This is a genomic window from Pedobacter steynii (genome assembly GCF_900103665.1).
Taxonomy (GTDB): domain Bacteria; phylum Bacteroidota; class Bacteroidia; order Sphingobacteriales; family Sphingobacteriaceae; genus Pedobacter; species Pedobacter steynii.
The window spans coordinates 749,729-865,071 of record NZ_FNGY01000001.1 but is presented as its reverse complement, the minus strand read 5'-3'; the positions used below and the strand labels follow the sequence as shown (position 1 = coordinate 865,071).

At 41.8% G+C, this 115,343-nt stretch carries 117 protein-coding genes (2 of these 117 running past the window's edge); 44 read left to right on the top strand and 73 right to left on the bottom strand.

The features are described 5' to 3' along the window. From BLQ87_RS03545 to BLQ87_RS03535, 3 genes are all read right to left on the bottom strand, one after another. Positions 1 to 2,569, bottom strand: the 5' portion of a protein-coding gene (locus tag BLQ87_RS03545) for an efflux RND transporter permease subunit (RefSeq protein ID WP_074604731.1). 596 nt of this gene lie to the left of the window's left edge; 2,569 of the gene's 3,165 nt are visible here — the first part of the coding sequence; the start codon lies at positions 2,567 to 2,569; its stop codon lies beyond the left edge, outside the window. Between the two features lie 38 nt (positions 2,570 to 2,607). Further along, entirely contained in the window at positions 2,608 to 3,690 is a 1,083-nt protein-coding gene (locus BLQ87_RS03540; RefSeq protein ID WP_074604730.1) for an efflux RND transporter periplasmic adaptor subunit, read from the bottom strand. Positions 3,691 to 3,824: 134 nt separating this feature from the next. Further along, positions 3,825 to 4,220 (bottom strand): hypothetical protein, encoded by a 396-nt coding sequence (locus tag BLQ87_RS03535; RefSeq protein WP_074604729.1) that lies wholly within the window; start codon positions 4,218 to 4,220, stop codon positions 3,825 to 3,827. 288 nt (positions 4,221 to 4,508) lie between these two features. Between BLQ87_RS03535 and BLQ87_RS03530 the strand changes: the two genes are divergently transcribed. Both BLQ87_RS03530 and BLQ87_RS03525 read left to right on the top strand, forming a co-directional pair. Further along, on the top strand, positions 4,509 to 5,792 hold the full coding sequence (locus BLQ87_RS03530; RefSeq protein WP_074604728.1) for a hypothetical protein: 1,284 nt from the start codon (positions 4,509 to 4,511) through the stop codon (positions 5,790 to 5,792). Between the two features lie 14 nt (positions 5,793 to 5,806). Next, positions 5,807 to 6,271 (top strand): DinB family protein, encoded by a 465-nt coding sequence (locus BLQ87_RS03525; protein WP_074604727.1) that lies wholly within the window; start codon positions 5,807 to 5,809, stop codon positions 6,269 to 6,271. A 6-nt stretch (positions 6,272 to 6,277) separates the two neighbouring features. On the opposite strand, the gene BLQ87_RS03520 is transcribed toward BLQ87_RS03525, so the two are convergent. The 3 genes from BLQ87_RS03520 to BLQ87_RS03510 form a co-directional block, all read right to left on the bottom strand. Then, complete coding sequence (locus BLQ87_RS03520; RefSeq protein ID WP_143010322.1) at positions 6,278 to 6,724, bottom strand: DUF6265 family protein; 447 nt, start codon at positions 6,722 to 6,724, stop codon at positions 6,278 to 6,280. A gap of 51 nt (positions 6,725 to 6,775) precedes the next feature. Continuing rightward, positions 6,776 to 7,588 (bottom strand): helix-turn-helix transcriptional regulator, encoded by an 813-nt coding sequence (locus BLQ87_RS03515; protein WP_074604725.1) that lies wholly within the window; start codon positions 7,586 to 7,588, stop codon positions 6,776 to 6,778. A 214-nt stretch (positions 7,589 to 7,802) separates the two neighbouring features. Then, positions 7,803 to 8,570 (bottom strand): DUF2310 family Zn-ribbon-containing protein, encoded by a 768-nt coding sequence (locus tag BLQ87_RS03510; RefSeq protein WP_074604724.1) that lies wholly within the window; start codon positions 8,568 to 8,570, stop codon positions 7,803 to 7,805. Between the two features lie 229 nt (positions 8,571 to 8,799). On the opposite strand from BLQ87_RS03510, the gene BLQ87_RS03505 reads away from it, so the two are divergent. Then, positions 8,800 to 9,723, top strand: coding sequence for an AraC family transcriptional regulator (locus tag BLQ87_RS03505; protein ID WP_074604723.1), 924 nt, complete (start codon positions 8,800 to 8,802; stop codon positions 9,721 to 9,723). Positions 9,724 to 9,824: 101 nt separating this feature from the next. Here the strand turns inward: BLQ87_RS03505 and BLQ87_RS03500 are convergent, their stop codons facing one another. From BLQ87_RS03500 to BLQ87_RS03420, 17 genes are all read right to left on the bottom strand, one after another. Further along, entirely contained in the window at positions 9,825 to 10,526 is a 702-nt protein-coding gene (locus BLQ87_RS03500) for a hypothetical protein (protein WP_143010321.1), read from the bottom strand. Between the two features lie 92 nt (positions 10,527 to 10,618). After that, positions 10,619 to 11,863, bottom strand: a complete 1,245-nt coding sequence (locus tag BLQ87_RS03495; RefSeq protein ID WP_074604721.1) for a cystathionine gamma-synthase family protein — start codon at positions 11,861 to 11,863, stop codon at positions 10,619 to 10,621. A 59-nt stretch (positions 11,864 to 11,922) separates the two neighbouring features. Continuing rightward, entirely contained in the window at positions 11,923 to 12,408 is a 486-nt protein-coding gene (locus tag BLQ87_RS03490) for an acyl-CoA thioesterase (RefSeq protein WP_083361682.1), read from the bottom strand. 89 nt (positions 12,409 to 12,497) lie between these two features. Beyond that, positions 12,498 to 13,094 (bottom strand): TetR/AcrR family transcriptional regulator, encoded by a 597-nt coding sequence (locus tag BLQ87_RS03485; RefSeq protein WP_074604720.1) that lies wholly within the window; start codon positions 13,092 to 13,094, stop codon positions 12,498 to 12,500. 56 nt (positions 13,095 to 13,150) lie between these two features. Next, positions 13,151 to 14,749, bottom strand: a complete 1,599-nt coding sequence (gene abc-f, locus BLQ87_RS03480; protein WP_074604719.1) for a ribosomal protection-like ABC-F family protein — start codon at positions 14,747 to 14,749, stop codon at positions 13,151 to 13,153. Between the two features lie 144 nt (positions 14,750 to 14,893). Continuing rightward, positions 14,894 to 15,547: a response regulator transcription factor gene (locus BLQ87_RS03475; RefSeq protein ID WP_074604718.1), complete on the bottom strand. Its 654-nt coding sequence runs from the start codon at positions 15,545 to 15,547 to the stop codon at positions 14,894 to 14,896. A gap of 204 nt (positions 15,548 to 15,751) precedes the next feature. Then, positions 15,752 to 16,249, bottom strand: coding sequence for a YybH family protein (locus tag BLQ87_RS03470; RefSeq protein ID WP_083361661.1), 498 nt, complete (start codon positions 16,247 to 16,249; stop codon positions 15,752 to 15,754). A gap of 12 nt (positions 16,250 to 16,261) precedes the next feature. After that, positions 16,262 to 17,245, bottom strand: coding sequence for a zinc-binding dehydrogenase (locus BLQ87_RS03465; protein ID WP_074604717.1), 984 nt, complete (start codon positions 17,243 to 17,245; stop codon positions 16,262 to 16,264). A 109-nt stretch (positions 17,246 to 17,354) separates the two neighbouring features. Continuing rightward, positions 17,355 to 17,960 carry a Crp/Fnr family transcriptional regulator gene (locus BLQ87_RS03460; RefSeq protein WP_074604931.1) on the bottom strand — a complete coding sequence of 202 codons (606 nt, stop codon included), beginning with the start codon at positions 17,958 to 17,960 and terminating at the stop codon, positions 17,355 to 17,357. Positions 17,961 to 17,973: 13 nt separating this feature from the next. Continuing rightward, complete coding sequence (locus tag BLQ87_RS03455; protein ID WP_074604716.1) at positions 17,974 to 18,591, bottom strand: hypothetical protein; 618 nt, start codon at positions 18,589 to 18,591, stop codon at positions 17,974 to 17,976. Then, positions 18,588 to 19,562: a DUF6266 family protein gene (locus tag BLQ87_RS03450; RefSeq protein WP_074604715.1), complete on the bottom strand. Its 975-nt coding sequence runs from the start codon at positions 19,560 to 19,562 to the stop codon at positions 18,588 to 18,590. Before BLQ87_RS03450 ends, BLQ87_RS03455 begins: the two co-directional genes overlap by 4 nt. A gap of 350 nt (positions 19,563 to 19,912) precedes the next feature. Further along, the gene (locus tag BLQ87_RS03445; RefSeq protein WP_143010320.1) at positions 19,913 to 20,656 is read right to left on the bottom strand and encodes a hypothetical protein; all 744 of its coding nucleotides are present in this window, start codon (positions 20,654 to 20,656) and stop codon (positions 19,913 to 19,915) included. Beyond that, positions 20,656 to 21,027, bottom strand: coding sequence for a VOC family protein (locus tag BLQ87_RS03440; RefSeq protein ID WP_074604713.1), 372 nt, complete (start codon positions 21,025 to 21,027; stop codon positions 20,656 to 20,658). Before BLQ87_RS03440 ends, BLQ87_RS03445 begins: the two co-directional genes overlap by 1 nt. A 78-nt stretch (positions 21,028 to 21,105) precedes the next feature. Continuing rightward, positions 21,106 to 21,615, bottom strand: coding sequence for a DUF2004 domain-containing protein (locus tag BLQ87_RS03435; RefSeq protein WP_074604712.1), 510 nt, complete (start codon positions 21,613 to 21,615; stop codon positions 21,106 to 21,108). Between the two features lie 111 nt (positions 21,616 to 21,726). After that, on the bottom strand, positions 21,727 to 22,308 hold the full coding sequence (gene nudK, locus BLQ87_RS03430) for a GDP-mannose pyrophosphatase NudK (protein ID WP_074604711.1): 582 nt from the start codon (positions 22,306 to 22,308) through the stop codon (positions 21,727 to 21,729). Continuing rightward, positions 22,295 to 22,654, bottom strand: coding sequence for a DUF4406 domain-containing protein (locus BLQ87_RS03425; RefSeq protein ID WP_074604710.1), 360 nt, complete (start codon positions 22,652 to 22,654; stop codon positions 22,295 to 22,297). The genes nudK and BLQ87_RS03425 overlap by 14 nt, the downstream gene beginning before the upstream one ends. Positions 22,655 to 22,709: 55 nt before the next feature. Then, entirely contained in the window at positions 22,710 to 23,300 is a 591-nt protein-coding gene (locus BLQ87_RS03420; protein ID WP_074604709.1) for a Crp/Fnr family transcriptional regulator, read from the bottom strand. A 171-nt stretch (positions 23,301 to 23,471) separates the two neighbouring features. Here BLQ87_RS03420 and BLQ87_RS03415 point away from each other — a divergent pair, with 171 nt between their 5' ends. Beyond that, entirely contained in the window at positions 23,472 to 23,792 is a 321-nt protein-coding gene (locus BLQ87_RS03415) for a hypothetical protein (RefSeq protein ID WP_074604708.1), read from the top strand. A 182-nt stretch (positions 23,793 to 23,974) separates the two neighbouring features. Next, entirely contained in the window at positions 23,975 to 24,784 is an 810-nt protein-coding gene (locus BLQ87_RS03410; protein WP_074604707.1) for an SDR family NAD(P)-dependent oxidoreductase, read from the top strand. A 29-nt stretch (positions 24,785 to 24,813) separates the two neighbouring features. On the opposite strand, the gene BLQ87_RS03405 is transcribed toward BLQ87_RS03410, so the two are convergent. The 6 genes from BLQ87_RS03405 to BLQ87_RS03380 form a co-directional block, all read right to left on the bottom strand. Then, a complete protein-coding gene (locus tag BLQ87_RS03405; protein WP_074604706.1) occupies positions 24,814 to 25,458 on the bottom strand; it encodes an START domain-containing protein in 645 nt (214 codons plus the stop codon). An 81-nt stretch (positions 25,459 to 25,539) separates the two neighbouring features. Beyond that, positions 25,540 to 26,697, bottom strand: coding sequence for a redoxin domain-containing protein (locus BLQ87_RS33155; RefSeq protein WP_083361660.1), 1,158 nt, complete (start codon positions 26,695 to 26,697; stop codon positions 25,540 to 25,542). Continuing rightward, positions 26,694 to 27,383, bottom strand: a complete 690-nt coding sequence (locus BLQ87_RS03395) for a hypothetical protein (RefSeq protein WP_074604705.1) — start codon at positions 27,381 to 27,383, stop codon at positions 26,694 to 26,696. Before BLQ87_RS03395 ends, BLQ87_RS33155 begins: the two co-directional genes overlap by 4 nt. Before the next feature lie 81 nt (positions 27,384 to 27,464). Beyond that, the gene (locus BLQ87_RS03390; RefSeq protein ID WP_074604704.1) at positions 27,465 to 28,169 is read right to left on the bottom strand and encodes a hypothetical protein; all 705 of its coding nucleotides are present in this window, start codon (positions 28,167 to 28,169) and stop codon (positions 27,465 to 27,467) included. Between the two features lie 5 nt (positions 28,170 to 28,174). After that, on the bottom strand, positions 28,175 to 29,161 hold the full coding sequence (locus tag BLQ87_RS03385) for an Asp23/Gls24 family envelope stress response protein (RefSeq protein ID WP_074604703.1): 987 nt from the start codon (positions 29,159 to 29,161) through the stop codon (positions 28,175 to 28,177). A 68-nt stretch (positions 29,162 to 29,229) separates the two neighbouring features. Then, entirely contained in the window at positions 29,230 to 30,666 is a 1,437-nt protein-coding gene (locus BLQ87_RS03380; protein WP_074604702.1) for an aminotransferase-like domain-containing protein, read from the bottom strand. 188 nt (positions 30,667 to 30,854) lie between these two features. On the opposite strand from BLQ87_RS03380, the gene BLQ87_RS03375 reads away from it, so the two are divergent. After that, positions 30,855 to 31,556: an aspartate/glutamate racemase family protein gene (locus BLQ87_RS03375; RefSeq protein ID WP_074604701.1), complete on the top strand. Its 702-nt coding sequence runs from the start codon at positions 30,855 to 30,857 to the stop codon at positions 31,554 to 31,556. 182 nt (positions 31,557 to 31,738) lie between these two features. Continuing rightward, on the top strand, positions 31,739 to 32,140 hold the full coding sequence (locus BLQ87_RS03370; RefSeq protein WP_074604700.1) for a hypothetical protein: 402 nt from the start codon (positions 31,739 to 31,741) through the stop codon (positions 32,138 to 32,140). A gap of 59 nt (positions 32,141 to 32,199) precedes the next feature. Here the strand turns inward: BLQ87_RS03370 and BLQ87_RS03365 are convergent, their stop codons facing one another. Continuing rightward, entirely contained in the window at positions 32,200 to 32,919 is a 720-nt protein-coding gene (locus tag BLQ87_RS03365) for a DUF2071 domain-containing protein (protein WP_074604699.1), read from the bottom strand. A gap of 94 nt (positions 32,920 to 33,013) precedes the next feature. Between BLQ87_RS03365 and BLQ87_RS03360 the strand changes: the two genes are divergently transcribed. The 3 genes from BLQ87_RS03360 to BLQ87_RS03350 all read left to right on the top strand — a co-directional run bounded on the left by BLQ87_RS03360 (position 33,014) and on the right by BLQ87_RS03350 (position 35,275). Beyond that, complete coding sequence (locus BLQ87_RS03360; protein WP_074604698.1) at positions 33,014 to 33,352, top strand: YciI family protein; 339 nt, start codon at positions 33,014 to 33,016, stop codon at positions 33,350 to 33,352. Continuing rightward, positions 33,342 to 34,631, top strand: coding sequence for an RNA polymerase sigma factor (locus BLQ87_RS03355; protein ID WP_074604697.1), 1,290 nt, complete (start codon positions 33,342 to 33,344; stop codon positions 34,629 to 34,631). Before BLQ87_RS03360 ends, BLQ87_RS03355 begins: the two co-directional genes overlap by 11 nt. A 62-nt stretch (positions 34,632 to 34,693) precedes the next feature. Further along, on the top strand, positions 34,694 to 35,275 hold the full coding sequence (locus tag BLQ87_RS03350) for a PhnA domain-containing protein (protein WP_074604696.1): 582 nt from the start codon (positions 34,694 to 34,696) through the stop codon (positions 35,273 to 35,275). A 189-nt stretch (positions 35,276 to 35,464) separates the two neighbouring features. On the opposite strand, the gene BLQ87_RS03345 is transcribed toward BLQ87_RS03350, so the two are convergent. Continuing rightward, positions 35,465 to 35,902, bottom strand: a complete 438-nt coding sequence (locus BLQ87_RS03345) for a hypothetical protein (protein ID WP_143010318.1) — start codon at positions 35,900 to 35,902, stop codon at positions 35,465 to 35,467. Positions 35,903 to 35,905: 3 nt separating this feature from the next. Continuing rightward, positions 35,906 to 36,859, bottom strand: a complete 954-nt coding sequence (locus tag BLQ87_RS03340; protein ID WP_143010317.1) for a hypothetical protein — start codon at positions 36,857 to 36,859, stop codon at positions 35,906 to 35,908. Positions 36,860 to 37,045: 186 nt separating this feature from the next. On the opposite strand from BLQ87_RS03340, the gene BLQ87_RS03335 reads away from it, so the two are divergent. Continuing rightward, positions 37,046 to 37,828 (top strand): DUF695 domain-containing protein, encoded by a 783-nt coding sequence (locus BLQ87_RS03335; RefSeq protein ID WP_074604693.1) that lies wholly within the window; start codon positions 37,046 to 37,048, stop codon positions 37,826 to 37,828. Here BLQ87_RS03335 and pncB read toward each other — a convergent pair. Both pncB and BLQ87_RS03325 read right to left on the bottom strand, forming a co-directional pair. Beyond that, the gene (pncB, locus tag BLQ87_RS03330; protein WP_074604692.1) at positions 37,812 to 38,993 is read right to left on the bottom strand and encodes a nicotinate phosphoribosyltransferase; all 1,182 of its coding nucleotides are present in this window, start codon (positions 38,991 to 38,993) and stop codon (positions 37,812 to 37,814) included. The two genes, BLQ87_RS03335 and pncB, sit on opposite strands and share 17 nt — an antisense overlap. Positions 38,994 to 39,037: 44 nt before the next feature. Beyond that, positions 39,038 to 39,430, bottom strand: a complete 393-nt coding sequence (locus BLQ87_RS03325) for a DoxX family protein (protein WP_083361659.1) — start codon at positions 39,428 to 39,430, stop codon at positions 39,038 to 39,040. Positions 39,431 to 39,682: 252 nt separating this feature from the next. Here BLQ87_RS03325 and BLQ87_RS03320 point away from each other — a divergent pair, with 252 nt between their 5' ends. From BLQ87_RS03320 to BLQ87_RS03300, 5 genes are all read left to right on the top strand, one after another. Further along, the gene (locus BLQ87_RS03320) at positions 39,683 to 40,822 is read left to right on the top strand and encodes a sterol desaturase family protein (protein WP_074604691.1); all 1,140 of its coding nucleotides are present in this window, start codon (positions 39,683 to 39,685) and stop codon (positions 40,820 to 40,822) included. A gap of 93 nt (positions 40,823 to 40,915) precedes the next feature. Continuing rightward, positions 40,916 to 41,455 (top strand): SRPBCC family protein, encoded by a 540-nt coding sequence (locus tag BLQ87_RS03315; protein WP_074604690.1) that lies wholly within the window; start codon positions 40,916 to 40,918, stop codon positions 41,453 to 41,455. 12 nt (positions 41,456 to 41,467) lie between these two features. After that, complete coding sequence (locus BLQ87_RS03310) at positions 41,468 to 43,813, top strand: GAF domain-containing protein (RefSeq protein WP_074604689.1); 2,346 nt, start codon at positions 41,468 to 41,470, stop codon at positions 43,811 to 43,813. Between the two features lie 59 nt (positions 43,814 to 43,872). Then, the gene (locus BLQ87_RS03305; RefSeq protein ID WP_074604688.1) at positions 43,873 to 44,781 is read left to right on the top strand and encodes a helix-turn-helix domain-containing protein; all 909 of its coding nucleotides are present in this window, start codon (positions 43,873 to 43,875) and stop codon (positions 44,779 to 44,781) included. Between the two features lie 79 nt (positions 44,782 to 44,860). After that, the gene (locus tag BLQ87_RS03300) at positions 44,861 to 45,862 is read left to right on the top strand and encodes an aldo/keto reductase (RefSeq protein WP_074604687.1); all 1,002 of its coding nucleotides are present in this window, start codon (positions 44,861 to 44,863) and stop codon (positions 45,860 to 45,862) included. A gap of 133 nt (positions 45,863 to 45,995) precedes the next feature. Here the strand turns inward: BLQ87_RS03300 and BLQ87_RS03295 are convergent, their stop codons facing one another. The 6 genes from BLQ87_RS03295 to def all read right to left on the bottom strand — a co-directional run bounded on the left by BLQ87_RS03295 (position 45,996) and on the right by def (position 51,181). Further along, complete coding sequence (locus BLQ87_RS03295) at positions 45,996 to 47,735, bottom strand: thiamine pyrophosphate-dependent enzyme (RefSeq protein WP_074604686.1); 1,740 nt, start codon at positions 47,733 to 47,735, stop codon at positions 45,996 to 45,998. A 108-nt stretch (positions 47,736 to 47,843) separates the two neighbouring features. Next, a complete protein-coding gene (locus BLQ87_RS03290) occupies positions 47,844 to 48,392 on the bottom strand; it encodes a lysozyme inhibitor LprI family protein (protein WP_074604685.1) in 549 nt (182 codons plus the stop codon). 22 nt (positions 48,393 to 48,414) lie between these two features. Next, positions 48,415 to 49,068 (bottom strand): YceH family protein, encoded by a 654-nt coding sequence (locus BLQ87_RS03285; RefSeq protein WP_074604684.1) that lies wholly within the window; start codon positions 49,066 to 49,068, stop codon positions 48,415 to 48,417. Positions 49,069 to 49,110: 42 nt separating this feature from the next. Beyond that, a complete protein-coding gene (mgrA, locus tag BLQ87_RS03280) occupies positions 49,111 to 50,103 on the bottom strand; it encodes an L-glyceraldehyde 3-phosphate reductase (protein WP_074604683.1) in 993 nt (330 codons plus the stop codon). An 87-nt stretch (positions 50,104 to 50,190) separates the two neighbouring features. Next, entirely contained in the window at positions 50,191 to 50,370 is a 180-nt protein-coding gene (locus BLQ87_RS03275) for a histone H1 (RefSeq protein ID WP_074604682.1), read from the bottom strand. Between the two features lie 151 nt (positions 50,371 to 50,521). Then, on the bottom strand, positions 50,522 to 51,181 hold the full coding sequence (gene def / locus BLQ87_RS03270; protein WP_083361658.1) for a peptide deformylase: 660 nt from the start codon (positions 51,179 to 51,181) through the stop codon (positions 50,522 to 50,524). Positions 51,182 to 51,624: 443 nt separating this feature from the next. Between def and BLQ87_RS03265 the strand changes: the two genes are divergently transcribed. The 3 genes from BLQ87_RS03265 (at position 51,625) to BLQ87_RS03255 (ending at position 53,055) form a co-directional block, all read left to right on the top strand. After that, on the top strand, positions 51,625 to 52,005 hold the full coding sequence (locus BLQ87_RS03265; protein WP_074604681.1) for a GreA/GreB family elongation factor: 381 nt from the start codon (positions 51,625 to 51,627) through the stop codon (positions 52,003 to 52,005). A gap of 134 nt (positions 52,006 to 52,139) precedes the next feature. Next, positions 52,140 to 52,604, top strand: a complete 465-nt coding sequence (parS, locus tag BLQ87_RS03260; protein ID WP_083361657.1) for a type II RES/Xre toxin-antitoxin system antitoxin — start codon at positions 52,140 to 52,142, stop codon at positions 52,602 to 52,604. Position 52,605: 1 nt separating this feature from the next. After that, the gene (locus tag BLQ87_RS03255) at positions 52,606 to 53,055 is read left to right on the top strand and encodes an RES family NAD+ phosphorylase (protein WP_074604680.1); all 450 of its coding nucleotides are present in this window, start codon (positions 52,606 to 52,608) and stop codon (positions 53,053 to 53,055) included. A gap of 5 nt (positions 53,056 to 53,060) precedes the next feature. On the opposite strand, the gene BLQ87_RS03250 is transcribed toward BLQ87_RS03255, so the two are convergent. Further along, positions 53,061 to 53,828, bottom strand: coding sequence for a queuosine precursor transporter (locus tag BLQ87_RS03250; RefSeq protein WP_074604679.1), 768 nt, complete (start codon positions 53,826 to 53,828; stop codon positions 53,061 to 53,063). Between the two features lie 67 nt (positions 53,829 to 53,895). Between BLQ87_RS03250 and BLQ87_RS03245 the strand changes: the two genes are divergently transcribed. The 7 genes from BLQ87_RS03245 to BLQ87_RS03215 are packed head-to-tail and all read left to right on the top strand — an operon-like array spanning position 53,896 to position 63,386. Next, a complete protein-coding gene (locus BLQ87_RS03245) occupies positions 53,896 to 55,041 on the top strand; it encodes a methionine aminotransferase (RefSeq protein WP_074604678.1) in 1,146 nt (381 codons plus the stop codon). A 24-nt stretch (positions 55,042 to 55,065) separates the two neighbouring features. Continuing rightward, positions 55,066 to 55,869 (top strand): nitrilase family protein, encoded by an 804-nt coding sequence (locus BLQ87_RS03240; protein ID WP_172664803.1) that lies wholly within the window; start codon positions 55,066 to 55,068, stop codon positions 55,867 to 55,869. 26 nt (positions 55,870 to 55,895) lie between these two features. Continuing rightward, positions 55,896 to 56,930 carry a glycosylasparaginase gene (locus tag BLQ87_RS03235; protein ID WP_074604677.1) on the top strand — a complete coding sequence of 345 codons (1,035 nt, stop codon included), beginning with the start codon at positions 55,896 to 55,898 and terminating at the stop codon, positions 56,928 to 56,930. 27 nt (positions 56,931 to 56,957) lie between these two features. Beyond that, on the top strand, positions 56,958 to 57,689 hold the full coding sequence (locus tag BLQ87_RS03230; protein WP_245723787.1) for a copper homeostasis protein CutC: 732 nt from the start codon (positions 56,958 to 56,960) through the stop codon (positions 57,687 to 57,689). Between the two features lie 8 nt (positions 57,690 to 57,697). Continuing rightward, the gene (locus BLQ87_RS03225; protein WP_074604675.1) at positions 57,698 to 60,631 is read left to right on the top strand and encodes a GH92 family glycosyl hydrolase; all 2,934 of its coding nucleotides are present in this window, start codon (positions 57,698 to 57,700) and stop codon (positions 60,629 to 60,631) included. Between the two features lie 30 nt (positions 60,632 to 60,661). Continuing rightward, entirely contained in the window at positions 60,662 to 62,449 is a 1,788-nt protein-coding gene (gene lepA, locus BLQ87_RS03220; protein ID WP_074604674.1) for a translation elongation factor 4, read from the top strand. Between the two features lie 55 nt (positions 62,450 to 62,504). After that, positions 62,505 to 63,386 carry a bifunctional 5,10-methylenetetrahydrofolate dehydrogenase/5,10-methenyltetrahydrofolate cyclohydrolase gene (locus BLQ87_RS03215; RefSeq protein WP_074604673.1) on the top strand — a complete coding sequence of 294 codons (882 nt, stop codon included), beginning with the start codon at positions 62,505 to 62,507 and terminating at the stop codon, positions 63,384 to 63,386. A gap of 74 nt (positions 63,387 to 63,460) precedes the next feature. On the opposite strand, the gene BLQ87_RS03210 is transcribed toward BLQ87_RS03215, so the two are convergent. The 11 genes from BLQ87_RS03210 to BLQ87_RS03160 form a co-directional block, all read right to left on the bottom strand. After that, positions 63,461 to 63,826 (bottom strand): hypothetical protein, encoded by a 366-nt coding sequence (locus tag BLQ87_RS03210; protein ID WP_074604672.1) that lies wholly within the window; start codon positions 63,824 to 63,826, stop codon positions 63,461 to 63,463. Positions 63,827 to 64,133: 307 nt separating this feature from the next. Then, entirely contained in the window at positions 64,134 to 64,502 is a 369-nt protein-coding gene (locus tag BLQ87_RS03205) for a hypothetical protein (RefSeq protein ID WP_074604671.1), read from the bottom strand. Positions 64,503 to 64,513: 11 nt separating this feature from the next. After that, positions 64,514 to 64,771, bottom strand: coding sequence for a hypothetical protein (locus BLQ87_RS03200; protein ID WP_074604670.1), 258 nt, complete (start codon positions 64,769 to 64,771; stop codon positions 64,514 to 64,516). A 75-nt stretch (positions 64,772 to 64,846) separates the two neighbouring features. Next, on the bottom strand, positions 64,847 to 65,143 hold the full coding sequence (locus BLQ87_RS03195) for a MafI2 family immunity protein (protein WP_074604669.1): 297 nt from the start codon (positions 65,141 to 65,143) through the stop codon (positions 64,847 to 64,849). A 46-nt stretch (positions 65,144 to 65,189) separates the two neighbouring features. After that, positions 65,190 to 65,354, bottom strand: a complete 165-nt coding sequence (locus tag BLQ87_RS33420; protein ID WP_143010316.1) for a hypothetical protein — start codon at positions 65,352 to 65,354, stop codon at positions 65,190 to 65,192. A gap of 18 nt (positions 65,355 to 65,372) precedes the next feature. After that, entirely contained in the window at positions 65,373 to 65,864 is a 492-nt protein-coding gene (locus BLQ87_RS03185; RefSeq protein WP_143010315.1) for a hypothetical protein, read from the bottom strand. Positions 65,865 to 65,867: 3 nt separating this feature from the next. Continuing rightward, positions 65,868 to 66,089: a type 1 periplasmic-binding domain-containing protein gene (locus tag BLQ87_RS03180; protein WP_074604667.1), complete on the bottom strand. Its 222-nt coding sequence runs from the start codon at positions 66,087 to 66,089 to the stop codon at positions 65,868 to 65,870. Continuing rightward, entirely contained in the window at positions 66,082 to 66,501 is a 420-nt protein-coding gene (locus tag BLQ87_RS03175; RefSeq protein ID WP_074604666.1) for a hypothetical protein, read from the bottom strand. Before BLQ87_RS03175 ends, BLQ87_RS03180 begins: the two co-directional genes overlap by 8 nt. A 10-nt stretch (positions 66,502 to 66,511) precedes the next feature. Then, the gene (locus BLQ87_RS03170; RefSeq protein ID WP_074604665.1) at positions 66,512 to 67,468 is read right to left on the bottom strand and encodes a hypothetical protein; all 957 of its coding nucleotides are present in this window, start codon (positions 67,466 to 67,468) and stop codon (positions 66,512 to 66,514) included. Continuing rightward, complete coding sequence (locus tag BLQ87_RS03165; RefSeq protein WP_074604664.1) at positions 67,455 to 67,796, bottom strand: hypothetical protein; 342 nt, start codon at positions 67,794 to 67,796, stop codon at positions 67,455 to 67,457. The genes BLQ87_RS03170 and BLQ87_RS03165 overlap by 14 nt, the downstream gene beginning before the upstream one ends. A 2-nt stretch (positions 67,797 to 67,798) precedes the next feature. Beyond that, positions 67,799 to 68,131: a Rieske (2Fe-2S) protein gene (locus BLQ87_RS03160; protein WP_074604663.1), complete on the bottom strand. Its 333-nt coding sequence runs from the start codon at positions 68,129 to 68,131 to the stop codon at positions 67,799 to 67,801. Positions 68,132 to 68,233: 102 nt separating this feature from the next. Between BLQ87_RS03160 and BLQ87_RS03155 the strand changes: the two genes are divergently transcribed. Together BLQ87_RS03155 and BLQ87_RS03150 are read left to right on the top strand one after the other, a co-directional pair. Further along, positions 68,234 to 68,857, top strand: a complete 624-nt coding sequence (locus BLQ87_RS03155) for a 7-carboxy-7-deazaguanine synthase QueE (RefSeq protein ID WP_074604662.1) — start codon at positions 68,234 to 68,236, stop codon at positions 68,855 to 68,857. Between the two features lie 53 nt (positions 68,858 to 68,910). Continuing rightward, positions 68,911 to 70,806: an OmpA family protein gene (locus BLQ87_RS03150; protein ID WP_074604661.1), complete on the top strand. Its 1,896-nt coding sequence runs from the start codon at positions 68,911 to 68,913 to the stop codon at positions 70,804 to 70,806. Here the strand turns inward: BLQ87_RS03150 and BLQ87_RS03145 are convergent. From BLQ87_RS03145 to recQ, 4 genes are read right to left on the bottom strand one after another with little or no spacing between them, the layout of a single operon-like run. Beyond that, on the bottom strand, positions 70,803 to 71,381 hold the full coding sequence (locus BLQ87_RS03145; RefSeq protein ID WP_074604660.1) for a hypothetical protein: 579 nt from the start codon (positions 71,379 to 71,381) through the stop codon (positions 70,803 to 70,805). The genes BLQ87_RS03150 and BLQ87_RS03145 overlap by 4 nt on opposite strands. A 31-nt stretch (positions 71,382 to 71,412) precedes the next feature. After that, positions 71,413 to 71,799 carry a hypothetical protein gene (locus BLQ87_RS03140; protein ID WP_074604659.1) on the bottom strand — a complete coding sequence of 129 codons (387 nt, stop codon included), beginning with the start codon at positions 71,797 to 71,799 and terminating at the stop codon, positions 71,413 to 71,415. Between the two features lie 30 nt (positions 71,800 to 71,829). Continuing rightward, positions 71,830 to 72,645, bottom strand: coding sequence for a 3-deoxy-8-phosphooctulonate synthase (gene kdsA / locus BLQ87_RS03135; protein ID WP_074604658.1), 816 nt, complete (start codon positions 72,643 to 72,645; stop codon positions 71,830 to 71,832). Positions 72,646 to 72,660: 15 nt separating this feature from the next. Further along, positions 72,661 to 74,850 carry a DNA helicase RecQ gene (recQ, locus tag BLQ87_RS03130; RefSeq protein WP_074604657.1) on the bottom strand — a complete coding sequence of 730 codons (2,190 nt, stop codon included), beginning with the start codon at positions 74,848 to 74,850 and terminating at the stop codon, positions 72,661 to 72,663. An 89-nt stretch (positions 74,851 to 74,939) separates the two neighbouring features. Here recQ and BLQ87_RS03125 point away from each other — a divergent pair, with 89 nt between their 5' ends. The 4 genes from BLQ87_RS03125 to BLQ87_RS03110 all read left to right on the top strand — a co-directional run bounded on the left by BLQ87_RS03125 (position 74,940) and on the right by BLQ87_RS03110 (position 78,928). After that, positions 74,940 to 75,905 (top strand): KpsF/GutQ family sugar-phosphate isomerase, encoded by a 966-nt coding sequence (locus tag BLQ87_RS03125; protein WP_074604656.1) that lies wholly within the window; start codon positions 74,940 to 74,942, stop codon positions 75,903 to 75,905. 14 nt (positions 75,906 to 75,919) lie between these two features. Beyond that, entirely contained in the window at positions 75,920 to 77,011 is a 1,092-nt protein-coding gene (locus tag BLQ87_RS03120; protein WP_074604655.1) for a mannose-1-phosphate guanylyltransferase, read from the top strand. 102 nt (positions 77,012 to 77,113) lie between these two features. Then, complete coding sequence (locus BLQ87_RS03115; RefSeq protein ID WP_074604654.1) at positions 77,114 to 78,385, top strand: Hsp70 family protein; 1,272 nt, start codon at positions 77,114 to 77,116, stop codon at positions 78,383 to 78,385. Positions 78,386 to 78,532: 147 nt separating this feature from the next. After that, on the top strand, positions 78,533 to 78,928 hold the full coding sequence (locus BLQ87_RS03110; RefSeq protein WP_074604653.1) for a hypothetical protein: 396 nt from the start codon (positions 78,533 to 78,535) through the stop codon (positions 78,926 to 78,928). Positions 78,929 to 79,247: 319 nt separating this feature from the next. Here BLQ87_RS03110 and rlmB read toward each other — a convergent pair whose 3' ends face one another. Next, positions 79,248 to 80,015 carry a 23S rRNA (guanosine(2251)-2'-O)-methyltransferase RlmB gene (rlmB, locus tag BLQ87_RS03105; protein ID WP_074604652.1) on the bottom strand — a complete coding sequence of 256 codons (768 nt, stop codon included), beginning with the start codon at positions 80,013 to 80,015 and terminating at the stop codon, positions 79,248 to 79,250. 209 nt (positions 80,016 to 80,224) lie between these two features. Here rlmB and dnaB point away from each other — a divergent pair, with 209 nt between their 5' ends. Next, positions 80,225 to 81,793 carry a replicative DNA helicase gene (gene dnaB / locus BLQ87_RS03100; protein ID WP_074604651.1) on the top strand — a complete coding sequence of 523 codons (1,569 nt, stop codon included), beginning with the start codon at positions 80,225 to 80,227 and terminating at the stop codon, positions 81,791 to 81,793. Positions 81,794 to 81,802: 9 nt separating this feature from the next. Here dnaB and chrA read toward each other — a convergent pair whose 3' ends face one another. Both chrA and BLQ87_RS03090 read right to left on the bottom strand, forming a co-directional pair. Beyond that, positions 81,803 to 83,002, bottom strand: a complete 1,200-nt coding sequence (gene chrA, locus BLQ87_RS03095; RefSeq protein ID WP_074604650.1) for a chromate efflux transporter — start codon at positions 83,000 to 83,002, stop codon at positions 81,803 to 81,805. Between the two features lie 11 nt (positions 83,003 to 83,013). Next, a complete protein-coding gene (locus BLQ87_RS03090) occupies positions 83,014 to 83,349 on the bottom strand; it encodes a tetratricopeptide repeat protein (protein WP_074604649.1) in 336 nt (111 codons plus the stop codon). Positions 83,350 to 83,394: 45 nt separating this feature from the next. Here BLQ87_RS03090 and BLQ87_RS03085 point away from each other — a divergent pair, with 45 nt between their 5' ends. The 5 genes from BLQ87_RS03085 (at position 83,395) to BLQ87_RS03065 (ending at position 88,274) form a co-directional block, all read left to right on the top strand. Continuing rightward, positions 83,395 to 84,132, top strand: a complete 738-nt coding sequence (locus BLQ87_RS03085; protein ID WP_074604648.1) for an electron transfer flavoprotein subunit beta/FixA family protein — start codon at positions 83,395 to 83,397, stop codon at positions 84,130 to 84,132. Between the two features lie 44 nt (positions 84,133 to 84,176). Next, positions 84,177 to 85,148, top strand: a complete 972-nt coding sequence (locus BLQ87_RS03080; RefSeq protein ID WP_074604647.1) for an electron transfer flavoprotein subunit alpha/FixB family protein — start codon at positions 84,177 to 84,179, stop codon at positions 85,146 to 85,148. A gap of 46 nt (positions 85,149 to 85,194) precedes the next feature. Then, positions 85,195 to 85,809 (top strand): bifunctional nuclease family protein, encoded by a 615-nt coding sequence (locus BLQ87_RS03075; protein ID WP_074604646.1) that lies wholly within the window; start codon positions 85,195 to 85,197, stop codon positions 85,807 to 85,809. Between the two features lie 106 nt (positions 85,810 to 85,915). Next, entirely contained in the window at positions 85,916 to 87,181 is a 1,266-nt protein-coding gene (locus BLQ87_RS03070) for a nucleoside permease (protein WP_074604645.1), read from the top strand. 22 nt (positions 87,182 to 87,203) lie between these two features. Beyond that, on the top strand, positions 87,204 to 88,274 hold the full coding sequence (locus tag BLQ87_RS03065; RefSeq protein WP_074604644.1) for a DUF3667 domain-containing protein: 1,071 nt from the start codon (positions 87,204 to 87,206) through the stop codon (positions 88,272 to 88,274). A 73-nt stretch (positions 88,275 to 88,347) separates the two neighbouring features. Here BLQ87_RS03065 and BLQ87_RS03060 read toward each other — a convergent pair whose 3' ends face one another. The 13 genes from BLQ87_RS03060 to BLQ87_RS03000 form a co-directional block, all read right to left on the bottom strand. Next, positions 88,348 to 89,634, bottom strand: a complete 1,287-nt coding sequence (locus BLQ87_RS03060; protein WP_074604643.1) for a citrate synthase — start codon at positions 89,632 to 89,634, stop codon at positions 88,348 to 88,350. 125 nt (positions 89,635 to 89,759) lie between these two features. Next, positions 89,760 to 90,299, bottom strand: a complete 540-nt coding sequence (locus BLQ87_RS03055; protein WP_074604642.1) for a DUF3347 domain-containing protein — start codon at positions 90,297 to 90,299, stop codon at positions 89,760 to 89,762. A 134-nt stretch (positions 90,300 to 90,433) separates the two neighbouring features. Then, complete coding sequence (locus tag BLQ87_RS03050; protein ID WP_074604641.1) at positions 90,434 to 90,937, bottom strand: hypothetical protein; 504 nt, start codon at positions 90,935 to 90,937, stop codon at positions 90,434 to 90,436. A gap of 45 nt (positions 90,938 to 90,982) precedes the next feature. After that, on the bottom strand, positions 90,983 to 91,918 hold the full coding sequence (miaA, locus tag BLQ87_RS03045; protein ID WP_074604640.1) for a tRNA (adenosine(37)-N6)-dimethylallyltransferase MiaA: 936 nt from the start codon (positions 91,916 to 91,918) through the stop codon (positions 90,983 to 90,985). After that, on the bottom strand, positions 91,919 to 92,761 hold the full coding sequence (locus BLQ87_RS03040; protein ID WP_074604639.1) for a hypothetical protein: 843 nt from the start codon (positions 92,759 to 92,761) through the stop codon (positions 91,919 to 91,921). Continuing rightward, positions 92,749 to 93,129 (bottom strand): DUF1801 domain-containing protein, encoded by a 381-nt coding sequence (locus tag BLQ87_RS03035; RefSeq protein ID WP_143010314.1) that lies wholly within the window; start codon positions 93,127 to 93,129, stop codon positions 92,749 to 92,751. Before BLQ87_RS03035 ends, BLQ87_RS03040 begins: the two co-directional genes overlap by 13 nt. Positions 93,130 to 93,204: 75 nt before the next feature. Continuing rightward, on the bottom strand, positions 93,205 to 94,281 hold the full coding sequence (locus BLQ87_RS03030) for an MBL fold metallo-hydrolase (RefSeq protein WP_074604637.1): 1,077 nt from the start codon (positions 94,279 to 94,281) through the stop codon (positions 93,205 to 93,207). 18 nt (positions 94,282 to 94,299) lie between these two features. Beyond that, on the bottom strand, positions 94,300 to 96,171 hold the full coding sequence (locus tag BLQ87_RS03025; RefSeq protein WP_074604636.1) for a DNA topoisomerase 3: 1,872 nt from the start codon (positions 96,169 to 96,171) through the stop codon (positions 94,300 to 94,302). 2 nt (positions 96,172 to 96,173) lie between these two features. Continuing rightward, a complete protein-coding gene (locus tag BLQ87_RS03020) occupies positions 96,174 to 97,073 on the bottom strand; it encodes a histone deacetylase family protein (RefSeq protein ID WP_074604635.1) in 900 nt (299 codons plus the stop codon). After that, on the bottom strand, positions 97,074 to 97,934 hold the full coding sequence (locus tag BLQ87_RS03015) for a bestrophin family protein (RefSeq protein WP_074604634.1): 861 nt from the start codon (positions 97,932 to 97,934) through the stop codon (positions 97,074 to 97,076). It lies immediately after the preceding gene. Next, positions 97,931 to 99,220, bottom strand: coding sequence for a kynureninase (kynU, locus tag BLQ87_RS03010; RefSeq protein WP_074604633.1), 1,290 nt, complete (start codon positions 99,218 to 99,220; stop codon positions 97,931 to 97,933). The genes BLQ87_RS03015 and kynU overlap by 4 nt, the downstream gene beginning before the upstream one ends. An 81-nt stretch (positions 99,221 to 99,301) precedes the next feature. Continuing rightward, a complete protein-coding gene (locus BLQ87_RS03005) occupies positions 99,302 to 99,907 on the bottom strand; it encodes a DNA-3-methyladenine glycosylase (protein ID WP_074604632.1) in 606 nt (201 codons plus the stop codon). Further along, complete coding sequence (locus tag BLQ87_RS03000; protein ID WP_074604925.1) at positions 99,900 to 100,376, bottom strand: GAF domain-containing protein; 477 nt, start codon at positions 100,374 to 100,376, stop codon at positions 99,900 to 99,902. The genes BLQ87_RS03005 and BLQ87_RS03000 overlap by 8 nt, the downstream gene beginning before the upstream one ends. Before the next feature lie 106 nt (positions 100,377 to 100,482). Here BLQ87_RS03000 and BLQ87_RS02995 point away from each other — a divergent pair, with 106 nt between their 5' ends. The 3 genes from BLQ87_RS02995 (at position 100,483) to BLQ87_RS02980 (ending at position 103,985) form a co-directional block, all read left to right on the top strand. Further along, complete coding sequence (locus tag BLQ87_RS02995; protein WP_074604631.1) at positions 100,483 to 102,651, top strand: S46 family peptidase; 2,169 nt, start codon at positions 100,483 to 100,485, stop codon at positions 102,649 to 102,651. Between the two features lie 67 nt (positions 102,652 to 102,718). After that, positions 102,719 to 102,970, top strand: a complete 252-nt coding sequence (locus BLQ87_RS02990) for a hypothetical protein (RefSeq protein WP_074604630.1) — start codon at positions 102,719 to 102,721, stop codon at positions 102,968 to 102,970. A gap of 415 nt (positions 102,971 to 103,385) precedes the next feature. Continuing rightward, a complete protein-coding gene (locus BLQ87_RS02980; RefSeq protein WP_074604628.1) occupies positions 103,386 to 103,985 on the top strand; it encodes a hypothetical protein in 600 nt (199 codons plus the stop codon). 74 nt (positions 103,986 to 104,059) lie between these two features. Here BLQ87_RS02980 and BLQ87_RS02975 read toward each other — a convergent pair whose 3' ends face one another. Beyond that, a complete protein-coding gene (locus BLQ87_RS02975; RefSeq protein WP_074604627.1) occupies positions 104,060 to 104,284 on the bottom strand; it encodes a CDGSH iron-sulfur domain-containing protein in 225 nt (74 codons plus the stop codon). A 412-nt stretch (positions 104,285 to 104,696) separates the two neighbouring features. Between BLQ87_RS02975 and BLQ87_RS02970 the strand changes: the two genes are divergently transcribed. The 3 genes from BLQ87_RS02970 to BLQ87_RS02960 form a co-directional block, all read left to right on the top strand. Continuing rightward, the gene (locus tag BLQ87_RS02970; protein WP_233602992.1) at positions 104,697 to 104,858 is read left to right on the top strand and encodes a hypothetical protein; all 162 of its coding nucleotides are present in this window, start codon (positions 104,697 to 104,699) and stop codon (positions 104,856 to 104,858) included. 553 nt (positions 104,859 to 105,411) lie between these two features. Continuing rightward, positions 105,412 to 112,002, top strand: coding sequence for a polyketide synthase (locus BLQ87_RS02965; protein ID WP_245723786.1), 6,591 nt, complete (start codon positions 105,412 to 105,414; stop codon positions 112,000 to 112,002). Positions 112,003 to 112,007: 5 nt separating this feature from the next. Beyond that, positions 112,008 to 115,343: the 5' portion of a non-ribosomal peptide synthetase gene (locus tag BLQ87_RS02960; RefSeq protein WP_074604625.1), read on the top strand. 1,887 nt of this gene lie beyond the right edge of the window; 3,336 of the gene's 5,223 nt are visible here — the first part of the coding sequence; it begins with the start codon at positions 112,008 to 112,010; its stop codon lies beyond the right edge, outside the window.

Below are 115,343 nucleotides of genomic sequence, written 5' to 3'. Positions count from 1 at the left end.
TACTAAATCCTCTTGGCAAGGTCTTTTCCGCTACTTCATTGATCGCATTAATGGCTGCACCACTACTGTAACCCGGCGCGGAAGATCCGCTGATTTCAGAGGCATTATACATGTTGTGCCGGGTAATTTCCGATAAGCCATAGACCTTTTCCATCTTCATGAAAGCCGAAAACGGCACCATCTCCTCCCGACTGTTTTTCACATATAACTTCAGGATATCCTCAGGCAATGCACGGTACTGAGGCAAAGCCTGCACCATCACCTTATACTGACGGTCGTACTTAATAAAATTGGTCTCGTAATTACTTCCTACCAAGGTAGAAAGCGTGTTCATTGCATTTTCAATGGTTACTCCTTTTTGCTGGGCAAGGTCATTATCCACCCTTAACATATATTGAGGAAAACCGGCACTGTAAAAGGTGAATACCGAGGACAGTTCCGGACGTTTGCTCAGTTCCTTTACAAAATCCTTACTCACCGTTTCCATTTTCTTGAAATCACCAGAACCGGCCTTGTCCAGTAAACGAAGCTCAAAACCTCCGGCAGCTCCATATCCGGGTACTGCTGGTGGTTGGAAAAATTCAATGGTAGCCCCCGAAATTTCCGAAGATTTTTCTTCCAGCTCCTTCATAATTTCTTCCACAGAATGCTTACGGTCTTCCCAGCTTTTCAGGTTGATCAGACAGGTTCCGGAGTTGGCACTCGTTCCTTCCGTCAGGATCTCATATCCAGCCAGGGCGGAAACAGATTGTACCCCCTCCACTTTTTCAGCGATCTTCTGTAACCTTTCTGCGATTTCATTGGTTCTTTCCAGTGAAGATCCCGGAGGCGTCTGGATAATCGCATAGAACATTCCCTGATCCTCGTTCGGGATAAAACCTGAAGGAAGGTTATTGTTCAGGAAATAAGTTCCCGCACAGAAAGCCATCAACACGCCGAAAGTCACCATTCTGCGGCTAACAATCCTACCGAGGATATTTTTATACCGTCCTGAAAGCTTATCGAACCCATTGTTAAAACCGTCCATGAACTTATCCAATCCATTTTTCTTCTCCGATTTCCCATGGTTCTTCAATAAGATCGCACATAATGCCGGAGTAAGTGTCAATGCCACAATCCCGGAAAGAATAATCGCTGTGGCCATCGTAATGGAAAACTGACGGTAAAATATCCCCACCGGTCCCGACATAAAGGCAACCGGAATAAACACTGCCGCCATTAAAAAGGTAATCGCAATAATGGCCCCGCTGATTTCATGCATCACCTTTTTCGTTGCTTTCCGTGCAGAAATATGATACTCATGCATCTTGGCATGTACTGCTTCAATGACGACAATCGCATCATCGACCACAACTCCAATCGCCAGCACCAATGCAAACAGTGTAACGAGGTTGATCGTAATTCCGAAAAACTGCATAAAGAAAAAGGTCCCGATCAGCGATACCGGAACCGCAATGGCCGGTATAAGCGTCGAACGCCAGTCGCCGAGAAAAAGGAACACCACCAATCCAACGAGGATAAAGGCTTCCACTAAAGTATGGATCACTTTTTCAATCGAGGCATCCAGGAATTTGGAAACGTCATAACTGATCTCATAATCCACTCCTTTAGGAAAAGAGCTTTTCTTGATCTCTTCCATTTTTGCCTTAATGTCTTTAATCACCTGACTGGCATTACTTCCATAAGATTGTTTCACCGTAATTGCTGCCGACGCTTTGCCATTCAGGTTAGAGTAAATATCATACATGGAACTGCCGAACTCTATATTCGCCACATCTTTCAGACGAAGAATCTCCCCCTTTGGAGTGGAGCGCAAAATGATGTTTTCATACCCCTCTTTCGTGGTAAAACGTCCCGGATATTTCAATACATATTCAAAAGACTGAGATCTTTTTCCGGAACTTTCACCCGTTTTACCCGGAGAAGCCTCTAAACTTTGTTGATTCAACGCTTCCAAAACCTCATCTGCAGAGATTTTATAGGCCAACATCCTGTCGGGCTTTAGCCAGATGCGCATCGCGTATTCCCGGTTACCCAGGATATCGGCCACACCAACTCCGTCGACCCGCTTCAATTCCGAAAGCACATTGATATCTGCGAAATTGAACAGAAACTTCTGATCCATCTTAGGGTCCTTGCTGTACAAGTTGATGTACATTAACATGTTCGATTCTTCACGGGTGATCTTCACCCCTTCCCGTACCACCAATGGCGGTAGTTTATTAACCACTGAGGCCACACGGTTCTGGATATTTACCGATGCCTGATTTGGGTCTGTTCCCAGGTTAAAGACCACCTGAATGGAGGCTTCACCATCATTACCGGCATCAGAAGCCATGTATTTCATTCCCGGAACACCATTTATGGCCCGTTCCAGTGGAATAATTACTGATTTGATCATGAGCTCACCGTTTGCTCCCGGGTATTCTGCGGTGATGTTCACCTTAGGCGGTGAGATCGATGGAAATTGCGTAACCGGCAAGTGGCTTAATGCCAGCACCCCCAGAAACACAATAATGAGCGATATTACGATAGAAAGGACTGGCCTTTGTATAAACTTATTAAACATTTGTTTATATTTTAATGATAGATACCAAACTGGACAGCTTATTCTGCTTTTAAGCGCAGACGGGAAAGAACTTCTTTAGGCGCAAGGTGCTCGCTTTTGATCTTTTCATCATCCTTTACCTTCTGAACGCCTTCCAGCAGAATGCTGTCGGTTTCAGAAAGGCCGCTGCCAACAACATACATATCAGGCATTTCTGCAGCAATAATAATGTTTCTGGAATGCACTACATTGTCTTTTCCAACCACAAATACATACATCTTATCCTGGATCTCATAAGTCGCTTTCTGAGGGATGATCAATGCATTTCTGAGGGGAACAAGCATTTGGATTTTTCCGGTTTCTCCATTCTTCAACAACCTGTTTGGATTAGGAAAGCGTGCCCTGAAAGCGATGTTACCTGTTTCACTATCGAATTCGCTTTCCACTACTTCTACATTTCCTTTGTCTTTCAAAAGTTCATTGTTAGCCAGTAAAAGGCTTACCTTATTGTCAGCACGTGCTTTGATATTGGTTTGGTATTCTAAATATTCCGGTTCAGAAACATTAAAGTAGGCAAATACCTGACTGTTATCAGAAAGGCTGGTTAGTAATGCGCCTTCATCAACAAGACTTCCTAATTTCAAAGGAATCCGGTCTATGGTTCCATCAAAAGGAGCCCTGATTTCTGTAAATGACAAATGGAGTTTGGCCAGGGAGACTTCCGCTTTCGCCTGATCCAGCTTAGCCTGAGCCATCGCCTGTTCATTTTTGGAAACTACATTTTTATCGGCCAGTAGTTTGACGTTTTTCAACTCTATCTCTTCAGCTTTAACTTCAGCCTGCGCTTTCCGCAATTCAGCTTCATACACTTTAGGCATGATCTTAAACAGCAGCTGACCTGCTTTTACAGACTGGCCTTCATCTACATAAATGTTTTGCAGGTATCCTTTTTCCTGCGCCCGGATCTCAATGTTACGGACAGAACGGATTTGCGAAACATATTCCTTGGTAAAGGAAGTATCCGTTTTTAAAGGACTGGTGGTGGTAAACTTGCTGTCTTCTTTTTTCTCTTCTTTTTTTGAGGTACAGCTGGCAAGGCTCAACAAGGCAATAGCAGCCGTGAACACGATTGTTTTCTTCATGATATTAATTGGGGAGTTAAGCGAATAAATGAAAAAACACCGGTTGGGAAGGCTGGAACAGCCATCATCATGCCTACGGATAAATCCAGCAGATATGTGTCATTAAAATTTTGTTAACCGATGTATGTGGTTTCTCAGATCTTTAAGACTCTTTGTCTGATGTAAATCGGAGCACTGTCAGCGCAGAAAGGTGGAAAAGATTTAAATCGCTTGTGGTCATCCTCCGGAATTAAAGAAGGAAAGAAGCTCAGATACCATTTATCGCATAAAAGATAAGCCTGGTTTACGAGTGAATTTGAAACGTCATCTCCATTGAAGTGTTCCTCGTCTACTTCGGCCTCTTCAATTTCAGTCATGTCCAGATCTGCAGTTGCAAAACTGAAAGATTCGCTTTTAGCAAGCCTGTGATGTGAGCAGGAATTCACAGAATGATGATGAGGAATAGGAGCATGATGTGTCCCCGTACGAAGGTCACTCCCCTTGCTGAGCAAATGGGAAAACAGGAAGACGAAAAACAGGACTACTCTCATTGGGCGCAAAACTAATCAAAGTATTGAAAGAAAAAAATACAGACACTAAATTGATTAAAAGATTAGAGATGAATGACATGAATTCTTCCTTAACAGCGCTATTCGCTCGGTCTTGTACTGACTGCGGATGAATTTCAGGCAATTGGCGTCATCTTGTTTCATATAGTAAGCAAGCCCAATATAATATAAAGATTTAAAATAAATTCCTGCCTTTTTATTAATTTCAATCATTATTTAACCTCTTGGCAGCTGTATACACAAATCAGCTGTCGATTTCATCAAAACAATATGAAAAACTGGAATACCGATTTTTTTGAAAAGCTTTATGCTAAACTCTCTGTTTCCCTGATTGAAAATTCCCGTACACACCTATTCACGATGTCCAATCCTGGCAAGTTTCTTCCTTCCGGCCTGAATCCCGGCGTAAAACTGGAAGACGCAGCAATTCTTTCCTCGATTGTTGAACAGGTTCCTGAATTCAGTTGGGTTGAAAAACAGAAAGGCAGGAAAATCTCCGAAGTGTACAATTCCATTTTGAATTATAAAGAAAGTCCGGCCAACACCGGAACACCTGAACGAATGGCTAAGTTAAGAGAGGCAGAAATGCAATATGATCGATATATCGAGGAATATCAGGTTCACAAATACGCCTATGACGCTGTGCAACTGGAATACCTAAGCGCCAAAGCAACTCAGGAAAACGGCGGAGCAAAAATACCGAGAACGCTGATGATAAAACATGAACAAACCGTGAACAAGTGGATTGCAAGAGGTCGTAAAAATCAGGTGGAACTCAGTTTAGCCATCATAAAGGAATACCAGCCCTTAGATGCAGCCAATTTTTGGAAGCAGGCAGGGGAACAGTTTCAAAATGGGCAGCATACCACCAATACAGGAGCTGTTTTTCAGTTAACAGACTTCTACCCCAACTACAAGTATTGGTTTGAGAATTCCGGCTGGAGCGCTTTCAGCTTTGACCAGCAGGACCTTGATCAACAACGCAAATCGGGATTGACGGGTTTAACGGGAGATCTGGATCCTTCCTTTGGCATTTTCAACCTTTCCAATAAGCAAAGTGATCGTAACCAGCAATCCTTTTTAAAAATGGAGGAAACTGCAGTAAAAGTAGAATGTCAGCTCAAGCAAATCCACATTGAAAGAAAATGGCTCAAACCTCTGGTACTCTCCAGCAATGCCTGGCGTATGGACAAAAATTCCGCGGAACCGAATCTTTCTCTATCCAGTGGAGCCGATTTAGAAAAAGGCATCGTGCCCGTTGGAGAGATGACTTTATTGCCCGTCTCGGCCATCATTTGCAAAAACCTAAAGGTCAATGGCCGCTTTGCAGATGATGTGGTTCAAAAAATCAATGGAGAAATTGAGCGCAATGAGCTTGCTGTTGGTTTTGGTCCTTTTGCCATCGCTGATCAGCGTTATGGACAAAATGAAAGGGTCAGAGGGATGGTTACCAATCAAGTCATTGAAGTAACTGAGGAACAAATCATTGGGATCATTTGTGAGATCCTTCCAAAAATGCCTAACCCGAATCCACAACTGCCCTGGAAAAAATAAAAAAAAATCCGCTTATGAAGCTGACCGCACAAATTGCAAAACACTTCAGAGAAGTTCATTTCGGAGGAAACTGGACTTGCTCCAACCTAAAGGACAACATGGCGAATGTAACCTGGCAACAGGCAATCACGCCAGTTCAAAGCCTCAATACCATTGCCGCACTCGTCTATCACGTGAATTATTATGTAAGCGCCGTCCTCAAGGTTTTGGAGGGAGAACAACTCGATGCTAAAGATGAGTATAGCTTTAACCATCCCGCCATCTCTTCAGAGGAAGACTGGGAAGAATTGAAAAACAAAGCGCTGGCCGATGCAGAAAAATTCGCGGATCTGATAGAACAATTACCGGAACACCGGCTTTGGGAATATTTTGAGGAAGAAAAATACGGGATTTACTATAGAAATATCCATGGAATTATAGAGCATACCCATTACCATTTGGGACAGATTGCCCTGATCAAAAAAATGCTGAGGGCTTAAATGGCCTTATTTACGCTTCATCATTTTATAAGAAAAGCCTTTGTCATTTTCCCCCAGTACCTCCACAAAAACGGTCGTATCATTTAATTTGGTGTATTGGATTTTTTTAGGGAAATCGTGCGACAGGTTTTCAAATGAGTATTTGTTTTTCCCGCTTTTGTTCAGCTCAAAATCAATGGTTTTCCCGTTATTTTGACCCGGTACTGTGGCCTGATAAACAATTTTTCCGGCTATCGCTTTTATAGAAAAATATTCTGTGGTCACTTTTTGCCCGGCCTTCATTTTATAAGCGCTTCCTTCCAGCAGGGAATCGTTTATCCCTTTCCAGCTTTCATAGTTTTCTTTGTTTTCTGCTTTCCAGGTTCCCCGTAAAAAACCAAGTCCGTTTAGCCGGTCTTTTGTGATAAAAGAACTGAAGCCAACCAACATACATAAGGTTATTAATGTTTTCATGCCATAAAGTTGCTATAATATAAAGGTTCAAAATTGTAAAAATGCGACAAGCTAGTCCGTTCCCGAAAATAAGGAAGACATTTTAAGGTTATTTGAATAAAACTTCTTGGGGCTCATTCCAGCAAACTCCTTAAAATCTTTTATAAGATGTGCCTGATCATAATAGTCTCCCTGATAAGCAATGCTGGTAAGGCTAGTAAATTGCGGATCTGCCATTATTTTTAACACCGATTGCAACCTGATCATCTTAGAAAGCTGTTTAGGGCTCAGTCCTACTGCTATTGAAAATTTCCGTTCCAATTGCCTCCGGTTGATCTTTAAATTATCCGTCAGCTCATCGACAGAAACTTGCCCCTTTAACTTCATCATTGCGGCTACACCAGACCTTACAATCTGATGAACAGATTCAGGTGTGATGAGTTTATGCAACAAAAATCTTTCTACCAATTGAATGCGTTCTTCGGTGTTTAATGCATTTAATATTTCCTTTTCCAGATCGATACCTTCCTCAGCGAACAACTCCTGCAAAGGAACCGCTCTGTTTTCCATATCACCAACAGGAAATGTAGCAAAAGCTGCGAAACCTTCAGGTAAAAAACGAACCGCAAAGACTCCGGTTTCGCCGGTTGGTACGATCTCCAAGGGCTGTGTGACCTGCCCAAAAACAAAACATCTGGGCTGAAGAACTGTGCTTCCATCAAGGTATTGCCTGTAAAGATCGCCATAATGAAAGATCATTTCCATACAACCATCAGGTACGATACGCTGCTTTTCAGGAGCCTTCTCTTTTGGAGCTTCCAATGTCCAGTAACATCTGACATAGTTTGACAATCCTGGGTTTGGCTGATAGGTTTTGTAGTCCATAACAACATACAATATACGTGGTAATTTCTATATCTTTATCGCCATGGAAGATAGAGAACCTGATTTTTTTGATCGGCTCGCCCCTCGGATCAGAAAAGGAAAAAATACAAGAAATGATGCAATTGCATTTTTTATATTCTCTCTGATCGTGAATATATCTGCAATTCTTTTCATCCTGTTCGTGTTGATGAAGTGAGCACAGCAAAATATTTTGTTATGAAAAACCCGAAAGGGTGGACACCAACCTGCATTGATCACATTTAAAGTCATACCGGTCATGTAGTGGTGCTTGAAGTCCCCAATTGCTGTTACAACCCGGGCAAGTTCTGCTCAGCTCATCTCCTTTATATTTCGAGTAATTGTGTAAGTAATAATAGACCGGCGTATGAGTAAGACTTTCCAATGTTCTGCAAATTTTCAACCCCTGTTTTGTCAATGTCGATTTTAAATCTTCCATTTGGTTTGAAGCCCAGCGTTCCCCAACCTCACAATTCATTTGTAAAGTATCACAGGAAATATAATTACTTTCCCAGCTTAGAATTGGCGCATAACCATGGTCAGCATATTTAGGAAGCCGATATAAAGGAACTGACTGATGACAAGTCCCGCAGCATATTGGAGATTCAATCGTAATGTAGTTTGTAATTAAAATATAGAAATCACTCTTTTTACAGTTACAGGCCGAATTATAGGTCTCACACGTCTTCCCGACCGTTTTGATTTGAATTTTAGTGTCGCAAAGTTGTTCTATTTTTTCACGCTGCCGATCCGTATAAAAGTTATTGTACTTGCGGTCTAATGAGTCCTTTTCCAATGTGAATGGAAGACAAATGATTTTGCTTCCCGCAATATATTGAGATTCAATCCGACCCTGACTTTGTCCGTTACCGCGATAATAGTGGGTCAGGAAACTCATTTCCTCAAAAATCTCGTCTTTATCGGCCTTGCTCTTTATTTCAACCTGAATTTCCTGTATATACATCTCTGTTTAGTGGTATTAATGTGCCTTGCCTATGCCAAAGGCCAAAATAACATTAATACCCTACAATTCAACAATATAAACAAGTCAATATATTCGATAACGAACACGATCCGCACGATATTAAACGGCGTTGGTCCAGTCATTAAACATTCCCGGGCAACGCTTTATGAAAGCCTAAACCAATCTTAGAAAAATTCTGTATAAATTCACACTCAGAAACCGAGCTGATATGGAAACTGATACGACCGAAATTAAGAAAAAAGAGGGCTTTAATGGGCAAAAGGCGATTATGTTACCCAGATCCATTATTTCAAAAAGCTGCGTTTCCAACCCTTTATTGTCCGGAATCTACATTACAGATATCGGATTTTACCCAAAAGCCAAATTCCATTACCGGGAACGCGACCATGGTATTGATCAGTACATCCTGATTTACTGTACTGCCGGCAAGGGAGAAGTCCAGATTGAAAAAACGCCATATTCCCTGCTTTCGGGGAACTTCATCATCATTCCGGCAGAAAAAGCACATGCTTATGCCTCTGATAAGAATGACCCCTGGACGATTTACTGGGCACACTTCAAAGGGCATCTTGTAAAACCGCTGATTGCCTTATTGCTCAGGCGACAGAAAAATTATAAAGGCTTTGTACAGTTTAATGAATCGAGAATAAAGCTGTTTGACGACATCTATCTGAATCTCGAGCGGGGCTATAGCACAGATAACCTCTGTTACGTAAACACGAGCTTCCAGCATTTTTTATCCTCCTTTATTTTTGATGATAAATTTAACTATTCCTCAAAAAAGATCATGGTAAATCCGATAGACCTTTCCATTGAATACATGCAAAAAAACCTGCATGCTACCTTCACTTTAGCAGAGGTCGCTAAATCCGTTAATTTATCATCTTCGCATTTCTCTGCGCTCTTTAAAGAACAAACCGGATTTGCCCCTATTAAATACTTCAATCACATTAAAATACAAAAGGCTTGTCAATATCTCCAGTTTACGGACCTCCGCATTAAAGAAATTGCTGCAGCGCTTGGCATTGACGACCAATACTATTTTTCAAGAATGTTCTCTAAAATAATGGGCCTTGCTCCTCAAGACTATAAAAGCAAAAGAGAAACGCTCCGGGAAAGCAAATTTTTATAGGAAATTACTGCCCATGATGACTGGCCGAAAGTGCTAATAAGCAAAAAGCAGCTATGGAATCCAAAGCTGCTTTTTGAGGTGGTCACTTAATCGCTGAACGATTATCTTTCCTTAGATTTTTCCAACGCTAAAATCCTTTTATCCTGTTCAATAATATACAAAGTCAGGTCTTCTATTTTTTTAAGTAACAACTTGTTCATCTCCCCCAATGCGACACCATTTGCTTCGGCTTCCTTCGCAGAAGGTATATCAGGAAGGTGTTTATTCAACTTGACAAACTGTTCAACTTCGGCTAAAGGCCTCAGGTTATAGTCTTTTTCAAACACATAATCCGGCCAGTTGGCCGCTTCTACTTTAATCTCCTGAGCCCTAATCGTACCACTTACAGCCAATCTCTCTGTAGCGTTCATTATTCCAATTCCTAAATTACCCGAAGCACTCAGGTTCATCATGATCACATCTGTGTTTTGAGCAGCATCACGTTTCAGCCATTGAAATAAAGGGACACTCAGGGAAGCTCTGCTATCAATTCTAAAGGCAGCCCCTAAATAACCGAGATTGACATTACTATGCCTGAAATTGACGCTCATATTTAACAAAGGCGTGGTACCCAATACCTCCGTACTCAGCCCCATAGGGATATCAGCATTTGAAATTAAGATATCACCTTTCACATCTAAGGCGGATAGCGGGTTTAGGGTTCCAAGACCAACATTCCCCGTTGCTGGGAAATGATTCGTTTGCGCCATTCCCCAATGGGTTGTCAACATTAAAAGAGCTGCCGGCAGAAATTTCATTCTCATAGTTATTTGCGTTAATTTCAATTACATCTATCTATTTTCGGTATCAGTTTTACCCAATAAAAAATAAATTTAATGCACTAAAAATACACAAACTAACCGAATGCAGAAAATGCGGTACTAAAATCCGTTATTAAATCGTCGATATCTTCAATCCCAACGGACAGTCTGATCATCGAATCTGGGATTCCCATTTCATCCCGTTTTTCCTGGCCCAATTCAAAGAAAATCGTTTGTGCCACCGGAATCGCAAGCGTACGCGTATCTCCGAGATTACTTGATTTAATCACGAGTTTTAATTCGTTCAGGAATTCCAGGCAATCCACTCCATCTACCAATGTAAAACTCATTAATCCCCCAAAACGGTGAAACAGGCCGGAAGCCAGTTCATGCTGAGGATGGCTTTTCAGTCCGGGATAGTAAACATGACTCACCAGAGGGTGATTGTTAAGAAATTCAGACAATACGGCTGCATTATTGCAGGCGCGGTCCAGTCTTAAAGCAATCGTTTCCGCACCTACAGAAATGCTGTGTGCTGCTTCCGGAGAAAGTGTTCCTCCCCCATCTCTTAAACCTCTTTTTCTGATTTGAGTGATGCCCTGCATTGCCGGTTTGATTTGCTCACGTATGATTGGGGCAATGTTAGGGAAGCCAAGCCAGTCGAATAAACCGGTATCAGTTACACTACCACCCAATGCATTCCCATGACCACCAATATATTTGGTCAATGAATTGATCACCAGACTTGCTTTTACCGTCGCCGGACGAAACAAATAAGGAGAAGTCATCGTATTATCCACTACATAAATCAGTTTCTTTTCAGCACAAAAATCGCCGATTGCTCCAAGATCTGACACCTGAGTTGCCGGATTTGCAATCGTTTCTACAAACACCATCCTGGTGTTCTCACGACAAGCTTTTTTGATCTCCTCTGCATCGGTTGAATCCACGAAAGAAATCTCCAGGCCCATGTCGATATAAGTCTGCATCACACTCCTGGTATTCCCAAAAAGGTAGGAACTGGCAATGATATGGTCAGAAGCTTTCATCAAAGCAAGGATCGTAGAAGAAATCGCAGCCATTCCTGTAGAAAAAGAAACTGTGGCAATTCCCTGCTCCATTTGTGATACTTTATGCTCAAGCGCCGCAGTTGTCGGATTCCCCTGACGGGAATAAGCATATCCTTTGGCTTTATTCTGAAAAACGTCTACCAGGCCTTGTACATCATCGTATCCCCAGGTTACGGCATTATGAACTGGCTGATGTATGGCTCCGAATTCTGGTTTTGAAAGTCGGTCTGAATGAAGAATGGTCGTTGTAAATCCTTTTGTATTACTCATTTCAATTGATTAAAGAGGCGAACTTCTGCATTTTATTTTAAAAAAAAGACGATTTGCCTTTATTTAGCTTCCTTTTTTTGCTGAATAATGTAAGTACGTCTCGCCTCGAAATCAGACTGTTCAACAGGGAGCAATACTTCTCTGAATAATTCTGTCAATTCCTCAGAATGTTCTGCAGATCTCTGAAGGACAAGATTAAAATGACTAAACCGCGTCCAGAGTAAAGCTTTTAACCTGGTTTTATTTTCATCATACATTCTCATTTCCACAACAAGATTTTTGGAATCAAAAGCAATCAGCTGGGTCTCAATGCTAATGCTTTCCATAGCCGTTGCCGGCCTGAAATAGCCGATCTGCTGGGAAGAAACTACCCAGCTCAGCTTTTGGCTTGCCATCAGGCCAAATACATCCATTCCATAGTCTTCCAGCAACTGGTCTTCCCTGGCGTTTATGAAATAATCAAGATACTTTGCGTTGTTTAAATGATTAAAGGGATCACAGTCCTGAAACCTTACTTTTCTGGTATTCGATAATACTTTTTTCATCAGTATGTAATTATTTTTTTCGTGTTGTTTATTGATTTTCCAGCACACTCCACATACATACCGTTCGGTATGTGACTATACAAAAAATTTTAACTATTCATTTTTTCTTTTAAAAGGCTTTCTATTAAGTCCATCATCCCCGTTAAATAGCTACGGTCTTTATTGGTAACCGCCATAAAAACACCGCCCTCAATCATACAGTAGATGTTTTTTCCAAATGCTACCGCATCTGTATCCTGCTTTATCCCACCTTCGGTTATGCCCGATAGGATGAGTTCTACAATACTTGTTTCCAGTTTAATGATAACCGCCTTAACGGCTTCAAACAATTCGGGATTGTTGTTATTCGCATCCGTCCCCATATTCAGTATCGGGCATCCCCCCTCCTCATCTACCACCTCATAATATGCGCGGTAATAACTGATCATTACCTGAAGTTTTTCCAGGGCAGTAGTACAGTCCTGCATTTTTGCGGAAAGCGGATTGATCATCCGCTTTACATTCATCCTGAAGGCCTGAATGGCGAGGTCCTGCTTATTCCTGAAATGAAAATAAAGTGCCCCCTTAGTCAGCCCCGTTGCCTGGGTCAGATCGCTAAGTGTGGTCCCCGAATAACCTTTTTTATTGAATATCGGGGCTACTTTCTCAAGTATAAAGGCATGTGTTACTGTTGAATCTCTTTGCAATGGGCCGAAGGTTTGATTCAAAGATAGCGAAAATACCGATCGGTATGCTATTCTTTTTATGCCTGTTCGTCGAGATCGATAAAATGAGCTACATGAATCTGTTTCAAAAAATAGTCATCATGAGAAACCACCAGAAGCGTCCCCTCATATTCATTCAGCGCAGCAGTTAAGATTTCTATATTTTTAAGGTCCAGATTATTGGTCGGTTCGTCCAGAATGATGATGTCCGGGGCCTGGTTACTAATTGTTAAAGCACACAGCATCAGCCGCATTTTCTCTCCGCCACTGAGTGCTTTGCAAGGTTTATCCCAATCCTCTTTTGTAAACAGAAACCGGTTTAAGCGAATCTTGATTTCATGTTCCTGTAATGCTCCCGGGTTAAACTGCTGTGCCTGTTCATAAACCTGAAGCGCAGGATCAATTAAGGAATAATCCTGATCCACATAAATGCTTTGAACACCAGCCCGTTCCATTTTCCCAGATTGGGGCTCCAGCTGCCCTAAAATCATTTTTATCAAAGTGGTTTTGCCCGAGCCGTTCCCTCCTCTGATCGCCAGTCGTTCGCCGCTTTTGATTTGAAAATTCAAGTCCTCTTTCCACAGCAGCTGATCATGATATCCAAAATTCAATTCCTGTGCTGCGATCAATATTTTCCCCTTGTGAAGAGTGGAACTGTCGAAATCCATTTTCATCTTATCTATACCGGGCAATTCTTTCCGCAACCGGGTCAGTTCTTCTGAAATTGCAGTTGTTCTTTCTGCATGAACAGCCTTCATACCTGAAGTACTTTTCTCCGCATTGTTTCTAAGCGTATTCATGAAAATGGTAGGGACGCCTGCTTTCTCTTGCTTTTTCTTTCCCCGGGCATCCAGCTTTTGCTGCCGTTCTACAGCTTCTCTTTCCGTTTCTTTTGCCTTTCGAAATGCTTTTTCCTTATTTTTCAATGCCTGATTCAAAGCCTCGCTTTCCAGGGCCTTTTGTGCCGCATAAAAGTCATAATTACCACCATAAATGGTAATGTCCCCTTTGTCGAGCTCGAAAACAATGTTTAGCAGGTTCAGCAACGTTCGGTCATGACTCACCACCAGCAAAGTCTTTCTGCTGGACAAGATATCTTCATAAAGTAGCTTTCTGCTGAGCGAATCCAAATGATTGCTCGGCTCATCCAATAAAATGATTTCAGGCTGATGAATGCGGATTCCTGCCAGAAACACCTTTGTTTTTTGTCCGCCGCTAAGGCTTTCCATTTTCTGACTGAGTGATACCTCATCCAGTTTCCAATGTGCAAAGGCCGCTTTGCAGCGCTCTTCAATGGCCCAATCGTCGTCCAGCAAGGCAAGGTTTTCGGACGTGACATGCCCATCCAGAATTTCTTTTAAGGATTGCAGCTTATCTTCGATCTGAAGAGCCTGGGCAACTGTATAGTCGTTAAACTGACCAAAAATCTGCGGGACATACCAGGGCCTGGAATCTGTTTTGACCTGTCCTTTTGAGAGGACTGCGTTTCCTGCGATGATGTTCAAAAGGCTGGATTTTCCTGCGCCGTTATTGCCTGTTAAAGCGATTTTATCGTGTTTATTGATGATGAGGTTTAAATCAGCAAACAATAAATCCCTATTGGGATGTAAATAAGTAATGTCTTGAAGAATAATCATAATTCCTTTCTTTTAAAATGAATAATTATAGAATCTCCTGGTCTGGGGTCTACGTATTTTTCTGAAAGAAATTAGATTTTACATGAGCTAAGGGTGTTTTTTTATTGCTCCGCAAAGATAAAAAATATATTGTAAATTATAGGGCTATTCATCCGTATGAAGCCGGAAAACGTCAATAAGTTCTGAAACATTAGAGATCCTCAGCTTCTCAAAAATATTCTTTTTATGCGTACTGATGGTTGAGACCTGTAAGGCCAGTTTCTCTCCTATACTGCTGGTTCCTTCTCCGTCGATGATATACCTTGCCACTTCAATTTCCCGGTTTGTCAACTGTTCCAGCTTATTTTTGGAAGGGCTATGCCGGTCGTAAGTATCAAACAGCTGGTCCTGAATCTCCGGACTAAAATATTTACCCTTTGTCAGAATTCTTGAAACGGCCTTTCTTATTTCAGTTTCAGAAGCGCTTTTTTCAAGATATCCGTTTACGCCTACCTTAAGATACCTTAAAGCATAAGTACGTTCTTCATATGCGGAAAAAAGCAAAATTTTGATATCCGGCTGAATTTCCCTGATCTGCTCAATCATTTTAAAATTATTACCTCCGGGAATGTTAATGTCCAGAATTAACAAATCTACGCTTTCATGTTTTAAGGAAAGCAAGGTAGTATTTACCGAATTCGCATAGCTGATACGCGCTTTATTTAAAAAATCTTTAATAATAAACCCTAATCCCTGCTGAATAATCAGATGATCATCAGTGATTAAAATCTTCAGGTCAGTCACAAATAAAACGCTCATGGATGGGTAGCATGAAAATTTAAAAAACCAAAGATATAAAGAAATACGGGCCAGTTTTGAAATATTTTTTATTTTCTGTTAACAGCAGACAATCTGGTTAAATCCCCCAAATCAATAGGAAAACACCATCTTATGCCCTTCTTTCAAAACAAAGGAAGCTGCCTGAATGCTCAGACAGCTTCCCATATTTTAGTCCTGGTTAACCTATTTCATTTTGTTAAAAATGTACCGGCTAATTTTCCATTCGCCATTCGCTCTCTGCAAAACAAACAGTTCTCTGTTCTCTTCTTCTCCTTTAACACCGGTAGCATGAATCAATTGTGTTCCTCTCGATATTGTTCTGGCAAAAGCATAATCCTCATTGACGATCACGATTTCATCAATCTGAAACCTGATGCTCAATTGCAGGTTTTTGAACACATATTCATAAGCCCCTTTTAATTGCTCCTGACCAATCGCGGAAGGACCTCCCTGAGGCATAAATACACCATCTGTAGTATATAAGGGCAATACTTTGTTCACATCCGAAGCATTTAAGGCATCCTGATAATTAAAAAGTAGTTTTTCGATTGCTGTTTTTGCGGTTTCCATTTTGATTGTTTTTTTAGTGTTGTGATTTAATTGTTTTTTATACTGAGCGTTGACATTGGCTAAACCTGCTGTCATGAGCAGACTGAGCAATAAAATTGATTTCCTAATCATGTGCTTGGTTATTTACAGGGTGATCACGATTTTACCATTCGCCTTATTGCTGTCCATGAGCTGATGTGCTGCTGCAATCTCGTTGAAAGCAAAGGTGGCCGTTCTTAAAGAAGCCATTTTACCGGATGCGACCTGTTCTGCAATAAGATTTAATGGTGTTTCTGTTAAGGGATAGGCTTTAGAACCTAAAAGTCCGCTTAATGAAAAACTGAGTTTCACCGATTGTCCCAATTGACTCATGATGTTTAGATTCTCAAGGACAGGTGCACCGCCCAACAAACCAATAACCGTCAGCTCCCCAAAGGCTTTTACTGCGGCAACGGTATCCAGAATACCTGCTCCACCTACAATATCCAGGGCTTTATCTACCCCATCCGGAACGATCTTACGTACCTCTTCTGAAACATTTCCATTGTCAACAATGATATAATCGACGCCAAGTTCTTTCAGACGGAAAGACTTGTTGGCATCTCTGGTCGTTGCAATGACCTTAACGCCTTTAAATTTGGCATAAAGGATTGCCGCAGCACCAGCGGCACTGGTTCCTCCTTTTATCAATAGCGTTTCACCGGCAGCTACTTTTAAAACCTTATCCAAAACCACGGCAGCAGTACCAAATGATTCCGGTATTGCGGCAAGCTCTTCGTAAGAAATATTGCTGTTGATGGCCAGGACATTATCGGCAGGTGATACCACATATTCCGCATAGCTGCCCTGACGGGTCATGCCTAGTCCGCCCATCATCGTGATTACTTTCTGACCAATCTTAAATCTGCCGGATTTATCTTCCACAACTTCTCCCGCAGCTTCAATTCCTAAAACCGTTGGCTGGGTAACAGGCCCCATGATCCCCTGTCTTTTGTAGGACTCCATTTTGTTTAATCCGAAGGCTTTAATTTTTATTTTTACTGCGCCTGCTGTAGTGGTAGGTTCTGCGATTTCCTGAATCGTCAAAACTTCCGGTTCCCCGTTTTTTTCTAATAGGATTGCTTTCATTTTATGTTGCTTTTTGTGATGATTAATGACAACACAAAGATGGAGCAGCTCCTGCGGACTGACCTATAAGCTATCACAAGAAAGAACCTTAACTTAGATTAAGGGTAAATCATTTCGAAACCAGGTCTTTCCTTATTTTACTTAGAAATTCGGGGGTTATGCCAAGGTAAGAGGCAATTTGCGTATTGGGAAGCCTTTGGGACAGTGCTGGGTATTGCTCCAGAAAGGTGAGGTAACGCTCCGTAGCGTTCACACAAAAGGATTGAAGCAACCGGTTTTGAAGCTCCACAAACTTATTTTCAATGATCACCCGGAAGTTCCTGTCAAATTTTGGATTATTGACATATAGAAAAAGAAGGTCAGGTCTTTTGATTTGAAGAATATGACCAGGCTCGATCGCTTCAATATATAATTCACTGGGTTTCTCGGCATGGAAACTTCCAATATCTGTAGCCCAGTCGTTCTCTGTCACAAACTGAATGTTATGCTCTCCCCCTTTTTCGTCTACTTTGTAAATTTTAAAACAGCCGGAAACCACGAAACTGTAATGCTGACAAACATCGCCTTCCTGCAAAATGAACTGTCGCCGTTTGACTTTCCTTTCGACAAATCTGGGGATCAGCATTGCGATGTCTTCTGCATCCATGGGTAAGTAATCGTTAAAGTGCTCAACTAAAGGAGCGATATTCGAAGGGATAAGATTAGGGATGGTCATGCTTTTATCAGGATTATTTATCAGTTTTTTCGTTTTCAATATAGTTCTCCACGATTTTCAAGAAATCTTCCTTTGACAAAAAGCGCTTAAAAAAATCTGATAAAGATCCTTCATTGGTAATCTCAGAAAAGAAAACTTCATGATCGGTTCCAAAGACGGTTGGATTTTCCTGATTTTGATCAGACAGGCTAATATAATATTGATCAGGAAAACCATAACTGGAGGCAATCACCATAAAGTCGGGACTGGGATCTGTAGATACTTTACGAATCTCCGTTAAATTGACCTCATCCTCGTCAACAAACATATCGTTCCATTCCTCAAAGTCAAAAGTTCCTTTAGAAAATGGGGTAAACAGGGAATTTCTAAAGAATGCCTGTCCATAAGGAATTTCATGATCAGAGAAAAAATGTGCCATCAGTTTTTGATAGAAACTTTGCTTATCGTCTTTGTACAACTGTTTGTTTTCCTCATAAAACTGGTCTGTACCATACAATTCATCTCCATAATGATCAGGATATAAGGGATGTTTGAATGCTATTGCTGCTAAGTCTTCCTGTAGGGAAATCCCTTTTACGTTGTCTGTATTTCCGCCTAAACGTTTAATTTCATTAAGAATTTCTTCCTTCATATATCATCTTTAATGTTATTACTCCCCCTGTTATTTAACCATTCCCGGACACGTTCATCAGTATTCAATAACCTTGCCCGAATTTCATTGTTCAAAAAAACCTTCCCATCTTCCCAATTCTTTTCATTCCTCAACTCAATGCCTGGCCGTTGAAGAAACAATTGCTCAACTTTTTTAAAATAAGGCTCTCCAAAGTAAAAAAGCGGCGGTCCGGGAGATAAAGCTTGTGCTATGTTCTTTTGATCTGGAATCATTTGATCTTCTTCCATAGGTTCATCTTCTTCAAGTTCCGGAATCACCGGTTTCATTTCCGTATTTAAGACCGGTACCGCTCCTGCCTTCAATTGTATCCGGCCTAAATACTGGCTGTCCGACTGAACAGACCTGTCTTTAGCCACTACTGCAATATACACATCTACTTCTTTTCCCGACAAATCTTCTGAAAGCTGCAGCATACCTGTTCCGGCACTTCTGAAATTTCCCGGACATTCATAGCAGGATTTCTGCCCCTGCAGGTCCATTGCCAGCAGCATTACCTGGTCATAACGGGAACCTCCGGGAACATCTTCCGGATTCCAGTGAAACCTCAGCACCTCCGCACTTTCCTGCAGTACCCTTAGCCCGGTTAAACCAGGAAGACTCCCGCCGCTGATTTTAAATTGTTCCGGATCGATCTCATAACCTTCTTCAGTTGCTTTAACCGCAAACTTCCGGTTGTAAGAAAGGGCAGCACGCGTACCTCCGCTTACCGTCCAATAGTTCTTAAAACCAGCCTTAAGCAGCTCCTTAATTGGGTTTAAAGTGTCCTGTACCAGTTTAAACTGGCTTCTGTTTTTCAATTCATTCTCCGTTGGCGGGGCAGTCCGGTCCGGTAAACTCCTCATCCGGTCTACGCCATATAGCGTATAACCGACCACAGGACCAATTTTCCCACTAAAACCACCCAATAACCCCTTTGTAATTCTTGCCATAACGCCTGATTTAAATTAACTTATACCAACCCTATAACTCCTTTGGGACTGAATCACTTCTAACCAGGTATTTACCCGTAGCCTACCCGCTGTTGACACGCTCTTAAGCGTGTATGCACCGAGTATAGACCTGATATACACCTAATATAAAGCCTGTTGCCCTGCTATACGGTAAATGCAAGGTACCGAACAGGCCTGTGGATAAGGTAATGCTATTTTGCATGGATACCCACCAAGATTAGCTACGAAATCAGCAATTGGAAGCAATACTACATTTAGGAGGTTCCGGTCATTGAAAGGAAGAATTTAAATGATTCTGGAAGTCAGACGGCTCTGCCGAAAGAAAAAACTCAGTCCAGCTTAGCCTTGTAGTATTCAAAGTGTTTGGACCGTTGCGAATTTTCCATCTTGCTGACCAGCGCTTTTATGAGGAAAGATTGGTCATCAATCCATTGAATCTGATCTACAGTCCATTTATCGGTCTTGAAATATTGATATTCTGTAAGTAATTTCGAAGGAACTTTCCTGTTGTTTACTTTCAATATGGCAATCGTACAGTTATTTGCGTTGTACACTTCATTGTAAAAGTAAAGCAGGTATTTGCTATTGACTGAGGGGACCGGCGTTTCCACCGCAGCATCTCCTATAGACACAATACTATACCTGTAATTGCTGAGGCTATCCACCAGGATCAGGTCACTGAAACCAATGTGTTCGGATGTAGCATTGCTGGTCAGCACATACATTTTCAGTTTTGGAAAGTAGCCGAAGTATTCGAATCCCCTAAAACCATCCCCACTGGTTCGGGGATCGTATTTTTTTAGCCAGTAGGGTTTTCCTTTTGTTATGATCTGAAAAGATGATTTCGTTTCTTTCAGTTTGAGTTTAACCAGGGCCTTACCCGGCTTATATTGCTCGTATTCCGCAGCAGTGGTTTTCTGGATGTTGATTTTTGGCAATTTTTCATAACGGTCTATATAGCCAATGCTGACCTCATTCTTTTTCTGTGAAAAGGCGGCGAAGGAAGTTAAGAATAACAACATCAATAGATTTAGCCGCCCCATACTGTTTAACCGCGTTGAGCTGATCAGCATTAAACGTGCTGATCTACAAGAATGACATTTCCATCCGGATCGGTTACCATAAAGCTGGCTGGTCCGGAAGAATTTTCGTCGGCTTCTCCTTCTATTTTTAGCCCTTTGCTTTTCAGCTGTTTCTGGATCTCTCTTACATCATCAAAACCAGGCACGTTGCCGGCATTCTCATCCCATCCCGGGTTGAAAGTCAGAATATTATTTTCAAACATTCCCTGAAACAAACCAACCAATGCATTCCCATTCTTCATAATGAGGTAGTTCTTTTCCAGCTGACCTGCAAAAGCAGTAAAGCCCAGGTTTTCATAAAATGCTTTGGAAGCACTGAGGTCCTTGACACTCAGGCTTATTGAAAATGCCCCTAGTTTCATAGTTGTTATCGTTTGGTTTCCTCTAAATAACGATTAATATTCCTCAAATGGAAATGACCGAAAGGTAATTCAGGCCATTTAACTTTCCCAGTCCAAATGGTCTAATTTGCCAAAGGCATCTGTATTAACGACAATCACGCAATCTGAAAACTCTTTACAAACTGTATAATCAAAAAACGCAGAAAACCCCAGGGCACTTTTTAGGTCAGGATGCAGTGTAACCGCTACCAGTTTTAATCTACTGAACAGTTGTTTTTCCGGATTCACCACTTTATAGTCAAAATCTATCAACTCAGACAGATCATCTTTATCGAGTTCCTTCAAATGATAGGCTAAATATTCTTTTACAGTACCCCATTTGCTGTCTCTATAATCGTCCTCAATATAGGTTTGGTTTTGAATATCAAGACTCGGAATCTCTTCTATAAAGCTTTTCATCACATTTGCATAATGCCGGCCAATACTGTTATAATCAAAAAAGAGGTCCAGCTTAACTGCATTTCCTTTAACATCAATTTCTACGGTATAGTGATCTTTCAGACAACTCAGATTGATTGCTCCGAAATGTGGGAATACAAAATTTTCCATATGGTTGCTATTTTTCGCTTAATGTTTTTCCTTACCACCAATATAATAAATATATAGATAATAAATTTCCAAATTAAGCGCAAAAACCACAGATCACAAGAAAATATAACATTAAAGAATATTCGTCAGTTTGAGGTGCTGAAGTAACATGATCGTCTTGCCGTCTTTGATTTCACCATTGTACATTAATTCCATCGCTTTGTCGATATGCATTTCCAACACTTCAATTTCTTCCTGTTCCTGTTCTATCCCTCCTCCATCTGTTACTTTCATAGCTTTGGAATATTCGGCGATGAAGAAGTAAAGGATTTCGGTAACAGATCCCGGCGACATATACGCTTCGAAAACCTTTTTAACATCAGAGATTTTATAGCCTGTTTCTTCCTCCGTTTCTCTCCGGATACAGTCTTCGGCATTGTCTTTATCCAACAGGCCGGCACAGGTTTCAATGAGCATTCCACTTTCATTCCCATTGAGAAAAGTAGGTAAGCGAAACTGACGGGTTAAAATCACTGTTTTTTCCGCTTTATTGTACAGCAAAATCGTTGCGCCATTCCCCCGGTCGTAAGCCTCTCTGTTTTGCGTCTGCCAGGTTCCGTCTTTTTTGAGGTATTCGTAGGTGATTTTTCTTAGGGTATACCAGTTGTCTGATAAAACATCCGTCTGGAGGATGTTAACTTTAGGATGCTTCATGAGGGACTTCATCGATATGGTAATACACTTTCAGACCTCTTTCCAGGGCAATCCGGATATCTTCATCTGCTCCTTTTGATGCCCCTTCCAGGCGTAAAACCGCATCACATTTAGAAAGCAGGCGATGTGCTACCGGATATAGGATTTCTTCATAGGCTGCATCACCGGGACGCGTTGAACCGGCGAGATGCAGTAAGGGCAATGCCAGCCATTCCCCGATCATTGGGATATGCCCAAGTCGAAATAAAGGAAGTGCAGCCGCTTCCAGTCTGTTTAAATTTTGCTGCATTAATATAGGATCGTCGTTTGTCCCGCTACGATAGGGACCTGCAATAAGGATGAGCATAGGTTATCTTTTTTACAAAAAAAGGGAAGAAAAGAGCAGAAAAAAATAAGGTAGCTTAAGATTTTTTTTTCTTTTTAGTTTTATTTCCCCGGATCGTACTTAAAAATTCAGGGGTAATACCCAGGTAAGAAGCAATTTGTTTTTGTTTGACCTGCTGGGCTACCTTCGGATATTTGATTAGAAAATTATGATACCTTTCTTCTGCAGAAAGCGACAGCCCCTGGATCACGCGGAGCTGTTCTCGGATATAGGCGTTTTGCATAATTATTCTAAAGAACCTTTCAAATTTCGGCACCTGGATATATAAACGGTCCAGGTCTTCTTTTTGAAGTTGTAAAATACAACTATCGGCTGTCGCTTCGATATTCAGCATCGCCGCCTGTTCATTTACAAAACAAAACATATCGGTCACCCACCAGTCTGCGAGGGCAAACATGATGGTTGATTCTTTACCCGTTTTATCCAGATAAAATGCCCTCAGTGTCCCGGATACTACAAAATTGATTTCCCTGCAGATCTGCCCTTCCTTCAGAATAAATTCCTTTTTTAGCACCTGCCTTTCTTTTAAGCAGGCCAGAAAACAGGCTTCTTCGGCTTCATCGAGGACAATGTGTTTAGCTATATTTTTTAAAATAAGGTCATGCATCGTTTGCTAATTTACGCCCGCATCTTTTCGATACTTAGCCATCAGGAAGCGCAAAACTATACTAATTACATTAAATGACTGGTTATTTAATAATTTTTCTGATAGAAATTTCAGGTGTTGCGCAGGATGATAGTATAATTCTTCCGGAGAACTGGTATATTTGTCGCAATTATGGGTTACGCAAAAGAAAGAGGAAAGCTGGAAAAGTTACTGACAAAGACAGCTGGTATAAATACATATGACGAGAAAGGCCTGGCAATTCTTGTGGATAGCTATGAAAAATACTCACACACAGTCAGGATTTTAAAAAACAAAGAACCTGAATTGTTCCTTGATTTATATACCAACGAATTACAACAGATCAAAGAAAGCAGAAAAACTTTGAAAGAATCTGATTCAGATGAAGCACGTCAAACGAACTTTACCGGTTATAAAGACAGCATATTACATGCTTTGGAAAAAACGATTAAAACGACAAACGAGACCGTATAACTGGTTTTCAATTGTGATGATATACCATCCTGAACAAGGACAAAAAAAGCTACTCTCCGGAGTGGCTTTTTTTATTGGCTGGAATGCCCCTCTTATTTGTCACATACGTACTCCTTAAATCTCCGCTTTATCCTGCATTTTTGATTCGTTAAAACGATATGCTCATCTTTTAGATCAAGCTTATGTTACTTCAAAATAAAAATGCCGTTATCTATGGGGCAAGTCCCTCGCTTGGAGGTGCCATTGCGCAATCATTTGCTGCTGCAGGTGCCACCGTATTTGTAACCCATAAAAGAATGGAGGCTGCACAAAAAGTGGCCGCATCAATTCATGCCCGGGCCGGCCTGGCAGAAGCGGCCGAAGTAGATGCGCTGGATCCAGATGCCATCAACAGCCATTTAGCAGCAGTAAAACAAAAGGCAGGAAGCGTCGACATCATTTTTAACCTCATCGGCCTGAAAGACACACAGGATGTTCCTCTGGTAGAAATGGAACTGGCCGACTTCGAGCGTCCGGTTCAGATCGCGATGCGCACACAATTCCTAACGGCTACTGCTGCCGGGCGGATCATGATGGAACAGGGATCTGGTGTCATTCTTTCCCTTACCGCCACTCCCGGAGGGATTGGGTATGCAAATGTTGGGGGTTTTGGCCCGGCTTGCGTTGCAATGGAAGCCTTTTCGAAGAACCTTGCCGCCGAACTGGGGCCCTATGGCATACGTGCAGTAAATATCCGGTCGGCAGGATCTCCGGATTCCAGGCCTTTTAAAGAAGCTTTGGATAATCCGGCGGAAGAAGTCCTGGATTTTTTAAAAAAGCTGGAAGCAGATACCATGCTCAAACAACTGCCCATGATGGAAGACATTGCGAATACCGCTGTATTTCTGGCCTCTGATCTGGCTGGAAAAATTACGGGTGTCACCATTGATGTCACTGCAGGAACAACCGCTGCCTTAAATTATAAGGTTACAAAAATCCCTTTTTCAGGGTAACAATAGCAAGGCACTGAGGTTTATGCTGACTAATTCACTAAGTAAGAAACTACCCCATTTTTATACATGGGCTTCTGCACCTGAATCTTGAGGTTTTTAATGATCCTGAGTGGCCCCTCAGCAGCGAACATATTGATCAGCCATGGTGGTAAGGTTCCTCCCGGATCTACATGAATGGTGTATTCAATATTTACATTATCGGTCCCCGCCGGGCTGATTACCCATTTCCCTTTGGAATCCTGAATCCTTACAATGCCTTTCTTTTCTGCTACATGACCTTTTACTGCCGGTCCGTCAATGGTCACAACTTTGGTGACTGCATTTTGGCTAACCTTTAAATGTGCCACAAAATCCCGGTTCTGTAATGGCCAGGGTAAACTGATTTCCGAATAGTAATAAAGCTCAGCAGGAGAAACCTTTCTGATCAGGGAACATGATTTTGTATGGTACACCCAATCTGTTGCAGATTCCACATCCATTAGTAAAGCGACCACCTGTGACGCTGTTGCCTTCACATTACACTGCGCTTTAACTGCTTTGATCCCGGAGTTTGGGAACACACCTGTATAAATCTTTATTCCCTCTTTTTCTACTTCGAGTGTCCAGGCGTTTTGTGCTAAAACAGGAATCATTTTAGCTGTTAACAGTAAGGTGATCAGTAGTACTTTATGCATTTGTGAAGTTATTTATTATTTCATTTGTTTTTAGACTCAGAAAGCTTCGTCGCTGAGTTATTTTAAACAACATCGACGCATTTAACGTTTAAACAATTTCATCAAAGTGGTCTCCAGTTCCGCCCCTCTGAGGTCTCTTGCAATAATTACACCTTGCGGATCGATCAGATAGTTGCATGGTATAAATTGAATATCATAAGATTGTTGCGCCAGGTCATCAAAATCGCTCAGCTGGGGCCATAAACCGATCCCATCTTTCGCTATCGCCTGAAGCCATGCACTTTTGGAAAATTTGTGATCCCTTGTTACTCCAATAATCTGAAAACCGGCATCTTTATATTGGAGGTAGGCTTTGATTAGTCCGGAATTCTCTGTCCGGCATGGGCCACACCAGCTTGCCCAAAAATCTACCAGCAGATACCCGCCCCTAAAATCACTGATTTTAACCACTTTACCGGCAGTATCAGGAAGTGAAATGTCTTTTAAGGTTTTTCCGATGGCCATTTCTTTTCCCAGAGCGATTTTGTGAAACAGCGTTCTGCCAGAAGGCAATTCCTTTACCGATGGAGCCAACTGATTAAAGAGCAATTCTATTCTTTCAGTCTGAGATTTTACCCTTTGATTTCCAGAGGGGCGTGCTGCATATTTACAAAGTGCATACAAGCCCTCAGGTGTGTTTAAATGCTTACCCATAAATTTCAGGTAAAGTGCTGTATCGATCACATGTGCTATAGAATCACTGATTTCCCAGATTCTTTTTTCGACGGCATCTACAGTCTGATTTTCATAACTCACAATTTTCTCCAGGCTATCTGATCTTTTTTCCTGGTTTTGGATCTGCTTTTCCAGATGATTGATATTTTCGGTAAAACCAGTGGTTTCCGGAGAAAGCAAGAGCGGTTTTAAGTCATCCCCTATCGTTAGCACGTACACCGCATCCTTTGCCCAAAATGAAATGGAGGTCAGCCCCTTGTTCTTCCAATAGAAAACCATCCTCATCCTCTGTGGTTCAGCAAGCTGCTGCTGATAACTAAATTGCAGACCATTGATCTTTACCGTATCTGTTGTTCTGCTATAGCCCCCAAGGTCAGTTTTTTCAATCAGCACCTTAACCAGGCTGTCTTTAATTCTGCCCAAATCAGCACTTACGCTAAGTTGGCCCTTCGTTGGTTCCTGCCCAAATACTCCTGTACCTATCATTCCTGTTAAAAGAAGGAACAAGCTTCTCTTCCGCATCATTTAAGGATGGATTGTTGTTCAATATCTTTCTTTAGCGCAATGCCTCTTGGCGTCTTTTTTAATCTTTCGGAAAGCGCATTATAAAGTTCTGATGGGGTACCCCAGGCATTGAGTAATTTTTCCTGGTTATAGCCTCTGGTATCAGAACACTGCTCTACTGCATACAGCGTTACCGGAGAATCCGGATATTTTTTCACGAAAGAAACCAGCTTTTTATTTCCCTCCCTCATCGCAAGCCCAATCTCATCCAATTGCTTTGTTAGCCTTCCCCCTGCTACCACTGCTGCAGTTCTCGTTTGATCCCGCTCCGGTAGGTCGAGCTTCAGATTTTCAAGCAGCACTATTCTGATAAACTTCTCCCTGCCAGCTACCCATCTCTGCTGCTTAAACCTGGAAGCCAGTTCTTCTTTTGAAATATTACCCCGCTCATCTACAATGATGCAGGCATGCTGAAAGTCCTTTCCTTCCAGATCAAAAGTATTGCGGAACTCGAACTTCCCATTTACGATGGGACTAACCATAAATATTTTCGGACTGGAAACAGTCACCTGCTGATAGAATGAAGACAGGTATGCAAACTTAGCATGTGTTACATTCTTAACGGTACCTTCTATCTTAAACCTGATGACCTGAGCCGATAAAGACAGCGGAAACAAGAACAAAAGAACTGGAATAAAGCGCTTCATAATTTCGAATATTTAAATAAAGAATTGAATCAATTATCTAAATATAGAAAATAAACTTCCAACAAACTAAATCTTTAGTTATTAATCCTGTTTGAATTCTTTTAACGTTCCATCTGGATTAAACTGGATGTAATAACGCTCCCTGGTCCCATTAATGTTCATCGGGTACCATTCTATCTGATTCCTAAAAATAGCAATGTAAGTATGGTCACTTGACTTTGCTCCTTCAATATGAGCAGCTTTTTCATTATAGATACCAGTTACTTTAGCTACGTTAGAGAATGGGATCCTGGTTAGCGAAACCAGACTGCTTTTAACGTCATCTTTTACCGACAACTGCTTCGGCTTGGGTGCAGACCATTTCCCTGCATTGTATTCATAACTATCTACATACTTAGGGTTTTGAGGATGCTGCAGCATCACACTGATGTGACCATCGTCATAAAAATTAATATTGGAATAAATAAAGATTTCCTTTCCCAGATATTGAGGTAGCTTTTTCAACTCGTTTTCTGCTTTTGTTAACTGATCAGCATTTGTTAAAAAACCAGTTTTAGTCCCTTCAACATGCTGTTCAGTATGTGTGCTGGTATGTGTTTCTACAGTCGTACTGCTGGTCGTTTGGGTTTCTGTATGAAAATGATCCTCATTTTCGGCGGGCTTATCCTGCGCAGCTTTATTCGCCACAGAATCATTAGGGTTAAACGTCTCTGCTACACTTTTTGAGATCTGCTTACAACTAAAAAGGATCTGGCTACAAATCATCAGGGCAATTAACTTCTTCATGGCGTTCAGCTTAGTTCATTTAAATCACTGGCAAAAGCAATCCGTTTAGGATCAGATTTGAGGTAAAAAATCTCCACATATTCGACTTTTATACTGTTTAAATCCAGCAGGTTTACAATCTTTTTTATATTTCCGTTGTGCTTTTGCTGCTTTTCGTCAGTATATTCCAGCTCAAAACGGATCATGGGTTGCTCGTTAATATAGGTTCCGGTCTGACTTGCACTGATGAGTCTGGCATTTGTTTTTATTCCTTTAAACTTAATTAATGGGGTATTATCCTTATAATCACCACCCAATTTATTAACGATCAGGTCTACTAAAATCCTATAAAATAAAAGGATCAGCGGGCAAACGATTAAAGGGTGTCCAAAACTCATAAAACGCCAGCCCATTCCATGGCTTTCTGATTGATAGGCATATACATAATATCCCGACAGGACTGCAACCAGTGCCAGCCAACCCAGACTTCTTAACAGTACAACTCTTTTATTTATTCTGATTTGGGTACCCGAAAAAATAAAGTAAGGAATACGTTTCATCTCTTTATCAATCAATAGTGTGACCTTTTTACCGACTTCATAACGGCGTTCAAAAGGTTTACTATCATTCACACCACTCTTCTGTACGATCTCCGTGCCAACCAGATTTTTAAAGGAAAGCGCCAGTTCATAAGTATCCATCTTTGCTTCAGCCGGTCTCAGCTTGTTTACACTTAAAATCCGGGCCTCCCGGGGTTCTCCTTCCTTCTTCAGGTATTCAATATTTTTTTTGGAAGTAAAAACATTCAACACCCATTTGTGGTAAAACACAATCAGGACAATGAGCCAAAGTATAACAGAGGCCGCTAAAATACCAAGGGAAAGCCATGGGTTACTGGCCCTGAGGTTGTTGATATCATCCGGATTACTGGTAGAATAATAGATGATCATGGGGAATGGAATGGCAAAGAAAAGGCTGTACAGCGTCCAGAAAATTAAAGCACCACGTTTCATCTTTTACAAATTAGCAGGGGTTGATCAATTACAGAATAAAGCTAATAAATAAGGAATACGCCCGGAAATTAATTTTTGTTTTTCATCATCTGGTCCTTTATCATGTTCCCCAGTTGTTGGATGGCCTGTTCTATTCTTTTACTCCAGAGGTTGCTACAACTCATCCGGATATAATTCGTATAAGCTCCGCTGTTGGAAAACAAAGTTCCCGGGGCGATCTGAATATGTCCGGCAATTGCCTTTTGATGAAGTAAAACCGCATCGACCCCCTGGGGCAGCTCAATCCAGAGTACCAATCCGCCTTTGGGTCTGCTCATTCTCGTTCCGACAGGAAAATATTGCTCAATAGCCTGCAAGGTCAATAACATCAGCTTGTGTAACTCCGGCCGCAGCTTGCGCAAATGGCGGTCGTAGGCTCCTGTATTTAACAATTGCAGCAGGGACAACTGAACTACGCTTGCGGTAGCCACATTCGTTAGGGCTTTCAGCCTGATGACTTTTTCTGTAAATCTTCCCGGGGCACACCATCCGATCCTGTATCCGGGGGCAACAGATTTGGAAAAGGAAGAACACAACATCACCCATCCATCGGCGTCATAACTTTTAATATTTGCAGGTCTTTCTGTATCGAAATGAAGATCGCCATAAATGTCATCGTCAATAACAGGAATCTTTTTTCGCCTTGCGAAAGCAGCAATATCTTGTTTCTTCTGGTCAGAAAGCATGGCGCCATTGGGATTGTTAAAATTAGAGATCAGGACGCATGCTGCTACCCGGTGTTCCTCACAAACCTGTTCGAGCTGATCCAGGTCGATTCCTGATAAAGTATCTCCCGGAAGCTCCACTATTTTCAATCCCAATGCTTCAATCGTCTGAAGGATGCCATAGTAAAATGGGCTCTCCAGCACAATGGTATCCCCTTTTTCTGCAACCGCCCTCAGGCATAGGCCTACTGCTTCCAATGCCCCATTTGTAATGACTACATCTTCGGCGCTGAGGGCTCCTTTCCAGCGGAAAGACCTCCCGGCGATCTCCTGTCTTAGCAAAGGATTTCCATTGGCCTTTTCATATAACAAGTGTGCTCCGCTCAGGTCTCTTGAAGCATGTTGCAGGCTTCTTCTGATTGCATTGAGCGGTAAAAGCCCCACATCCAATACCGCATTAAAAAAAGACACAAAAGATTGATGCTCCTGCTCTTCCCTGCTGATTTGAGGTAAAACCGGACTTAACCTCACTTCGGTCGCCCCAGATATCGTTTTGCTGCGCTGTGGTAAATCTACATTCAGCACGGACTTTCTCAGCACGACATAACCGGAGCGTTCCTTTCCAAGGATCAGCCCTTTATCTATCAGCAACACAAAGGCTTTCAGGACTGTACCTATACTGACCTGGAAGCGTAAACTGATCAACCGCAAAGAAGGCAGTTTACGGCCAACAGGATAAACCTCCGTGTTAATTAATTTTTCCAGTTCATCTGCAATGTTTAGGTATTGAAATCCTTTCATCTGTTACATTAAAATAGTCGGTTTTTGTATCTGTTATAGTTACTCAAAGCTATCTACTTTTACATCATAAAAACAATACATTTTAAAAACTTATATACAAATGAAACCATCATGATCTTCCAGATCACATAACGAAATGAATATAAGATCATGATCGCTTCATAACCATTAAAAAACATTATATACATATGAAAAAAATCGGACTTGTTGGAGGAATCAGCTGGACATCTACGGTAGATTATTACCGTTATATCAATGAAGGGGTAAATGAAAAACTGGGTGGACTAAACTTTGCGGAATGTATGATCTACTCCGTAAATTTTGATGATTTCCAGCGTTTCAATGCCGAATACAATTGGGATGCCACCTTTGAATTGCTCGTTAATGCTGCTGAAGATCTAAAAAAAGGTGGTGCAGAAGCCATTGTATTATGTGCCAATACAGCCCATATTGTGGCCGATAGAATTGCAGAAAGGGTAAATCTGCCACTGATAGACATTACTACAGCAGTGGCAGATGCCATTCATCAGGCGGGTTTGAAAAAGGTAGGATTATTGGGCACCACCTATACCATGGAACTGGATTTTTATAAAGACAAACTGATTGCCAGCGGAATTGAGCCTATTATTCCTCAAAGTCAGGAAGACAGAGATTATATCGAAGATACGCTGAGGAACGAACTGGGACGGGGAGTTCTGAATCCGGAAACCAAAAGACAATACTTAGCGATCATTCAGCAGCTGATTGACAACGGTGCGGAGGGGATCATATTGGGATGTACTGAAATTCCTTTGTTAATTCATCAGGAAGACATTGCCATACCTGTTTTTGATACGACAAAGATTCATGCTAAAGCAGCAGTTTCCTTTGCGGTCCAGTCCGGCAAATAGACAATTTTCCCAGATAGCACCGAAAGGAGTTATCCAGTCCTTTCCGGTAACTCAATAGTACATATTGACATTTGGTCGCTTCTCTGTTATTGTCGTAATAAGAAATCAAACAACTTAAATAATTATAAAAATATTTAATTATTAAATTCAAATTACTTAGCTTTGTCCAAACAACATTTCAGATGGAGGAGTCGAACAAAAAGCAAACATTAGAAGAGTCTGTAGCACTTCTCTTAAGTCAGAATGAGCTTACTAAAGCGATGCTGGATGGAATTGCAACTAAAGCAGATGAAAATTTTATTAAAATTGAAGGTCGGTTAGGAAGAATTGAAGGTCGATTGGGAAACGTTGAAAGTCGATTGGGAAACGTTGAAAGTCGATTAGGAAATGTTGAAGCTAGACTAAATTCATTGTCTGCGGAAACTTCAACTAATTTTACTGAAGTTGGTGATCAACTTGGTGGCATTAAAGTAGAAATAGAGGATCAACTTGGTGGCATCAAAGCAGAATTAATTAAAATAGGTGCTGCTACCCGGTACGAACAATTCCATGAAGACCAAAAGAAATTTGATATTCCGAATTAATTTTCGATAATTACATACTTAACAAAAAAGCTCCTGATGAAGCTTTTTTCTTTTTATCTCTATTTATTATGAGCTGGTGTTGGCGCGCTATGCCATTCATGCTCTATTTCTGTCATCAGTAAAGCATGGTCAAAGACCACTGATCCTTCTGGAAAGATATCCTGATCTTCAAAAAAACTGGAACTGACCTTTGATACGGATAAAGGTCTCATTTCCCATCGGTAAGTCTGCAACTTAAGACCATCAAACCCATTTTTGTTCGGAGAATAACCCAAAGCACCTTTTTCAAAAAAATGAGAGGCATTGTCTAAAGTGCGAAATATAGAGTTTTCATTTAATTGATCTGTTTCGGTCGCATCAATTGAAACACCCGTTTGATCAGCACTTACAAAGTCAATATGATACTGACCATCTGCTTCTCTCACCGTAAATTTGGCAAGGTGATGCACTCCGGGAAATAGCCAGCCGCCAACAATTGTATTCAGCATGAGCGAGGTATCCCTTCTCGGAATATACACCCCTTCCCTAACCTCTCCACCTTCATCCCACTCTACTGCAATCCTATGCGCTCCATTTTCTGAAGAAACACCGATCAAATCAGGGAAACCTTTCGGCTTTATGTTTTTCAAACGGATTAAACAGATACCAGCAATTGCCTTGTCTTTATAAATCTTGGGGCGGAAAGGAAAAGGAAGCAACTGTCTAATCACTTCCGGGTCCGCAGTATAGTTGATTAAAATCCTTCGTTCAATATTGCCGTGTATGGTAGGTATCTTCATTGGAATATAAAATAAATCAGGTATTTTGTCCCTAAACCCGCTACCCGATTGTCAATGTAATAAATTAACCAGGTATTTATTAAACAAACGATTTATGAAAGAGTTTTTAATGCTGATCAGAGAAAATGCGGACTACGGAGAAATGACCGCCCAGCAAATGCAGGATGACATCGAAAAACAAATCAAATGGGTAGAAGAACTGATGGCTAAAGGCAATTTTAAGGATGGAAACCCACTTAATCCTGAAGGAACGCATGTTAAAGGAAATGTCATTACTGATGGCCCTTACATAGAAAGTAAAGAATGTATCAGTGGTTATTATTTTCTACTGGCAAATTCTTTGGAAGAAGCAACGGAACTGGCTAAAGGATGCCCATCATTAGCGCTTGGCGCCAGTGTGGAACTCAGAGAAGTGATTCAGGTTGAGCAATAAAGAAAACATTCCTGAATTGACAGCCCATCTTTTCCGTGAAAATTCGGGAAAGATGACTGCTATTTTATCCAGAATCTTTGGCTTACAGCACCTTGACCTGATCCTGGACATCGTTCAGGATACCTTTGAGGCGGCATTGACCAGATGGCGGTTTAGCGGTATCCCTGATAATCCTTCCGGCTGGCTGATGAAAGTAGCCAAAAATAAAGCGCTTAATGCAGTAAAAAGGGCCCAAAAGACCGAATCATTTTCTCCTGATCTGATCTTATCAGCATCAATTGATCTGGAGGGCCATTTCCACCTGATCTGTACAGATCATGAAATTAAAGACAGTCAGCTCAGGTTGTTAATCATTTGTTGTCAGCCAGTCTTTTCCAGCAGGAATCAAATCATCATCACCTTATATATTTTATGTGGATTTGGTGTCCCTGAGATTGCCAACGCTTTGTTAATGAAAGAAGAGGCCGTTAAAAAAAGCCTTAGCAGGTGTAAATCAACCCTCAAAAATATTCCTCAGCTGCTAAATGTTCCTGTTGTCCTTCCTTCAGCCGAGCAGACAGAAACCCTCCTTCGCATTTTATATTTAATTTTCAATGAAGGATACAAAACAACAAGGGCTAAGAAGGGCATCAATAACGATTTATGTTATGAGGCGATCAGGTTAACCAAACTGCTTTCAGATCAGCAGCAGGCCTGTTACTATCCCGCAAATGCGCTGCTTGCCTTAATGTTTTTCAACCTGTCGAGGTTTCCTGCACGTTTAACTGAAGCGGCAGAATGGCTGAGCTTAGCGGAACAGGACAGAACGCTTTGGGAGTCCAAGTTTATTCAGGAAGGTTTTTATTACCTGGATATCTCTACACAGTCGACACAACTCCACCGCCTCCACCTGGAAGCCATTATCGCATCCTTACATTGCACCGCTCCAGATTTTAAACAGACAAACTGGACAAAGATTGTCTACCTCTATCAGCAATTGGAAGTACTGGAACCAGATTCACCATATGTCAGGCTAAACAGCATCATTGCGCAAAGTTATCTGCAAAACGGAACAGCTTGTATAACGGAAATCAATGAGTTGGAACAGCGTTCAGGACTGCAACAAAGTTTTCTTTTTTCTGCAACCAAGGCTGATATTTATCAAAGAATTGGAGAAAGAGACAAAGCCATCACTGCTTATGAGGAAGCATTGCGGCTGAGCAATGCGCCTCTTGATAAGAAATTTTTACTGCGGAAAATTGCAGCATGTAAATCTGAGGGCAATAAGGATTCGGAATAGTTGGTTTTAAGGTTTACCGCTTAAAATAATTATCTTCGCGCTTTGATACATAATATTAGGAAATGAAACTGGAAGAACTATTGCTGCAGAGAAGCGAAAACAAATGTGAATTGTGCCAATCCGAAGATACGATTAGCGTATATGAAGTACCTCCGCAGTCAAAGAGCAATGAGGACAACTGCATCATCGTTTGCGGTAAATGTTTGTCACAGATTGAGAATAAAGAAGAACTGGACAGCAAACATTGGGCTTGTTTAACAGGAAGCATGTGGAGTGAAGTTCCTGGCGTACAGGTGGTGTCCTGGCGTTTATTGAACCGTCTTAGCAACGAGAGCTGGGCAATGGATAACCTGGATATGATGTACCTGGACGAAGAAAGATTAGAATGGGCAAAATCTGCAGGTCTTGAAAATGGTGCCGCAGCAGAGTTTCACAAAGATTGTAACGGCGCTATACTACAAGCTGGAGATTCCATTGTTTTAATCAAATCTTTAGATGTAAAAGGTTCTACATTGAATGCGAAAATGGGAACAGTAGTAAAAAACATCCGCCTGGTGGAAAACAATACCGATCAGATTGAAGGTAAAATTGAGGGCCAGGTCATTGTGATCCTTACTAAATATACTAGAAAACAAGGCGCTTAATTACTCCGTTTTTTTGAGAAAAGAGGAAGTATTATAAATGAAAACCGGCCTCTGAAAATTCAATATTAGAAAATTCCCCTGGAGGGGGTACGGGTAAAAATCACAAAAAAGGCTGATCATTTCTGTTAATGATCAGCTTTTTTTGCCAGTTTCCATCGCAATAAACAAAAAAAAGAATTTTTTAATGCTTTAGGAAGCAACTGAAACCCTTTCTTCTTCTTTCACAGGAGGAAGCATGATGCTAACCAATGCCATACAAAGGCCCATCGGAAGCAGGAAGTCAAATGAGAAATCCATATAAATATTCAGATACTCCGATACGGAATACTGCTGAAAATCAGACACGTACTCGGTGTAAGAGAACACCCACATCGCGAGACTGAAGAATAGAAAAGGAGTCATAAACCGGAAAAACACATTGGGATAAAGAAAACCACGGGCCTCCAGAGCAAGAAGAACATAGCAGTATACGATCGTAAAAATAAATACTCCGGGGCTGCAACTGGCAAAAAAGAACAAAGCGTATAACGAATCAGAACTTGCCGTGCAGACAATGATTGCGAGCAGGGATACCAATAAAGCAATCGTACAAACTCTTGAGGTTGATAACCGTTGTGACTTTATCATTTTTTATAATTTGTTTATTGATCCTGGCCTTAAAACATAACATTGGTAATCCTCGTTGATGATGATCGGGAAAGACATGGTCTTATCCCTGAAATACTGGAGCTGGTGAAGATAATTTAAAGGATTTTGCCCCTCAGATTCTTTAACCGTCATTCCGGTACTCAGTTTTAAAGTATCTTTTCCCATCATCAGGTTTAAATAAGCAGTTCCGATCCATTCCTGGTATCCTTTCCGTTCCTTATGGAAATTGGCCACATACAGATACGGATTAGGTTTGCCCAACTGATCCAGCTTGAATGCTTTGATGGAATCCAGGGTTGTTTTTTTCTCTCCTCCAGGCATCCCTTCCAGGTCTTTTCCAAAAAGAGCATACCATTTGTTTTGAATTAAAAAGATGACCTTGTCCGTCTTTGTATCGTAAAACCTTCTCCTGACTCCCTCAGTAACCCCGTTTTTTCCCCAGAGCATCCGGTAACCAAAAAACTGAACAAGCGCTGCTTTCTTGTGAAGCGCTTCGTATCGTTGTTGTAAAGCTTTATTCCCCAGTTTTAAGTCTTCATTTACAGGCAAATATTCCTGCTTTTCGGGATTCCCATCCAGAAACCAGGAGTAATAATAATCAGGGTGAATGATATATTCCCGGTTTAAGCTGATGTCGTAGTCCTCAACGCGTAGCGAATCCATCAGGTTGCCATTACTGTCCAGTCTGTAATATACATTGACGTCGCTGAAATTCGTTTGTTCCTTTAAGGCATGCAGCATGATCATCCTGGTTTTCAGATCTATCAGCGGAGGAAAAAGTTTTTTTCTATCCATGGGATCACCGAATAACAATTTTAGCTCGAGCTTCGCAGTTTTAGCACCAGAATCTAAAGGCAGATAGGCGGCATATTGAACTGGCAGCGCGGCCTGATCAATCGTATTTCTAAATGCGAAATGCAAAATGTGAGTCAGCATAATTAAGCTACCGAGCAGCACCAGCAGTATTATATTTGTTTTTAAGGGATTCCTTTTTTTCAATCCTTCCATTTATTGATCTTCATACCAGGCGCTAAGTACGCATAAATATTTTTTTTCTTATAATTGTTACTGTTTTATTTCTCACAATAATACTACATTTACCTGAACTATAATTAAAAACAAATGAGCAATACCACGACAGACTTAAAAGAAATTCCTATGGACTGGGATAGCTATTTCAGCCGTGTAAACGACCTTCCGGCTTCTATCCGTCTAAACCTTGCCTTAAACCAGATCGCCCCTATCCCAGGCCTCTCAAAACTGCTGTGGTGTGGTATAAAGTTCCAGAAGCCAGATCAGAATGGATTTACCACCAACGAGGAGTTCCAAACAATTTGTGATATTGAAGATGCGATAGATGCGGCCTTAACCGGGATAAATGCCCTGTTTACCGCGGCTTTAAAATCTGACGGAAAGCTGGAACTGTTCTTCTATGCACCAACAAATGAAGGATATGAAAGTCTGGTTCAACAGGCCATGATGAATTTCCCTCAATACCAGTATGCAACGGATAGTTCTGAAGAGCAGGACTGGAAAACCTATTTTGAATTCCTCTATCCTAATCACTACGAATACAAATGTATACAGAATGGAAAGGTACTGAGACAGTTGCAACAGAGCGGTGATGTATTTGAGCTCGAGCGTGAAGTAGACCACTGGATTTATTTCAATTCCGAACAGGACCTGAACACATTTACCCAGGAGGTTAATGCTTCCGGATTCAGGGTTTTATCTCAGGATAAACATGACCGTGAAGATTTTCCCTATGTACTTAACATCTCCAGAAAAAACACCGTACTCCCACATGAAGTAAACAACTATGTATGGGAATTAGTCGAAACGGCAGAAAAGCACAAAGGCTTTTATGATGGCTGGGGTTGTCCTGTCGCTAAATCTGAAGAATAGTCTTTGCGAGATTGATCATTCTTTCCGTTCCGGTATATTTTCCGTGTTCGTCGGAGAGCTTCACCACTTCTGTCCATTCCCCGTCTTTAGGACGTGCTTCAGTCATTTTTATGACGATATTCATCGGATCGGGTCCGGCATCATTGGTGAGGTTCGTTCCTATTCCAAAAGACATTCCTATTCGATCTCTACAGTGGCCTGCAATGCGGGCCACTTTTTCATAATTTAAACCATCAGAAAAAATAATGGTTTTCGATCTAGGGTCTATGCCCATATTTTGATAATGGCTGATCACTTTATCGGCAAAAAGCAGCGGATCGCCACTGTCGTGCCTCACGCCATCGAAAAGTTTGGAGAACATCTTATCAAATTGCTTAAAGAAAACTTCAGTGGTATAGGTATCGGATAAGGCGATGCCCAGATCTCCACGGTAAACATTTACCCAATGCTCCAGCCCCATGGCATTGGCCATTTTAAAACCATATCTCGCTGCATGAAACATGAACCATTCATGGGCATGCGTTCCGATAGGTTTCGTTTGATGAAGCATGGCCATGTGGACATTACTCGTTCCGATAAATGAACCAGCCCCATACTGGGTCAGGGATTGTAAGACCAGGCGCTGGACCTGATATGAATACCTCCGGCGGGTTCCAAACTCGGCTACAGTGACACCTAAATCCCTTAAACCAGCTATTTTTTTACGGGTAACTTCCACGACTTCTTCATTGCTGATTCTTTCTGCGCCAGTCAGGACGTAAAACAGTTCACAGATCAGCGACATGAGGGGAACTTCCCATAGAATGGTCCGATACCAAAGTCCCTCCACCTGAACCTCCAGCTGGTCGCCATGCTGTTCGATATGTACTTCCTCCGGTTTATACCGGTAGCCTTCTAAAAAATCCAGATATACAGGATCCAGATATGGACAGTTGACCTGCAGGAAATGTTTTTCCTCGCGACTAAGTTTCAGTAAAGCCATTTGATCAACCGCTACCCGCAGGGCCTCCGAAAATCCTGGTGGAAAGGAATGTTTACCGCGGTTGATGAACTTATAACGCGCATTTGCAGCAGGAAATAAGCGGACCACACCTTGTTGCATGGTGATCTTGTAGAAGTCGTTATCCAGAATGGAAGAAAGCGTTACCCTTGGGTTTAGTTGCATACTTAGCTGCCGGCAAAGTTTATTCCAAAAAGCAGGTTTTTGTTTTATTTCTTATTATCCGCAGCAGCAATCACGATCAATGCAATGATCAACAGAAAACTATATTCGCAACCTCCGGCCCCATGCTCTCCTACAAACCAACCGTTTTCGAGATGAATGGTCACAATTCCAAGCGCAATGATCCCAATAAATCCTGCCGATAGCCATTTGGTAAATATTCCAAAAGCCAGCAGGACTCCTCCGATGACTTCATAAACGGTAAGGCCCCAAACCAATGGCGTTCCGTAAACAAAGCCTTTGTTATTTAAGTATTCGCCAAACCGGACTACCGTTCCTCCGGTCACACGAATAATGGCATGGGCAAGAAAGATGAAGGCCACGGAAAGTCGCAACAACACCAGGCTGTTGGACAAGCTTATAAAAGGAAAATTTTTCATAAATAAATTAAAGTAGATCTACTCAAATTTGTCGATTAGCCTTCGCATTTGCAATAGTACAGTAACCTTCTTTAGTTGTCCCGGGATGTTAATCCTGCTCGTTTGTCCTAACCCGGTATAATAGAAAAACCTTTTTTAATACCCGGGTGCTTGTTTTATAACGGAATTTAACCTTAATTCGTTACGGGAAAATATTTAAATCTTTTCAGTACCGGAATTTCGGTTATTAATTTTTTACAGAATAGTTATACTATGTCACCAAATAAGCGCTTAAAAGTTGGCCAGGGCCAGATTAGTGGGTATATCTCCATCTTTTTATCCATTCTTGCCCTCTTAGGGATTTTCTGCTTCCGATATCCTGAGCAACTGACCACTCCTGAATTTCGTGAAATCTATACCGAAGAAGTGGTAGAAATGATGATGACTGTGGGGATGATTACTTCTTTCTTTTTTGCCGTCCTGAGTCTCATATTAAGTAAAAGAATCAAATGGGCATTAATAGGTACTTCAATAGCAGCGGTTGCTATTATTCTCGGTGCATTTACCGTTGAAGGGCGCAGTGTAGAAAAAACCAACTGGCATTTCGGGCTGGACTGGATGATTCTGGATCTTTTGCTGATGACGGCTATTTTTATCCCCCTGGAGCTCTTTTTCCCAAAGAACAAGTCGCAAACCAAGTTTCATGAAGAATGGAGAACCGATCTGATGTACTTCGTCATCAGCCATTTGTTTATTCAGTTCTTTGGGATTGTAACTCAAAAACCTGCAGTCTTATTCTTTGGCTGGATCGGCCTGGAACAGCTGCACTTATGGGTACAGGGACTTCCCTTTATCGCGGCTTTGTTTCTGGCTTTCTTTACCACAGATCTTTTTCAATATTGGGCGCACCGCTTTTTTCATACCCGCGTGTACCTTTGGCGCTTCCATTCCATCCACCATTCGACAAAAAGTATGGACTGGCTGGCGGGTAGCAGGACTCATTTTATGGATATTTTTTTTACCAGGGCAATGACCTTCATCCCTTTGTACATTTTTGGATTCTCCACCACTGTTTTCAATGTATACATCATTTTTATTGCTATACATGCGGTACTGATCCATGCGAATACACGGGTAAATTTCGGGCCGTTGAAATACATTTTCACCACTCCGCAATACCACCATTGGCACCATTGCGAAGATCCTAAGTATTATGGCCATAATTTCGCTTCCATCTTCCCTTTTATCGACTGGATGTTTGGCACTTACTATCTGCCTGGAAAGAAATGGCCAGCGGGTACAGGAGTACATGAAGCACAATACCCAAAAGGTTTTGTCAGACAATCCGTGTATCCCTTTACCAAAAGCCCTTTTGATACCGACTTAAATATGGACGAGCGCAGCGACCGGTAAAAAACAGTGATGATCTCATTGTTTTTCAAAAATAGCGATGTAATTTAGTAGTAACAAACAACTTATACTAACCACCACTAAACCAGAAAAACAATGAAAATCTTAAGAGTAATCGTAGGCGGGATCGTACTGATCATCGCAGTTTTGCTGATTGTTGCCTTATTTGTTAAAAAGGAATATGCTGTAGAGCGGGAGATCACCATTAACAAACCTAAAACCCAGGTCTTTGATTATATCAAATTGCTGAAAAACCAGGATTTGTACAGCGTATGGCTGAAGCGGGATCCTGCAGCAAAAAAAGAATATAAAGGAACTGATGGAACTGTAGGTTTTGTCGCTGCCTGGAGCAGCAACAATAAAAATGTTGGAAAAGGAGAACAGGAGATCGCTAAAATTGTTGAAGGAGAAAGAATAGACATGAAGCTTCGCTTTAAAGAGCCTTTTGAAGCGAATGATGATGCTTATATGCTCACCGAATCCGTTTCGGAAACCCAGACTAAGGTAAAGTGGGGCTTTAAAGGTTCTATGAAATACCCTATGAACCTGATGTTACTGTGCGTGGATATGGAAGGTATGCTGGGCAAAGACCTGCAAAAGGGATTGGATGATTTAAAAGTGATTCTCGAAAAATAGTATCTTAGGACCATGAAGAAAGTCATCCTGGACCTTTCCGGAAATAAAGTACAACTTTTGGAGGCGGATGTGGCGCTCTCTTTCAGACCTTTTATGGAATACCTAAGAAAGAGGATTGCAAAAGAGAAGACCGTAAGAAAGTCTTATTATCAGCAGGCGCTAAAGGAATTTGAAAACCGGGAAGGCGCTGAAAAAGACATTCCCCTGGAAAATATCCATGAATATGAGCTCTTGCTGGAATACATGTACGCCTGCCTTTCTCCGGTCCAGGAAGACCAGAAATTTATTGCCTGGGGACTGTGCTTCCCCTTGCAACCCATCAACTTCTATGGAACAGATTCCCTATATGAACTGTTAAAGAACAAGCTGGAAGGCGAAGAGGAGTATTATGACCAAAGAAGCCAGGAAGATTTTAATAAGGAAAGGCTGAGGTATGTTTATGCTTTCATCCTGGGCAGGCTCTACGATTTTCACGTGCCCCTGCCAAAAGAAAAATACCACGCCAGAATTAATAATGAAACGGGTTTACTCAGTTATTATCATGTCATCGTCAATACAGACTTTATAGAAGTTACGGTAAAAGGTGAACTGCCGGAATTAGATTTCAGGGAGGTCCATGAACACCTTGGCGAAGGCATGGGTTATGAGATGCTGGTAAACATTCTTCCCCTTGATATTTTTCAGTTCCGCGGGATCTCCATACTTACCGTAAGAGATGTAACTGCTCAGATGGCTGTGGAGAGTATCAACAAAATGCGGCTCAACCGTAATGCTGATCAGGAAGACAGTGGTTATGAGGTCGTGATACAATCCTTAAAAAGCCTGCTGCAAAACAACCGGATCGAGTTTGATTTCTTTCCATTTGTCAGGGTCAATAACAAGCCCGTGTATGGCTATGAAAAAGGTGGTACCGGGGTTTTATTTTCTGTATGGGGCGAAAAAAGGCTTACTCCCGATGCATTTCAACAATTGGCCTCTTCTTATATTGCCAACCCGAATTCCTTTTTCTCTCCGGACATTACCAGAGAGAGCCTGAAACAGTTTGCTTTCCTGGAGAGCTTTATTGAATTAGGAATCAGGTCACTGGCCCTGATTCCTCTATTTTTCAATCAAACCCTTGTAGGTGTATTGGCGATGCATACCTATGAAGGTGAATTGTTCAATGAATCTGCCCTGGCCCGCCTGGAACCAGCCATTCCGCCGATTGCCCAGTTGCTGCAGGTTTACATCAATGAGTTTAACCTTGAAATAGAAAATATCATTAAGGAAAAGTTCACTTCCATTCAGCCTTCCGTACAGTGGAAGTTCAATGAAGTAGCCTGGCATTACCTCCACAATAAAAAGAAACATCTTCCGGAAAGAACAGAGTCTATTTATTTTAATGCCGTATATCCGCTGTATGGCGCCATAGACATTAGAAATTCGACGATAGAAAGAAATATTGCCAGTAAAGCGGATCTGGAACACCACCTGAACCTCCTTTCTGAAACGTTACAGTCTCTAACGCTGAGTCACAGCTCTTCCCTCATGGAGGAGATGATTTTTAACTGTAAAAAATGGCAGTCTGCATTAAATGATGAACATTGGAATACGACAGAAGAAAACAATCTGAACAATTTTCTTAAAATAGAAATGGTCGATTACCTCCGTCACCTTTCCCTGCAGGATGCAAAAACGCAGAAAGTGGTTCATCATTTCCTGGACCGTTCTGTAAAGACAGACGGGGAAGCCCATAAAAACAGGTATGCGCTGGAAGTGTCTATGCAGATGATTAACAATGCCGTGAACAATTATTTTGAGGCAGAAAAGGAAAAACTGCAACAGTCTTATCCCTGCTATTTTGAGAAATTCAGAACGGATGGCGTAGAATACGACATTTATATTGGTCAGTCTATCGCTCCGGAAAAACCGTTTAACCATTTTCACCTTAAAAACTTACGCCTTTGGCAGCTCTCTTCTATGGCGGCCATAGCAAAACTGACCCATTCCCTCCTGCCGGGCATGCCAAAGAAACTGGAAACCACACAACTGATCTTTGTACACAACCAGACCATCGACATCAGCTTCCGTTCGGATGAGCGTAAATTCGACGTAGAGGGTGCCTATAACATCAGGTATCAAATGATCAAAAAGCGAATTGACAAGGTATTGATCAGTGAAACAGGAGAGCGCTTAACACAACCGGGTAAACTGGCGATCATCTATTTTAGCAAGAAAGATGTGGAAGATTACCTTCCTTTTATACAATACCTGCAGGAAACCGGGGTCCTTCATCCGGAACTGGAAGAACTCTACCTCGAGGACGTTCAGGGTCTGAGTGGATTGAAAGCACTGAGGGTCGGGATTGTGCAGGAGTAGTTTCTGGATTATGATCATTTCATGGGAAACATATTGTTTGAATTTTATAACTTTATAAAATGAACCATACGGAAACCATTGAAGAATTTTATAAGCGCGTTCCACAAGCCAATGCCTCAGGTCATCGGTTAAACAATGCCGGAGCAGGTCATTTTAACGTTTATACCCGTAACCTTTGCAGGGTCCAGACGCCATATAGCCGTCGTGATTTTTATAAAGTTTCCCTGATTATCGGAGAAGGAATCCTTCATTATGCCGACAAATGGATTGCCATCGACCGCCCTGCTATTTTGTTCTCCAATCCGGTAGTCCCTTATTCCTGGGAAGCCTCTTCGGAAAAACAGGAAGGCTGGTTTTGCCTGTTTACCGAAGCTTTTGTCAATGCAAATGAACGTAAAGATGGCCTTCAGGACTCCCCTTTGTTTAGGATTGGCGGCAATCCCGTCTTTTTTATTGATGAAGTACAACAGGAAGAACTCTCTGCTATTTTCAGAAAAATGGTACTGGAAATGGACTCTGAATACACCCATAAATATGATTTACTGCGCAACTACCTGCACCTGATCATCCATGAAGCGATGAAGATGCAGCCGGCAGGAAGCTTTGAAAAACATGCCAATGCACCGAGCCGGATTACCAGTCTTTTTATGGAGCTGCTGGAAAGACAATTTCCTATCGACAGTCCTGAGGAGGCATTGCGATTAAAAACAGCCAACGATTATGCACAAAGTTTATCCGTACATGCCAACCACCTGAACCGCTCGGTAAAGGAAGTGACCGGAAAAACCACGACAACACTGATCTCAGAACGGATTACCAAAGAGGCCCGGGCCCTGTTACAACATACCGACTGGAACATTGCTGAAGTTGCCTACAGCCTTGGCTTTGAATACCCTGCTTATTTCAATCAGTTTTTCAAAAAACAAACCGGTCTCACTCCCGGAGATGCAAGAAGCATGACTGTTTGATTATTATAATCATCTGTTTGAATCCTATAAACAGCAAAGCCCATATCCAGGTACTTTTGATTCATAAAACAACAACGATATGAAATACAGAAATCTAGGAACGACAACAGAACAACTATCTGCCATTGGATTGGGATGTATGGGTATGAGCTTCGCTTATGGTCCGACAGATGACACAGAAAGCATTGCAACCTTACATAAATCATTAGACTTAGGGATTAACTTTTGGGATACTGCCGACATGTATGGCAATGGTCTGAACGAAGAACTGATCTCAAAAGTTCTCGTTCCCAACAGGGATAAAGTATTTATTGCCACCAAATTCGGTTTCCGCTTTCCCGATGAAAAAGCAGGGGCAAACAGTGTGAACGGCACTTACTTTGACGGCTCTCCGAAATGGATCAAAGTTGCGGTAGAAAATAGCCTCAGACGCTTAAATATCGACACCATTGATTTGTACTATGCACACCGTGTAGATCCGAATGTACCTATTGAAGATACCGTAGGCGCAATGGCTGAACTGGTAAAAGAAGGAAAAGTGCGTTATCTTGGATTAAGTGAAGCCTCAGCTGCTTCCATCCGGAAGGCGCATGCCATCCATCCTATTGCGGCTTTACAAAGCGAATATTCCTTATTGACCAGAGATGTGGAAGGCGAAATCATGAATACCGTAAACGAACTGGGTATTTCTCTCGTTCCTTATTCTCCATTAGCCAGAGGATTGGTAATCAATACCCTAGACATCAGCAGTTTGCATGAAAGTGATTTCCGGAAAACTTTACCGCGTTATAGTGGGGAGAACCTGGAAAATAACAAATCATTATCCAATGATTTTGCTGCACTGGCAAATGACAAGAACTGTACTCCTGCCCAACTGGCCATTGCCTGGGTACTGGCACAGGGAGATCAGATCATCCCTATTCCGGGTACTAAAAAAAGAAAATACCTGGAAGAAAATGCAGCGGCTGTGGAGGTAAACCTTTCTGACTCTGATTTACAAGCGATTTCGAAAGTGATTGAACAGTATCCGAATACAGGTGCACGTTATAGTGAAGGTGCCTTAAAAATGGTCAACAACTAGTTTCGGTTATTGATCCTGCCTGCAGATGATATCAACCTTTATGGATACGACATCAACCTTTATGGATCTTATCTAAAATAATAAGACCGGGAAGCCATTGCTCCCCGGTCTTATTATTGATATCTTGATATCTTTAATCAATGATACTTTTCAGGTGTTTGTAATTGGATTTCACCGTATCCAGCACTTCATCAAACTTTCCGCCAAGCATGAGTTTAGTCATGGACAGTGCCATTCCTTTCATCATTTTAAATTCTATTTTTGGTGGCATCGCCAGTGCATTGGGGTCGGTCATGACATTCACCAATACAGGTCCATTGTGCAGAAACGCTTCTTTTAACAGCAGTTCCAAATGCTCAGGATCACTGATCGTAATTCCTTTGATTCCCATCGCCTCTGCGACCAATGCAAAATCGGGGTTTACCATATCTGTTTCCGCATCAGGCAACCCTGCTACTTCCATCTCGAGTTTCACCATCCCCAAAGAACGGTTGTTAAATACAACCAGCTTAATCGGCAGGTTGTATTGCCTGATGGTCGCCAGATCGCCGAGCAACATCGAGATCCCGCCATCACCGCAAAGTGCCACCACTTGTCTGTCCGGACTGGAAAGTGCAGCACCAATGGCATGAGGCATGGCATTGGCCATAGACCCATGGTTAAAAGAACCCAGCATCGAACGCTTACCCGTGGCATCAATATATCTGGAGCCCCATACGCAACACATTCCGGTATCTACGGTAAAAATGGCATCATCTGTAGCGAGTTTGTTCAATTCAAAAGCAACAGCTTCCGGATGAATGGCATCTATTGTCCCTTTATCCTCCACATAAGTATGGAGGTGTTCTTTTACCTTTTCATAAACTTTTAGCTGTGCATTCAGGAAACTATCATCGTCATTGGCATCCAGTAAAGGGATTAAAGCCACTAAACTCGTTTTGATATCACCATGTAAGCCCATTTCCAGCTTTGCCCTCCTGCCCAGTCGCTCTGGCCTGGTATCAATCTGAACCAGGACCTTGTCCTGTGGAATAAAAGGAACGTAAGGGAAATCAGTGCCCAACAGGATAACAAGGTCACTTTCATGCATGCTATGGTAAGCGGAAGGCAAGCCCAATAAGCCCGTCATCCCTACTTCATAAGGGTTATCGTATTGAATACTCATTTTGCCACGGAAAGAATAACCAACAGGAGCTTTCAGGATTTCTGCCAGCCGGACCACCTCATCATGTGCCTCCGCAGCACCAATTCCACAAAATATAGCGATCTTTTTATGCTGATTGATCAGTTTGGAAAGCGCCACTAACTCCTCATCTGCAGGCCGGATGATTGCTTTTGAAAAATAGGTCCTGTCTGCCGACATGCTCTCTACTGCATCCATACTGCTCACATCCCCCGGCAGCCCCAATACCGCCACTCCTTTATGATGAAAAGCATGTTGTAAGGCTGCCTGAGCCATTCTTGGCAATTGGGCAGGTGTGGTTGCGATCTGGTTATAATGACTGCAATCGTCAAAAAGTTTCGTGATATTGGTTTCCTGGAAATAACCAGAGCCAAATTCCGTGGTGGCACAGGTCGACGCGATGGCCAGAACCGGGGCACCAGCGCGGTGTGCATCATAGAGGCCATTGATCAAATGAACATGACCTGGACCACTACTACCTGCGCAGCAGGCCAGGCCATGAAGCTCCGCTTCCGCTGCTGCTGCATAAGCACCCGCTTCTTCATGCCTCACGTGAATCCACTGGATATCCGGACTTCGCCTTACGGCATCGTTTAATTCATTCAGACTATCGCCTGTTACGGCATAAATACGCTTAATACCTGATTGAATCAGCATATCGACCAATTGCTCTGCAACTTTCTTTGACATATCTCAATTTTTAATGTTTAAATAAAATCGCAGATCTCAGAAATTTAAGATGGATGTGATCAGTTCTTATAACATCCATCCTCTTGCTATGGTTTTAGCTAAAAGCGCTTAAATCCGGCTCAGGTAGTCCCGCAGTTCTAAAACACGTTTTTTAGTGAGCTCAAGATAGGCAGAAGCCAGTATGATCCTTTGCATGGTTCCGCCGCCGGAGTATTTGTCTTCGGTCAGGAGCAGGTTCATTTTTCGTTCTGAATCTCTGTATTTTAACCAGTTTTTCTGTACTTCTACCAGTAAGGGTTTATCTTTAGCCTGCAGGGTTTTGAGCACCTGCTGATAATACTTGTTCAGTAAAACATCATATTCCTGTTCTGCATCATAAGCTGCCTCTACCATTCCCATAGTAGAATAATCAATGGCAAGCCGCTGCTTCATGAACTGCTCAATTTTGGTCGTATCTGTTTTAAACTCCAGGAAATCTTTATCCTCATAGTTGTCCTTTTCAGGTTTAGCAATCCATTTTTTCAGCTGATCATCTGCTGTTTTATGGATTTTCAGCTTCATTTTAATCAGATCCTGCTCATTAATTTGTCTTGGTACCTGGGCCATGCCTGTACTGAAAGAGAACAAGCCAATGGCCAATAGTAAGGGTATTTTCATTTGTATTTTCTTAAGATAAACACTAGCCCATCAGTTCTTTCATCAGCTTATCAAAAGCTTCCTTCATTTCGGCCAGTTCCAGCTCTACTTTTGCCAGCCGGCTTTCGATTTCGCTTGCAGGTTTGCTATAATGCTCTTCTTCATGCTCCTCCTGATTGAGATCCGGAGTTCCGGCAAGCAAATGCGTATACCTCATTTCTTTCTGTCCGGCTTTCCTTGGCAATTGCAAAATATAAGGTTGTTCTGCATCAGAAAGACGCTCCAATACAGATTGTACTTCTTCTAAGGATTCAAATTCATATAACCTGCCGGAATTGGTGTTCAGTTCTCCGGGCGTTTGGGGTCCCCTTAACATCAGTAAGCAAAGAATGGCCACCTCCTGAGGGGTTACCGGGAAGACAATGGCGAAGTTATGTTTGTATTTTATGCTGCGGCTGGAGCCACCTGTAGCGGTAGAAATCAGTCCTTTTCTTTTGAGTACATCCAGTGTCAATACGACAGTTTGTTCATCGTACTGGACGACAGGTTTCCGGGAAGTTTTTTGATTACAGGCCGCAGTAATTCCATTGATGGTCATTGGATAATACTCCGGTGTCGTTTTTGATTTCTCCATCAATACGCCAAGAACACGAAGCTCTTCAGCGTTTAATACGGGCAAAGTTTGTGTAGATTCCATGCCTAAAGATAAAAATTAAGGCGGAATCTCCTTGATTTTAGGCTAAGAAGATAAGATTTGGTCGATCTTTTGAAGCTCCTCTGCACTGAAAACAATGTTATTCAGGCATTTTAAAGAATCTGCAAGTTGTTCAGGCTTGCTTGCACCAACCAGTACAGAAGTTACACGTTCATCTCTCAGAATCCATGAAAGGGCCATATGGGCCAGTTTCTGGCCTCGTCCTGCAGCAATTGCATTCAGCTCATTGAGTTGTTTGATTTTTCCCGGTGTAATCTGGTCCTGCTGCAATGCGCCGTGCGACTTTGCCGCTCTGGAATCCGATGGGATATCTTTCAGGTATTTATCGGTCAGCATTCCCTGAGCGAGTGGGGAAAAAGGAATACAACCTACACCTTCATTGCCCAGTAAATCCAGCAATCCGCCTTCAATCCAGCGTTCATACATAGAATACTTAGGCTGATGGATCAGACATGGTGTTCCAAGATCCTTCAGGATCTGAATGGCTTTTGCCGCTTCTTCCGCCTGATAATTAGAGACCCCTACATATAGGGCTTTCCCCTGTCGCACAATCAGGTCCAGTGCAGCCATGGTTTCCTCCAATGGTGTTTCCGGATCCGGACGATGGTGATAAAAGATATCTACATAATCCAGTCCCATCCGTTTCAGGCTTTGATCCAGGCTGGAAACCAGGTACTTTTTCGATCCCCAATCCCCATAAGGCCCATCCCACATGGTATATCCTGCTTTGGAAGAAATGATCATTTCATCCCGGTATCCTTCAAAATCCCGTTTCAGTAACCTGCCGAAGTTTTCTTCTGCCGATCCCGGAGGCGGGCCATAGTTATTGGCAAGGTCAAAATGAGTGATTCCATTGTCAAATGCCAGTTTTAAGATATTACTGCAATTCTCCAGCTGATCTACATGTCCGAAATTATGCCATAAACCTAAAGAGATTGCGGGTAATTTTAATCCGCTTTTTCCGCACCTGCGGTATTGCATTTGAGAATATCTGTTTGGGGCGGCTGTATAAGACATAGCTGGGAGGAGAAATTGGGGAAATGGATATGGGAATAAGCATCAGTAGCCATACGTGATGGCTACTGATGTTCGAATGAATCGATATTATTTATCGGTGTTCTTTTTTTCTGTTACTTCAGTACGGATTTCCTGTGCAAGAACTTTTAAATCCTGCATAGCTTTACGTACTCTTGTTCCTGCTGCACTGTTTCCTGCATTATAAAACTTCTCTGCATCAGCCTCTACAGAAGCTAGTAATTCTTTAACTTTTGAAAATTTTTCCATGTTTTGATTATTTAATTTATAGCCAAATATATATTATTTTGGAAATAAACGTACATAACTTAGCTTCTATTGCGCTTTTTCTGCTAAATCTCTGTCATTTTGTTGATTTTGTGACCTCATTTAACCTTCCAGGAGGGCCTCTGGGCGCCTTTTAGGGCCGTAGGTATAACTTCTCCTGCATAAAATCAAGGCGTCCGGGGAGGGAATTATAGGCTTTTGTTTCCTGTTCTTTTAACCTTTCTGTGAACAGAATCCCATTCAGGTGATCCGTTTCATGCTGGAAGATCACCGCGGTAAAGCCTTCAATAATTTCCTCTTTTGCTTTGCCCTGCTGATCGAAATAATTCAGTTTGATGGCATGATGGCGAATCACGTCTCCGACTGCATCGGGAATAGATAAACACCCTTCTCGGCCCTTTCTCAGCAATTCCGATTTCCAGCTGATCTTTGGATTCAGGTACAATTCAAAAGGTTCTCCATCCTTATCATATCGCTTTACCCAAATGATGTTGCGGTTGACCCCCACCTGAGGACCTGCAATTCCTATTCCCGGCCGGGTCACATCCCGCATGGCGAGGTACATGCGCCTTGCGAGCACCTTAATTAAGGGGTCTTTGGGATTGATGTCTGTAGAGACAGTGGTTAGTATCTTCAGCTCTTCGGCTTCGGTGATCTGGGTGACCCTCAGCATCGTTGCGGTATCCCCTGAGAGGATAATTGATTTTTCGTTATTGGTAAAGCCCTGCGTGAAGCCGGTAGCAGGTTTAAAAATCAGGAAGCCCAACAGGGCTAAAAGGAAAGTTCTCATCATATTTATACCGATAGTCTGACTAAGGTAATGATTTAAAATAAAACGCTTTTTACTTTGAATTTGTAAAAAAGCTACCGAGATTAGCGAAAATGAAACAGAAAACCGGTCTATATAAAGCAACACTAATGACTTATAATAAAAGTCAGCTGCAGGTATATGCCCTTTTCAAAAGGTTTTTCAGGGAGAACTATCCCTTTGGCTTTACTTACCAGATAACGAGTAAAGACTTTATTAATTAAGCCCCGAATCATTTCTTTTACACCTTCGATTCAGGGGCCTTCTTCTTCTGATCAATGCTGCTATTTAATATTTTAAGCACGAAGAACATGCTATTTAGCGGGTTCCTTTTTCCAAAAGATTGATCTTTTACGCGATAATCCTGTTGCGTTGCCCTTCATTTTTCAAAGCAATTAAATATTTATTTATATCAAGACATTTAAAACATGGAAACAAAATCATTATCACTATCAAAAAGCGACTTAAAACTGTTAAAAGAACATTTAGATAAATCCAACATGAGCCCTTATAACAAGGAAAAGCTGAGACAGGAAATTAAAGAAGCGACGATCTATGCAGATCAGGAGCTTCCGTCAGATGTGGTTTGCCTGAAATCTGAAGCCAGAATCGCCAATACGAAAACCGGTAAGGAGTTTACGTTCAGAATTGTCATGCCTGAAGAAGCGAACATCAAACTACAGAAAGTATCTGTTTTTGCGCCGATCAGCATTGCACTATTCGGATACAGAACAGGTGACATCATCAACTGGGAGATGCCCGATGGCATTCAGGAGTTTAAAATACTGGAAGTAAAGAAAATTTCCTAAGTCCTCCTTCCCGCTTCAAAGCCGCATTCCATACCCCTCAAAGCCAGATTTGTCAGGAATGCGTCTTTGTTTGGAAAATATTCTAAAAACTACAGAAAATATTCCTACATTTGAAATAGCAAAAAAGAAGTATTATGGCAAGCACTCCAAAACCCTATAAAACTAAAGCTAAAGTATCTGTAGTTGCTGAAGCTGCACTAATCGCACCTTATCAATCTTTGTACACCAATTCAATCAGTGTACTGACCAGCGCTAAAAATGGCTTATCGGCAAAGGCCGCATTAGATTTCCTGAGCCTTTCCGGCTTCACCAGGGAGGAGTTTCAGGATACTTTTAAAACAAATGTAAAAACAATAGAGAATTATGTGTCCAATGCTTCCAAACTGGATGCTTCCTTAAGTGAAAAACTCCTGAAATCTTTCTCTCTTTTTGAAAAAGGGATCGAAATCTTTGGAACCGCAAAAGCCTTTCACCTCTGGTTGAATACCCCTTCTTATGGCTTAGGCAATCAGATCCCTTTTGAATTGATGGATACCATTACCGGGATTTCCCTGATCGAAGAAGAATTAATCCGCATTGAATACGGTGATTTAGCTTAATATGCAGGTATTTCGTATCGCCCTCACAAAATATGCCGGTTCTTTAATGGCCTCAGGAAGAGCAGCACGCTGGAATCCGAATGAGGTGGAAGTGATTTATAGTGCAGGATCACGCTCCCTGGCTTGCCTGGAGAATGTGGTGCATAGAAACCAGATCGGGCTTAATAACTCCTTCAAGGTGATGACCATTGAAATTCCTGATGACATCATGATCCAGACGATTGAGCTAAAAAAGCTCCCTGCAGACTGGGTCGAATTTGAAAATATGCCCCTCACACAGGAAATTGGTGAAAACTGGATTAAGGAAGAAAAATCGGCGATATTAAAAGTCCCCTCTTCTATCATTCCTGCGGAGTACAATTACCTGATCAATCCACAGCATCCTGATTTTAAGTTCATCAAACTGTTAAAATCTGAGTCTTTTGTATTTGACAAAAGGATCAAACTATAACGGGATTACCTGCCGGCCATTTTGATCATGCGTTGTGCCAGATCTTTTCCAAGGTAGCCGTCTATGATGCCATGAACGAGATACAATATCGGTGTCATCAGAATGGCGACGATAAACTTATACGTATAATTGACCAATCCGATGGCAGCCACCATTTGCCAGCTCCAATGGTATTGAGGATTGAGGTAAAAAGCGATGAAAATTACTACAAAGCTATCAATACACTGGGAAACGACTGTTGAACCTGTTGCCCGCAACCATAATGCCTTATCACCTGTCACCTTTTTGATCTTATGAAAGATCAGCACATCGGCGATTTGCCCGATCAGGAAGGCAATAATAGACCCCACAATAATCCACATTCCCTGTCCGAATATTCCCGCAAAAGCGGCATTCATATTCAGCTGATGTCCCTGAATGTTCTGGTTTACCCAAAAATCTGAGGGTGTCAGCTGCATGGCCGCTCCTACTATAAAAAAGGCATAAGCAATCAGTACCGCAGTTAAGATCGATAGAAACCGCACCTGCCGGACACCAAAATATTCATTAATGATATCTGTCATGATAAAGATCAGTGGCCAGGTCAACACGCCTGCCGACATGTTAAAGGAGAGGTTCGGCACGCCTAGCAGATTAATATCAAACTGCTTGATGCCAAGCGTTCCCTCGACCGTAAATATTTTTACTCCGATAAATTCTGAGAGGATGGCATTGGCGACAAAAAAGGAGCCTAAAACGAGCAGCAACCTGCTTTCTTTTGTTTTAAAAGTCATAGCAGGATGAAATTATTAAATAAATCTGATATAAGAGGATAAATATTATTTCTATTTTCGTTGTCACATGATATCTACACAATCAAAACTACCAGGAACAGGCACGAATATCTTTTCGGTCATGTCCAAATTAGCCGAAGAACACAAAGCAATTAATCTTTCTCAGGGATTTCCTGACTACGAAGCGGATCCTAAACTAATTGAATATGTAGCGGATGCAATGAAACAAGGATTTAATCAATATGCCCCGATGACAGGTCTTCCGGTCCTGAGGGAATTGATTGCTGAAAAGATGAATCACCTTTACAGCGCAGATTACCACCCTGAAACGGAAGTAACCGTTACTGCAGGTGGTACACAAGCGATATTTACCGCTTTAAATGCCTATATCAATGCAGGAGATGAAGTGATCATCTTTGAACCTGCGTACGACTGTTATGCACCTACGATCAAAATGCTTGGTGGTTTGGTGAAACCTTATCAGCTGGCCCCGCCAAATTACGAGATCGACTGGGAAATGGTGAAGAAGCTGTTTTCTGCCAATACCAAAATGATCATCTTAAATAGCCCCCAAAATCCAACGGGCTGTGTTTTATCAGAAAAAGACATTAAAGCGCTCATCAAACTGACCAAAAACACGGACATCATGATTTTGAGTGATGAGGTCTATGAGCATATTATTTTTGATGGTAAAAAACACCAGAGTGTGGCTTTATATCCTGAACTTCGGGAAAGAAGCTTTATTGTGGCTTCCTTTGGAAAATTACTACATACTACCGGCTGGAAATTAGGCTATTGCCTTGCCCCTGAAGCCCTGATGAAAGAGTTCAGAAAAGTACATCAGTTTAATGTATTCAGTGTGAATACCCCAATGCAGCTGGGCGTGGCAAAATACCTGAAAGATCCGCAGAGTTATCTTGGATTATCGGCTTTCTTCCAGCAAAAACGCGATTTGTTCCGTTCCCTGCTTGCCGAAACCAAGTTTAAATTATTACCTTGCAACGGTTCTTATTTCCAATGCGTTAGCTATGAGCACCTCAGCGATGAAAAAGATGTCGCTATGGCCGAAAGGTTAATTAAGGAATATGGCGTGGCTTCTATCCCCGTTTCTGCCTTCTATATCCGGAACACGGACCATCATGTTTTACGTTTTTGTTTTGCCAAAAAGCAAGAAACTTTAGAAAAAGCCGTTGAAAGACTAGTTAAATTATAATTTACATCCCCTTAAATTAGAATAATGGAAAGTCCAGATTACCTGAATATTAAAAACCTGAAGATCACTATTTTTCAGGCTTACCTATTTTGGGAAAATATTGACAAGAACCTTCAGAACTTATCCTTGAGATTGTCCTCGGGTGTTAAAGAAAAAACAGACCTGATTATTCTTCCTGAGATGTTCAACACCGGATTTAGCATGAATGCGGAGGCACTTGCCGAAGAGATGGGTGGAAAAACCATGCAATGGATGAATGAAATTGCACAAAAATACGAATGTGTGGTTACGGGAAGTCTCATCATCAAAGAAAACGGACATTATTATAACCGCATGATCTGGATGCTTCCTGATGGCGGATACAGTCATTACGACAAAAGGCACCTCTTTGGTTTAGGTGAAGAAGATAAAACCTATACCCCTGGTAATGATAAAGTGATCGTAGAATTAAAAGGCTGGAAAATTCGCCTTGCGATCTGCTATGATCTTCGCTTTCCGGTCTGGTTACGCAACCAGAATGAAGAATACGACATCCTGTTGTTCGTTGCCAGCTGGCCGGATAAACGCGCTATACACTGGAATGCTTTGATTCCTGCCCGTGCAATAGAAAATCAGAGTTATGTAATCGCCGCCAACCGCGTAGGTCATGATGGCAAAGAAGTGTACCATAGCGGTCAGTCTCAATGTATCGATCCTATGGGTAAAACCGTATACTACAAACCTGAAGATGAAGATTTATATACCTTCAGCATCGGTTATGAAGAACTTGTAAAAACCCGTCATAACTTCCCTTTCTTAAAGGATGCTGACAATTTTAATATCATTTAACCAAACACACATTACTAAACCAAACCATGTTTAACCGTAGAAAATTCATAAAAGCATCTGCGCTTTCCGCTTCGTTACTGGCCATCGACAGAGCAAGCGCGGCAGCGATGATCCCTAATCCTTCTTCCCTTGAAACCGTAAAACCTATTGTGATCTCTACCTGGGATTTCGGTATTGCAGCCAATCAGGCGGCATGGAAAGTGCTTTCTACCGGAGGAAGAGCCCTGGATGCGGTTGAAAAAGGTGTTCATGTTCCTGAAGCTGATCCTAAAAATCAATCGGTAGGATATGGCGGTTTACCGGACAGAGATGGTCATGTAACCCTGGATGCCTGTATCATGGACGATTTAGGCAATTGCGGTGCGGTAGCCGGTTTAGAACACATTATGCATCCGATATCTGTGGCAAGACTCGTGATGGAGAAAACGCCACATGTAATGCTTGTTGGTGATGGTGCACTTCAGTTTGCATTGGAAAACGGCTTTAAAAAACAAAACCTGCTCACTAAAGAAAGTGAAAAAGCATGGAAAGAATGGTTGAAAACGGCCAAATATGCGCCGGTCATGAACATAGAGAACAAACTTTACGATAAAGCCGCCCCGACTAAATTACCCGGAAATCAGTACAACCATGATACCATTGGTATGCTGGCCATTGATGCCAAAGGGAACATTTCGGGTGCCTGTACCACCAGCGGAATGGCTTATAAACTCCATGGACGTGTGGGCGACAGCCCGATCATCGGTGCAGGTTTATATGTAGACAATGAAGTTGGCGGCGCTACTTCTACCGGAGTTGGTGAAGAAGTGATCCGTAACGTAGGTAGTTTTTTAGTGGTAGAGCTGATGCGACAAGGTTATGCTCCTGAGGATGCCTGTAAAGAAGCGGTGATGAGGATCATCAAGAAGAAACCAGAGATTGCAAAAGGCATTCAGGTGGGTTTCCTTGCTTTGAATAAAAAAGGGGAATACGGAGCTTATGCCATCCAAAAAGGATTCAGCTATGCGGTATGTACCAGTCAGAAGAACGATCTGCTGATCCCTGGGAAAAGCTATTATTAATATTTTTCTTTGTATAAAATGATTCAAATGGAAGTTTGCGCCAACTCTCTTTCCTCTGCCCTTGCGGCTCAGGAAGGTGGCGCTGTGAGGGTAGAATTTTGTGATAATTTGCACGAGGGAGGTACGACGCCCAGCTATGCCCAGCTAAAGCTCGCTAAAGAACTGCTGCACATTCTTGTTTATCCGATCATCCGGCCCAGAGGTGGAGATTTCCTCTATTCAGACCTGGAGTTCCGCCTCATGAAAGAGGACATTAAAATGTGTAAATCATTAAATTGTGATGGGGTGGTTATCGGGATCCTCAAAACTGATGGCAGCATCGATAAAGAACGCTGTGCAGAACTGATTGAACTGGCAAGACCTATGAAAGTAACTTTCCACCGGGCTTTTGACATGTGTAATGACCTGGAAAAAGCTTTGGAAGAACTCATTGAACTGGGATGTGAACGGGTGTTGACTTCTGGTGGTGCCATCTCTGCAATTAAAGGGGCCGAAACGCTAAAAGGTTTAATCACCCAGGCTGCAGGAAGAATCAGCATCATGCCCGGAGCAGGCGTCAAAACAGAAAATATTGCAGAGCTCATTCGCATTACCGGAGCAAAAGAATTTCATGCTTCGGCAAAACATCCGGTAAAAAGTAAAATGGAGTTCAGAAAACCGGAATTGAGTATGGGTACAGCAGCAGATGAATTTAGCTTTGACCTGACGGATACCGCAACGGTAAAAAAACTGATTGAACTCGCCAACAGCAATAAATAACGCTAAAAATGATAAAAAAACTGATTGGCACGGCGTTATTTGGTGCCCTGTTCATTTCCATCAGCACTGCTCAAACTAAAAAAGATTATACGCAATATGTAGATCCGTTTATCGGAACTGACGGACACGGACATACTTATCCCGGCCCTTCTATGCCCTTTGGCATGATCCAACCTGGTCCTGACACCCGTTTAACAGGATGGGACGGTTGCTCCGGTTACCACAATACCGACAGCGTGGTCTATGGATTTTCCAATACCCACATGAGTGGCGGAGGAATTTCTGATTATGGAGACGTTTTGTTTATGCCTACCGTAGGCCAGCCTCAATTTCAGAATGCCGCTTATTCTTCTCCTTTTCAAAAGAAAAATGAAAAAGCCAGTGTAGGATACTATGCAACCAGGCTCGATAAATATGCTATTGATGTCGCACTAACGACTACCAGAAGAGTCGCTTTACATCAATACACCTTCCCTGCTTCAAAACAATCCAATATCATTATTGATTTAAAACACCGGGACCGGGTGTTGGATTCCTGGATTGAAGTCGTTAGTCCAACTGAAATTCGTGGCTTTAGGAGGTCCAGAGCCTTTGCCAAGGATCAGCCGATTTATTTCTATGCTAAATTTAGCAAACCTTTCAAGGCCTACGGCATTGCTGTGGATGACATTGTACAGAAAGGCCTGAAAAAGGCATCTGGTAAGAACATCAAGCTATTTATACAATTTGAGACTAAAGCCGGCGAAAACGTACTTTCTAAGGTGGCTGTATCAGCAGTAAGTGCCGAAGGTGCTTTAAAAAACCTGGATGCTGAGCCAAAAGGCTATGATTTCAAAGGCACGGTAGCTAAGGCTAAAAAGATTTGGAATGCTGAACTTTCTAAAATTGAGCCGGAGAGTACCGATCTAAAACAACTCCGCACCTATTATACGGCATTGTATCACAGTTTTCTGAATCCTAATTTATTTATGGATGTAGATGGGCAATACCTGGGTTTAGACAAGAAGGTTCACCGGGCAGTCGGCTTCGAGTACTTTACAATGTTCTCCCTATGGGACACCCACCGCACAGAACATCCCCTCCTCGCATTGATCGACAGAAAAAGGACATTGGATTTCATTAAAACCTTTCTCGCCATGTACGACCAGGGAAAATTGTTGCCAGTATGGGAATTGGCCTCCAATGAGACCTTTTGCATGATTGGAAACCACTCTATCCCAGTCATTGTAGATGCTTATGCAAAGGGAATCCGGGATTTTGATGCAGAAAAAGCACTGGAAGCCATGAAAGTCTCCGTAAACAGGAAACAATTCGGGATCGACCTTTATGTTGCGGAGGGTGCTGTTCCTTCCGATAAGGAAGAAGAATCGGCTTCTAAAACAGTAGAATATGCCTATGACGACTGGTGTATTTCGGAATTTGCCCGCATGCTGGGTAAAAAGGATGACCAGGAATTGTACAGCCGCAGGGCGCAATACTGGAAAAACCTGTATGATCCGGAAACAGGCTTCATCCGTGCCCGGAAAAACGGAGGTTTTTACAAACCTTTTGAACCGACGGAAGTCAACAGTAACTATACGGAAGGCAATTCCTGGCATTATTCCTTCAGCACTCAACAGGACATCAATACCCATATGGAATTTATGGGTGGAGAACCTGCTTATCAGGAAAAACTGAATGAGTTGTTTACCACAAAAAAAGGGTTGACAGGCAGAGCGCAGGACGACATCGCAGGTTTAATCGGGCAATATGCCCACGGAAATGAGCCAAGTCACCATATGTCTTATTTGTTTAATTACACCAGACATCCGGAAAAGACGGCACACTACCTGCAAAGAATTTACAGGGAACAATACCACGATCAACCTGATGGCTTATCCGGGAATGAAGATTGTGGTCAGATGAGCGCCTGGCTGGTGATGAGTGCCATGGGATGGTATCCTGTATCTCCCGGTAACAACATTTACAATATTGGCAGTCCCTGGTTTAAGAAATTAACGGTACACCTGGAAAACGGGAAAAAGATTCTGGTAAATGCCCCTTCCCTTGATCAGGACCGCTATTATACTTCCGGATTAAAATTAAATGGAAAACCATACGGGAAGTTGTTTCTGAATTACAACGACCTTGCCAATGGAGGAACACTTGATTTTGAGCATTCGGCTAAACCGGATATGGATTATTTAAACCGTCTGGAGAAGCCGGTGATGAAGATCAGTGGACAGCTCATTACCCCTAATCCATCGATTAACGGCCCCTCGGCTATTTTCAAAGGAAAACAAAGCATCAGCATTAGCAATTCATTGAAAGATGCGCAGATCTATTATACTACCGACGGCAGTACGCCTTCGAAAACTTCCCTTCTTTATACCAGGCCCTTTGAAATCGACAAAAGTCTTCAGATCAAAGCCATTGCCTATAAAGCGGGTTATGTAAACAGCTTTCCTGTGGAAGCTTCCTACCAAACTGCAGTTCAGCATTACACCATACAGGTTAAAACTGCCATTAATCCTACTTTTACCGGTGGCGGAAATAATGCATTGGTTGATGGTGTCAGAGGAACAGCCAATTATAAAATCGGAGACATCTGGCAAGGCTTCAGAAGCCCGGAAATTGAGGCGGTTGTAGACCTTGGTTTGAAGAAGCAAGTGAACACCGTAAGCATTGGTGCACTGCAAGATACCAATGCCTGGATCATTATTCCCTCGGAGGTTAGCTTTTATGGCTCTTCAGACAACATTCATTTTGTGGAAATCGGCAAGGTGAAATCAACCGTTGATCCTAAAGATGAGCGTCGGCAAATTCAGGAGTTTAGTGCCAAAGCAGGCATAGAATGCAGATATATTAAGGTAGTAGTCAGGGCTTATGGTATCCTCGGCGACTGGCATGATGGTTCAGGTGAGCTGGCCCATTCTTTCTTTGATGAAATTACGATAAATTAATCGACTCAAAACCCTATATTTGCGCCACTGATGAAGCACATACGTAATTTTTGCATAATTGCACATATTGACCACGGTAAGAGCACCCTGGCTGACCGTTTATTAGAATATACTAAAACCATTACCCAACGTGAGTCTCAGGCTCAGTTGCTGGATAATATGGATTTGGAGCGTGAACGTGGTATCACGATAAAAAGCCACGCCATTCAGATGAACTACACCGTAGACGGGCAGGAATATATCTTAAACCTGATCGATACTCCCGGACACGTAGATTTTTCTTATGAAGTTTCCCGTTCAATCGCTGCCTGTGAAGGTGCTTTACTGATCGTTGATGCTTCACAAGGGATTCAGGCACAAACGATTTCCAACTTATATCTTGCTTTAGAGCATGACCTGGAAATCATTCCGATCCTGAATAAAATGGATTTACCAGGCGCCATGCCTGAAGAGGTGAAAGATCAGATCATAGACCTGATTGGCTGTAAACGCGAAGAGATCATTCCTGCATCCGGAAAAACCGGATTGGGTGTAATGGAGATTCTTCAGGCGATTATTGACCGTGTACCTGCTCCTGTTGGAGTAGCAGACGCGCCATTACAGGCCTTAATCTTTGACTCTGTCTTTAACTCTTTCAGAGGAATTATCGCTTACTACAAAGTAGTGAATGGTGAAATCAGAAAAGGGGATAAAGTAAAGTTCATCAATACCGGTAAAGAATATCTTGCGGACGAGGTGGGTGTACTAAAATTAAACATGTTACCTAAAGATGTGGTGAAAACCGGGGATGTAGGTTATATTATATCAGGGATTAAAGAAGCGCGTGAGGTTAAGGTTGGAGATACGATCACTAACGTTGCCCGGCCTTCCTTAGAATCCATTCAAGGATTTGAAGAGGTAAAACCAATGGTATTTGCGGGAATCTATCCTGTAGATACAGATGAATTTGAAGAACTTCGTGAGGCAATGCATAAATTACAGCTGAACGATGCTTCGATTGTATTTGAACCGGAAAGCTCTGCAGCTTTAGGTTTCGGATTCCGTTGCGGGTTCCTTGGAATGCTGCACATGGAGATCATCCAGGAGCGTCTGGAACGCGAATTTGATATGACGGTAATTACTACTGTTCCCAACGTATCTTATATCGCCCATACGACCAAAGGTGATGAAATCATCGTAAACAATCCTTCAGATCTTCCTGATCCAAGTAAACTGGATTTCGTGGAAGAACCTTTCATCAAAGCAAACATCATTACCAAAGCTGAATTTGTTGGTCCGGTAATGTCGCTTTGTATTCAGAAAAGAGGGGTCATCGTGAATCAGTCGTACCTGACTTCAGACCGCGTTGAACTGGTGTTTGAAATGCCTATGGGTGAGATCGTTTTCGATTTCTACGATAAGCTGAAAACCATCTCTAAAGGATATGCTTCTTTCGATTACCATCAGATCGGCTATAAGCAATCTGAACTGGTACGTCTGGACATTCTATTGAATGGGGAACATGTGGATGCTTTATCGTCCTTAATTCACCGCAGCAATGCTTATGACTTCGGAAAAAGAATCTGCGAGAAATTGAGGGAATTGATTCCGAGACAACAGTTTGAGATTGTGATCCAGGCTTCTATCGGTGCAAAAATTATCGCCCGTGAAACCGTAAGGGCTTTACGTAAAGATGTGACGGCCAAATGTTATGGTGGTGATATCTCCCGTAAGCGTAAACTTTTGGAGAAACAAAAGAAAGGTAAAAAACGGATGCGTCAGGTAGGTAATGTGGAGATTCCACAAACCGCTTTCATGGCCGTACTTAAATTAGATTAATTTTCAGGGCAATGCCCTGGCATTGCCTATACATAAACAACATCATTAGGATTACATGCAGTTACTGGACGGAAAATTCGCATCAGAGAAAATAAAACAGGAAATCGCAGCAGAAGCAGCGGCTTTTTTAGCAGAAAGTGGCAGAAAGCCTCACTTGATAGCGATATTGGTTGGTAATGATGGTGGCAGCGAAACATATGTCGCCAGTAAAATGAAAAACTGTGAAAAGGTAGGTTTCCAATCTTCCCTGATCAGATATGATGTCACAGTTACTGAAGCGGAATTATTACAAAAGATCGAAGAAATTAATCAGGATGCTGGTGTAGATGGCTTAATTGTTCAGCTTCCCCTTCCTAAACACATCGATCCGGAGAAAGTAACGGAAACGATCGATTATCGTAAAGATGTAGATGGTTTTCACCCGGTAAACCTGGGCCGTATGATGCGGAACCTTCCTTGTTTTATTCCTGCAACCCCTTATGGAATCTTGTTAATGCTTCAGGCTTATCAGATTGATACCACAGGAAAACATTGTGTGGTAGTGGGCAGAAGTAATATTGTGGGAAGTCCAATGAGTATCCTGATGGCCAGAAATGCAAATCCAGGAAACTGTACGGTAACACTTACGCATAGTAAAACAGCGAATTTAAAAGAATTGGCTTTACAGGCAGATATTATTGTTGCTGCAATTGGCAAAAAGAATTTTGTAACTGCAGATATGGTAAAACCTGGCGCGATTATTATCGATGTCGGTATCAACAGAGAAACTTCAACGGAGACAAAATCAGGGTATAAATTGTATGGTGATGTTGATTTTGACAATGTAGCGCCTAAAGCTTCATGGATCACTCCGGTTCCCGGAGGTGTAGGTCTGATGACGATTGTAGGCTTGTTAAAGAACACATTGGCTTCAGCAAAAAAAGAAATCTATCCATAAGGATATCGAGATATCAATATATAAGAAAAGAGGGTTGATTTAAAAGTCAACCCTCTTTTAATTTTACTACTCTCCTACTTGCTGTTCAAATAGTTAAGATATTCTGCTTCAATCATTCCGCTATTTACAAAACGATCTATTACAGCCCCATATTTATTTAACGAAAAATCAACAGCTTCATCAAGTGTATAAAAAGTATCTAGCAACCCGTAAGGCTCATCTGGATCCACCACTGTAAAATCAGAGATATCAAGATTATCGACATTCCCTTGATCATAACACGCTATGTATAAAACATTATGCTCGTCCTTTTCTGAGTATATGCGCACCCACTTAAGAATTGTTTCACCATCACTCTCATAATGCCCTAACCACTGCTCCACTGCTTTACCGAGACTGAGTTTAGCTTTTAGTTGTTCCTTTGTTAGATAATTATTCATTTGCTTATTGTTTAATTGGCCATTTCTCTACCTCTCATATACCAGTGCATCTTGCATCCTCATTTCGGGCGTTACTCCTTCTTTTGATTTATTAAGATTGGGTACATAAGTTTGATGTACTGGCTTAACCTCATGTATTGCAGAGCCAGGCATCATATCTATCATGCTCAAACGACTGAATGAGCTTAATGCCCTTTCTGAGCTTGATAAGGAGCGGATTCTTTATGCCTTGGATGGCCTACTCAGAGACGCGAAGACTAGGCAGGCCTATAAATAACAAAAACCCGGATAATAACCGGCCCCTCTATTAGTTTTTTTCGTTCAAATAGGTACGATACTCCTCTTGTATCATCCCGGCGCTTACAAAGCTATCCATTTTAGCACCATATTGATCTAACGAAAAACTGATAGCTTCGTCTATAGTAGAAAACGTAGTGACAATCCCAAGTGGTTCATCCGGATCCAAGGTCGAAAACTCGTAAATATCAAGGAAATCTTCGCTTCCCTCATCAAAAGACTCAATATAAGCAACACTATATTCATCACTACTTTCTTTCTCAATGCTTATCCATCTTAAAACGATATAATGATCCTCTTGTTTATAGCCAAGCCATTGTTCAACAGTTCTACCTAGACTTAGGTTAGTCCTAAGCTGTTCATTTTGCAAATAAATCATATTTACATAATTTAATTAGTCATCTCTCTTCCTCTATAGTTCCAATGCATTTTAGCATCTTCAATTCTCATTTTCCTGGCTACTCCTTCATTTAACTGATTCGGATGTGGCACATAGCTAGTGTGACCAGGTTTAACTTCATGTATCGCTGAACCAGGCATTTGATCCGCATGGCGTAGTTCTAATGGCATTTTTTTTCCTGCAGCATTAGTTCTTGGGGCAAAATCCAATGGCTCCTCGTTTAAACCAAATCCAGTTCCAGCGGGCATGTCCTGCGAATATGTTTATGCCGCCTATCTACTAATTAGCAAACTATGGTTATGGCCTGCATGAGCCCTAAAGGCCTATTCTTTTCTTAAGTAAACAAAGTTGTTAGGCTCTAATTCAGAAAATGACTTCGTGGTATATTCACAAATCTCGTCTATTTTTTGAAATTCTATATCACCTAGTACTTCCGCACATACATCACTAATACTTTCATAATCATCGTCAGTCGGTTCGCGATCTAAATAAAAAACAATTTTTAGTTTTTTTAACTCATTAAATTCATATGCTATAGCTCTTATAGCAGGATATATTGCTCCAAGTAAAGCTCTTTGTAATGACAGTTTCAATAGTACTGTTATTTCTTGTTCTTTCATATGTATATTTTTATGGTCGTAAAGGATAAATGTGAACCCCTGTTTACTATTTAACTACCATGCCATTTGTTCTCGGTGTAGCTACAAACCTAATCGGATTATTGAAAGAATAATTGTAAGGTGACCATCTCCGTGTCTCCTCTGCAAGCGGGTCTATGACATTCCAGCAACCTTTTATAGAATCATAGAACCTTGCCCCGTAGTCGTACATTTTCTCTCCGTGTAGTCTTTACCGACAAATTTTTGCATTTTCTAATTCGTCTGTAATAACGACCTTACTTCCAAGCTTTTTATTTTCTTCAAGTTCAAATTGAGTGTTATCAAAAATATAACAAAGATTATTAAGGTCATTTGGAGCAGCATATTGATCCATTATTTTATTATATTCTGGCGATCCATATTCTTTAAAATATATCTCATTCTTTCTACTTATCTGTTTAAATTTACCGCCACCACCACTCAATATCTGAACCTTCCTATCTTTATGAAAAATTAGGGAAGCTTGTAGAAAATCATCGAATTGCCAATCAATTATTAGAGATACATTTTTTTTTATAGAAATAGCATTATTACATTCCCCGTAATAAAGGTAAGTCCTTTTTTCAAGGTCGTACCGGCTAACTTTTACACCCTCAAATTCATAATGTATTATTTTCTGAGCATCCTCTTTACAAGACAAAAACATCAGCGCAAAAAAGTAAATAAACATATTTTTTTTCACGGCTTATTTAAATATTTTTTTTTCACCGACATTAATACCATCTCTTGTTAGATTATCTTCGCCAGTCAGCGCTGTCCTTAAAAACTGAAATAATCCAGATTGAGGCATCATTAAAGTGATAAAAACATCTCTTATCCCCATAATCATTGCGGCTTTTTTGTTATTGCCAACTTGATTGTATGCACCGAAACCATAATCAATTCCAATTGTTGGAAATCTATTCATCCTTAGTCATAATTTTATCTTTTAGTGCTTTAATTACCTCATCAGCATCATTAAAACCATCGAATATTGAGGAACGGAAGTAGAACGTCGAACCATCATTAAAGGATACGTAAAATGAAGTTCTCGACAACCACCTTTCTACCTCCTTTACCTGACTTTTAGACTTCTTCGCCCTAAATAAAAGGTTCTTAAAAACCAACTCATTCCCAACACTGTAAACGTCATAGTAAGAAAAGGCACATAGAAAGATAAAAGATGCAATAGCAAGAATAAGCGCAAAAATACCCAGACTAGTAAATGTTAATACATCAAGTATTAGATACGAAAAAAATATCAGGAATGGCAATAAACTAAAAACAATAAACAATTGGCCTCCAACGGCTGAACTTCCACTAATCTTTGTCTTAATCATTTTTTTGTTTCTATTTTTTACGTTTCACTAACTTATGTCCTTGCCAAGGAAAATCATAAGTACCATCTGTTTGATTTGAATCGTTCTTCGATGAGCTTAGCTCTTTCCCGGATAATCTTCCTCTGATATAGCCATATTCGCTCGTCGATTCAGCCGTTCGAACGATGATATCCTGTATTTCAAAGAGGTATTCAGATTTCAACTTGGGCACCATTGATGGGGAAAAGGACTTCCGTACTACGAACGAAAGTTGATAATCAACTCTTGGAACTTCATCGTATTTTTTTAAAAGCGCTATAACATTCAATATTTGGTTATTTTCAGTTCCTTCTATCGCGCTGAATTCATAAGTTTTGATCTCATCAAAAAGCAAAGAGTCTTCGCCAGTTTTAAATTCTGATTTAACTAAGCCCTCCCCGATTTTATCTGGTTGCTTTTTTATGACATCTAATGTATCCCTTAGCCATATCTTAAAAATTTCATCTTGTTCTGGAAATGTAAGAGTTGTAGGTTTTGATTGACAGCCTGCAATGATCAGGCAACAAAAAATCAAAACCAGATTTAGAGGAATAGCCCTCAATCTACCCCTATAGGATGCGGTAATCAAGGCGATCAATGTTCCAAGGTAAAACAAAAGTGGATATATCTTAAGGATTCTCCGACTGATTCTACCTAAACTTTCATAAAAAGGCAGCCCGCGTAAGTTACCCGTGATATCCATGGATGTGACGTAACTTTTATTTACTGAATCAAAAAAATCATAGATGCCATATACACAAACCAGTAAAAGTATCAGGTCCGTCAGCTTACTACGATACAAAATCAAGAAGACAATGAGTGGCATCAATAGAATATGGCTTTCCCTATAACTTAATACGCTATTAGATAACATTTCAATCTCTACAAGCTGAAGTGTAACAAAAATGCCAATCGCAAGGAGCTTAACAAGCCCTTTAACTACATTCATCAACTATACTATCATAATTTACACTTTTACCGTAGACCGTACTTAAAGAACCTATTTGTGAAAAAATTAAATTAAAATATTCATCATTAATCGCGTCTTGAATAGCCTTCTTTATGGTGATCTTCTCTAAATCTTTTACAATGAACATATCAACAGCCCAAAAGTAATTGTTTGGCCCCTTTTCCATCAAATGTTGAATATTATTAACCGTAAAAGACGTTCCAAAAAAGACACTGTTATCGGGGAAGATCACATTCAGGTCTAAATTGTCATTAAAAATATCGTTCACCTGATAACCGGCCGGAAATCTTATTTTAAAATCCTGCATATTTACCCGAACAACTTCTTTATCCAGCTTTCTTTCAAACCCACATATATCCCATCTTCCCTTTCCTCCACCGGATAAGTGTCAATATAATCCCCCTGTCCCTCTGCTCCCCTTCCTGTTTCCAGATTATACTCATACCGATGAATCGGACAGATCAGATAACCATCCTTACAACGGCCTCCACTTAAAATCCCTCCTGCATGCGGACAGGTATTCTGAACTACATGAAGCTGATGCTGATGCCTCAGCATACATAATTTCTTCCCGTTCACCTTGATTTGCTGTACAAAATCCTGCTCCGGGAATGTTCCTTCTATTTTATACCACTTCAGCATCCCAGGATTCCCTTCTTTTTCATAGATTGGTCATATAAACGTTTTCAATATACATATAATCTCATTTCCCGCCGATATTTTATTTACCTTTGCAGCCTTTATATGGCACATCAAATACCAGCAGACGGCACATTACTTCCTTTAATGGAAGAGTTTTACACCATTCAGGGCGAAGGATTTAACACAGGAAAAGCGGCTTATTTTATTCGTTTGGGAGGTTGCGACGTCGGTTGTCACTGGTGTGATGTTAAAGAAAGCTGGGATGCAGAGTTACATCCATTAACCCTGTCTGATGATATCGTTGTCAAAGCAGATAGTTTTCCGGGGAAAGCCGTAGTGATTACTGGTGGTGAGCCATTAATCTACAACCTGGATTACCTGACCCAAAAGCTAAAAGAAAGAAATATCCTGACCTTTATCGAGACTTCCGGTGCTTATCCACTTTCGGGTACCTGGGACTGGATCTGTCTTTCTCCAAAGAAATTTAAAGCACCCCGTCCGGACATCACTCCTTTTGCCAATGAGCTGAAAGTGATTGTTTTCAATAAGAGTGATTTTGAATGGGCAGAGAAATACGCAGAAAGCGTTTCTGACACCTGTAAGTTGTATTTACAACCAGAATGGTCTAAATCAAAAGAGATGACTCCCCTGATTATTGATTATGTAATGGCCAACCCGAAATGGGAAATCTCCTTACAAACTCATAAATATTTAAATATCCCTTAATTAGATCTTCAGATTTTTCGCTACATTTAATATTATTCATAAAAAGTAGCGTTTTGAAAAAAATATCTATTGCGGCCTTTTTTTTCTTTGTAATTCTTGGTGTCAGCGCTCAAACCTCCTCCGTCAAAAAAGCGATGGCTGATTTTGATAAGGCCCAGGTATATTTGAATAACAACAATTACGAAGAAGCGATTGCTGCTTTAAAAGATGCTGCAACCGCAGATCCAAATTTCCAGAATGCCATTATTCAGCTTGCCGAACTCAACAGGAGACTAAAATCTTTTGAAGAAGCCAAGCAGTACTATAACAAAGCCCTTGGTTTAGGTGCCGGATCAGATGTCAGGATCTATTATGGATTGGCAGAATCACAGCTCAATACCGGCGACTATAACAACGCACTGAAGAACATCAGCCTTTTTATCGACAAATATACCGGAGGTGATAAAGCTTTTCTTGCCAAGGCAAAAAAATACAAAATGGACTGTGAGTTTTCGATTCAGGCTTTAAAAACACCTCAGAAGTACGAACCTGTAAACCTGGGTCCGCAAATCAACTCGGCACACCGGGATTATTTCCCTGCCATCACTGCCGACAATGAGACCTTAATTTTCAGCAGAAATATAGCAGGCAATGAAGACTTTTTCATTTCCAAAAAACGCAATAAAGAATGGAGCAGCCCTGTTTCTTTGAGCAGTAACATCAATACTTCCCAATTTAATGAAGGCGCACAGTCTATTTCTCCCGACGGGCAATACCTCTTTTTTACGGGTTGTAACAGGCCTAACGGATTAGGAAGATGTGACCTCTATGTCAGCCATAAAGAAGGGAATAACTGGGGACAACCTTTTAACCTCGGTGCACCTGTAAACTCCATGTACTGGGAATCACAGCCGGCCATCAGTCCCGATGGAAATACCTTGTACTTTGTGAGCAACAGACCGGGAGGAATTGGTGGTTATGACATCTGGAAAACCCAGCTGAATGAGGAAGGCGAATGGTCAGCCCCCGTTAACCTGGGACCGGAAATCAACACCCCATATGACGAAAACACCCCTTTCCTCCATGCAGATGGGAAAACACTTTATTTTTCTTCAGATGGATGGCCTGGTATGGGCAACAAAGATATTTTCATGAGCAGATTGGACCCTACCGGTCATTGGAGTAATCCCTTAAACATGGGCTATCCGATCAATAGTTTCAGTGAAGAGAGCGGATTAATTGTGAGTCCGGACGGTACGGAAGCCTTTTTCTCCTCCAACCTGAAAGATGGATATGGAGACATGGACATTTACCAGTTTAAATTGCCTGAAGATAAAAAGCCAATGGCCATTACGTATGTAAAGGGAATCGTTCGTGATAAAGAAACGCGGAAATTTCTGGAAGCTAAAGTTCAGGTCGTGAACCTCAGCAATAAAAAGACGGCATACAATGATTATACCTCCAAAGAGAATGGGGATTTTCTGGCGGTGATGCCTATTGGCGCTGATTATGCCTTTAATGTCAGCGCAGATGGCTATCTTTTCTACTCTGAAAATTACCAGCTAACCACTGCCAATGGAAATAAGCCCTTTCTTCTGGAGATTGACCTGGAGCGCTTAAAGGTAGGCACAGATATGATTCTGAAGAATATTTTCTTTAATACCAATGAGTATACCCTGTTGCCCTCATCGGTAACGGAGCTCGCAACCCTGAAAGACCTGTTAAAAAACAACCTGAACATCCATATTGAAGTTCAGGGACATACCGACAATGTAGGCAATGACCTTCAGAACGAGAAATTATCGGTAAACCGGGCCAAGGCTGTTTATGACCACCTCATTGAAAGTAAAATCGATCCGGATCGCTTAACCTATAAAGGCTATGGAGAGACCAAGCCAATTGCAGGAAATGAAACCGAGGAAAAGCGTAAAAAGAACAGAAGGACCTCCTTCCTCATTACGAAAATCTAGAAAGGACGGTGCTTTTCATACAGCTTTGTACATCTATCCTCATAGTCAATATAGGTAGCGTCACTAAATGTTTCCAGATAAGTAGTTTTAAATTTCAGTTTCGTCCTGATCGTTGGAATTTTAACCAGCTTCCCTTCTCCTTTATTGGCTGACGTATTAAAATAATTCCAATCCCCGATGTAATCATATGTCAACAAATTCACACTGGACTCCCCACTTCCATCATGAGTAGCACCGCCATATGAGTATCTACCCATGCCAATTAGCTGAATTTTTTTTGCATCCTTGTTGTATCTGAACTGAGTTTTAAAACCTGCACGCATCCAATCATTGAAAAATTCAAAACCATTTTTAGTAGGACTAATTCCTGCGTTATCATTTAGATTTTCTATTGGCAGACTATGGATTTTTGCGAACTTCTGACTGGATAATTGACAAAATATAGTCGATTCCTTCTTAGATAAAGATACAGTGTCCATTTTCCCATCGTGATCTAAGTCTTTGACCAATTTCTCCTGCCCGAAAACGAGCAGATGGGATAAGAATAAAACAAATGTGAGGAGTGCTTTTGCCATTATTTTCTGTGTCTGTGTTTGACTTTTATGATCAAACTTGATACCAGATAAAGTCCAGCTTCGGATAATCGGGAGCTATAAAATCAAGCAGGCGTTTTCTGGAAATGATCTGGTTACCACTAAAAAAATCACCGTCATCCAGGCGGGCCAGTGAAGAAGTGGATTGCTGAGCCAGCCAGGCCACGAATAAGTCCCTGTTCGGGAAGATTCTCGGTTCGGAAAAAGCGCCGTCCCAGATTTCCCCATACAGGAATTCTTTTTTTTCATTCATCGCCATTCCCATGCCGCAATAGTCACGATGGCTATAACTGAGTAAATATCCTAATTCCAGTTTATCAGTCACCTGGTCTGCTAAAACAGGACCAAATGCTAAAGTATCCGAGCCCAGGTGATGCAGTGCTTCTTCATATTCATCCATAAGCACAAAATTAACAATCCGGTTGCCTGATTAAATAACCGCTTTTCTTAATCTTACCAGTTTTACCAGTAAATCTTCCAGTAAATCCAGGTGTAGCATATTTGCACCATCTGATTTTGCATTTGCAGGATCAGGGTGTGTTTCTATAAAAAGCCCGTCTGCACCAACAGCAATTGCTGCCTTGGCAATGGTTTCGATCAGTTCAGGTTTCCCTCCTGTTACACCCGAACTTTGGTTCGGCTGTTGCAGGGAATGTGTACAATCCATCACCACAGGGACCCCGAAGGCCTGCATTTCCGGTAATCCACGATAATCAACGATCAGGTCCTGATAACCGAATGTATTTCCACGATCCGTTAAGATCACTCTGTTGTTTCCGGATTCCACAATCTTTTCTACCGCGAACTTCATCGATCCCGCAGATAAAAACTGACCTTTCTTTACGTTCACCACTTTACCTGTATGCGCCGCAGCGATCAGCAAATCTGTCTGGCGACAAAGGAATGCAGGGATCTGCAGCACGTCAACATAAGCCGCTGCCATTGCTGCTTCCCCACTTTCGTGGATATCCGTAACCGTTGGCACGTTAAAAGTTTTACCGACTTTCTCCAGGATTTTCAAGGCTTTTTCATCTCCTATTCCGGTAAATGAACCACCTTTTGAACGGTTCGCTTTACGGTAAGAGCCTTTGAAAATATAAGGGATATTCAGTTTATCAGTGATGGTAATGATTTTCTCAGCAATGCGGAGTGCCATCTCCTCACCTTCAATGGCACAGGGGCCGGCCATTAAAAAGAAATTATTGGAATCCTGATGTTTTAAATTATCTAGTGGAAAATTGATCATTTTGTATCTTGTGTATTAATTACCTAATTCAGACATGAACTTGATCCGCATCAGCTGGATCTCTTCACGGGAATAATCTGTTTCCCCTAATTCTTTTAATGCTTCATCGATAGAATCGTTCTCCGCAGACTGGAAGTAATCAAATACTTCATCCTGACGGTCTTCATCAATCAATTCATCTACAAAATAATTAAGGTTCAGCTTAGTGCCTGAATTTACGATAGCTTCGATCTCCTTTAAGATATCGAAATAAGTAATGCCTTTAGACTTAGCGATATCTTCCAGACCAATCTGCCGGTCGATATTCTGGATAATGGATACTTTAAGCTGCGATTTATTGGCTTGAGTCTTGATGATCAGGTCTATCGGGCGCTCAATATCATTATCGTCTACATATTTTTTAATCAGCTCAATGAACGGAGAACCGAATTTCATGGCCTTTCCGTTTCCTACTCCGGAGATCTGTTTCAACTCATCCATTGCGATTGGATAATGCGTACACATCTCTTCTAATGAAGGGTCCTGGAACACCACAAATGGCGGTACATTCTTTTGCTTGGCGATTTTCTTTCTAAGGTCCTTTAACAGCTGTAACAATTGCGTATCCAGCGTTCCGGTTCCATGTTTAACATCATCCTCATCGTCGTCCGCAGCGCTTTCAATTGGCTCATTGAGCACAAATTTAAGGCTATATGGGTTTTCAATGAAATCTCTTCCGTTATTGGTTAACCTTAAAAGGCCGTAATTGTCGATATCTTTAGACAGGAAGTTGTTCAGTACCGACTGACGGACCAAAGACTTCCAGTAATTTTCTCCTTCTACCATTCCCAGACCAAACTCAGCAATCTTACCATGCTCGTAAGCAATCGTTTGTGCCGTTTCTGAACCGGTAAATATATTCAGGATATGGGTATCGTCAAACTTCTCTCCTATGCGTTGAATCAGCTTCAGTAAAACCACTAATGATTCTTCCGCTTCAAAAAGTTTCTTAGGTTTTTTACAGTTATCGCACATGCAGTTACAGCCTGTTTCATTGAAGTTTTCTCCAAAGTAATGCAGAATCTGTTTCCTCCGGCAAACACCGGACTCCGCATAGTCGATCACTTCTTTTAGAATCTGTGTACCGATTTCACGCTCAGACACTGGCTTATCCTTCATGAACTTCGCCAGCTTATCTACATCTTTTTGTGCGTAAAAAGCGATACATACCCCTTCACCACCATCTCTTCCTGCTCTACCGGTTTCCTGGTAATAGCCTTCCATACTCTTAGGAATGTCGTGATGAATAACGAAACGTACATCCGGTTTATCGATTCCCATACCGAAAGCGATGGTTGCCACAATGACTTCCACATCTTCCATCAGGAACTTATCCTGTGTATCAGCCCTTACCTTAGGTTCTAATCCTGCATGGTAAGGCAAAGCCTTGATCCCGTTCAGGTTCAGTGCTTCCGCTACTTCTTCTACCTTTTTACGGCTCAGACAGTAAATAATTCCTGATTTTCCGGTATTGTACTTGATGTATCGGATCATTTCCTTGATGACATCTCTTTTCGGGCGGATCTCATAAAATAAGTTTGGCCTGTTAAAGGACGACTTAAATAAGGTCGCATCCGACATCTGCAGGTTCTTAATGATGTCCTGCTGAACTTTCGGAGTTGCGGTAGCCGTTAAAGCGATAATCGGAATGTCATCTCCCAGGCCACAGATGACCTGTCTGATTTTCCGGTATTCCGGACGGAAGTCATGCCCCCATTCAGAAATACAGTGGGCCTCATCGACCGCCACAAAGGATATCTTAATCAGTTTTAAGAACTCAATATTGTCTTGCTTGGAAAGCGATTCCGGGGCAACGTATAACAATTTGGTTTGTCCGCTGAGCAAGTCACTTTTTACCTGGGTAATTTCTGCTTTGTTTAAAGAAGAGTTTAAAAAGTGAGCGATGCTGTCGCTTCCGCCGAAAGCCCTCAGCTGATCCACCTGATTTTTCATCAGGGCAATCAGGGGCGATATAACAATTGCAGTACCTTCGCTCATTAGCGCCGGTAACTGGTAACATATGGATTTCCCTCCACCTGTAGGCATAATAACAAACGTATTCTTTCCTTCAAGAACATTAGTGATGATAGACTCCTGATCACCTTTAAAATTATTAAAACCAAAAAAGGTTTGTAAGTTATCAAACAACGACTTTTTCACATCCATTACGCGTATAAAATATTCAGTGCTATATTTACTTCAAAATAACATAATTTTGCACTAATTCAAAGCATCAATATACTAATTAATTCTGTTTGAAAAGTAAAAAAACCATTATCGGGGACGCAGTCAACACGTTACAGCTGGAAGCACAGTCAATTTTAGGCCTAATTGAGCACCTAAATGACGATTTTATCCAAATAATAGACCTTATTCTGCAATGTAAAGGCCGTGTTATTGTTACAGGAATCGGTAAAAGCGCGATTATTGCGCAGAAAATTGTGGCAACTTTCAATTCTACAGGCACTCCATCGATATTTATGCACGCTGCAGATGCCGTACACGGAGACCTTGGAATGATCCAGAAAGACGATATTGTGATCTGTATTTCCAAGAGTGGAAACACCCCGGAAATCAAAGTACTGGCACCTTTGTTAAAGCAATCAGGGAACCTGATGATCGGCATGGTGGGACAACTGAATTCGGAGCTTGCCATACAGGCTGATCTGATCCTGAATACCACGGTAGCAAAGGAAGCTTGTCCGCATAACCTGGCCCCTACCACAAGTACAACAGCCCAACTGGCCATGGGCGATGCCATTGCAATTTGTTTACTGAATGCCAGGAATTTTAATGAAGAAGACTTTGGCAGATACCATCCCGGTGGGGCATTGGGCAAACGCCTGTACCTGAAGGCCGGAGACATTGCGCTTAAAAATCAAAAACCACGCATCAGCCCCGGGGCTTCTGTGAAGGATGTCATAATTGAAATTAGTCAAAACCGTTTAGGCGCAGTCGTTGTTATTGAGGCGGATACGATTTTAGGAATCATTACTGACGGAGATATCAGGAGAATGTTAGAAAAACATACTAATTTAGCCGACATTAAAGCGAGTGATTTGATGAATCCCCATCCTAAAACCATTGAAAAAGAGCTCCTGGCCATTAATGCACTGGAAATGATTAAAGAAAACAACATTACGCAGTTATTAGTGACCGATGCCGGTGCTTATTTTGGGATGATACATTTACACGACCTTCTTCAGGAAGGTATAATTTAAGAATTTAGTTTAGCATGAATAAAAATAATTACGCACTAATCATGGCCGGTGGCGTTGGCAGCCGATTCTGGCCAGTGAGCAGAACAGAATATCCCAAACAGTTCATTGATTTTTTTGGTATTGGTAAAACACTCATTCAAAGTACCTACGAACGTTTTTTAAGAATTTGTCCGCCGGAAAATATTTTTGTGGTAACCAATGAGATTTATACCGATATCGTTAAAGAGCAGCTGCCAAATCTGGCAGGGAATCAGATTCTTGCGGAACCTATCATGCGCAATACGGCACCATGTATCTCCTATGGTTCGATGAAAATCCTGAACCTGAATCCGGATGCGACGATCGTCGTAGCGCCTTCAGACCATACCATTACCAATCAGGACGCTTTCATCGCAGCTATTGAACAATCTTTAAAAGCAGCATCCGAAAACGATTGTCTGATTACACTGGGCATTAAGCCGAGCAGGCCGGACACAGGATATGGTTATATCCAATATGTAGAAAACACCTTAAAAACGGACGATCAGATTCATAAGGTTAAAATCTTCACGGAAAAACCAAACCTGGATCTTGCAAAATCATTTATTCAGAGCGGTGATTTCCTATGGAACGCAGGAATCTTTATCTGGTCGGCAAAGTCGATCACTAAAGCTTTCGCTAAACACCTTCCGGAGATGCATGAGATCTTTCTTCAGGGAAACCCGATATACAACACCAATAATGAAACAGAGTTCATTGGCGTGGCTTATCAGCAGTGCACCAATATTTCTATAGATTTTGGAATCATGGAAAAAGCTGACAATGTTTATGTCCTTCCTGCAGATTTCGGATGGTCAGACCTGGGCACCTGGGCTTCTATTTATGACATTGCTGAGCATGACTATGTGGGCAATGCGGTAATCCCTGCGGAGAAAGTGATGATGTTTGACTCTTCAAACTGCATGGTAAACGTCCCTAAAGACAAACTCGTGATCCTTCAGGGATTACATGACTATATTGTGGTTGAGTCCAACAACACTTTGATGATCTGCCCAAGAACTGAAGAACAAAACATTAAACAGATTGTGGCCGATGTAAAATCTAAATTCGGCACAAAGTATATATAACCAAGATCTTACCTTTTTTTAATACATCCGGCTTCTGGCAAATGCTAAAATCCGGATGTATTGTTTTTAACATTTTTCGTTGCCTCAAAATTTCTCTTTACAATGACTAAGTATTTATACGGAATTGACTTTGGAACAACCAATTCTGCCCTATCCATCTATGATGATGAAAAAAAAGAAATCATCGATACGATTACCGTTCCCTCCATTTTATATTTCCAGAATGAGCTCAGCGCCTCAGAGCCTGTTACCCATTTTGTGGGCGAAGATGCCATTAATGCCTACCTGAAAGATGGAATGAAAGGCCGGTTTATGAAGTCCATTAAAAGGATTTTGCCAAGAAGCAGTTTCATCGAAACCCGTGTCTACAATAAAAAATACAATGCTTCAGATCTGGTGACTTTAATTTTAAGGGACTTAAAGCTGAAAGCAGACAAGATCATCGGATATGATTGTCAGAAAGCGATCATTGGCAGACCTGTTTTCTTCGACGACGAGAGCACGGCCAAGGACGCCCTTGCACAGAAGCGCTTAAATAAAGCGGCCGAAAGTGCGGGATTTACCGACATCAGGTTCCAGTTCGAACCCATCGGTGCTGCCTTTGCCTATGAGAAAACCATTACCAAAAAAGAGAAAGTACTCGTTGCCGATTTAGGTGGTGGTACAACCGATTTCACTTACCTCATCCTTGATCCTGAAAAAGTGGGCAGCAAGGACCGTAGAAAAGACATCCTGGCAACCGGCGGTATTTATATCGGTGGCGATAGCTTTGACTCTTCCTTTATGTGGGACCGCGGAACACCTCATTTCGGAAAAGACACCCTCTATGAAGCCGCTCCGGGCAAAATGTTAACCGTTCCGAATTCCTACTTCAGTAACATCTGTTCCTGGGAACAAATGAACTTCTTTAACGGACTAAGGGTAAGGAATGACCTTCAGAATTATTACCATTATTCAAAACAGAACCCAAAACTAAAGAACCTGATCACCCTGACCGACCACAATCTCGGCTATTCCCTGTTTCAATCTATTGAAAAAACAAAAGTACAGTTGTCGAAAAGTGATGATTCTCCTTTTGTCTATAAAAAGATGGAAATAGAGATCGATGAGCAGGTATCCATTGATCAATACAATACCATCATTCAGAAAGACCTGAGAAAGATCAGCATGTACCTGGATGAGTTTATCCTTAAACATCAGATCAAAGCAGAAGAAATCGACAGTTTGTTCCTCACTGGCGGAACTTCATTGGTCGCAGCAGTTAAAAACTTGTTTAACACCAAATTCCCTGGTGTTCCTGTAAATTCAGGAGATAATTTTATCAGTGTAGCCAAAGGATTGGCCTATAGCGGATATTTATTTGAGGAAGCTTAAATAGCCTATGGGGCTGCCTGAAATGGCGGCCCCAATATTTTGTAATCATCCCTCCCTTTCAAAGGTGATGAACATCACCATAAAGACTGATCCCGGTCAATCAAACAAAGAAATAATAATCCAAAATTTACTTATTATTTCTTAGCCATGACAACATCAATAGAAGAAAATGAACTGAACACCGAATTACAGGAACTTTACCTGATCGGTAAACAATGGTTGACAGACCTGGATTTTTTTGAACCTGAGATGGGATTCTTAATCAAGCTGCACAAATCTCTGGTTCAATCGCCCGATAAGGCTGATTTTAAGGAAAGACTGGATAAATTAAGAGATAGCTATGAGCATTTGAAAAATGATATTTCTAAGTTCATCAATGTCCTGGGCGTTCTCGTGGTCGCCTCAGAAAAAAAGATTGCCTTCAGTTTCTTAGCCGATCACATCAGCTTAAAGCTAAAAATTGAAAAACTACTGAACGCCTTCCAGGCGGAAAGAAAAGCAATTTTCAACCTTTCAATTGTGGACAGTTCTTTTTGCAAATGAGTCCTTCCTCCGGGTCCGGCTTCCTGATCAGGCCATTCTTGCTGCTACTTTTCATCCTTCTGCCCGCTCTCGCCTTTAAAGCTGGTCATACAGATCCGGTGAAGTGGATTTTAACTAAAGAATGCAGGCTGGTTTTTAACTAAAAATATACTGATGAAGGGGGAATATGTACAGCAGAAATATAAAGACTTCCCAACTGCTGATCTCCGCTCAGGCGGAAAATTCAATGGCTTCGTACTGGAAGTGGTAGTGGGATTCTAAAGCGAAAATTTTTAAAGCAAAATATTGGGGCTGTCTTTTTAGACAGCCCCTTATGAGATTACAACTGACGTTGTCTGATGGCTTCGTAAAGAATTACGCCGGCAGAAACGGAAACGTTTAAGGATCCGATCTCTCCGATCATTGGGATTTTGGCGAGATGATTTGCCATCCTCATGATCTCGTTGGAAATCCCCTCATCCTCTGCTCCCATTACAATTGCGGTAGGAACGGTATAATCAGGAGCATAAATCAGGTCGTTTGTTTTTTCCGTACAGGCTACAATCTGTAAACCACAATCCTGTAAAAACAGGGCTGTTTTATGCAAGTTCGGATGTCTGCAAACCGGGATGGTAAATAAGGCTCCTGCAGAAGTTTTAATCGCATCTGCATTGATCTGCGCAGAATTTTTTGTCGGCAGTACAATCGCATGAACACCTGCACATGCAGCAGTTCTGGCAATAGCACCCATATTACGCACATCGGTGATGCCATCCAGAATCAGGATCAACGGTGTTTCACCTTTTTCATAAATCGCAGGAATGATGTCTTCAATTTTCTGGAAAGTGATGGAAGAAATTACCGCAATCACCCCCTGGTGATTTTTCTGGGTCATCCGGTTTAATTTCTCTACCGGTACATTGTGAATCGGTGCATCAACGTCTTTTAAAAGGGCTTTCAACTCCAGCATCAGCTCTCCAGACAATCCCCGCTGAACATAAATACTCTCAATATCTTTAGCAGCTTTAATTGCTTCTATTACAGCACGTATACCAAATACGAATTCATTATTTTCTTTAGCTCTCGGGGCTCTCCTGGAATTTTCCATCTTTCTTAAATTGAAGCGCAAAAATAGCTGAAATATTACGATTAAAGGAAACCTATTTTTTTGCCGGGCTAAGTCCGTCTTATCCACATAGTTCTGTTGGAAAATAAGTTCGATTTAGCAGGATGACCCCGGAATTCCGGTATTTGATGTTTTCAAATGTTCATAAAAGAATTAAGCAAAGGACCTAATTTTTGCCTATTTTTGTGCCTATGAGTAATGATAACGGAAATCAGGGACAAGATAAAGCAAGCTTCACTGCCAGAAAGAACAGGTTGAGCAATTCCATGAACACCATGGGAAAGATACCACCTCAGGCATTAGACCTTGAAGAAGCGGTCCTTGGTGCTTTGATGTTAGAAAAAGACGCCCTTTCTACGGTAATTGACATCTTAAAACCCGAAGTTTTTTATGCGGAAGCGCACAAAAAGATTTTTGAAGCCATCGCTTTATTGTTTCAGAAATCAAAGCCGGTAGACATCTTAACCGTCACCTCAGAACTTAGAAACCTGGGACAACTGGAAATGGTAGGCGGTGCTTACTATATTACCAATCTAACCAACAGGGTTGCTTCGGCAGCAAACATAGAATACCATGCCCGGATCATTTCCCAGAAATACATTCAGCGGGAGCTCATCAGGATCTCTTCTGAAATTATTCAGAATGCTTACGAGGATACCACCGATATTTTCGATCTGCTGGACCATGCAGAAAAGAACCTGTTTGATATTGCTCAGAATAACCTGCGCAGGGATACCCAGAAGATGGACGAGATTGTAAAACAATCCCTGGCCACTTTAGAGGAACTTCGTGGAAAGAGTGATGGATTAACCGGGGTACCTTCCGGATTTACAGACCTGGACCGGATTACGGGTGGATGGCAGCCTTCAGATCTGGTGATCATCGCGGCACGTCCGGCAATGGGAAAAACGGCATTCGTACTGACCTGCGCCAGAAATGCCGCAGTAGATTTTAAACGTGCTGTAGTAGTTTTCTCCCTGGAGATGTCCTCGGTACAGTTGGTGAATCGTTTGATTTCCGGAGAAACGGAGATTGAGCAGGAAAAGATCAGAAAAGGAAATCTTGCAGAGTGGGAATGGCAACAGCTCCACAGCAAAATAGGTACCTTAACAGAAGCACCATTATTAATTGACGATACCCCGGCTTTAAATATCTTTGAGTTCAGGGCGAAATGCAGAAGGTTAAAATCACAATACGATTTACAGTTAATCATCATCGATTACTTGCAGCTGATGCATGGTAAAGGTGAAGGTGGCGGTGGAAACAGGGAGCAGGAAATTGGTAGTATCTCCAGGGCCCTGAAATCTGTAGCCAAAGAATTAAACGTTCCTGTACTGGCACTCTCTCAGTTGAGTCGTGCGGTAGAGAGCAGACCCGGACAAAACGGTAAACGCCCGATGCTATCGGATTTACGTGAGTCCGGTTCCATTGAGCAGGATGCGGATATGGTGCTCTTCCTATACAGACCGGAATACTACGGGATTACGGAAGATGAGCAAGGACGTTCACAAGCAGGTATTGGTGAGGTAATTATCGCGAAACACCGTAACGGTGAAACCGGAATTGTGCCACTTCGATTTATCGGTAAGTACGTGAAATTTACAGATTTGGAAGAAAGCTTCTCTGCACCAACCTCTTTCTCTATGGAAAGTCCAAGCGCAGGACTGCAACCCTCACAGGATTTCGACAGACCTGATGGCAATGTGATCATCAAGCCATCGAGAATGGACGACATGAACGATGACGACGCACCGTTCTAAATCAAAGTATCAAATGAAATAACCTAATAAGATTCCCGCCAGCACAATGAATGGCGGGCTTATTCTGGTATAGTTAAGCACAAGAAAGGTACCGGTCATCACCCCTATTCCCATTGCGTTTAAGCCCATAGGCTTTACCAGGAGGATAAATGCGGCAATAATAAAGCCCACACTGACCGCATTAATTCCGGTCATAGAATATTTAATTCGGGAGATCTTTTTCAGGTCTTCCCAAAAGGGAACAATAAAGAGGACGAGAATTAGTCCTGGCAGATTGATCCCCATCACCGCAACAAAGCCGCCCAGGATCTGGCCTGTTAAGCCATAACCAAAAGTTTTCATGCTCAAAGCACCTACATAACTCGTAAAAGAGAAAGTAGGGCCCGGTAATGCCTGCTGAAGTGCAAAACCGGAAAGAAAGCTTGAACCATTCAGGTAATGCTTCATTTCCACAAACTCGGTAAACATCAAAGGCACCAGTACTTGTCCGCCGCCAAAAATGAGAATCCCGTTTCGATAAAAGTTCTCGAACAACCTGATCGGTAAACTAAAAGGGGAAGTTCTGTTGATGATGGCCCCTAGCAGGGAAAACAGCAGCAAAACACTACTAAAATAGATTAGTTTTTTAGGGTTGATGTTAGAAAACAACTTCACCCGGAGTTCGCTTTCTTCTTTCGGCGTTCCAATAGCCGAAGAGATCATCCCTCCGATTAAAATGGCAATAGGAAACACATAAGCGTTTCGGAGTACCAGTGTCACGATTACCGCAGCACCTGCGAGGAAAATGGTCAGCTGGGAAACCAGCACCCTTTTCGCCAGGTTAAAGGCACCAAAGGCAACAATTCCCAGAGCAATAGGCTGCATGTATTCCAGGATCGTACTAAATTTCTGCTTCTGGTCCCATTTAGCAAAACTGATGGCGGCAAAAGTCATCACTGCCGCAGATGGGATGATCCAGATCAGAAAGGTAATGATGGCAAGTTTCAACCCTCCTACCTTATAGCCGATCCCCACCAGCGTTTGCGTGGATGCGGGTCCGGGTAAGACCTGGGCCAGGGCATTCAGCTCCAGCAATTCCTCTTCAGAAATATACGGGACATTTTTCACGAAGTACTTTAACAATAGGGCCAGATGTGCCTGTGCACCACCAAAGGCGGTAAACGTAAATAGAAACACATCCCTGATAAATAGCAGTTGTCTTTTACTCAATTGAATAAAGGTTAATCGTCCTCGTAATCTAAACCTGCAGCAGAATTATAAGCCCCCTGTAACTCAGAAAAGGCATGCATATCTCTTTTATTTCTGGCTTCAGCCATTCCCTTTTGGTACACTGGGAGCGCAGCTTCTTTCTGGCCTTGTTTTTCGTACAATTTGCCAAGGTGGTAATAAGTACCTACATAATCCGGATGATCAGTGGTGAGTTTCAGGTAATACTCAAATGCCTTTTCTGTGTCATTTGAGTTGTTGTATTCGGTCGCTAAAGCGTATAGAACGAATGGATCATTAGGATCATTGGATAAAAACTCCAATAACTTTGCTAATCGGGTACTTTGCATTTTAATTCCCTGCTTTTTTAATTAGATTTGCAAAAAGACAATTTTATGAAAATATTAGTTTGTATCAGTAATGTGCCCGACACAACGACAAAAATAACTTTTACTAACGATAATACACAATTCAATACATCAGGCGTTTCATTTATTGTGAATCCATATGATGAAATTGCCTTATCAAGAGCAATTGAGCTGTGTGCCGGTGGTAAAGGAACCGTTACCGTTATCAATGTTGGAGAAAGCGTCACAGAACCAACCATAAGAAAAGCATTGGCCATCGGAGCAGATGATGCTGTCAGAATCAATGCAGAACCAAGAGATGCCTATTTTACCGCTTATCAGATCGCTGAATACGCGAAAACAACTGACTATGACATGATCCTTTGCGGTCGTGAATCTATCGATTATAACGGATCACAGGTAGCTGCCATGGTTGGCGAATTTTTAGACATCCCTTCTATTTCTATCATTAAGAAATTAGATTATGATGGAACCACTGCAACTATTGAACGTGAAATTGAAGGCGGTAAAGAAGTGGTTTCTGTAAGCGGTAAATTTATCGCAAGTTGTGCAGAAGGAACCGCTGTTGCAACCATCCCAAATATGAGAGGCATCATGTCTGCAAGATCTAAACCGCTGCAGGTTGTTGAAGCTAAAGAAATAGCACAAATATCAAAAGTACAACAGTTTGACACTCCTCCTCCTCGTGGAGCCGTTAAATTGGTTCCTGCAGATGAAACAGAAAAGTTAATCGGCCTTTTACATTCAGAAGCTAAGGTTATCTAAGCTTTCTATTTCACAGTTTAAAAAAATTATTTAATAAAGATCTTATGTCAGTTTTAGTATATGTAGAACAAGTCGATGGTAAGTTTAAGAAATCTGTTTTCGAAGCAGTATCTTATGCAAAAGCCATTGCAGATATACAAGGAAGTAGCTTAACCGCAATATCTATTGGTAATGTCGGAGAAGCAGAGCTTAAAGAATTAGGTAAATACGGAGCTTCTAAAGTTTTAAATGTTTCGAACGACCAGTTAAAAAACTTCATTAATCAGGCTTATGCCTCAGTCATTGCTGAAGCGGCGAAAAAAGAAAGTGCAGCAGTAGTCGTTTTGTCTAACTCTTTCTCCGGAAAAGGTTTGGCACCACGTGTTGCCGTAAAACTGGAAGCAGGATTAGTAGACGGTGCGGTAGAATTACCTAAATTAGATGGAGGTCAGTTTTTAGTAAAGAAAACTGCTTTCTCCGGTAAAGCTTTTGCCATTACAGAATTGACTTCAGCGATTAAAGTGATTGCTTTAAATCCAAATGCTTTTGGCGTAAAGGAATCTGCAGTTGAGGCAGCGGTTGAAGCTTTCAGCCCGGAAATCAAAGCCACAGATTTTACTGCAATCGTTAAAGAAATTGTAAGGGCAACCAATAAAGTTTCCCTACCGGATGCAGAACTGGTTGTTTCGGCAGGAAGAGGCTTAAAAGGTCCGGAAAACTGGGGAATGATCGAGGAACTGGCTAACCTTTTAGGTGCAGCTACTGCCTGTTCTAAACCAGTATCTGATGCAGACTGGAGACCACATTCTGAGCACGTTGGACAAACAGGAATTGCGATCAGTCCGAACTTATACATTGCAATCGGTATTTCAGGAGCGATCCAGCATTTAGCCGGAGTAAGTTCTTCGAAGGTTATTGTAGTGATCAATATTGATCCTGAGGCTCCTTTCTTTAAGGTTGCTGACTATGGAATCGTTGGTGATGCCTTCGTGGTAGTCCCTAAATTAATTGAAGCTTTAAAAGCACATAAAGGTTAATTGAATACCCGGCTGAAGCCTTTGTTTTGGCCGGGTATTATTTAATATGAAAAAAGTAAAACTCGACATTATTGGTTTGTCCTATAGCCAAACCCAATCAGGCGCTTATGCCCTGGTTCTTGGTGAAGTAAATGGCAGAAGGCGTTTACCGATTATTATTGGTGCGTTTGAAGCACAGGCTATTGCCATAGAAATTGAGAAAATGGTCCCTAGTCGGCCTTTAACTCATGATCTGTTTAAAACCTTCGCCCAGACCTACAATGTGCAAATCACAGAAATCCTTATCTACAACCTCGTAGAAGGCGTTTTCTTTGCGAAGCTGATTTGTACAGACGGCGAAAGTATCCAGGAAATTGACGCGAGAACATCCGATGCCATTGCATTGGCGGTCCGCTTTAATGCCACCATCTACACTTACGAATTTATCCTTTCTTCTGCGGGTATCGTTATCGAAGGCAATGATTTCCTGTTTCTGGAGAATATGGACAACATTCCAAAAGATCAGGGCGCTGAAGACATTGGTGCCTCTATTCCAGGCGCTAACTATAAATCCCTCAGCATTGAGGAATTAAATCAAAAACTTCAGGAGGCAATTGCCGAAGAAGCTTATGAGAAAGCGGCAAGAATACGCGATGAGCTAAACAAAAGAAATTCTGCATAACACCATATCTCCATACTATTTTACTTAAAAAGCTGAATAGTTTTATATATTGTTTCAAAATAATGATATATTCAGCTTCTATTCAAAATCAAACTAAACTATTATTATGAACGTTAAGTTTCGCTTAACTGTGATGAATTTCCTGCAGTTTTTCATTTGGGGATCATGGCTAATTACCATTGGAGTATACTGGTTTCAAAACAAAAATTGGTCTGGTGCTGAATTTGGAGCTATTTTCTCGACGATGGGAATTTCTTCTATTTTCATGCCTGCTCTTACAGGGATCATTTCCGATCGTTTTGTCAATGCCGAAAAATTATATGGCGTATTACATATTCTGGGTGCTATAGTACTTTTCACCTTACCTATGGTGACCAACCCATCTGTTTTCTTTTGGGTGATTCTTCTGAATATGATTTTCTATATGCCTACCCTTTCCTTATCCATCACGGTGGCTTATTCTGCACTAAAAAGCAGCAATAAAGATGTAGTGAAAGACTATCCACCTATCCGCATCTGGGGAACAATAGGTTTTATTGCCGCTTTATGGGTGGTAAGTCTTACCGGAAATGAGGCCTCTTCCAATCAGTTTTATATTGCATCCGCAGTTTCTCTGGCATTAGGTTTATATGCATTTACACTTCCTAAATGCCCTCCTTTGGCCAGTAAGATCGCTACAAAATCCTTTGTTGATGCTTTAGGTCTAAAGGCATTCACACTTTTTAAACAAAGAAAATTTGCAGTTTTTTTCTTTTTCTCTATGTTTTTGGGTGCAGCATTACAGCTGACCAATGCCTATGGCGATACTTTTCTTCATGATTTCAAAAACGTACCTGCATATCAGGATCTTCTTGCGGTAAAATATCCGGCAGTGATCATGTCTATCTCTCAAATCTCAGAGACCTTGTTTATCCTCGCCATCCCTTTTTTCCTGCGGAAATTTGGGATAAAATATGTAATGCTGTTCAGTATGATCGCCTGGGTATTGCGTTTTGGTCTTTTTGCTTTTGCTGATCCGGCTGGTGGTTTATGGATGATCATTTTATCTTGTATTATCTATGGAATGGCTTTCGACTTCTTCAACATCTCCGGTTCCCTGTTTGTGGAAACGCAGATAGATGAAACGATCAGAGGCAGCGCCCAGGGTTTATTTATGATGATGGTAAATGGTTTCGGAGCGCTTTTCGGAAGTTTTGCAAGTGGATATATCATACAACACTTCTTCACCAATGCAGATCAAAGTAAAGACTGGCATCACATCTGGCTTACTTTTGCTGCCTATACGCTGGTTTTAGCCGTTGTATTCCCTTTTGTTTTCAAATACAAGCATAATAAGGCAGAAGCAAAAGCCATTGAGGCGATGAACCACTAAACGTTTTTAAAACTCTCCATATATGTCAGGTCGATATCGTAAAGAAAAAAACTGTTTAAACTGCGGTCATACTGTTGAAGATCATTTCTGTTCGCATTGCGGACAGGAAAACATCATCGTTGAAGAAGATGCTTTGCACATGATCGCTCATGCGACAGCAGATTATTTTCATTTTGAGTCCAAGTTTTTTGGAACACTAAAACCACTTCTTGTAAAGCCGGGATGGCTTACCCAACAATATGTGGCCGGTAAAAGGGTTGCTTTTATTCATCCCATCCGTTTGTATATTTTTGTGAGTATCGTTTTCTTCCTGGTGATCCTAAGCGGTGGTCATAAAGTGAATAACCATATTAAATTCGGCTCGAAAAAGAAAACAGAAACACAGAAGCAAGACAGCATTAAAAAAGATGGCCTCACCATATTTAAAGAAGGTATTTCCCGTGTTCCGGTTTCAGGGAGATTGAAAGACAGCATCATTAGCGACATTGATAAGAACGCAAAAGAACGCAGGGCGGGGCAAGAATCAGAAGTAGCTTTTTTTGAAATGGATAGCCTGTTGCGGGGAGGATTTGCTACGGTAGAGGATTATGACAAGCACCAAAGGAGTTTGCCAAAACCGAAGCGCGACGGTTTCATTGAGAATTATATCACTAAAAAGAACATAGAGCTCAGAGATTATCCCGGCGGTGCGGGCAAAAAGATGTTTGAGGATTTTCTTCATAATCTTCCGAAGATGATGTTCCTCCTGCTCCCTTTATTCGCATTCTTATTAAAGCTGGTATATATCCGTAAAAAGAAATATTACTATGAACATCTGATCTTTTCTTTTCACCTCCATTCGGCAATATTTCTAAGTATATTGATTACGATATTTCTTGGCTGGCTCTCAGGTTTCGTTTACAATGTAACTGATTTTCTGCAGGGAGTTTGTTTCTTTTATATTGTTTGGCACATCTACCGTTCTTTAAGAACCTTTTATAACAGTAGCCGATGGATCACTACTTTTAAAATCTTCTTCCTTTTGCTGGGTTATACCATTTTGGTTTCTATCACTTTTCTTATTGGAATTCTGGTATCAGTCGTACTGATCTAAACAGCTAAAATATAAGTAAAAAAGCCGCTGAACCAAATGGTTCAGCGGCTTTTTTATGACTATTAATCAGAGATTATCTGGCGCTAATGTCCGTAAAATCTCTGTTGGTATGACCTACATACACCTGACGTGGGCGACCGATAGGTTCTTTATTTTCATGCATTTCTTTCCATTGTGCAATCCATCCCGGCAGGCGGCCTAAAGCAAACAATACCGTAAACATATCGGTAGGGAAACCTAAAGCTCTGTAAATGATTCCTGAGTAGAAATCTACGTTAGGATACAATTTACGTTCTACGAAGTAAGGATCGCTCAATGCAGTTTCTTCCAGTTTCTTGGCAATTTCCAGAACAGGATCATTGATTCCTAATTTCTCCAGAATCTCATCACAAGCTTTTTTGATGATTTTTGCTCTTGGATCAAAGTTTTTATAAACACGGTGACCAAAGCCCATCATGCGGAAAGGATCGTTTTTATCTTTTGCTTTGTTGATCCATTTCTCTGTATCTCCGCCATCTTCTTTAATGCGTTCCAGCATTTCGATTACAGCCTGGTTTGCACCACCATGAAGCGGGCCCCAAAGTGCAGCAATTCCTGCAGAAACAGAAGCGTATAAGTTACAGTCTGAAGAACCTACCATTCTTACCGTCGAAGCAGAACAGTTCTGCTCATGATCAGCATGAAGGATCAGTAAAGTATTCATTGCTTTTACAACTACCGGATCAATTTCCACTTCTTCCGTACGCTGACCGAAGATCATGTTTAAGAAATTGCTAACGTAGTCGTATTTATTTTTTGGATAGATCAGTGGATGACCTAAAGATTTTTTATAAATGAAAGATACGATGGTTGGGAACTTCGCCAATAGTTTGATCATGGTCAGGTCCATTGTTTCCGGATCAGAATTTGCGTTTAAAGATTCCGGATAGAATGTCGACAATGAGCATACCAAAGAAGCCAGTTGCGCCATTGGATGAGATTTAGAAGGATAACCATCCAAAAACTTTTTCATGTCCTCATGAATCAGTGTATGACGACTGATCGATGCCTGAAAATCATTCAGTTGTTCTTGTTTGGGTAAATCGCCATATATAAGCAGGTAGGCAACTTCCAGAAAGGTTGATTTTTCTGCAAGCACCTCGATTGGGTAACCGCGGTATTTTAAAATTCCTTTTTCACCGTCTAAAAAGGTAATTGCACTTTTTGTGGATCCCGTATTTTTGTAACCAAGGTCTAATGTAATGTGACCTGTTAAATCTCTAAGCTTTGAAATATCTATAGACTTCTCCCCTTCGCTACCTGTAATAACGGGAAATTCATAGACTTTTCCGTCAATCTTAATTTCTGCAATATCTGACATATATATATCTTAAATTTATAATAAACAAAACTAACTAATCCATTTTGATTAGCCTTTAATCAGCTATAACAAAGCTGTTAAATAATTATTAAATGTGAGTCAAATCCAAGTAAGAATCCGAGATTCTATTTGGCGGGTTTTAGTTCTTCGAGAACAGCACCACACTCCATCATTTCATCTCCATAATATGGATTCTGGATTTTCTTTTCTGAAGCCAGCCAATCGCCTCCATCCCCGTTATTTGCCATTGGGCAATGTTGAACGTAAATGGCTCCTTTTTCGATATCTGCATGTTTAAACATCGCAATCAAATCGGAACTAAGGGCGGTAAAATCTTTTCTTTGGGCAGCAAGATCTTTGGCGGCGGCAATTTTCCCTGCAGTAACAGCAGTATTTTCACATCCTTTATGACCGGCCAGACTGGTTTTCAGCACTGCTGCTGTTTTTTGGGCATCTTCAAATTTTGAGCTGACCAGCGCATTTTTTAAAGAGATATAGCCATTGTAAATAGACTGTACACTGGCATCTTTTAACTGAACACTAACTGTCGCCGTTTCGGCTTCTTTGCTTTTAACAGTGCTATCTGCACTTAAAGCCACTTTTTGGTTAGTGTTTGTACAGGATGTAGCAATCATAATTGCTGCTACAGCGAGGTATCTTTTCATATAAGTGTATTAGTTTTTATGAATAACAGATCTATGATATTCTGTTTTTTGGTTAAATTACCATTTTAAATTTAAATAAATAAAAAAGCCCCCGAAAAAATCGGAGGCTTAGTGTAATTAAGTCTTTTCCAGACCTATAATTTAAAGCCATAAGCCAGACGTAAGGCGACCTGACCCGTGTTCAAACCATCTTTAGGCAAACCTTCGTACTTTACACCAAGGTCCAGACCATTACTCCAGGCATAGCCAATTGCAGGGGAATAAAGGAAGGATGTACCCGAATTTTTAGTCACCCCAAAGGCCGCACCGACCTCAGCCATACCATAAAGGCCTGATCCGCTAGGATCAAAAAACACCTTTACGCCACCTTTCAGTGGAATATATCCGTAATCAGGGATATCTATATTATTAATTGTTTTGCCAATAAAGTGAGTATAACCTGTTGTTACAGGAATAGACACTTGTTTGGAAACGTCAAATTGCACTCTTGCATCGGCACCAATTGCGAAACTATAACCATCGCTGGTTGGAACACCTAAATTAACACCTACACCAAGTTTTTGCGCATTAACATCCGTACTTAAAAATAAGGCTACCGCAGCTACTGCTGAAGCCATAAAGGTTGTAGACTTTTTCATACGCTAGTCTTTACAAAATGCATGCCACCGACCAATTTACACCGTTTAAGACGTTTTCCAGCGGATGTACGCCTCCATCACCTGCTTAAATAACTGATCGGAATCCTGATCGGTATCAAACCAGTGAATGGCTACCCCATCCTTTTCCATTTTTCTAAAAAAGGTCATTTGACGTTTCGCAAACTGGCATATCGCTATTCCGAGCTGTAGTTTTAGTTCACCGTAATCCAGCGTTCCGGATAGGTAAGCGACGATAAATTTATATTCCAGTCCATAAAAAGTAAGCACTTCAGGATCCACTCCTTTTTCGAGCAATCCTTTTACTTCTTCAATCATCCCTTCTTCCAGTCTGGCTTCCATTCTGCGAAGGATTTTTTTTCTGCGCAGGCGCACATCGGAGGTCAGCCCTACTACAAATGGTTTGATCAATGGTCTTTTTACGGCGATCAGCTCATGATGACTTAAATATTCTGCAATTTCTATGGCACGGATCAGCCTCTTAAAGGAAGAAAGATCTGCATGTTGAGTCAGTTCCAGGGGATAACTTTTCAGAATGATCCTTAAACCTTCAATCTCCTTTAGTCTTAATGCTACTCTCAACGGTTCGTTTACCGGAATGGCCGTGTATTCGTGATCCTGAAAAACACTGTGCATATACATCCCTGTTCCGCCACAAAGAATGGGCAGCACTTCCCTGCTGCTCAAATCTTCAAAGACACGGTAAAAATCTTCTTTGAACTCGTTTACATTGTATTTCCCTCCGGCTTCCCTGATGTTGATCAGGTGATAAGGAATTTGTTGACCATTCAGTTCGTATTCCTTCAGGTCTTTTCCCGTACCGATGTCCATATCTTTAAACACCTGCCTGCTATCGGCACTGATCAATTCCCCCTGAAGCGCCTCAGCCAACCTCACTGCGAGTTTCGTTTTTCCGGAAGCGGTTGGGCCTAACACGACCAATAGTGGGTATTCCTGATCCATTTACAAGTATAATATGTATTTTAAATTTCCGGTGTTAAAAACCGGTATATAATCGTTTTCCAGAAGATATAGTTCCTGCTCCTCTTTATTTAATTCTTTCATTCCGGCCTGAAGTGCTGCAGGCAGGCGATGGGTAAAACTTCTGTTAAGCGTTGTCCTGTTTAACCAGATGCCTGCAGCCGGAGATGCTGCCACGAGCTTAAAGCCCGATAAATCATAGGCATTGCCTAAAGACCAGTCCTTGTCCGCATAACTCATCAGATCATTTGGTTGCACCAGGTTAATAAAGTGTTTTAATAATTTACTGAAACCACCGGTAACTGTAAAACCAATGAGGCTTGCAAAGCGGATCAGCTCATAGGAGCGGTAATCCGGGGCAATCCTGGTCATTGGTCTTCCCCCGCTGAATAAAGCTACAGCGATCATCTGACCCTCTATATGTAATGCGAATTTATATTTAGCTTTTGCCGAGGCCTGTAAATGGTTCTCTACAAGGAAACGATCAGCCTCTGCCTGATTGATCACCAGCACCTTTGCTTTACGTCCATGAAGTGTTTTATTTAATCCCAGAATAGAACCAATTCTGCCCAATACCTGATTTCTTCTGGTTTTCCAGATGTCTTCCCATAAATGAACGAGGTAAATGTTTTTCTTTTGATAATCCGTTTGAAGCGAGATCAGCTTTTCAGGATCAATATCCCTTTGTAAAGAAACCATGTTGACTGCAACCTGCCCTTTATCCAGCAAGACCAGCATTTGCCGGTTGTCTTCTTTAAAGGCAATGCCCTTTTCCTGTAATGCGGCAACAAAATCCAGTTGCCAATCTGCTGTTATGCTACCCAACCCTTTTCCTTATATAATTTATATCCCTCTGCCAATGCACTTTCAATCATCGACAAAAGTTCTTCATCCAGCTTTTTGATGTGAAAACAAGACTTGCCTTTTAACAATTTCAATAACTTCGGATCAAAAACGGTCTTCATCTCCGGCTCAGCATAAACCGGCATATAATAAAATCCTACATGATTTTTTTGAATGACCACACTGGCAAAAAACACTTCTGTTCTTTTACGGCCCTCGATCTCTACGTTTTTATCGCTCCACAACTCATATACGGTTTCACTATTCACGCGGTTGCTGAATCCTAAAGCTGCATAAGGCTGTAATGTCGCCCTGATCGTTTGAAATATTTCTACAAAATCCGTTTTCATGAGCATAAGTTTTATTTGAATAACAGGTTTTCTCAGATATTGTTTAGCACTTTTCAACAGAAAAATAAAACCAGGTTAATCAAGGTACCATTTATTGGATGGATAGGATTTACCTAAGGTTAAAGGCTCTCCCAGCATAGGTGTCGTGATGTGCAATCCTTCTTCTTCCCCCTTTTTAACCGCCCTGATAATCGGTTCGTTCCAATCATGCGTCGCAAGTGTAAACTTACCCCAATGTACGGGAAGCAAAACTTTTGCTTTCAAATCTATGGCTGCCTGTACCGTTTGTTCCGGAAACATGTGAATGAGTGGCCAATTCACGTTATACTGCCCGCATTCCAGGATGGCAAGATCAAAAGGGCCATACTGTTCTCCGTCTTCTTTGAAATGACGATCATAACCGGAATCACCACCCAGGTATAATTTATGTTGAGCGGTTTGAAGGATGAAAGCGGACCATAGCGATTGGTTTCGTTTAAATTTCCTTCCTGAAAAATGACGGGCCGTTCTGGCCAGAAATTTCAATCCGGCAATTTCCTTCTCTTCCCCCCAGGCCAGCTCTGTTATTTTATCTGTGGGTACTCCCCAGCGTTCCAAATGCGCACCTACCCCAATTGAGGTAATGAAATGTTTGGTCTTATCTTTTAATTTGAGGACACTTTGATAGTCAAGGTGATCATAATGGTCATGGCTGATCAATATCAGGTCTAATTCAGGAAAGTCTTCTGCTTTGACAAAGTCTGTGCCTTCAAAATTCTTTGTTCCGATAAAAGAGAAAGGTGAGGTGCGTGAGCTAAACACCGGGTCTACCAGAACCCGAAGACCATCAATCTGCAAAAGGTAAGAAGAATGCCCAAACCAGGTAATCTTTATTCCTTCGACTGATGAAAAATCAGGTTTCAGAAAAGGAAGTGCTTTTTTAGGTCTCCCGTTTTTATTTCCTTTGAGCATACCAAGGATGATGTCCCAATAAGTGACCCCCTCCGGCAATGTTGGCGTTAAAGAACGGTTTGTCAATTCTCCCTGCCCATAATTCTGAAGGGTTTTAATCTTCGTCAGCCGTTCCCGCTCAGGCAAACTTCCAAAGACCGGTAAGTTTAGCGTCCAAAAGCTAAACCCGATCAATGCAACAATAAGGATAAGCACATACATAGGCTGTTTTATTAAATTTTATGTTGCAGCAGGTGTTTCCGCTGGTTTTTCTTCTTTCGGCGGACTTAACTTCGCAGCCAGACCATTCCCCGCCAGTAACATCTCATGGGTAATTGCTTTGGTATACTCCGTAATCTCCGCCTTAAAATCAGCCACAGAGGCTCCCGACCGGATTTCTTCCAGGCGTTTCTCCCACTGTCCGGTTAATTCTGCCTGCGCAATTTTCTGGTCTTTCACCACATCATATACCGCCAGCCCTTTCGGAGTCGGCACCAGGTTTCTCTTTTCGCGAAGGATGTATTCCCTGTTGATCAGCGTTTCGATAATGGAAGCCCTGGTAGCCGGAGTTCCCAGTCCACTGTCTTTCATCGCATAACGTAATTCCTCATCCTCGATGTCCTTACCTGAAGTTTCCAGGGCTTTAAGCAACGAAGCTTCATTGTACATTGGTTTTGGCTTGGTCTGCTTTTCCATAAAAGCTTTATTGACCACCGGCAATTCCTCTCCTGCTTTTACTTTAGGTAGAGAAGGATTTTCCTCATCTTTTTTCTCTTCGTCATTTTCGTTGAACACAGCCCGCCAGCCCGCAGAACGGATTACCGTTCCATTGGCAATGAATACAGAACCGGATTCCACAGATATTTTGGTGATTTCTTTCACACATTCCTGATGAAATGCCTCCAGCATACGGCCCACAACCATGTCGTAGATCGCCTGCTTATCACCACTCAATTGATAAGCCGATTCCCCGGTAGGAAGGATCGCATGGTGATCCGTTACTTTTTTGGCATTTACACTTCTCTTGCTCAACTTCGCAGTACTCAGGAACTCTGCCTGTTTACCAAAATCTTTGTGTTCTTTTAATTTATCAATCAGATTCGGTACGCCTGCAAAAACATCATCGCCGATATACCTGCTCCCGGTACGGGGGTAAGTAACCAGTTTACTCTCATACAAGCCCTGTAACAAACTAAGTGTCTGATCGGCAGTAAAACCCTTGCGCTTATTTGCTTCCTGCTGTAAACTACTTAAATCATGTAACAGCGGAGGTGGCTCTTTTCTTGGCTTGGCTTCCACACTGAGGATCTTACCTCCATTGGGAAAACCACCTGCCACATCCTGAATCTGATCAAACAAACCCTGCGCCTCTTCCTTATTGTTAAAATTACTTACAGAAATGGCTTTAAAGAGCTGTCCGTCCTTATCCAGTTGGATCGCCAGCTGGTAATAGGTCTGCGGAACAAAGTTCTTAATTTCCAGAAAACGGGAGCAAATCATCGCCAATGTAGGCGTTTGCACCCTTCCCAGCGACAATACGGAACGGTTACCCGCAGATATGCTCAAAGCCTGTGTGGCATTCATGCCCACCAGCCAATCAGATTCCGACCTGCAATGTGCGGAATTAAATAAAGTATCGTAATCCGTGCCCGGTTTAAGGTTGCGGAAGCCCTCTTTAATCGCCTCATCAGTTTGAGAAGAAATCCAGAGCCGCTTAAAAGGCTTTTTACATTTCAGAAAATAATAGATATAGCGGAAGATCAATTCGCCTTCCCTCCCCGCATCCGTCGCAACGATAATCTCCGTAGCCTCATCAAAAAGCATTTTTATGATGTCCAGCTGCTTTCTTACTCCCGGATCCTCCACCAGGCCGTCTTTCGTCTTGATTTTGCGGATCGCGAGTTTAAATTTCTTGGGCAGCATCGGCAAATGTTGCCTTCTCCAACCTATAAAACCGTATTCCTGTGGCGGAGCCAATTGAAGTAAATGCCCAAAGGCCCAGGTAAAAGAATACCCGTTTCCTTCAATATATCCATCCTTTCTTGTTGTAGCACCGAAGACTTTCGCCAACTCACGCCCTACAGAGGGTTTTTCTGCAATTACAATCTTCATAATTATTCAAAAATATCTAAACCAATTTTAAATGTATTACAATGTGCATCCACAATGTCTTTTATGTTTGGAGAGTAACCTCCGCCCATACTTACCTGTACCGGTAAGTTGTGGTCTTTGCAAAATTGCAATACTTTTCTGTCGCGCGCTTTACAGCCTTCTTTTGATAAGGCCAGCTTGCCGAGCTTATCGCTTTCCAATACATCTACGCCCGACAGGTAAAATACAAAATCCGGCTGATGTGCTAAAAGTAAAGGAAGTGTTTCTTCCAGTTTCATTAAGAACCTTTCATCAGTAAGTCCGTCTTCCAATGCGATGTCCAGGTCCGATCTTTCCTTTCTGAAAGGAAAATTCTTATCCCCGTGCATAGAAAACGTAAACACCCGGTCTTCATTATAAAAAATTTCTGCCGTTCCGTTTCCCTGATGAACATCTAAATCTATGATCAGGATTCTGGATGCCAATCCGGCATTCAACAGGTAATTTGCTGCAATCGCCTGATCATTCAGCAAACAAAATCCCTCTCCCCAATTGCTCCCGGCATGATGCGTCCCTCCGGCCACATTAAAGGCAATCCCATTTGCTTTCGCATAGATTGCCCCATCAATCGTTCCCTGGGCAATCCTCATCTCCCTTTCCAGCAGCTGCGCGTTTAAGGGAAAGCCAATGCGTCTTTGCTCCCTTGCCGGAAGGGTCAAGTCCCTGAGCTGTTCCCAATAACCAGGATCATGACTTAACAAAATAACCGCTTCTGAGACCAGTTCAGGCGCAAACAAATTGGAAGCACTGATTACACCTTCGTACAACAACTGCCCCGGGATCAGTTCATACTTGATCATCGGAAAGCGGTGTCCTTCAGGTAAAGGGTGTGCAAATAAATGATGCCAGGCAATCTTAACCATTTAATTTAAGATCTCCCCTACATGTTTTTCAATGTTGTTACAAATCTCATCCACCGGCAAATCGTTCGCATCCAAACCAAACGGATCTTCGATCTCTTCTGCAATCAGCTCCAAACTCGCCAGTACATACAAGATAAAAGGTACAATAGGAATGACAAAATAGCCCAGGCTAAACACCCATCCAAAAGGAAGGGTAATCACATATATAAAAAGGAATTTCTTGATAAAAGCACTATAAGAATAAGGAATTGGCGTTCTCTTAATACGCTCACAGCCACCACAGATATCGGTAAACTGATGAACATCTGCATTAAGTATAATCAATTGCTCCTGACTGATCTTTCCTGCCGCCTGAAGATCAAATATCCTGCTGGAAATACTTGTTGCAACCTGGTTTGGAATGTGCTTTCCTCCGTCCACTTCGATCAGCAAACTGTTTTTACCAAAGTACTGTTTCTCCCTTAAATGTTCTTTTAACGCGAAAGCATATTTAGGAATCGCATAGTCAAAAAACTCAGTATCTTCCTTACTCATTCTCAAAGCCTTGATCTTTATTGCGAAATTCCGGCTGATATTGGTTAAAGCACCAAGCAAACGACGGCCTTCCCACCACCTGTCGTATGAGGTATTGGTCCGGAACACCAGTAACATGGAAATCACAAAGCCAAGCAGGCTATGCATCATTCCAATATTTTTCACATAAGAACTCTCCGAAAGCTTCAGGTAATTGAGCTCCAGATAAGCGATCGCTCCGGAGAATATCGCCACACTAATCATCAATGGCCATAATTTCCTGAAGGTATCTGCTTTATCGAAATGAAAGATAAAGGTGATCCAGTCTTTGGGATTATAATGGATCATCGGCGTAGCTCCTTACTTATTTTAAGCATCAGCTCTGCACAAAGAAATACATCTTCAAAAGAGTTGTACATTGGAACAGGACTCAAACGGATCACATTAGGTTCCCTCCAATCGCCCAGCACATTATGCGCAACCAACTGTTGAAAAATTTCCTTTCCATCCTGTTTGGCGATGATAGAAACCTGTGCACCACGGTCTTTTTCTTCGGCAGGGGTAATCACCTTAAACTGCTCCTCTCCAAGGGAGCTATTCACCTCATTGACAAGGTAAATCAGATAAGAAGTTAAAGTTTTACTTTTAGCCCTTAAAGGCTCAATAAATCCTGCTTTTTCAAAGTTCAAAAGTGAGGCATGGTAGAGTGCCATAGGCATCACCTGCGTACAGCTGATCTGCCAGCCGTCTGCACCTGCTTCTGGAACAAATCCCTTCTCCATCTTAAACCGTTGCTGTTCCTGATAACCCCACCATCCCGCGAAGCGGTTGAGTGTGGTATCTCCGAAATGTTTGTCGTGCACAAAGATCCCACTGATGCCTCCCGGACCGGAGTTCTGGTATTTATAAGAACACCAGCAGGCAAAATCTATGTTCCAGTCGTGCAGTTTTAAAGGCACATTTCCTGCCGCATGTGCCAGATCGAATCCAACGATTGCACCTACCGCATGACCTGCTTTGGTGATCGCTTCCATATCAAACCACTGTCCGGTGAAATAATTTACACCACCAAACAACACGAGGGCAATCTCTGCCCCATTTGCTTCGATCTCTGCTATAATATCTTCCGTTCTAAGCGTATATTCACCTGCTCTTGGGCTCACTTCAATAATAGCATCTTTAGGATCAAAACCATGAAAACGAACCTGGCTTTCGATCGCATACTGATCTGAAGGAAAAGCGCCGGCTTCCATGATAATTTTGAAACGGCTGCCTGCAGGTTTATAGAAGCTGACCATCAAAAGATGGAGATTTACCGTCAATGTATTCATCGGACAAACCTCCAATGGAGATGCACCAACGATAGGTGCCATCAATTTTTTAAGCTCCTTATGGTAAAACATCCAGGGGCTGCTTCCTTCAAACCAACCTTCAACGGCCAGGTTTTCCCAGTTACTCAATTGCAGTTCCAACACTTCACGTGCTGCTTTAGGCTGCAAACCTAAAGAGTTACCACACAAATAGATAAAAGGTTTTCCATTTTGTTGAGGAAACAAGAAATCGTTTCTTCTATCAGAAAGCAAATCTGCCTGATCCAGGCTTTGCGCAAAAGCTAAAGTGTTCTCAAATTTCATTGTTTCAAATATCAATAAAAAAGGCAGATAAATAAACTTACCTGCCTTTTTGTTATCCACAACCTATTTTTTTCGGGCTGATCAGCTTCTTGGTTTGCTCACATATTTATTGCCTTTGACATAATACCTCCAGGGCAATAATGCATGGTCTCCGGCATAATCAACCCCGATTCTTGGTCCTGCTATCACTTCATTACTGTTCCAGCCAGGCACCGCATCCTCAATCCAGATTTCCTCTCCGGTAAGGTCTTTAGCATTCAGCAGACGATCAATTCCCATCGCCTTCGCTAAAGCGCCAGGTCCCGCAGTAATATTGGGCTTCAGGACAGACATCCTTCTTCTTTCCATCATCAACTCCAAACCAGTCAGCGGCTCCAGTCCCCGGACCAACACGGCATGAGGTGTTTTTTCCGGTCCCGTAACGACATTGAACAAGTGATGAATTCCATAACAAAGGTATACATAAGACAATCCTCCGTTCTCATACATCACTTTGGTTCTGTCTGTAAAACGCCCTCCATAGGCATGGGATGCTTTATCTTCGACTCCTTTATAAGCTTCAGTTTCCACGATGATTCCGCCGGTAACCTCTCCGCCGATGCAGGTAAACAACCGCTTCCCAAGGAGCTGCAGGGCAAGCGCATTCACGTCCTCATTCTGATAAAAGGAAACAGGCAATTTAGGCATCCAGTAAACTAATTATTTCCTTTAAGTATTTCGCATCAACTTCATCAAAATGAGCAAGGTGCTCACTATCCACATCTAAAACACCGATCACTTCTCCATCCTTAAACAAAGGCAAAACGATCTCCGAACGGGATGCCGCAGCGCAGGCAATATGACCGGGAAACTCCTCCACATCGGGAACAATCAAAGTCTCTCCCTGTAACCAGGAAGCCCCACAAACGCCTTTTCCCTTTTGAATCCTGGTACAGGCAACAGGCCCCTGAAATGGCCCCAAAACCAACACCTCATTCTTCACCAGATAGAATCCCACCCAGAACCAGCCGAACTGCTCTTTGAGGGCCGCAGCGATATTTGCCAGGTTTGCAACCTGATCAGGCTCGCCCTGGATTAATGCCGCTATCTGAGGAATTAAGGAGCGGTACTGCGCTTCTTTACTGATATCTGTAACAATCTTTAAATCTTCTGCCATATCACATTTCATTAGTATTTAACACCCAAAGATACAAAAGCGCAATCCTAAATGTTGCCGAAATTTTATCTAAGTTTGGGGTTTCATAAATAAACACACCATCGAAATGAATAAGAAAACCTTATTATTTACTTCACTATTCGCACTCGGAATCCTCCAGTCGGGCTATAAGCCCTGGGATGAAGGAATGTTCCCTTTAAGCGAAATCCACAAACTGGATTTAAAGAAAGCAGGCTTAAAGATCGACCAAAATGAAATCTACAACCCCAATGGCACCAGCCTTGTAGACGCCCTTGTTAACGTAGGCGGATGCACAGGATCATTCATATCCAATGAAGGACTCATCATCACCAATCACCATTGCGCATTCAGCGCGGTACAGCTGGCCAGCACTCCCGAACACGATTACCTGACCAATGGATTTGTCGCTAAATCACATGAACAGGAGATTGAAGCAAAAGGATTAACCTGCCGTATTACCGATAGTTATGAAGATGTTTCTGACAGAATCCTGGGCGCAGTTGCTCAGATCGAAGATCCCGCTTCCAGGTTAAAACTCATCAACGATGCGATGAAGAATATCGCTGTAGAAGCAGAGAAAAAAGACCCAAGTATTAAAGCTGAAGTTTCAGAAATGTTCATTGGAAAGACCTATGTACTGTTCCGCTACAAAACCATCCAGGATGTCAGACTGGTTTACGTACCCAATCGCCAGATTGGCGAATACGGTGGCGAAACCGACAACTGGGTATGGCCACGTCATACCGGAGACTTTTCTTTCATGCGCGCCTATGTGGCAAAAGATGGCGCTCCTGCTAAATACTCAAAAGACAACGTTCCATATACACCTAAGAAATTCTTAAAAGTAAACCCAAGCGGCACCAATGAAGAAGATTTTGTATTTATCTTAGGTTATCCCGGAAAAACTTTCCGCCACCGTCCTGCTGAATTCATCCAGTATCAGCAGCAATACGTTTTGCCATACGTATCTGAACTATACGACTTCCAAAACAGCACCATGGAAAGTGCCGGCAAGAAAAACAAAACTACCGAAATCAAGCTGGCCACCAGAATCAAGAGAAATGCCAATGTATTGAAAAACTACAGAGGAAAACTTCAGGGACTAAAAGGCATCGACCTCATTTCACAGAAGAAAGAAGAAGACGCTTCATTGGCACAGTTCATCAACAACAACGTAGATGTAAAAGCAAAATACGGCAACCTAATGAGTGATATTGACAATTTATATAAACTCATTAACGGAGACGCACAGAGAGACTTATGGTTTGCTCAAATTTACAATTCCACCAGCTTACTGTCCGTATCAAGAAACATCAACAACTTCAAAACAGCATTAGATGCACAACCTGCTGCAGAGAAACAGAATTTCTTCGACCAGAACATCGGTGGCTTAAAGCAATCATTAAGCAACACTTATGAAGCCTATGAAATAGAGGTAGACAGAAAGATATTCAAAAGAATGTTGACAGATGCGGCAGCGTTTAACCCCACCCAAAAAGTAACTGCCGTAAATAAAGTCACGAGTAAAGGCGCAAACAGCAACGCGGTGATTGACCAGTTTACTGAAAACACACTCGGTTTAAGCAAACTAAAAGACGAATCATATGTCATGAACACGCTTTTAAAATCCCCTAAAGCCATTGCCGACTATAACGACGGTCTATTGTTGTTCGAAAAAGACCTCGCCCGCCAAATCGCGGAGATCAAACCGGAAAAAGACCGCAGGGAAGGTGTATTGAACAAGTTAATGGGCGATTATGTGAACGTAAAGGAGAAATTCAAGAAAAAGGACTTCATCCCGGATGCCAACAGCACGCTACGCCTTACTTATGGCTACGTAAGAGGATATTGGCCTGCAGATGCCTCTTATATGAGACCTTATACCACCATCAAAGGAATCCTGGAAAAAGGAACAACCGGAAACCCGGAATTCGACTATCCTGCCCAGATCAAGGCACTATGGCAAGCCAAAGATTTCGGCCCTTTTGCCAAGAAAGACCTGAATGACGTTCCGGTATCCTTCCTTTACAACATGGATACTACAGGAGGAAATTCTGGTTCTCCAATCATGAATGCCAAAGGTGAGCTCATCGGCGTCAACTTTGACCGCGCTTATGGAGCAACCATCAACGATTATGCATGGAATGAAAGCTATAGCAGATCAATAGGCGTTGACATTCGTTACGTACTATGGGTAGCCGCAAAAATCGACAAAGCAGATTTCCTGATCAGGGAAATGGGCGTTAAACTATAATAACAGATAAAACCGAAAAGCCGTCTTTCATCATTTGAAACGACGGCTTTTTATTAAAGAAAAAAACATGAGAGTAATAGCAGAACTACCACATCCGGAATGCAAGATCACCCTATTCAATATGAACCAGAAATACATTGTAAAGTTTGAACAGGGAACACTGGAACAGAGTTATAAATTATCTGAATTAGACCTGAGTGGAGGAGGGGCAAATGAGATATTTCAAATGCTGGACGAAGCGTTTATTGCCACCGTAGTAGAACGATTCAAGACCATGAGAACTGATTTTTCCGCAGCTTACAACAGACAGCAATACTAGTTGACAAAAACATATATAACTAACTGTAATACAGATCAAGTGACAACAGTACAAAATATTATTCTGAAATAAACAGCAAAAACAGGTCTGAAATTTAGCACCAACTACAGTTATAAATTAAGACAATCACCATAAACATACTGATAAACAAAAAATTAAACAAAGATACAAAACATTATATGGGCACCATTTTAGGCCAAATATTATAAAGGTTCTGTGATTTCAGGATAAAAAAAAGAGAAAAAAAGAAGCGGATCAAAACCAGGAATTTACAGGCAGAAAAACAAGTGGAAGAGAAAACAACTCCCCTCCTTCCCTGCAATAAATACCGCAAGATTACGTATAAATAAATCTGCTGGTTAATATGTACTTTTACATCGGCCTTTTCATCAGCCAGCAATAAGTTACAACAATCATGAGAACGAACTTACTATTCATAACGGCAGCACTCCTACTTGCTTTTACAGCATGCAACAAAGTTAGCGAGAGCATTCAACGTGACGTTATCACTAAAACGGACACCATTAAATTTACACTTCTTGCCAGTGACAATATTAGCAGTCCAAACACCAGTATCAAAGACCTGTCAGGCTTATTAAACCTGACAGAAGAAATAAAAAAAGCCGGGGGTTTTGAATTGAAAGACATTGTCAGCATCAAACTATCCAGCTTTATCATGACCCAGGATTCTACCAGACGCAGAACCCTTGATGGCAAGAGAGACAGTAATTATAGTTACATTGATACGGCAAGTAATTTTAGAAATTTCTCCAATGTAAAGGTGTTTCTCAAAAGCGGAAGTAAAATAGACAGTCTTGCCAAAGTGACCAACATTTCCGATGGCGCCATATTGGCCAGGTTAAACTTGTCTTCGATCATTGCTCCGGATTCATTAAAGGCTTTCGTAAACGCCGGCAACATGAAATACGACTTGAGCATTCAGCTGAGAACTAAGACAGACAAAACAATCACGGGAAAGATACTCACCAATTATACCCTTACCCTTCGCAAATAGAATAAAACAAAAAAGGAAAGCCCTGATGACAATTGTCATCAGGGCTTTCCTTTTTTATGCAAACAACGCAGGGGCTATACCTTTTTTGGAGGAAGCTCAAATGCAATCGCATCGTGCTCAAAATGGCCACGGTGTGCACCATCACAAAAAGGCTTATTTGCAGATAAACCACAGCGACAGATGGACAACACTGTTCTTCCCTGCAAGCCATATTCATTACCTTGTGCATCAACAATCTCAAAGTCGCCATCAATCTTTACAGAGCCGTTGCTATTTATTGTTAGTTTAGTTTTTGACATGTTTATTTTTTTGACAAAAATAGAGATTGAATCTTTAGACAAAAGCGCTCTTTGCAATTTAGATTCATTCACATTAGCACCTCAGAAAACATTTAAACCGATCCCCCTCCTACTTTTCGTTATTTAAAACTGCGCCGCAATTGATTATGAACTTAAAATTGCTTACATTTGCATGAAACGGGATATCATTACAACTATTCTCTTACTACTTACTTACTGATCAATCCATTTGATCAGGTTTCAATTTCTCCAGGTTGCTGATCCGTTGCCTCCCGAGAATTAAATTACATTCTAGCCAAATTGATCTATAATGGAATCAACGAAAGCAGGCTTATAGAATAGGTAAAACCAGAGGAGAGAGTTATTTTTTAACTAATACATTGAATTTATGGCTAAATCTCAGGCTACCTTCATGAAGAAGCAACTAGAAAAAAACAGGCAGAAGAAAAAAGAAGATAAAGAACAACGCAAGCAGGAACGCCAGCAGAATTCTACAGGCGGTGATCTGGAAAGCATGATGGCTTATGTGAATGAATTCGGAGAGATCGTATCCACTCCACCGGAAAAGAAATAGATCCAACAAGAGAAGCTGCTTTTTAAGCGGCTTTTTTTATACCCCCTACTGTGTAAATATTACCTCAATACCGGGCAGCCTGTCCATTTTTCTCTTCAGCCAAAGACCATCAGTATTCGGTAACAACAACTATTTTACAGAAAAAAAAGCACTCAGTTTTCCCTCCTTTACAGCCTGTAATTTTGAAAGAAAAGCTTCGTCAACGCACAAAAATCAACACAAAAGCTTAACAATAAGTATTTTACAAAACAAACCACCCTAGTCATTTCATTATTAGACAGTTTTTTTCTGTTCATGATCCCTTATATTTTAGTATTTTAGAAAAATCTATAATTAGATTATAATGAAACTACAAAAACAAGGAGAGCTATTTGAAATAAGTACACTAAAGCTTTCAACAGATGATGTTGAAAATTATAAATAACTAACATTTTTTTTAACTATATAAAATGATCAGGATCATCGTTTACATAAATTATTAACTTTGATATGCCAGACGTCCAATTTCTCTTCCATGTCGATAAATCAGTTCATTTTAAGCCCAAACAAAAATATGATGGTGCACCAACTTTTTGACCAGGCAGCTGCGCTATATCCTGACCTTAAAGCTGTTGTATTTGGCTCAACAGCCATCACCTATAAGGAGTTAAATGCAAAAGCAGAAGATTTAAAACGGGTATTATTAAGTATTGCGCCTGATCAGGGTATCATTGGAATCAGCGCCAGCCGCTCCATCGAAATGATTGTTTCATTGCTGGCCATTCTAAAAGCAGGCAAAGCTTACCTCCCGCTGGACCCCAGCTATCCGGAAAACAGACTTCACCAAATTATAACAGATTCGGGCGTTAAAACATGTATTTCACTAAATAATGAATCCGAATTCTTTTCCAATCTTGGACTGCATTCCGTTGCCCCTGAACAACCAGCGGTACAAACAGATCACCTCCCCTTTAACCAGGGACTGAATGGCTGTGTACTTTATACTTCCGGTTCTACAGGAAGACCCAAAGGTGTATGCCTGGGCCATAAAAGCTTAACTAACTTTCTAAACTGGCAAAAAGAAAACTCACTCAGCAACGAGGGAACCAGATCCTTACAGTTTTGCCATTTAAGTTTTGACGCCTCTTTTCAGGAAATCTTCGTACCCCTGACCACAGGAGGAACGCTGTATCTGATTGGAGATGATGACCGGCTGGATGGAGGACGGTTATTGAGCTTCCTGATTCAACATCAGATCAATAAGGCCTTTTTTCCCTATGTTACTTTACAATACCTCACTGAATCTGCAATTGCAGAAAACAAATACCCCCTGGCATTAAAAGAAGTCACCACAGGAGGTGAATTGCTAAAAATCACGCCCACTATAAGAACCTTTTTCGCTGCATTGGCCGATAGTGTTTTTTTGAATATTTATGGGCCAACTGAAGCGACAGTTTGCGTCACCACACTGAAATTATCCGGAGATCCTGAAAAATGGCCTGCAATTCCTACAATTGGTAGTCCGATGGCCGGTTCCTCTATATTTATGCTGAATGAGGACCTGCAACTACTGGAAAATGGAGAAGAAGGTGAATTGTGCATTTCAGGTGTTTCTCTGGCCAATGGATATTTAAACCAGCAGGAATTAACCAGCGAAAAATTTATGGACTGGGAACACCCTGCACTGGGGAAAGTAAAAGTTTACAGGACCGGCGATCTGGGGAAATACCTGGACAATGGAGAAATAGAATTTCACGGCCGAAAAGACGGTCAGATCAAAATACGGGGCAACCGGGTAGAACTCGGAGAAATTGAGGTGGCGCTGATGCAACACCAAAGTGTGGAACAAGCAGTCGTTATATTAAGAGAGGATCAACCGGGAAGAAAAAATTTGGTCGCTTATATCGTTGGAAACAAGGCTGCCTTTGACGCAAAAATTCTTCGCGATCAGGTAATGAACTCCCTGCCGGATTACATGATCCCCTCAAATTTCATTTGGCTGGAGCAGTTTCCAAAAACCGTTAGCGGGAAAATAGATAAAAAAGTATTGCCAAAACCGGACGCAAAGAGACCGGAGTTAAATGTGCTTTATAAAAAACCGGGCACAAAACCGGAAAAAGAGATTGCTCAACTGTTATCGGATATCTTCCAATATGACAAGATAGGAATAGATGATAATTTCTTTGAACTGGGTGGAAACTCTTTACTGGCTCAAAAGATCGTGTCAGAATTAAGATACCGGTTCGAATATCACCTGCCGATCACCAAATTATATCAGTTCCCTACTGTGGCTTCAATGGCGAAATTTCTGGACAAGAATACCTCCATGCAGATCAGGGAGTCAAAAAAAAGAAAAGCACAAGATCAATCTGCCGACATTGCAATAATTGGAATGGCAGGCAGGTTTCCGGGAGCAAATACGATAAATGGGTTATGGAACGTGCTTACAGAAGGCAGGGAAACCACGACCTTCTTTAATCAGGATGAACTGGATCCAACCATTGCAAAACACATCAGACAGGACCCATCCTATGTTCCTGCAAGAGGAATTATAAAAGATGCCGATCAGTTTGATCCGGTTTTCTTTGGAATCAATCCCAAATTAGCAGAACTCATGGATCCTCAGCAGAGGGTATTTCTTGAAATTGCACAGGAGGTATTGGAGCAAACCGGTCATTCGGCCTCAAAAACCAGCCAAAAAATAGGCGTTTTCGCGGGAAGCGGTAGCAATACCTATTATGAATACAATGTACTCTCCCACCCGGATCTTATTGAAAACCAAGGCAAATTGCAGGTGCTAACGGTTAATGAAAAGGATTATATCGCCTCGAGAACTGCTTATCATCTGGACTTAAAAGGACCTGCGGTAAGCGTTAATTCTGCTTGTTCAACCTCCTTATTGGCCATTGCACAGGCAGTAGGCAGCTTGCGTTCAGGACAATGTGATGCGGCATTAGCCGGCGCCGCCAGCATCACTTCCCCCATTAATAGCGGCCACCTCTATCAGGAAGGGAGTATGCTAAGTGCCGATGGTCATTGTCGTCCTTTCGACGACGCAGCTACCGGGACCGTATTTAGTGACGGCGCAGGCGTTGTCCTGTTAAAAAGGCTGGAAAACGCCGAAAAGGATGGCGATACGATTTATGGCCTGATCAAAGGCGTAGGTGTAAATAATGACGGATCCGGCAAGGGTAGTTTTACCGCTCCAAGTACTGAAGGTCAATCTGACGCTATTGCACAAGCCATAGAAGATGCAGGAATTGAGGCTGCAGAAATCAGTTATATTGAAACACACGGAACAGGCACGCCAATAGGCGACCCCATAGAATTTGAAGGACTGAGGGCTGCATTTGGGGCCCAATCTCAACACCAGTTCTGCGCAATCGGCTCTATAAAGAGTAATTTTGGGCATTTAACGCAGGCTGCCGGTGTCGCGGGGCTGATAAAAACCTGTCTGTCTTTATACTATAAAAAAATACCAGCCTCCATAGGCTATGTAACTCCTAACAGGAATATTGATTTCGCGAATAGTCCTTTTTATGTGAACCATACTTTGTCGGAATGGGATACCAAAAAAAGAATCGCCGGAGTCAGCTCATTTGGCGTTGGGGGAACCAATGTTCATGTCATTCTTGAGGGCTATGAAAATAAACCTTCCCATTCCTCAGCAGGCAGATCTGCTGAATTGATTACCTGGTCTGCCAATTCAGCGCATAGCAGGGATCAGTATGCTGAAGCCCTTTCTGCAGCGCTGAAAGAGCGCGGAGCACTGAACATTTCCGATATTGCTTATACTCTTCAAAAGTCCAGAACTGATTTCCGTTTCAGAAGATTTCAGGTCGCCGCTGAGATAACGCAACTGCAGCAGTCGCTTGCCGAACAACAGCCAAACGCAGTAGAAGCACACCAACTGCTGGAGCTTCCCGGAGAAGTCGTATTTACATTTCCGGGCCAGGGTGCGCAATATTTGAATATGGGCAGCGCACTTTACCAGCAGGAGCCGGTATATAAAGCGGCAGTAGACCAGTGCGCAGCCTTACTCGTTCCATATATTAACCTGGACATCAGGGAGATCATATTTCCATCTGAGCCATCAGAAGCGGCATCTGAAAAATTAAAAGACACGAGGTATACTCAGCCGGCCTTATTTGTGACAGAATATGCCATGGCAAAGCTCTGGATGCATTGGGGGATCTTTCCAACACTATTCTGCGGACACAGCATCGGGGAATATGTTGCAGCACATCTTTCCGGCGTATTTTCACTGGAAGATGGATTGAAACTAATCGCCATCAGAGGTGCAATGGTGAGTGAACTTCCTTCCGGAAGTATGCTCTCAGTCAGACATGAGGTCGCATCCATTTCCGCCATGTTAACCGGCGATCTGGCCATTGCAGCTGTGAATAGTCCGAAACTCTGTGTGGTTGCAGGTGCTGATCATCAGATTATGGACTTTGCCAGATTACTCGACTCCAGAGAAATTGCAAATAAGTTATTGTTTACCAGCCATGCCTTTCATTCCTCTATGATGGATCCTATTGTAGCAGATTTCAAAAAGGTAGTTGCGGGGGTAACCCTTAACGCTCCTGAAATTACAATTGTATCTACAGTTACAGGAAATATCTTAACGGCAGAGGAGGCTACAGATCCAGACTATTGGGCTGGACACCTCAGAAAAACAGTACAATTTAGCAATGCAATTGAGACCATTCTTGATGGTGAATTGCCATTATTCCTGGAGGTCGGTCCGGGAACAGTTACCGCAACCCTGATTAAACAGATTGCAGGTTTTAAAGCGAAACAAGTTAAGGCCATATCCAGTCTAAGCAATAAAGAGGAGGAAACTTCCTCCATATTAAATGCACTGGGCCAGTTATGGCTCCATGGCTTAACTCCGGAATGGAGTAATTATTTCGAAGGACAGGAAAGAACATTCATTAACCTTCCTACTTACCAATTTGACAGAAAAAAATACTGGGTTGATGCCCTGGCAATAAATCAACCTGTTGTTAATGAAAAAACAGAAAATCCGCCAGTAAATGAGCAAGAACTAATTAATACGCTAACTATGAGAAAAGACACCCTAGCCGCACAGATCAAACAAGTATTAGAAGACGCCTCTGGAATTGAGATGAACGGCATTCCATCAGATAGAAATTTTCTGGAAATCGGACTGGATTCCCTATTGCTTACCCAGGTGGCAATTTCCTTAAAGAGAGCGTTCAATTTGCCCATTACCTTTAGAAAATTAAATGAAGAATACCCAAGCATAGATGCTTTGGTAAATTATATAGATCAAAATACAGCTCCTGACCTTCCTGTTGCCACTCCTCCTGCCCCGGCAGCAGCAAGTACGCCAAATTTCCAGTCGGCCCCTTCGCTACAGACCAACCATATCGCTTTAAACCATTCCATCCCGGGCAATGACAGTGCATTAGGATTGATTGCCCAACAGTTGGAAATTCTGTCCAAGCAGGTAATGCTGATGCAGGGAAATCAACCATTGGTGCTCACAAATACCACTCCGGCTATTATGGCCCAGGCAGCTCCGGCGGTTATCCGTCCGGAACAAACCGAAAATCAGGAACTGAGTCTTCAGGAAAAAGCAGAGATTCAAAAACCATTTGGAGCAACCCCTAAAATAGAGCGTCATTCCTCAGACCTGAATCCAAAACAATTGAATTTCCTTCAGGAACTGACCCGCAGCTATACCACTAAAACATCCAAAAGCAAAGCATATGCAGCAGAAAGCAGAACTTTTATGGCCGACCCCCGCGTTGTTTCAGGCTTTAGACCACAAACAAAGGAACTGATTTACCCGGTGGTGATCAATAAATCAAGCGGCAGCAAAATGTGGGATCTTGATGGAAATGAATACATAGATGTTTTAAACGGTTTCGGATCCAACCTTTTGGGTTATCAACCGGAGGTGATTAAGAAAGCGATGCATGATCAGATAGAAAACGGTTATGAGGTTGGCCCGCAACATGAGCTGGCTGCAGAAGTCAGCAAGCTGGTTTGTGAATTTACCGGCTTTGACAGGTCCGCACTATGCAGTACAGGTTCCGAAGCGGTTCTTGGCTGTATCCGAATTGCACGAACGGTTACCGGACGCTCTTTAATTGTTGCATTTACAGGTTCTTATCACGGCATTATCGATGAAGTACTGGTTCGTGGAACAAAAAAATTAAAATCCTTCCCGGCAGCGGCAGGAATTATGCCCGAGGCTGTACAAAACATTCTGGTACTAGATTACGGAACAGAGGAAGCATTGGCAATTATTAAAGAGCGCGCAGATGAAATTGCAGCGGTACTTATCGAGCCGATACAAAGCCGGAGACCGGAATTTGTACCCATAGAATTTATAAAAAAAGTGAGAGAGATTACCGCTGCCTCAGGCACTGCATTGATTTTCGATGAGGTGATCACCGGCTTCAGGATGCATCCGGGTGGTGCACAGGCTTTGTTTGACATTCGTGTTGACCTGGCTTCTTACGGAAAAGTGGTAGGCGCAGGAATTCCAATCGGTGTCATTGCAGGAAAAAAAGAATTTATGGATGCCCTTGATGGCGGAACATGGGAATATGGAGATCAATCTTATCCTGAAGTTGGGGTAACTTATTTCGCCGGCACATTTGTGCGTCATCCCCTGGCTTTGGCTTCGGCAAAGGCATCCCTGCTTTACATGAAAGAGAAGGGACCGGTCTTACAGCAGCAACTCAATGAAAAAGGAAACTATATTGCAGCCAGTCTGAACCGAGAAATTGAACAAAGAAAACTTCCGTTTTTTGTCGCAAATTATGGCTCACTCTGGAAAGTAAAATTTAATGAAGAGATTCCATATAGCGAATTAATGTTTACCTTAATGAGAGAAAAGGGTATCCATATATTAGACGGCTTCCCCTGCTTTATCACGGAAGCGACTTCTGATGCGGACATCGCACAGGTTATAAAATGCTTTACGGAAAGCATGGACGTTATGATCGAAGCTGATTTTTTCCCTGCTGTCGCCCAAAAAAGTGAGCCTCTTAATACCATTGTCATCGACGGTAATCAACCTCCGGTTGCAGGAGCAAAACTGGGAAAGGACGAAAATGGTAACCCTGCCTGGTTTATAAAAGATCCGAATCAGGATGGAAAATATCTTCAGGTTGAAATTAACTAATCATTATGCTTGATCAGAAATCAGACCTTAGTTTTAACGAAATTACCTTCAATCCATTTGAAGACGAAAAAGATATTGACAAAATTGTAGCCATTAACGAATCACAACGTGAAATCTGGCTATCCTGTATCATAGGTGGTGATGAAGCCAGCCTTGCCTACAATGAATCTGTTTCACTGGATTTCAAGGGCGATTTTCAATTCGATTACTTCAAAAAATCTTTTGAAATAATTGTAAAACACCATGAAGCCTTAAGATCTTCAGTTAGCGCAAACGGAGAAAATTTTATCATTTATAAAGACTTTCCTTTCGATTTTGAAATGGAAGACCTGAGCAGCTACGATGCGGGGGAACAGGACAGCCTTCTTAAAACGTTTGTAACGGCTCAGATGAACCTTACGTTCGACTTGCAAAATGGGCCACTATTCCGGGTCCATCTTCATAAACTGTCGGAGGACCGGCATTATTTCACACTGGTGATCCATCACCTTATTGGAGATGGCTGGTCTATAGGCATCATGTTAGAAAACCTGAGCAAGCTTTACAATGCTCAGGTAAAAGGATTGCCTGCAATTCTAGAAGAGGGGCCTCAGATCAGCAGTTATGCACTGGAACAACATCATTTTCTTCAAAGTGATGATTTTAAGAAAGTAGAGCACTACTGGCTGGAACTTTATAAGGGTACCATTCCTGTATTAGACCTGCCAACGGATTATGTCAGGCCATCAACCCGTTCCTATAAAGCCGACCGGATCGATCATCCGCTTCCGGTTTCACTTGTCCATCAATTGAAGGCAATGGGCGCTAAAGCCGGTTGCAGTCTTGTTAATACCATTCTGAGTGCCTTTGAGATTTTCTTATATCAGCAAACGAAACAAAGAGATATTGTTGTCGGGCTGCCTACAGCCGGGCAATCGGCAACAGAAAACTTTGAATTGGTTGGACATTGTGTAAACCTGTTGCCTTTAAGAAGCAGCATTGCACCTGAACTTTCCTTCCCCGAATACCTTAGACTTAGAAAATCTGCTTTTTTCGATGCTTACGAACACCAGCAACTTAGTTTTGGTCAGCTGGTAAAAAAACTGAACGTAAAAAGGGACCCGTCCCGCATTCCATTAGTACCTGTTGTATTTAACATGGATATGGGTATGGATAGTGCTGTCTTTTTTGACACCCTGCAACACCGTTTGGTGTCAAATCCAAGGGCCTATGAGACTTTTGAGATCTTTTTGAATTTAACGGGATCGAAAGATAGTTTCGTATTGGAATGGACTTACAATACACAGCTGTTCAAGCCCGCAACGTTACTGCGGATGACGAATGACTTTGAAGCTTTGCTGGAAAAACTGGCAAATCAGCCTGACCTTCAGCTAGGGGAATTCGCTCAAACAAATAAAAAAGAACTTTCCCGCGAAATAAGCCCTGTTGAACTTCCTTTTAAAAGCACCATTGAGCTGATTAATGAAGCTGCTGCTCTTTACCCGGACAAGATCGCTGTTTCTTTCAGGAAACAGCAGATGAGCTATGGAGAACTCATGAAGAAATCCAATCAGCTGGCTTTCTATTTCGTTGAAAAGGGAGTTCGGGCTGGTGATATCATCGGCTTATCGACAGAGCGGTCTATGGAAATGCTGATCGCACTGCTTGCCATCTTAAAGACCGGAGCGATTTATATTCCCTTAGATCCCGAGTATCCTCATGAACGGATAGAATTTATGCTGGAGGATGCTGCTGCCAAAATATTACTGACTTCTCAACAAAACAAAGGCAGATTCAAAACAAATGCCTTGGAAATTGTAATTGAAGAAATCTGGCAAGACCTTGGCAACTACCCGGATCATCATCCGGAAATAAAGCCAGGTCCGCCTGATCTGGCTTATATCTTGTATACCTCAGGCTCAACAGGAAAACCAAAGGGGGTGAAAATCACCCATAGAAACCTTTCTAATTTCTTATTGAGCATGCAGGTTTCGCCGGGCATCACTGCTGAAGACCGTTTATTAGCCATCACCACTATTTCTTTTGACATTGCAGGTCTGGAGCTTTACCTTCCCCTCATCTCGGGTGCTGAACTCATCATTGCAGATGCTGAGGAAACCAAAGACGGCAGATTGCTCCTGAGTATAATTGAAGAAAGAGCGATCAGTATGATGCAGGCCACTCCTTCTACCTGGCAAATGATGATCGACTCTGAATGGAAAAAACCATATCAGCTAAAAGTGCTTTGCGGCGGAGAAGCCTTAAAGAAAGAACTCGCAGATCAGCTGCTGAAACGCTGTACCGAGCTTTGGAACATGTATGGTCCTACGGAAACGACAATTTGGTCAACGATCAAAAAAGTGAATCCTGCAGACCAGCAAATCACCATCGGCCTTCCTATCCATCAGACTCAGATCTATATCATGGATGAATTAGGCAGAATTCTGCCTGCCGGTATCCCCGGAGAGATATGCATCGGAGGAGATGGTGTCGCAGATGGTTACCTAAACAGGCCTGAGCTCAGCAATGAGAAATTTATAGCCGGGGAAAATTCAGGTCAAATGATCTATAAAACCGGCGACCTTGGCAAACTGCTGGAAAATGGTGAGTACCTATGCCTGGGAAGGATTGATCAACAGGTGAAAATCCGCGGACATCGAATTGAATTAGGAGAAATTGAAACCATTATCGGCGAGCAGGAAGGAATCAAACAAGCTGTGGTGCTGGCAAGAGAAGATACGCCTTCCGACAAGCGTTTGATCGCCTATTTACTGCTTGATGACAAAATGGATCAGGATAACCTCTGGTGGAAAGATCGCTGGGATGCACTCTATGATATAGGGGCTGCTTCCAAACAAGACCTGGCCCTTTCAGAACAGAATCTGGACGACAGTTTACTGGAACATTATGAAAACAGTGCAGACTTAGCTTTACAGGCAGCTGAATGGCTTCAGGCCTCTGCGGAGAGAATCAAATCGCTCGGTTCAAAGAAAATCTTTGAAATTGGAAGTGGTGCGGGACAACTCCTTTTTGAACTTGCTCCCGAAGCAGAATATTATATGGCTACCGACTATGCACAGACGGCCATCCATAACCTGAATGAGAAATTAGAAGCTGCGCCGGATCAATGGAGCCATGTAAAAGCAAGAACCGCCGCTGCTGATGATTTTTCGACTATTGTAGACGCTTCATTTGACCTTGTGCTGATTCATAGCGTTGCGCAATATTTTGCCAGCGCAGATTACCTCATAAAGGTGATTAAGGAATCTGTCAAATCGCTGAAAACAGGTGGTTGTATTTTTATTGGAGACATGCAGGGCAAAAATTCTCTGGAAATGTGCCATGCAATGGACCACCTTCCT

Coding starts and splice junctions, on each gene's coding strand:
- BLQ87_RS03540 (WP_074604730.1), bottom strand. CDS start 3,690: ATGAAGAAAACAATCGTGTTCACGGCTGCTATTGCCTTGTTGAGCCTT.
- BLQ87_RS03535 (WP_074604729.1), bottom strand. CDS start 4,220: ATGAGAGTAGTCCTGTTTTTCGTCTTCCTGTTTTCCCATTTGCTCAGC.
- BLQ87_RS03530 (WP_074604728.1), top strand. CDS start 4,509: ATGAAAAACTGGAATACCGATTTTTTTGAAAAGCTTTATGCTAAACTC.
- BLQ87_RS03525 (WP_074604727.1), top strand. CDS start 5,807: ATGAAGCTGACCGCACAAATTGCAAAACACTTCAGAGAAGTTCATTTC.
- BLQ87_RS03520 (WP_143010322.1), bottom strand. CDS start 6,724: ATGAAAACATTAATAACCTTATGTATGTTGGTTGGCTTCAGTTCTTTT.
- BLQ87_RS03515 (WP_074604725.1), bottom strand. CDS start 7,588: ATGGACTACAAAACCTATCAGCCAAACCCAGGATTGTCAAACTATGTC.
- BLQ87_RS03510 (WP_074604724.1), bottom strand. CDS start 8,570: ATGTATATACAGGAAATTCAGGTTGAAATAAAGAGCAAGGCCGATAAA.
- BLQ87_RS03505 (WP_074604723.1), top strand. CDS start 8,800: ATGGAAACTGATACGACCGAAATTAAGAAAAAAGAGGGCTTTAATGGG.
- BLQ87_RS03500 (WP_143010321.1), bottom strand. CDS start 10,526: ATGAGAATGAAATTTCTGCCGGCAGCTCTTTTAATGTTGACAACCCAT.
- BLQ87_RS03495 (WP_074604721.1), bottom strand. CDS start 11,863: ATGAGTAATACAAAAGGATTTACAACGACCATTCTTCATTCAGACCGA.
- BLQ87_RS03490 (WP_083361682.1), bottom strand. CDS start 12,408: ATGAAAAAAGTATTATCGAATACCAGAAAAGTAAGGTTTCAGGACTGT.
- abc-f (WP_074604719.1), bottom strand. CDS start 14,749: ATGATTATTCTTCAAGACATTACTTATTTACATCCCAATAGGGATTTA.
- BLQ87_RS03475 (WP_074604718.1), bottom strand. CDS start 15,547: ATGAGCGTTTTATTTGTGACTGACCTGAAGATTTTAATCACTGATGAT.
- BLQ87_RS03470 (WP_083361661.1), bottom strand. CDS start 16,249: ATGATTAGGAAATCAATTTTATTGCTCAGTCTGCTCATGACAGCAGGT.
- BLQ87_RS03465 (WP_074604717.1), bottom strand. CDS start 17,245: ATGAAAGCAATCCTATTAGAAAAAAACGGGGAACCGGAAGTTTTGACG.
- BLQ87_RS03460 (WP_074604931.1), bottom strand. CDS start 17,960: ATGACCATCCCTAATCTTATCCCTTCGAATATCGCTCCTTTAGTTGAG.
- BLQ87_RS03455 (WP_074604716.1), bottom strand. CDS start 18,591: ATGAAGGAAGAAATTCTTAATGAAATTAAACGTTTAGGCGGAAATACA.
- BLQ87_RS03450 (WP_074604715.1), bottom strand. CDS start 19,562: ATGGCAAGAATTACAAAGGGGTTATTGGGTGGTTTTAGTGGGAAAATT.
- BLQ87_RS03445 (WP_143010320.1), bottom strand. CDS start 20,656: ATGCTGATCAGCTCAACGCGGTTAAACAGTATGGGGCGGCTAAATCTA.
- BLQ87_RS03440 (WP_074604713.1), bottom strand. CDS start 21,027: ATGAAACTAGGGGCATTTTCAATAAGCCTGAGTGTCAAGGACCTCAGT.
- BLQ87_RS03435 (WP_074604712.1), bottom strand. CDS start 21,615: ATGGAAAATTTTGTATTCCCACATTTCGGAGCAATCAATCTGAGTTGT.
- nudK (WP_074604711.1), bottom strand. CDS start 22,308: ATGAAGCATCCTAAAGTTAACATCCTCCAGACGGATGTTTTATCAGAC.
- BLQ87_RS03425 (WP_074604710.1), bottom strand. CDS start 22,654: ATGCTCATCCTTATTGCAGGTCCCTATCGTAGCGGGACAAACGACGAT.
- BLQ87_RS03420 (WP_074604709.1), bottom strand. CDS start 23,300: ATGCATGACCTTATTTTAAAAAATATAGCTAAACACATTGTCCTCGAT.
- BLQ87_RS03415 (WP_074604708.1), top strand. CDS start 23,472: ATGGGTTACGCAAAAGAAAGAGGAAAGCTGGAAAAGTTACTGACAAAG.
- BLQ87_RS03410 (WP_074604707.1), top strand. CDS start 23,975: ATGTTACTTCAAAATAAAAATGCCGTTATCTATGGGGCAAGTCCCTCG.
- BLQ87_RS03405 (WP_074604706.1), bottom strand. CDS start 25,458: ATGCATAAAGTACTACTGATCACCTTACTGTTAACAGCTAAAATGATT.
- BLQ87_RS33155 (WP_083361660.1), bottom strand. CDS start 26,697: ATGATGCGGAAGAGAAGCTTGTTCCTTCTTTTAACAGGAATGATAGGT.
- BLQ87_RS03395 (WP_074604705.1), bottom strand. CDS start 27,383: ATGAAGCGCTTTATTCCAGTTCTTTTGTTCTTGTTTCCGCTGTCTTTA.
- BLQ87_RS03390 (WP_074604704.1), bottom strand. CDS start 28,169: ATGAAGAAGTTAATTGCCCTGATGATTTGTAGCCAGATCCTTTTTAGT.
- BLQ87_RS03385 (WP_074604703.1), bottom strand. CDS start 29,161: ATGAAACGTGGTGCTTTAATTTTCTGGACGCTGTACAGCCTTTTCTTT.
- BLQ87_RS03380 (WP_074604702.1), bottom strand. CDS start 30,666: ATGAAAGGATTTCAATACCTAAACATTGCAGATGAACTGGAAAAATTA.
- BLQ87_RS03375 (WP_074604701.1), top strand. CDS start 30,855: ATGAAAAAAATCGGACTTGTTGGAGGAATCAGCTGGACATCTACGGTA.
- BLQ87_RS03370 (WP_074604700.1), top strand. CDS start 31,739: ATGGAGGAGTCGAACAAAAAGCAAACATTAGAAGAGTCTGTAGCACTT.
- BLQ87_RS03365 (WP_074604699.1), bottom strand. CDS start 32,919: ATGAAGATACCTACCATACACGGCAATATTGAACGAAGGATTTTAATC.
- BLQ87_RS03360 (WP_074604698.1), top strand. CDS start 33,014: ATGAAAGAGTTTTTAATGCTGATCAGAGAAAATGCGGACTACGGAGAA.
- BLQ87_RS03350 (WP_074604696.1), top strand. CDS start 34,694: ATGAAACTGGAAGAACTATTGCTGCAGAGAAGCGAAAACAAATGTGAA.
- BLQ87_RS03345 (WP_143010318.1), bottom strand. CDS start 35,902: ATGATAAAGTCACAACGGTTATCAACCTCAAGAGTTTGTACGATTGCT.
- BLQ87_RS03340 (WP_143010317.1), bottom strand. CDS start 36,859: ATGCTGACTCACATTTTGCATTTCGCATTTAGAAATACGATTGATCAG.
- BLQ87_RS03335 (WP_074604693.1), top strand. CDS start 37,046: ATGAGCAATACCACGACAGACTTAAAAGAAATTCCTATGGACTGGGAT.
- pncB (WP_074604692.1), bottom strand. CDS start 38,993: ATGCAACTAAACCCAAGGGTAACGCTTTCTTCCATTCTGGATAACGAC.
- BLQ87_RS03325 (WP_083361659.1), bottom strand. CDS start 39,430: ATGAAAAATTTTCCTTTTATAAGCTTGTCCAACAGCCTGGTGTTGTTG.
- BLQ87_RS03320 (WP_074604691.1), top strand. CDS start 39,683: ATGTCACCAAATAAGCGCTTAAAAGTTGGCCAGGGCCAGATTAGTGGG.
- BLQ87_RS03315 (WP_074604690.1), top strand. CDS start 40,916: ATGAAAATCTTAAGAGTAATCGTAGGCGGGATCGTACTGATCATCGCA.
- BLQ87_RS03310 (WP_074604689.1), top strand. CDS start 41,468: ATGAAGAAAGTCATCCTGGACCTTTCCGGAAATAAAGTACAACTTTTG.
- BLQ87_RS03305 (WP_074604688.1), top strand. CDS start 43,873: ATGAACCATACGGAAACCATTGAAGAATTTTATAAGCGCGTTCCACAA.
- BLQ87_RS03300 (WP_074604687.1), top strand. CDS start 44,861: ATGAAATACAGAAATCTAGGAACGACAACAGAACAACTATCTGCCATT.
- BLQ87_RS03295 (WP_074604686.1), bottom strand. CDS start 47,735: ATGTCAAAGAAAGTTGCAGAGCAATTGGTCGATATGCTGATTCAATCA.
- BLQ87_RS03290 (WP_074604685.1), bottom strand. CDS start 48,392: ATGAAAATACCCTTACTATTGGCCATTGGCTTGTTCTCTTTCAGTACA.
- BLQ87_RS03285 (WP_074604684.1), bottom strand. CDS start 49,068: ATGGAATCTACACAAACTTTGCCCGTATTAAACGCTGAAGAGCTTCGT.
- mgrA (WP_074604683.1), bottom strand. CDS start 50,103: ATGTCTTATACAGCCGCCCCAAACAGATATTCTCAAATGCAATACCGC.
- BLQ87_RS03275 (WP_074604682.1), bottom strand. CDS start 50,370: ATGGAAAAATTTTCAAAAGTTAAAGAATTACTAGCTTCTGTAGAGGCT.
- def (WP_083361658.1), bottom strand. CDS start 51,181: ATGATGAGAACTTTCCTTTTAGCCCTGTTGGGCTTCCTGATTTTTAAA.
- BLQ87_RS03265 (WP_074604681.1), top strand. CDS start 51,625: ATGGAAACAAAATCATTATCACTATCAAAAAGCGACTTAAAACTGTTA.
- parS (WP_083361657.1), top strand. CDS start 52,140: ATGGCAAGCACTCCAAAACCCTATAAAACTAAAGCTAAAGTATCTGTA.
- BLQ87_RS03255 (WP_074604680.1), top strand. CDS start 52,606: ATGCAGGTATTTCGTATCGCCCTCACAAAATATGCCGGTTCTTTAATG.
- BLQ87_RS03250 (WP_074604679.1), bottom strand. CDS start 53,828: ATGACTTTTAAAACAAAAGAAAGCAGGTTGCTGCTCGTTTTAGGCTCC.
- BLQ87_RS03245 (WP_074604678.1), top strand. CDS start 53,896: ATGATATCTACACAATCAAAACTACCAGGAACAGGCACGAATATCTTT.
- BLQ87_RS03240 (WP_172664803.1), top strand. CDS start 55,066: ATGGAAAGTCCAGATTACCTGAATATTAAAAACCTGAAGATCACTATT.
- BLQ87_RS03235 (WP_074604677.1), top strand. CDS start 55,896: ATGTTTAACCGTAGAAAATTCATAAAAGCATCTGCGCTTTCCGCTTCG.
- BLQ87_RS03230 (WP_245723787.1), top strand. CDS start 56,958: ATGGAAGTTTGCGCCAACTCTCTTTCCTCTGCCCTTGCGGCTCAGGAA.
- BLQ87_RS03225 (WP_074604675.1), top strand. CDS start 57,698: ATGATAAAAAAACTGATTGGCACGGCGTTATTTGGTGCCCTGTTCATT.
- lepA (WP_074604674.1), top strand. CDS start 60,662: ATGAAGCACATACGTAATTTTTGCATAATTGCACATATTGACCACGGT.
- BLQ87_RS03215 (WP_074604673.1), top strand. CDS start 62,505: ATGCAGTTACTGGACGGAAAATTCGCATCAGAGAAAATAAAACAGGAA.
- BLQ87_RS03210 (WP_074604672.1), bottom strand. CDS start 63,826: ATGAATAATTATCTAACAAAGGAACAACTAAAAGCTAAACTCAGTCTC.
- BLQ87_RS03205 (WP_074604671.1), bottom strand. CDS start 64,502: ATGATTTATTTGCAAAATGAACAGCTTAGGACTAACCTAAGTCTAGGT.
- BLQ87_RS03200 (WP_074604670.1), bottom strand. CDS start 64,771: ATGCCCGCTGGAACTGGATTTGGTTTAAACGAGGAGCCATTGGATTTT.
- BLQ87_RS03195 (WP_074604669.1), bottom strand. CDS start 65,143: ATGAAAGAACAAGAAATAACAGTACTATTGAAACTGTCATTACAAAGA.
- BLQ87_RS33420 (WP_143010316.1), bottom strand. CDS start 65,354: ATGTACGACTACGGGGCAAGGTTCTATGATTCTATAAAAGGTTGCTGG.
- BLQ87_RS03180 (WP_074604667.1), bottom strand. CDS start 66,089: ATGAATAGATTTCCAACAATTGGAATTGATTATGGTTTCGGTGCATAC.
- BLQ87_RS03175 (WP_074604666.1), bottom strand. CDS start 66,501: ATGATTAAGACAAAGATTAGTGGAAGTTCAGCCGTTGGAGGCCAATTG.
- BLQ87_RS03170 (WP_074604665.1), bottom strand. CDS start 67,468: ATGAATGTAGTTAAAGGGCTTGTTAAGCTCCTTGCGATTGGCATTTTT.
- BLQ87_RS03165 (WP_074604664.1), bottom strand. CDS start 67,796: ATGCAGGATTTTAAAATAAGATTTCCGGCCGGTTATCAGGTGAACGAT.
- BLQ87_RS03160 (WP_074604663.1), bottom strand. CDS start 68,131: ATGCTGAAGTGGTATAAAATAGAAGGAACATTCCCGGAGCAGGATTTT.
- BLQ87_RS03155 (WP_074604662.1), top strand. CDS start 68,234: ATGGCACATCAAATACCAGCAGACGGCACATTACTTCCTTTAATGGAA.
- BLQ87_RS03145 (WP_074604660.1), bottom strand. CDS start 71,381: ATGGCAAAAGCACTCCTCACATTTGTTTTATTCTTATCCCATCTGCTC.
- BLQ87_RS03140 (WP_074604659.1), bottom strand. CDS start 71,799: ATGGATGAATATGAAGAAGCACTGCATCACCTGGGCTCGGATACTTTA.
- kdsA (WP_074604658.1), bottom strand. CDS start 72,645: ATGATCAATTTTCCACTAGATAATTTAAAACATCAGGATTCCAATAAT.
- recQ (WP_074604657.1), bottom strand. CDS start 74,850: ATGGATGTGAAAAAGTCGTTGTTTGATAACTTACAAACCTTTTTTGGT.
- BLQ87_RS03120 (WP_074604655.1), top strand. CDS start 75,920: ATGAATAAAAATAATTACGCACTAATCATGGCCGGTGGCGTTGGCAGC.
- BLQ87_RS03115 (WP_074604654.1), top strand. CDS start 77,114: ATGACTAAGTATTTATACGGAATTGACTTTGGAACAACCAATTCTGCC.
- BLQ87_RS03110 (WP_074604653.1), top strand. CDS start 78,533: ATGACAACATCAATAGAAGAAAATGAACTGAACACCGAATTACAGGAA.
- rlmB (WP_074604652.1), bottom strand. CDS start 80,015: ATGGAAAATTCCAGGAGAGCCCCGAGAGCTAAAGAAAATAATGAATTC.
- dnaB (WP_074604651.1), top strand. CDS start 80,225: ATGAGTAATGATAACGGAAATCAGGGACAAGATAAAGCAAGCTTCACT.
- BLQ87_RS03090 (WP_074604649.1), bottom strand. CDS start 83,349: ATGCAAAGTACCCGATTAGCAAAGTTATTGGAGTTTTTATCCAATGAT.
- BLQ87_RS03085 (WP_074604648.1), top strand. CDS start 83,395: ATGAAAATATTAGTTTGTATCAGTAATGTGCCCGACACAACGACAAAA.
- BLQ87_RS03080 (WP_074604647.1), top strand. CDS start 84,177: ATGTCAGTTTTAGTATATGTAGAACAAGTCGATGGTAAGTTTAAGAAA.
- BLQ87_RS03075 (WP_074604646.1), top strand. CDS start 85,195: ATGAAAAAAGTAAAACTCGACATTATTGGTTTGTCCTATAGCCAAACC.
- BLQ87_RS03070 (WP_074604645.1), top strand. CDS start 85,916: ATGAACGTTAAGTTTCGCTTAACTGTGATGAATTTCCTGCAGTTTTTC.
- BLQ87_RS03065 (WP_074604644.1), top strand. CDS start 87,204: ATGTCAGGTCGATATCGTAAAGAAAAAAACTGTTTAAACTGCGGTCAT.
- BLQ87_RS03060 (WP_074604643.1), bottom strand. CDS start 89,634: ATGTCAGATATTGCAGAAATTAAGATTGACGGAAAAGTCTATGAATTT.
- BLQ87_RS03055 (WP_074604642.1), bottom strand. CDS start 90,299: ATGAAAAGATACCTCGCTGTAGCAGCAATTATGATTGCTACATCCTGT.
- BLQ87_RS03050 (WP_074604641.1), bottom strand. CDS start 90,937: ATGAAAAAGTCTACAACCTTTATGGCTTCAGCAGTAGCTGCGGTAGCC.
- miaA (WP_074604640.1), bottom strand. CDS start 91,918: ATGGATCAGGAATACCCACTATTGGTCGTGTTAGGCCCAACCGCTTCC.
- BLQ87_RS03035 (WP_143010314.1), bottom strand. CDS start 93,129: ATGAAAACGGATTTTGTAGAAATATTTCAAACGATCAGGGCGACATTA.
- BLQ87_RS03030 (WP_074604637.1), bottom strand. CDS start 94,281: ATGTATGTGCTTATCCTTATTGTTGCATTGATCGGGTTTAGCTTTTGG.
- BLQ87_RS03025 (WP_074604636.1), bottom strand. CDS start 96,171: ATGAAGATTGTAATTGCAGAAAAACCCTCTGTAGGGCGTGAGTTGGCG.
- BLQ87_RS03020 (WP_074604635.1), bottom strand. CDS start 97,073: ATGGTTAAGATTGCCTGGCATCATTTATTTGCACACCCTTTACCTGAA.
- BLQ87_RS03015 (WP_074604634.1), bottom strand. CDS start 97,934: ATGATCCATTATAATCCCAAAGACTGGATCACCTTTATCTTTCATTTC.
- kynU (WP_074604633.1), bottom strand. CDS start 99,220: ATGAAATTTGAGAACACTTTAGCTTTTGCGCAAAGCCTGGATCAGGCA.
- BLQ87_RS03005 (WP_074604632.1), bottom strand. CDS start 99,907: ATGCCTAAATTGCCTGTTTCCTTTTATCAGAATGAGGACGTGAATGCG.
- BLQ87_RS03000 (WP_074604925.1), bottom strand. CDS start 100,376: ATGGCAGAAGATTTAAAGATTGTTACAGATATCAGTAAAGAAGCGCAG.
- BLQ87_RS02995 (WP_074604631.1), top strand. CDS start 100,483: ATGAATAAGAAAACCTTATTATTTACTTCACTATTCGCACTCGGAATC.
- BLQ87_RS02990 (WP_074604630.1), top strand. CDS start 102,719: ATGAGAGTAATAGCAGAACTACCACATCCGGAATGCAAGATCACCCTA.
- BLQ87_RS02980 (WP_074604628.1), top strand. CDS start 103,386: ATGAGAACGAACTTACTATTCATAACGGCAGCACTCCTACTTGCTTTT.
- BLQ87_RS02975 (WP_074604627.1), bottom strand. CDS start 104,284: ATGTCAAAAACTAAACTAACAATAAATAGCAACGGCTCTGTAAAGATT.
- BLQ87_RS02970 (WP_233602992.1), top strand. CDS start 104,697: ATGAAGAAGCAACTAGAAAAAAACAGGCAGAAGAAAAAAGAAGATAAA.
- BLQ87_RS02965 (WP_245723786.1), top strand. CDS start 105,412: ATGATGGTGCACCAACTTTTTGACCAGGCAGCTGCGCTATATCCTGAC.